The sequence below is a fragment of the Burkholderia sp. E168m22 genome (genome assembly GCF_001319805.1).
Taxonomy (GTDB): domain Bacteria; phylum Pseudomonadota; class Gammaproteobacteria; order Burkholderiales; family Burkholderiaceae; genus Burkholderia; species Burkholderia orbicola.
This window is the reverse complement of record NZ_BBSK01000095.1, coordinates 1-107792: the sequence shown is the minus strand read 5'-3', so window position 1 is coordinate 107792 and position 107792 is coordinate 1. Positions and strand designations below refer to the sequence as shown.

The window sequence follows — 107792 nt, the reverse complement described above, 5'->3', positions numbered from 1 at the left end:
CGATCTCGCGGGCGAGCACGATTTCACCTTCGCGCGTGAGCAGCGGCACCGCATGCATGCGCCGCATGTAGAGCGCGAGCGGATCGGTCGACGCGCTCGTACCGCGCGCGAGGTCGCCGAGCATGGCCCGGCCTTCGTCGAGCGCGTCGCGATCGACCTCGACCGGCGCCGCGCCGGCAAACGGTGCGGGCACGGCCGGCTCGTCGAGTACCGCGATGCCGATGTCGGCCAGCGCGGCGCGCACGACGTCGAGCGCGTCGGAGCTGTCGCTTTCGGGCGGCAGCGCGTCGACGAGGTCGGCGTGCGTCAGATAACCCTGCTCGCCGGCGAGCGCCAGCAGCTGGATGATCGGATCGAGCGGTGTGTCCGCCCGGGGAGTGGGGCGTGGCGTAGTCATGTCGATGGCGGCGCGAGCCGCGTTCCTGTCAGGGCGGGCCGAAGCTCGCCGGTTTGCGGTTGCCGGTGGGTCGCGGACGCCCGTCCGCGCCGGTCAGCCCGACATCGTTCAAGTTGAGGGCATTTGCGCCAACTTCAACGCCGGCGCCGCGGACGGGCCAGCACGCGGCGTTCCTGCCCCGCCGTGCGGGGCAGGAAACAAAAAGTAACCGATCATACGCGCGGAAATCTGCAGGGGACGTAAGCTAGAGTCAGGCGCGCGCCCGGCGGCGACGCGCGGATTCTGCCGGAGTACGAGATGAACCCGATTTCCGCCGCGAGGCCCGCCGTCGTCGCGCTGGCCGCAGCGATGCTGGGCGGCTGCTACTACACGAGCCCGTACGGTTATGCACCTTATTACGCGCCGGTGCCCGCCACGGTGACGCAGCGCGAGATTCCAGTCGCACCGACCGCGTCCGGTCCGGTGCCGTCGACCGTACCCCAGGCGCAGGTCGACGTCGGCCCGGCGGTGCCGGTGTATGTCGCCCCGGCCTACGTGCCGCCGCCGTACCCGTATTACTACCCGGCGTACTACTCCGGCTGGTACGGGCCGCCCGTGACGATCGGCTTCTGGGGCCGCTGGGGCGGCGGCGGATACTGGGGCGGCCGCGGCGGTTACTGGCATCGTCCGTGGGGCGGCGGGCATTGGGGTGGCGGCCACTGGGGCGGCGGCCATCGGCACTGACCGGCGCGCGGCGGCGCGGCGCGGGAGAGCATCATGAGGAACACGATTGTCCGAAGTCTGTGCGTCGTCCTGGCCGGCCTCGCGGCCGCACCGGGCGTCGCCGATGCGCAGAGCAGCGCTTACACGAACTCGCCGGCCGAGCTGTTTGCCGGGCCGGCGCCCGATTATCCGGTGGTCGCGCAGATCCCGCCCGGTACCGCGCTGGATGTGTTCGGCTGTCTGAGCGACTACGCGTGGTGCGATGTCGCGCTGCCGGGCGTGCGCGGCTGGATCGATGCGCAGTTGCTCGACTATCCGTACCAGGGCAGCTACGTGCCGTTGCTCCAATACGGCGCGATCATCGGCGTGCCGGTGACCGGTTTCGCGATCGGCGCGTACTGGGATCGCTATTACCGGCACCGCCCGTGGTATCCCGACCGTGATCGCTGGGCGCATCGTGCGGAGCCGAGGCTCGGCCCCGGCGGCGTGCCGCCCGCGCAAGGGCGTCCGCAACCGGGTGCGCCGATGCAGGTCGCGCCGGGCGGCCCGCCGCCCGTGCATGACACGCGGCCGTCGGCGACGCGCGGCGGCTGGAACGGCGCGAACCGCGTGCCGCCGCCGGCTGCACCGGCGCCGGCGCCGATGCCGGGTGGCGTGGGTAATGCGCGTCCGGCCAGCCCGCCGACGCCGATGCCGGGCGGGATGGGTAATGCGCGCCCGGCCAACCCGGCGGCACCGACGCCGATGCCGGGTGGGATGGGTAATGTGCGTCCGGCCAGCCCGGCGGCGCCGACGCCGATGCCGGGCGGGGCGGGTAACACGCGCCCGGCCAGCCCGCCGCCCGCGCCGGGCGGCGAAGCCCGCACGATGCCTCAGCCCGCGCGCCAGGGAGGTTGGGGCGGCGGCGGTTATGCGCGGCCGCAAGGCGGCGGAAACGGCGGCGGCAACCATGGCGGCGGTGGAGGCGGCGGTCCCGACGAACTCCGCCACTGACGGCACCGGTGCCGCCGGTGCCGCGGGTTCTCCGGGCACCAGACAAAAAAAGCCGCTCCGGAGAGCGGCTTTTGGATCGGGCAAGCGGGGCGAGGTAAGGCGCTACCGGTCGCCCGCAGCCCGCCGCATCAGTCGTCGAGCAGCGACAGATCGCGCACGGCGCCCTTGTCGGCCGACATGACCAGCTTCGCGTATGCCTTCAGCGCCGCGGACACCTTGCGCGGACGCGGCTGCGCGGGCTTCCAGCCCTTCGCGTTCTGCTCCTCGCGGCGGCGCGCCAGTTCCTCGTCCGACACCAGCACGTCGATCGTGCGGTTCGGAATGTCGATGCGAATCCGGTCGCCGTCGCGCACGAGGCCGATCGCGCCGCCCGCCGCCGCTTCCGGCGAGCAGTGGCCGATCGACAGCCCCGACGTGCCGCCCGAGAAACGGCCGTCCGTCAGCAGCGCGCACGCCTTGCCGAGCCCTTTCGACTTGATGTAGCTGGTCGGGTAGAGCATTTCCTGCATGCCCGGGCCGCCCTTCGGGCCTTCGTAGCGCACGATCACCACGTCGCCGGCCTTGACCTTGTCGTTCAGGATGTTCTCGACCGCTTCGTCCTGCGATTCGGTCACGTGAGCCGAGCCTTCGAACACGAGGATGCTTTCGTCGACGCCGGCCGTCTTCACCACGCAGCCGTCGAGCGCGATGTTGCCGGTCAGCACCGCGAGGCCGCCTTCCTTCGAGAACGCATGCTCGTACGAGCGGATGCAGCCCTCGGCGCGATCGAGGTCGAGGCTCGGCCAGCGCGTGTTCTGGCTGAACGCGACCTGCGTCGGGATGCCGGCCGGGCCGGCCAGGTAGAACGTGCGGACCGCTTCGTCCTGCGTGAGGACGATGTCCCACTGGTCGAGCGCATCCTTCAGCGTCGGCGCGTGGACGGTCGGCACGTCGGTGTGCAGCTTGCCGGCGCGCTCGAGCTCGCCGAGGATCGCCATGATGCCGCCGGCGCGGTGCACGTCCTCGATGTGGTACTTGTTCGTGTTCGGCGCGACCTTGCACAGCTGCGGCACCGTGCGCGACAGACGGTCGATGTCCTTCATCGTGAAGTCGATGCCGGCTTCCTGCGCGATCGCGAGCAGGTGCAGGATCGTGTTGGTCGAGCCGCCCATCGCGATGTCGAGCGTCATCGCGTTCTCGAACGCCTTGAAGCCGACCGAGCGCGGCAGCACGCGTTCGTCGTCCTGCTCGTAGTGCTGGCGCGTCAGTTCGACGATGCGGCGGCCGGCGCGCTTGAACAGCTGTTCGCGATCGGCGTGCGTGGCGACCACCGTACCGTTGCCGGGCAGCGACAGGCCGAGCGCTTCGGTCAGGCAGTTCATCGAGTTCGCGGTGAACATGCCCGAGCACGAGCCGCAGGTCGGGCAGGCCGAGCGTTCGACTTCGGCGACGTCGGCGTCCGAATACGACTGGTCGGCCGCGATCACCATCGCGTCGACGAGGTCGAGCTTCTTCAGTTCGACGGTCTTGGTGACCGGGTTCGCGAGGCGCGTCTTGCCGGCTTCCATCGGGCCGCCGGACACGAAGATCACCGGAATGTTGAGGCGCATCGCGGCCATCAGCATCCCCGGCGTGATCTTGTCGCAGTTCGAGATGCACACCATCGCGTCCGCGCAGTGCGCGTTCACCATGTATTCGACCGAGTCGGCGATGATGTCGCGGCTCGGCAGCGAGTACAGCATGCCGTCGTGGCCCATCGCGATGCCGTCGTCGACCGCGATCGTGTTGAATTCCTTCGCGACGCCGCCGGCAGCCTCGATCTCGCGCGCGACGAGCTGGCCGAGATCCTTCAGGTGCACGTGCCCGGGTACGAACTGGGTGAACGAGTTGACGACCGCGATGATCGGTTTCGAGAAATCGTCGTCTTTCATGCCGGTGGCGCGCCACAGCGAGCGCGCACCTGCCATGTTGCGGCCGGCGGTAGAGGTTTTGGAGCGGTAAGTGGGCATGGTGATGGCTGAAGAAATATCGCGGGAAAAGGGTGGAGGCACGGGAATAAAGGCCTCTCTCGCGCCCGTGCGAACAACCTCTTGAGCTGCGCCCTGGGCAAACTTCGCGATTATCCCACAGCCGCCGGGCGGGCGGCGCCGGCTGGAGCGGGCGAGTGAGGCCGGTGGTGCACCGGACAGGGGTTAAGTGCACTCGGCACACAGACGTCACGAAGCACGAGGCCCCGAGGAAGCCCGAAGCCCGAAGCCCGAAGCCCGAAGCCCGAAGCCCGAAGCCCGAAGCCCGAAGCCCGAAGCCCGAAGCCCGAAGCCCGAAGCCCGAAGCCCGAAGCCCGAAGCCCGAAGCCCGAAGCCCCAAGCCCCAAGCCCAAGCCCCAAGCCCGACCCGACGCCCGACGCCCGACGCCCGAAGCAGTCCATCGCCACAGGCCCGCCGGCGGCTTCATTGCCCGTTCTGCCGACGATGAAGCCGCGCCGTGCCGCTCGATCGCGCGTCAGTCGAGCAGCGTCAGGATCTCGTCGTACAGCGCCTTCGGAATCCGCACGCCGTTCGCGATGCTGCGCGCGCGGGCGTCGAAGCGCCGTTGCGACGGCAGCCGCGCGCCCTGCGCGACGATCGATTCGAACATCCGCTCGCCGCGCGCGAGCCCCGCGTCGAGATCGTCGCCGAGAAACACCTTCGGATCGAACGCGATCACGAGTTCGCCGTGGCACGGCGTCGCGCCGACGCCTTCGTCGAAGTCCATCGATTCCCGGCTCGTCATGTCGCCGATCAGCGCGCCGCCGAGCAGCTCGACCATCGCCGCGAGCGCCGAACCCTTGTGGCCGCCGAACGTGCGCATCGCGCCTTGCAGCGCGGCCTTCGGGTCGGTGGTCGGCTGGCCGTCCGCGTCGATCGCCCAGTGCGGCGGAATCGCCTTGCCTTGCTTCGCGTGCAGCTCGATGTCGCCGCGCGCGATCGCGCTCGTCGCGAAATCGAATACGAACGGTTCGCCGCCCGGGCGCGGCCACGCGAACGCGATCGGGTTGGTGCCGAACACCGGTTCGCGGCCGCCTTCCGGGGCGACCCAGCTATGGCTCGGGTTCATCGCGATGCCGACCAGCCCTTCGACCGCGATCGCCTCGACCTCGGGCCACAGCGCGGAGAAGTGATAGCAGTGGTTGATCGCCATCGCGGCGATGCCGTGCTGCTTCGCCATCTCGACCAGCACGGGCAGCCCGGTCTCGAAGCTCAGCAGCGAGAAGCCGCGATGCGCGTCGACCGCGACGATCGACGACGACAGCCGGCGCAGCGTCGGCACGGCCTGCGGATCGACCTTGCCTTTCCTCAGCGACCGCACGCAGACGAGCAGCCGGTACACGCCGTGCGAATGGCATTCGTCGCGCTGGCCCTGCGTGATCACGTTCGCGATGGCGCGCGCATGTGCGTCGGACATCCCGTGGTGCGTCAGCACGCGCAACGCGAGCGCGTGGACTTCATCGAGCGACAGGACGACTTCGGTGGTGTGGTCAGCCATGGTTCACCTCACGCGAAACGAGCACGCCGTCGATGCGTTGCGGTACGCGCAGCGGATTGCTGTTGCGTAGCGCGTCCGGCAGCAGCGCGTCGGGCAGGTCCTGGTACGACACGGGGCGCAGGAAGCGCTCGATCGCGCGGGCGCCGACCGACGTCGTGCGGGTATCGGACGTCGCCGGGAACGGGCCGCCGTGCACCATCGCGTGGCCGACCTCGACGCCCGTGCCGAAGCCGTTGACGAGAATACGGCCGGCCTTGCGTTCGAGCGTCGGGCGTAGCGCGGCGAACAGCGTCGCGTCGCCATCGGCGATGTGCGCGGCGATGGTCAACTGGCCTTCAAGCGATTTCAGCACGCGATGCAGCGTGTCGACGTCCGGGCAGCGCACGATCAGCGACGCGGGGCCGAATACTTCGTCGCGCAATTCGGGGTGGGCGATGAACGCGTCCGCAGAGGTTGCGAACAGCGCCGCGCGCGCCTGATGACGGCCGCCTCCGACGCCTTCGGCCAGCAATTCGACGGCCGAGTGATCGCGCAACGCCGCGACGCCTTGCGCATAGCTCGCGTGGATGTGCGGTGTCAGCATCGTCTGCGCGGCGACGGCGCGCACGGCATCGGCGGCCGCGGCCTCGAATGCGCGCAGCGCGGGGCCGTCGACCGCGAGCACGAGGCCCGGGTTCGTGCAGAACTGCCCGGCGCCGAGCGCGAGCGACGCGACGAACTGCGGTGCGATGGTGTCGTGACGGGCCTCGAGCGCGGCCGGACACAGCAGCACGGGATTGATCGAGCTCATTTCCGCATAGACGGGGATCGGCTCTGCCCGCGCGGCCGCGATATGCATCAGCGCGACGCCGCCGCGGCGCGACCCGGTGAAGCCGACGGCCTTGATGCGCGGATCGGCGACGAGCGCCTGGCCGATCTCGCGCGACGCGTCGAACAGCAGCGAAAACACGCCGGCCGGCATCCCGCATTCGCGCGCGGCCTGCTGGATCGCGCGGCCGACGAGTTCGGACGTGCCCGGATGCGCGGAATGCGCCTTGACGATCACCGGGCAGCCGGCCGCCAGCGCCGATGCCGTGTCGCCGCCGGCCACCGAGAACGCGAGCGGGAAGTTCGACGCGCCGAATACCGCCACCGGCCCGACCGCGACATTGCGCAGGCGCAGGTCGACGCGCGGCAGCGGCTTGCGTTCGGGCCGCGCCGGATCGATGCGCGCATCGAGAAAACCGCCCTCCCGCACGAGCGACGCGAACAGCGCGAGCTGGCCGACCGTGCGACCGCGTTCGCCTTCGATGCGCGCACGCGGCAGCCCTGTTTCGACGACGCAGCGCTCGATCAGGTCGTCGCCGAGCGCCATGATGTGGCGGCCGATCGCGTCGAGGAACGCGGCGCGTGCTTCGAGCGACGTTTCGCGATAGGTGTCGAACGCGTCGGCGGCGAGCGAGCACGCCGTTTCCAGGTCGTGCAGGCTCGCGCCGACGAACGCCGGTTCGAGCGGTTCGCCGGTCGCGGCGGCGAGCGCGTGGAGGGTGCCGTTCTGTCCGGCGACGGCCGACTGGCCGATCAGGAGCTGACCTGTGAGTTGCATGGGTTTCCTCGGAAAAGGCAGGGCCGGGCGTACTGCGCCCGGCCGATGGAAGGGGAAAAGGGCGCGGGCGCGTCAGTCCTCGTCGTCGTCGAGTTGCAGCTTGTCGGCGCGCACGCCGGTGTTCGCGCCCCAGTAGTAGATGACGAGCGCGACGGCCGCGACGACGACCGTGTCGTACGGATGCGCGAGCCGGCCCGTGCCGCCGAAGCCGCCGAGATACGACAGCACGATCATCGCCGCATAGAACGCGATCAGCCACGCGGACGAACGCACCTGCTCGGCGAGGCTCAGGTGCGCGGTCGGTACCCAGCGGCGGCACGCGAGATAGATGACGAACATCACGATCTGCAGCCCGAGCAGCCAGGACACCGTGCTCCAGCCCGACCAGTAGACGATCAGCGCGGCGATCACGAACGACGCGGGGCCGGTGAGGCCGAACGCGCTGGCGCGGAACGGCCGCGGCAGGTCGGGCGCGGTGCGGCGCAGCGCGGCGACCGACACCGGGGCGACCGCATAGCTGAGCACCAGCGCGGCCGACACGATGTTGATCAGCGCTTCCCACGACGGGAACGGCAGCGTCCAGAAGATCGCGAGGCCGAACGTGAGCCACAGGCCCGCGCGCGGGATGCCCGACGCTTCGTCGACGCGCGTGAACACCTTGAAGAACGTGCCCGTCTTGGCCCAGCCGTAGACCACGCGCGGCGTCGCGTTCATGTAGATGTTGCCGCAGCCGCTCGGCGAGATCATCGCGTCCGCGACGACCATCACCGCGAGCCAGCCGACGCCGAGCGCGAGCGCGATGTCGCGGTACGGCAGCGAGAACGCCTTGCTCACGTCGTGCCAGCCTGCGGCGAGCATGTCGGTGGGAATGCTGCCGATGAACGCGAGTTGCAGCAGCACGTAGATCAACGTCGACAGCAGGATCGACAGGATCAGCGCGATCGGGATCGTGCGCTGCGGATTGCGCACCTCGCTCGCGACCGACACGATCGGCGTGAGCCCGAGATACGCGAAGATGATGCCGCCGGCCGACACGGCCATCTCAATGCCCGGCATGCCGAACGGCGCGAAGCCGTGCACGGTCAGGTTCGCGGGCTTGAAGAACGTGAACAGCACGCCGATCACCGCGAGCGGCACGATGAACTTGAAGACGCTGATGATGTTGTTCGCCTTCGCGAAGGTCTTCACGCTCGAATAGTTCAGGTAAAAGAAGAAGCACAGCAGCGCGGCCTGCACGAGCCAGCCGACGGTGGTCGGGTCGCTCGATCCTTCGACCGTCAGGCCCGGAAACCACGCGGCCGCGTACTGGCGCGCGGCGACGACCTCGATTGCGATCAGGCTCGAGAACGCGATCAGCGTGATGAAGCCCATCAGGTAGCCGAGCAGCGGACCGTGCGAGAACACCGGATAGCGCACCACGCCGCCGGCGCGCGGCAGCGCGGCGCCGAGCTCGCAGTAGACGATCCCGAGCAGCAGCACCGCGAAGCCGCCGAGCAGCCACGAGAAGATGCCGGCCGGGCCCGCGATCGTCGATACGTGACTCGCGGCGAACAGCCACCCCGAACCGAAAATGGCGCCGAGACCGATGAACGTGAGATCGGTCAGCGACAGCTGTTTCTTGAACTTGCCGTGACCCGCGCCGGGGTGCCCGGAACGGGAAAGCGGGACAGACGGGTGTGCGTTGCCTTGGCCTGGCATGGGCGTGTCTCCTGGAGGGAATATCGGCACAGGCTTGAGGTGCGCCGCGCTCCGACGGAGCAGCGGCGCCTGCCTGTCGGCCGGCGACGCCCGGTTCGAGCGACCGGGGCGGGCTGCGGGGCATTCACGCGCGGCACGCTCTGGCGCCGCGGCGAACGGGCCCGCAGGCCATGCCGGACCGGAGACGGCGGTGCGCAGGCGCAATGCCCGCGCGCCGCCGCAGGGGCGTCGATCAGAGACCGACGTCGGGCAGCGCCGGGCGCGTTTCGAGCGCCTTCGCGACGATGGCCTTCACTTCCGCGAGCGTGTCGCCTTGCAGCGCGAGGCGCGGCGGACGCGTGATCGCGCTGCCGCGGCCGACCAGCTCCTCGCACAGCTTGATGCACTGCACGAGGTCGGGGCGTGCGTCGAGGTGCAGCAGCGGCATGAACCAGCGATACAGCGCGAGCGCTTCGTCGAAGCGCTTTTGCTTCGCGAGGCGGAACAGCGTCTCGCCTTCCTTCGGGAACGCGTTCGACATGCCCGACACCCAGCCTTCGGCGCCGACCGCGATGCTCTCGACCACGACGTCGTCGAGGCCCGCGAACAGTACGAAGCGATCGCCGACCGCATTGCGCAGGTCGATGAAGCGGCGCGTATCGCCCGACGAATCCTTGAAGCAGACGATGTTCTCGCAATCCTGCAGCGCGATCAGCACGTCGGGCGTCACGTCGTTCTTGTAGATCGGCGGGTTGTTGTAGACCATCACCGGCAGGTCGGTGCTCGTCGCGACCGCGCGGAAGTGCGCGGCGGTTTCGTGCGGCTTCGCCGAGTAGACGAGCGCGGGCATCACCATCACGCCGTCGACGCCGACGCGCTGCGCTTCGCGCACCGTGTTGCGCGCGAATTCGGTCGTGAATTCGGCGATGCCGGCGATCACCGGAATCTTGCCGCCGGCCGCGTCGCGCGCGGCCTCGATCACCTGGAGCTTCTCGCTCGTCGACAGCGACGTGTTTTCGCCGACCGTGCCGCAGACCACGAGGCCCGACACGCCGTCGTTCACCAGGTTCTTGACCACGCGGTGCGTGGCGTCGATGTCGAGGGAAAAGTCCGGCTTGAACTGGGTGCTGACGGCCGGGAAAACCCCGGTCCATTGAATGGCTTTGCGGCTCACTGAAATCTCCTACGTTCGTATCGGTCGGCCGACGGGTGTGTCGGTGTGGCAACCAGTATCGCCGCGCAAACGCCCATCACGCTTGAGTCGTATCGCGGAGCAAAATGACGAAATCGGCACAGCGGCTGGCAGGGGCGGGAGGGGCCCGTCGCACTATGCCGATTTCGTCGTCGTCCTCATCGAAAAGCCACAAGCGGACGGACGCGCGACGGAGGAAGCTATGCTCCTTTCCCCACTTCGGACGGCTCATGATGAAGCGCATCCAGATCATCGATTCGCACACGGGCGGCGAACCCACTCGGCTCGTCGTGTCCGGCTTTCCGTCGCTCGGCCGCGGCACGATGGCCGAGCGGCGCGACGTGCTCGCGCGCGAGCACGACCGTTACCGCACCGCGTGCATCCTCGAGCCGCGCGGCAGCGACGTGATGGTCGGCGCGCTGCTGTGCGACCCGGTGGCGCCCGACGCGGCGGCCGGCGTGATCTTCTTCAACAATAGCGGCTATCTCGGGATGTGCGGGCACGGCACGATCGGCGTCGTGCGCACGCTGCATCACATGGGGCGCATCGAGCCCGGCGTGCACCGGATCGAGACGCCGGTCGGCACCGTCGAGGCGACGCTGCACGACGACCTGTCGGTCAGCGTGCGCAACGTGCCCGCATATCGTCACGCGCAGGGCGTCGTGCTCGACGTGCCGGGATACGGCCCCGTGAAGGGCGACATCGCATGGGGCGGCAACTGGTTCTTCCTGATCAGCGACCACGGGCAGCGCGTCGCCGGCGACAACGTCGCGGCGCTCACCGCGTATGCGTCGGCCGTGCGCGAAGGGCTCGAACGCGCGGGCATCACCGGCGCGAACGGCGGCGAGATCGATCACATCGAGTTGTTCGCCGACGATCCCGAGCACGACAGCCGCAGCTTCGTGCTGTGCCCGGGCCTCGCGTACGACCGTTCGCCGTGCGGCACCGGCACCAGCGCGAAGCTCGCGTGCCTCGCGGCCGACGGCAAGCTCGCGCCGGGCGTCGTGTGGCGGCAGGCGAGCGTGATCGGCAGCGTGTTCCACGCGAGCTACGAGCTGGCCGACGGCGGCATCGTGCCGACGATTCGCGGCAGCGCGCACCTGAGCGCGGAAGCGACGCTGCTGATCGACGAAGACGATCCGTTCGGCTGGGGCATCGGGTCGTGAGCGAAACGAAGACCGACGTCGTCGTGATCGGCGCCGGCATCGTCGGCGCGGCCTGCGCGCACGAACTCGCGCAGCGCGGGCTGCGCGTGCTCGTCGTCGACGACGCGAGCGGCGGCGCGACCGGCGCGGGCATGGGCCACCTCGTCGCGATGGACGACAACGCGGCCGAGCTCGCGCTGAGCCATTACTCGATCGACCTGTGGCGCGCGTTGAGCGGCGAGATGCCGGAAGGCTGCGCATACCGCAACTGCGGCACGCTGTGGCTCGCGGCCGATGCGCACGAAATGGATCTGGCGCGCGCCAAGCAGGCGACGCTCGCCGCGCACGGCGTGGCCGGCGAGCTGATCGACGCGGCGGCGCTCGCGCAACTGGAGCCGATGCTGCGCGCCGGGCTCGGCGGCGCGCTGAAGATTCCCGGCGACGCGATTCTCTATGCGCCCGTCACCGCGAACTGGCTGCTGCAGCGCGCGCCGCGCATCACGTTGCGCCGCGAGCGGGCCGTCGCGGTCGATGGCTCGAGCGTGACGCTCGCGAGCGGCGACGTGCTGCGCGCGCAGCGTGTGCTGGTGGCGAACGGCGTCGCGGCGCGCACGCTGTTGCCCGAACTGCCGCTGCGCCCGAAAAAGGGCCATCTGCTGATTACCGACCGCTATCCGGGCCACGTGTCGCATCAACTCGTCGAGCTCGGCTATGCGGCGAGCGCGCACGCGAGCGACGGCACGTCGGTCGCGTTCAACGTGCAGCCACGGCCGACCGGCCAGTTGCTGATCGGCTCGTCGCGCCAGTTCGACACCGAGGACGCGCAGGTCGAGCCGCCCGTGCTCGCACGCATGCTGCGCCGCGCGGTCGGCTACCTGCCGGATCTGGCCGACCTGAACGGCATTCGCGCATGGACGGGTTTCCGATCCGCGAGCCCCGACGGCCTGCCGCTGCTCGGCGAGCACCCGGCGCGGCCGGGCGTGTGGCTCGCGGTCGGCCACGAAGGGCTCGGCGTGACGACCGCGCCGGGCAGTGCGCGGCTCGTCGCCGCGCTGATGGCCGGCGAGCGGCCGCCCATCGATATCGAACCGTATTTGCCGGGACGCTTCCTCACCGCGTCGTCCTTGGCCGGAGCGCTGACATGAAACGCCCCCCACGCTCACTTTGTTCGCTGCCCCCCGCGGGGGCGGTCAGCCTCCTTGGGGCGGCCCGGCGGAGGCTGACATGATCATTCATCTGGACGGCCGCGCGCTGACGGTGGCCGACGGCGTGACCGTCGCGGCCGCCGTTGCGGCGAGCGGCGACGACACGACGCGCGTGTCGTGCATGGGTGCGGCGCGTGCGCCGTTTTGCGGGATGGGCATCTGCCAGGAATGCCGGATGACGATCGACGGCCGGCGCCGGCTGGCGTGCCAGACGCTGTGCCGCGACGGCATGCAGGTGGAGCGCACGCGATGAAACAGGAACGACTGAGCGTCGACGTCGCGATCGTCGGCGCGGGCCCGGCCGGACTGTCGGCCGCGCGGGCCGCCGCGCGCAGCGGCGCGACCGTTGCGATCGTCGACGACAACCCGCGGGCGGGCGGACAGATCTGGCGGCAGCCGGCAGCGGCCGCACCGACGCCGGCCGCCGCCGAACGCCTCGCCGTGCTGCGGCAGCCGAACGTCATGCACCTCGCGGCGACGCGCATCGTCGCCGAAACGCAGCCGGGCACGCTGCTGCTCGAAGACGACGAATGCGGGCGGTTGCTCGATTTCCGGACGCTGATTCTCTGCTGCGGCGCGCGCGAGCTGCTGCTGCCGTTTCCGGGCTGGACGCTGCCTGGCGTGACCGGCGCGGGCGGCTTGCAGGCGCTGATCAAGTACGGGCTCGACGTGCGCGGGCAGCGCACGGTGATCGCGGGCAGCGGGCCGCTGCTGCTGGCGAGCGCGGCGACGGCCCGGCAGGCCGGCGCACGCGTGTCGCACGTGCTCGAACAGGCCGCATGGGGCGACGTCGCCGGCTTCGGCGCGGGGCTGTGGCGCTGGCCGTCGAAGCTCGCGCAGGCCGCGAAGCTCGTCACGGCTGCTTATCGGCCGGCTGCGTACGTCGTCGAGGCATTCGGCGACCAGCGGCTCGAACGCGTGCGGATTCGTCAGGGCGATCGCGAATTCGACGTCGACTGCGACCGGCTCGCGTGCGGCTTCGGCCTCGTGCCGAATACCGTGCTGCCGCGTCATCTCGGCTGCCGGATCGAGCACGGCGCGGTGGCGGTCGACGCACACCAGCGCACGAGCCGCGACGGGTATTTCGCGGCAGGCGAGTGCACGGGCGTCGGCGGCAGCGAGCTGGCGATGGTCGAAGGCGAAATCGCCGGCTATGCGGCGACCGGGCAGACCGACCGACTGGCCGCGCTGGTCGCACGCCGTGCGCGCTGGCAGGCGTTCGCGGATGCCGTACGCGAGCGCTTCGCGATCCGCGCGCCGATCCGCCGGCTCGCGCGAGCCGACACGCTGCTGTGTCGTTGCGAAGACGTGCGGTTCGATGCGGTCGCACGGGAACCGGGCTGGACCGCCGCCAAACTGCAGTCGCGTTGCGGGATGGGCGCATGCCAGGGTCGCGTGTGCGGCGCGGCCGCGCAGGCGCTGTTCGGCTGGACACCGCCGGCGCCGCGCACGCCGCTGGTGCCCGCGCGGGTCGGCACGCTGATGCTCGACGGTACGGAATCCTGCGACGGCGCGTGACGTGTGCGGCGTCGCGGTGAAGCGGCCCGGTTCGCGCCTGTTACGCCGTTCACTCCACCTTCACGTTCTCCCATCCGCCGACCTGCGGCGCCGCACAGGCGCGCAGACACTCGATCGTTGCGGCCACGGCCGCGCGGTTCGCGCTGTCGGGGTGCCAGTACATCGACACCGCGCCCTGGCCCTCGAGCTCCATCGGCAGGATGCGGATCGCGTTCAGTTGCGCGAAGCGCCGCGCGGCGCGGTGCGACGCGACACCGAGCAGATCGGTGTTGTTCAGCAGCGTGAGGTTCAGGATCGACGAATTCGATTCGACGCAGTGCGGCGGCTGCACACGGCCGGCGGCGTGCAGCGCGGCTTCCAGCGCATTGTGGACGGGCGTGCCCGCCGGCCACACGATCCACGGATAGGCGAGCACGTCGTCCCAGCCGAGCGACGTCGCGCCGGCCAGCGCGTGGCCGGGCCGCGCGACGAACACGACCGGATCGACGTACAGCGCTTCGGCATGCAGCAGCGGATCGACGGACGTCGAGCCCGAGCGGCCGACGACGATATCGAGTTCGCTGCGCGCGAGCTGCGGCATCAGCTGGTTCATCGTGCTTTCGGTGAGCCGCACCTGCGCGCGCGGCATCCGTTTCAGCAACTGCGACACCGCGAACGGCACCGTGTCGGCCGCCGCGACGCCCGACGTGCCGATCGTCACGAGGCCGCTGCCGCCTTCGCGCAACGCGGCCATGTCGTCGCGCGCGATGTCGAGCTGCGCTTCGACGCGTCGCGCATGCTCGATCAGCGCTTCGCCGTAGGGCGTCGGCCTCAGCCCGCGCGCATGCCGCTCGAACAGCGGCAGCCCGACATCCTCTTCCAGCTCCTTCAGCCATTTCGACAGCGCCGGCTGCGTGGTCGCGAGCGCGACCGCCGACTGGCTCAGATTGCCGGTGCCGGCGAGGCTCAACAGTACTTGCAGGTGCCGCAGCCGCAGCCGGTGGGTCCAGTCCATTGCATGCCTCGTTGCGAGAAGGTATATCCAGAAATATATGGATCAGATGATTTGACCATTTTACCGGGTATGTCTGCGTCGAATATAAATCTGCTGACGGACTGCAGCACGGTCCCCGCCCCGACATAGCGCCGACGCCGATCGGCCGCCCCGAAGGAGACATCATGACGACCCATCCGGACGCGACGCGCGCCGCTTACTACGCACGGATCGCCGAGCAGCGCCTGGCGCCGCTGTGGGAATCGCTGCACAACCTCGTGCCGACCTCGCCGCAGCCGGCGGCGCAAGCCGCGATCTGGAAGTATGCGCAGATACGCGACCTCGTGATGCAGGCCGGCAGCGTGATCAGCGCGGAGGAAGCGGTGCGCCGCGTGCTGGTGCTGGAGAACCCCGGGCTGCCGGGCAAGTCGAGCATGACGCCGAACCTGTATGCAGGATTGCAATTGATCCTGCCGGGCGAGATCGCGCCGAGCCACCGTCATACGCAATCGGCGCTGCGCTTCATCGTCGAGGGGCGCGGCGCGTGGACGGCCGTGAACGGCGAGCGCACGACGATGCATCCGGGCGACTTCATCATCACGCCGTCGTGGGCGTGGCACGACCACGGCAATCCGTCGGTGGAAGACGGCGGCGAGCCGGTCGTGTGGCTCGACGGGCTCGATATCCCGTTGCTCGCGAACCTCGACGCCGGTTTCGCGGAGAACTATCCGGAAGTCGTGCAGCCGGTGAGTCGTCCGGAAGGCGACAGCTTCGCGCGCTTCGGTCACAACATGGTGCCGGTGCGGCATCGCGTGAGCGATCCGACGTCGCCGGTGTTCAGCTATCCGTATGCGCGCAGCCGCGAGGCGCTCGACGCGCTGTACCGGAACGGCGAACTCGATGCGTGGGACGGCGTGAAGCTGCGCTACGTGAACCCCGCGACGGGCGGCTGGCCGATGCCGACCATCGCCACCTTCATGCAGTTCCTGCCCGCCGGCTTCGACGGCCGCCCGTACCGTAGCACCGACGCGACGGTCTATTGCGTCGTCGAGGGCAGCGGCACCGCATCGATCGGCGACCAGGCATTCGCGTTCGCGCCGCACGACATCTTCGTCGCGCCGTCGTGGGCGCCGGTGCGGCTGTCGGCGTCGCGCGACAGCGTGCTGTTCAGCTATTCCGACCGGCCGGTGCTGTCCGCGTTGAACCTGCTGCGCGAAGCGCGCGACTGACGCCGGCTGCTTTCGATACTCCGTTTCCCGTGCGCCGCCGAGGTCGCGGCGCGCGCCCCTTCATTCATGCCCACGCTGGAGCCATTCATGACTTTCGTATTCCCGCCCGAAGCGCCGGTGGCGCTGCCCGTCGCCGGCAGCGACGCTCGATTCGCGGTACGCCGCGTCTATTGCGTCGGCCGCAACTACGCGGCCCATGCGCGCGAAATGGGCTTCGATCCCGATCGCGAGCCGCCGTTCTTCTTCTGCAAGCCGGCCGATTCGATCGTACCGGTGGCGTACGGCGACACGCTCGAGCTCGCCTATCCGTCGCAGACCCGGAACTATCACTACGAAGCCGAACTCGTCGCGGTGATCGGCAAGGGCGGCTCGGACATTCCGCTCGAGCGCGCGCTCGACCACGTGTGGGGTTACGCGGTCGGCCTCGACATGACGCGCCGCGACCTGCAGATGAAGATGCGCGAGATGGGGCGGCCGTGGGAAATCGGCAAGGCGTTCGACCGTTCGGCGCCGATCGGGCCCGTGCACCCGGCGCGCGACGTCGGTCATGTCGAGCAGGGCGGCCTGTGGCTGACCGTCAACGGCGCGACCAGGCAGAAGAGCGACGTGTCGCACCTGATCTGGTCGGTCGCGGAGACGGTGGCCGACCTGTCGAAGTTCTTCCGCCTCGAACCGGGCGACGTGATCTTTACGGGCACGCCCGAAGGCGTCGGCGCGGTGGTCGCGGGCGACGTGATGAAGGTCGGCGTCGAGCGTCTCGGCGAACTGACCGTGCGCGTGGTCTGACGCGCGTTCGTCGATTTCCTCGAAAGGTTACATCGTGCAACTGCATAGCTTTTTCAACAGTTCGACCTCCTACCGGGTGCGCATCGCGCTCGCGCTCAAAGGGCTGCCGTACGACACGCTGCCCGTGAACATCCGCACCGGCGAGCATCGCGACGCCGATTACGTCGCGCGGGTGAACCCGTCGGCCGCGGTGCCGGCGTTGACCGACGGCGATTTCCGTCTCGGCCAGTCGCTCGCGATCCTCGATTACCTCGACCAGATCCAGCCGACGCCTCGGCTGATCCCGCTCGAACCGTGGCGCCGAGCGCGCGTGCTGGAACTGGCGGCGCTGATCGCCTGCGACATCCATCCAGTCAACAACCTGCGCGTGCTGCGCTATCTCGACAGCGAACTGAAGGTCACGCCGCAGCAGAAGACCGCGTGGTACCGGCACTGGGTCGCGGAAGGGATGGCCGGCGTCGAGCGGCTGCTGGCCCGCGCGGATGACGGCCCGTGGTGCTTCGGCGATGCGCCGACGCTGGCCGACGTGTGTCTGGTGCCGCAGGTCGCGAACGCGTTGCGGATGGGTTGCGACCTGAGCGCGTATCCGCGCTGCCTCGCGGTGGTCGAGCACGCGCGGCACGAGCCGGCGTTCGAGGCCGCGCAACCGCAGCGGCAACCGGATTACGTCGCGTAACACGAATCGCGTACTAGAAGCAGGAGACGAACATGGACGAGACAATCAATAAAGGCCGGCGCGTACTCGTGATCGGCGGCGGTATCGGCGGGCTCGCGGCGGCGCTGGCGCTCGCGCGTCAGGGCATTCGCGTGAAGCTGCTCGAACAGGCCGAACGGATCGGCGAGATCGGTGCGGGCATCCAGCTCGCCGCGAACGCGTTCAATGCGCTCGATGCGCTGGGTGTCGGCGAGGCGGCACGCAGTCGAGCCGTATTGACCGACTGGCTGCAATTGATGGACGCGATCGATGCACGCGAGGTCGCCCGCATCGCTACCGGCGCCGCGTATCGCGAGCGCTTCGGCAATCCGTACGCGGTGATCCATCGCGCGGACATTCACCTGTCGATCTACGAGGCGGTCAAGGACCACCCGTTGATCGAATTCCGGACGAGCACGCAAGTGTGCGGCTTCGAGCAGGACGGCCGCGGCGTGACCGTGATCGACCAGCACGGCGAACGCTATCGTGCTGATGCGGTGATCGGCTGCGACGGCGTGAAATCCGCGATCCGTCAGGCGCTGATCGGCGACGCGCATCGCGTGACGGGCCACGTCGTGTATCGCGCGGTGGTGGACGTCGACGACATGCCGAAGGATCTGCGGATCAATGCGCCTGTCGTGTGGGCCGGCCCGCATTGCCATCTGGTTCACTATCCGCTGCGCGGCGGGCGGCAGTACAACCTCGTCGTCACGTTCCACAGCCGCGAGCAGGAGACCTGGGGCGTGCGCGAGGGCAGCAAGGAAGAGGTGCTGTCGTACTTCGACGGTGTCCATCCGCTGCCGAAGCAGATGCTCGATAGGCCGACGTCATGGAAGCGCTGGGCGACCGCCGACCGCGATCCGGTCGAGCGCTGGAGCGCGGGCCGCGCGACGGTGCTCGGCGACGCCGCGCATCCGATGACGCAATACATCGCGCAGGGCGCGTGCCAGGCGCTCGAGGACGCGGTGACGCTCGGCGCGGCCGTTGCGCAGACCGACGGCGATTTCGAGGCCGCGTTCGCGCTGTACGAACGCGTGCGGATTCCGCGCACCGCACGCGTGCTGTATTCGGCGCGCGAGATGGGGCGGATCTATCACGCGAAGGGTGTCGAGCGGCAGGTGCGCAACGGGCTGTGGGTCGGGCGCACCGATGCGCAGTTCTACGACGCGCTCGACTGGCTGCACGGCTGGCGTGCGGAGGATTGCCTGAAGACGGTCGTATAACGCACCCGTTCAGCCCGATTCCGGCGGCGCGCATTTCAACGACAGACGACGCGCGCCGCCTTCCTGGAGGAGACACCATCATGGCCGATACGCCGTCCATCGACGTCAGCGAATGGATCGACCGGCATCGCATTGCGCCGTTTCAGGCCGCGATCGTCGTCCTGTGCTTTCTGATCGTCGCGATCGACGGATTCGATACCGCGTCGATCGGATTCATCGCACCCGTCATTCGCTCGGAATGGGGCCTGTCGCCTGCGCAGCTCGCGCCGGTATTCGGCGCGGGATTGGCCGGGCTGATGGCCGGCGCGCTCGTATTCGGGCCGTTCGGCGACCGGTTCGGCCGCAAGCGGCTGCTGCTCGCATGCGTGGCGTGCTTCGGCATCGCGAGCGCCGCGTCGGGGAGCGCGGGCGGCCTGACCGAGCTGATCGTGTGGCGCTTCGTGACCGGGCTCGGGCTCGGCGGCGCGATGCCGAATGCGATCACGCTGACGTCCGAATACTGTCCGGCGCGACGTCGCTCGCTGCTCGTGACGACGATGTTCTGCGGTTTCACGATCGGCTCCGCGCTCGGCGGCCTCGCGGCCGCGTCGCTGATCGAGCACCACGGCTGGCGCGCGGTGCTGGTCGTCGGCGGCGTGGCGCCGCTGCTGCTCCTGCCGCTGCTCGCGTGGCGACTGCCGGAATCGGTGCGCTATCTCGTCAACCAGGGCGCGCCGTCCGCGCGGATCGCGACGCTGCTCGGTCGTATCGCGCCGGGTCCGCACCTCGCGCATGCGTCGTTCATCGCGCCCGCCGGCAAGCCGGCCGGGTCGCCGCTCGGGCGGCTGTTCGCCGCCGACCTGCTGCGCGGCACGCTGCTGCTGTGGCTCACGTTCTTCATGAGCCTGCTCGTCATCTACCTGCTGTCGAGCTGGTTGCCGACGTTGCTGCGCACGACTGGCGCGACGTTGCAGACGGCTGCACGCGTGACCGCGATGTTCCAGGTCGGCGGCACGCTTGGCGCGATCGTCCTGGGCTGGCTGATGGACCGCTTCGATCCGCATCGCGTGCTGGCCTGCAGCTATGCGGCGGCCGGCGCCTGCGTCGCGGCGATCGGCGTGTTCGCCGCGTCGCCGTGGGGTGCGGCGCTTGCGGTATTCGCCGCCGGCTTCTGCGTATCGGGCTCGCAGGTCGGGGCGAACGCCTTGTCGGCCGCGTTCTATCCGACCGAGTGCCGGACGACCGGCGTGAGCTGGGCGAACGGGATCGGTCGTGGCGGCTCGGTGGTCGGCTCGATGGCGGGCGGCGCGATGCTGGCGATGGGCGTGCCGCTGTCGACCGCGTTCGCCGTCGTTGCCGCGCCATGCGTGATCGCGGCGGTCGCGGTGCTGACGCTCGGCGTGGTTCGCGCCGGTGCGGCACGCGTGGCGGCCGCCGACGGGATGGCGGGCAGGCAGGCCTGATCGAAGGCGGGGCGGTTCGATTGCCGATTCGGTAAGCGGCGCGATGTTGCCGTAGCTCGCGTTGCCGGCAGACGTGTGCTTCGATGCGCTGTTCTGACGCCGCGCTGACGCATGGAGTCAAGATCGCGCCCGGTTCGATCTCCTCGAATTCGGACCGTTTCGCCGGCTATATCCGGCTGGCGTGCAAGCGCGTATCCGATGTGTCCGACGCATCCGATGCGGTGCATGAGACAGCGTTCGACACACTCGCCCGCCTCGTACGGGAAGCCATGGCGGCCGCGTGAGCGCGACGGCGGCGGCCGGCCGGACTTCCGAATACGCGAGTGCTCCGGCCGGACGCGGTACCGAAGCGGCAAGCCGTCGCCATTTCATCGGCCGACCGAGTGCGTGGCGAGGTGCTGGCGAATCAGCGACAGGTAACGGTCGCCGACCGAGAAATCGCGTGCGGCGCGCGGCCGGGCGGCGGCCGGCCGCAGCGTGGCCGGCGCGCTCATGCCCAGATATCGGCACACGGCGGACGGGAAGGGCTTGCGCGTATGCCCGAGCTGACGCGCCGCGCGTTCGACGCGGGCATCGCCGACCTGGGCTCGAAGCCACGCCAGCACTTGGCGATCGGTTTCGTTGACGATACGGACCAGATGTTCCATCGCGCGCCTCACTGTTCATAAATACAGTACTGTAAATATAACCAGTATTTGCGCTGACCGCAAGCGGGCGTGCGTCGGCTGGCCGTTCGGCCAGGGTCAGCGCACCGGCGCGGCGGCTCGCGTGATCCGGGCCGCGGCGGCGGCCGGGGCGGCGCGGCCGGTATAGCGCGCGTCGGTCAGCGTGCCGAGGAACGCGACGATGTCGTCGATTTCCGCGTCGGTGAGCGCGGGCGGCGTGCCGGGCCGGCGGTTCATCGGCGTCGAGTTGACGTTGATGTTGCCCCGATAGGCGGCCGGCACGTCGTCGAACGTTTGGGCGCCGTGGTACCAGAAGCCGGGATCGGTCGAGCGCGTGTTGTAGAACGCGACGGCGTCGCGCAGCGTCGTGAATACACCGTTGTGCATGAACGTCTGCTTGACCGCGACGTTGCGCAGCCCCGGCGTGCGCAGGTAGCCGCACCATTGCGTCGGTTCGGGCCAGCGCAGCCGACGCGCGGTGTCGCACAGCCCGTTGTCGAAATGGCGCGGATCGCGGTTCGCGGGCAGCGCGCGATTGCGCGGCACCGCGATCGCGTCGTAGCCGAAATCGGTGAACAGCGAGCGCTCCGGGCGGCTCGACGTGTCCGACAGCGTATGGCAGGTCATGCAATTGCCCTTGTCGGGATTCCGGAACAGCGCGAGGCCGCGCATCTCGGCCGGCGCGAGCGGCTTGCGCGTGCGCAGGAACGCATCGAAGCGCGACGTGAACGGCGCCATCTCGTCGCTCTGCAGATAGGCTTCGACGGCCGAACCCAACGCGCGCACCAGTTGCTCGGGGTCGCGGCGCACCGGCGCGCCGAAGCGCGCGGCGAGATCGGGCGCGAGTTCGGTCGCGTTGACCTTGCGCAGCAGCGCGGCCGGCGACCGGTTGTTCATCTCGTTCGGATCGAACAGCGGCCCGCGGATCTGCTCGGCGAGCGTATCCGCGCGGCCGTCGCTGAACAGGCCGCCGAACGGCGACGGCGCGGGCGCGTCGTCGTCCTGGTAGAAGTGGCGGCGCGGCACGTAGCGCACATAGAGCAGCGACGGCGCATTGCGCTGGCTGAAGCGCCCGGGCCGGCTGCCTTCCGGCACGCCGGGCCCCGCGAGCGATGCAGCCGACAGCGTCGGCGCGAACGCGCGACCCGGATCGTGGCAGCCCGCGCACGACATGCCGCGCGGCTCGGACAGCCGCGGGTCGAAGAAGATGCGGCGGCCGAGCGCGACGAGCGTCGGGTCCGGCGCGAAGCGCGCGGTGGCTGCGTCGATCTTGCCCGTCACCTGCGGCGTGCCGTTGCCGATCGTGTCGACGACGCGCGATGGCGGCGCGCCGGGAAGCAGGACCGTTTCGGCCGGTGCGGCGTGGGCCGCCAGCGTCAGACCGGCGAGCAGGGGTGCGACAAGCGTGCGCAACGTCTGCCGGCCGCGCCCCCTGCGGCCTTCATATCGAACTGCTTCACTCACGGCGCGATGAACCCCGTCTTGTCGCAGGCGAGCGTCCTGCCCGACTGGTTGCACGACGCCAGTCGCTTGCCGGCCGCCGAATACGCATGGAACACCCAGCCCGTCGCCGGCGCGGCGTTGCGCTCCATGATCAGGAAGCCGAAGCTGTTGTTGTGCGACAGCCGCTCGATCACGGCGCCCGGCGCGGGTGTCAGGCCGGCCGGGAACGGGTCGGGCAGCGCGACGTCGAGGTTGTCGCCGCCGTTGCCGGACACGATCGTCGCCGGGTGCCCGGACGAGAAGTTGATCGCCTGGAAATCGTGCACGTGGCCATGCAGCGCGACGTGCACGCCCGGCGGGTAGTACGCCTGCGCGTTGAGGCTCGACATCACCGACTGCAGCGCGAGGTTGCCCGGCGCCGGCGTGCTGCCGGCGATCGGTGCGAACGCGAGGATCGGGTGATGGTTCGTGAAGATCGTCGTCGTCATGCCGGCTTTCGACGCGAGCGATGCGACCGTCTGGAATTGTTTCTGGTAGATGCCGAACTGCGCGTCGGTCGTCTTCAGCGGCGTGCGGCCGACCTTCGCGGTGTCGAACACGATCACCTGCGAGCCGCCGCCGAGCGACACCGCATAGGGTTCCGAATAGTTCGCGTTGTTGTCGTTGGCCGGATCGTCGCACGAGCGGGCGGCTGAATACGGGCGCGGGTCGAGGAAGCGGAACCAGCCCTGGCCCGCCCGTGCGCATTCCTCGTGGTTACCGCGCACGACGACCCACGGCGCCTTCGCGAGTAGCGGCGCGGCCGGGCGGAACAGGTCGGCTTGCCACGTATCCCAGCCGTAGCCCCACGGGCTGTCCTTGCAGCCGGCGATGTCCGGCGGGCACGCGTTCTCGCGATAGTGATAGTCGCCGACGTGCAGCACGAGATCGGGCGACAGCTTCGCGACACTGGCCGCGATCGTGTCGAGCGGCCAGACCGCGGCATCGTTGCACGCCTGCCATGCGTTGTCGGCCTTCTTCATCCGGCAGCCCGTGTCGGCGATGATCGCGATGCGCTGCGGCTGCGCTTTCGGCAGCGGCAGCGTGCGGCCCGCGACGCTCGCCGCCTGGGCGCCGGCCGGCAGTGTGGCCTCGCACACGGACACCGGGAAGCTCGACGGCTTCGAATCGGCCGGATCGCTGGCGGTCGGCCGCTGGGCGACGGTCGCGGCGCCCGCGCGCAGCGTCATGCGCGACACCTTGTCGTCGACGGTCAGTTGCGGGCACAGCGGATCGCTGGCCGACGCGGGCGTGTAGTTCGTGATCACGCGCGCGATCGCCTGGTTCGCGTCGCCGATCTCGACCCATGCGGCCTGAACGTTGGCCGAGGCGCTGGCCGGATCGTCGGGCGTATCGATGTGATTCGAGCACGCGGACAGCGCGGCGAGGGCAGCAAGGGGAGCGCAGCGCACGAGCAGCGCGCGCGTGAGGAGTCGTCGCATGGGAGGGAGGCACCGTAGGAAAGTCGTCAACGATACGCAGCGCGAATGTAAGAAATGTGAAAAGCGGGGCGTGTCCTGGCTGACCCTTGACTTCAAGCCGGCTTGAAGCAGCACAGTCCGGTTCGTCATCAATGAATCGGAAGGGGATCGACGATGGAAGCCAACCGGCCCAACGAAGCGCAATCCGCGCTCTGGAACGGTCCGTCAGGGCGCGCGTGGGTCGATGCGCAGGCGCCGCTGGACCGGATGTTCGAGCCGTTCGAGCCGCTGCTGGCGGAGGCCGCGGCAGCATCGTTTGCCACGCGCGTGCTCGATGTCGGCTGCGGCACCGGCGCGGTTACGCTCGCGATCGCGCGGCGGCTCGGTGCGAGCGCGCAGTGCACGGGCATCGACATTTCGGCGCGGATGATCGATGCCGCCCGGGCGCGTGCCGAACGCGGCGGCGTGCCCGCCCGGTTCGTGTGCGCGGACGTGCAGACGCATGCGTTCGAGCCGGCGAGCGTCGACCTGATCGTGTCGCGTCTCGGCGTGATGTTCTTCGACGATCCGGTACGGGCGTTCGCGAACCTGCGGCAGGCGGCGCGGCCGGGCACGCCGATGCGGTTCGTCGCGTGGCGCGGCGCGGCCGACAACCCGTTCATGACGACGGCCGAGCGGGCGGCCGCGCCGCTGCTGCCGAACCTGCCCGTGCGGCAGCCCGGCGCACCGGGCCAGTTCGCGTTCGGCGACCGGCAGCGGATCGCGTCGGTGCTGTCGGACAGCGGCTGGGCCGACGTTGCGATCGAGCCGGTCGACCGGGTGTGCGTGCTGCCGGAATCCGCGCTGGACGACTACATTGCCCGGCTGGGCCCGGTGGGTCTTGCGTTGCAGGAAGCGGACGAAGCGACGCGGCGGCGCGTGGTCGATGCGGTGCGTGCCGCGTTCGGGTGTCACGTGCACGGCGCGGAGGTGCGCTTCGATGCGGCGTGCTGGCTCGTGACGGCGCGCGCGCCGTTCGCATGACGCGTAACGTGAAAGCAGCGGATCAAGGCCGGGGCGGTGGCCTGTTCGCCCCGCACGTGGCCGTGCCCGTGTGACGAAGCGGGGCCATGCGACCCGCGTGCGTCAGCGCTTCCGCGCGCGTAGCATCAGCCAAGCGCAGCCGCCGGCCGCCAGCACGAGGCCGAGCAGGACGGCCTCGGCGCCGAGCGCGAAACCGGGCGGCATGTCGCCGCTGTTCGGCACCGGCGCCAGATTGCCGGCCATCGCGACGGCGCCGCCGGCGAGCAGCGCCGCGCAGACGATCCAGTAGATCTTGCCGGGCAGTGCCGCGGCGCGGATTCGCCACAGCGCGATGCCGGCGCCGCCGAGGTACAGCACGGCGAGCGTGCCGAGCGCGATGATGTCGGCCGCGCGGCTTTGCAGCAGCCCGCTCATTCGGCCTCCGTCGCGTGCCCCGGTGCCCGGCTCAGCAGATGCGTGCGGGTGTCTGCCGCGAGCGACACGTAGCGTTCATATTGGCGCAGCACGTCGGCGATCACTTCGTCGCCGCGCAGGTATTCGATGTCGTAGCCGAGCCGGCCGTCCTCGAAGAACGTGACGATGCCATGGACATGCGCACGCGTCTCGTCCGGCTCGGCCGCCTCGCGCACCAGGAACGCGGCCGCGGATTTCGCGGTGACGCGCACGCCGTACACGAAATCGCGGTGTTCGGCGGTCGGTACGGTGAGCCGCACTGCATCGTCGCTGTCGCGCTGCACGTGCGCATCGACGCCGCTCGCGCGCAGCTCGTCGGCGACCTTGCGCAGCGCGGGTTCGACCGTTTCCGCGACGAACTGGCGCGCCTCGGCCTCGGTCGTCTGCCGCAGGATGTGCGTCAGGCGATGGCGCCAGTGCTGGCCGGTCCAGAAGCTCGTTGCAGGCGCAACGTCCTGCGAGTAGTGCGCGCGGTCGGCCGCGAGCCCGCGCCACAGCCCGTAGCACAGCGCGAGCATGATGATGGCGACCGGCAGCGCGGCGATCAGCGTCATCGCCTGCAGCGCGCCGAGCCCGCCCGCGACGAGCAGCACCGCGGCCGTCACGCCGAGCAGCGCGGCCCAGAACAGCCGCTGCCAGACCGGCGAATGCGCATTGCCGCGCGTCGCGATCTGGTCGATCACGAACGCGCCCGAATCGGCGGACGTGACGAAGAACACCGCGATCAGCACGATCGCGACGATCGACAGCAGTTGCGGCAACGGCAGGAAATCGAAGAAGCGGAACAGCAGCGCATCGACGTTGGTCGCCGTCTGCGCGAGCGCGCCGGCCGCGCCGTGCGTATCGAGCCAGATCGCGCTGTTGCCGAACACGGTCATCCACACGAGGTTGAACGCGGTCGGCACGAGCAGCACGCCGATCACGAACTGGCGGATCGTGCGGCCGCGCGAGATGCGCGCGATGAACATGCCGACGAACGGCGACCACGACACCCACCACGCCCAGTAGAGGATCGTCCAGCCGCCGAACCAGCCTTCCTCGCGCGGCGGCGCGTACGCATAGGTGCGGAACGACAGGTCGACGAGGCTCGACAGGTACTGGCCGATGTTGTCGCCGAGCGCGCGCAGCAGAAAGGCCGTCGGGCCCGCGACCACCACGAAGGCGAGCAGCAGGAATGCGAGCAGCAGGTTCAGTTCGGACAGCCGGCGCACGCCCTTGTCGAGGCCGGTCGCGGCCGATACGCCCGCGAGGACCACGACCACCGCGACGAGCCCGATGCGGAACAGGTTGCTGCCCGTGTCCCATCCGGCGACCGTATGCAGGCCCGCGCTCAGCTGCATCACGCCGTAGCCGAGCGTCGTTGCGATCCCGGCGACCGTGCCGACCAGCGCGAACGCATCGACGGTGTGGCCGATCCAGCCGTTGATGCGCTCGCGCAGCACCGGATACAGCCCGGAGCGCAGCGTCAGCGGCAGGTTGTAGCGGAAGCCGAAGTACGCGAGCACGAGCCCCATCAGCCCGTAGATCGCCCACGCATGGAAGCCCCAGTGGAAGAAGGTCATCAGCATCGCCTCGCGCGCGGCGGCGGGCGTGCCGGGGTCGACGGTGGGCGGCTTCAGGAAATGCTGCATCGGCTCGCCGACGCCGAAGTACATCAGGCCGATGCCCATGCCGGCCGCGAACAGCATCGCCGTCCACGACACGAAGCTGAATTCCGGTTCGGCATCGTCGGGGCCGAGCCGGATATTGCCGAAGTCGCTGGCGGCGATCAGCACGAGAAACACGAGGAAGCCGGTGACGGCGAGCACGTAGAACCAGTCGAACCGGGCGATAACCCATTGCTGGCCGGCGGAGAACAGTGCGCCGGCTTCGCTCGGGTGCAGTGCGCACACGACGAGTAGCGCGCCGATCACGGCGAGCGCGGGCAGGACGACCTGCGGCTTGAATGTCGTGCGGGGCGAGGGACGGGAATCCGGCATGGCGGGCATCCAGTTGTGGGCGCAACGAGGCGCGACGCCGCCCGGCGCGCACCTTGCGCGTCGGACCCTGATACGGCGTGCGTCGAGTGTACCGCGGTGTCAGGACTGCAAGAAGGGGCATGCAGAAGGGTAAACCTGACGAATTGTAAGGTATCGGGGCGATCGAGAAAACCCGCGCGGTGTGCGCGGCGGGCCGGCGGGGCGGGGAAAACGCAGCGACGGACGCCCGGACGGCGCACGCACGGCATGCGCATCGTCCGGGCAAGGGGCGGCGCGAGGAAGGCGTCGCCAGGCGGGTTCAGAACGTGACGGCGATCCCGGCCATGCCGACGAACTGGCCATGCGTCGTCGACGGCGTGAGCTGCTGCGAATCGCCGACGATCGGCGCCGCGTCGACGATGTGCCCGGCGCCTTGCGCGCCGAGCGTCTGCCCGCTCGAATGCGTGTACGCCTGCAGCGCGTAGAGCGTCGTGCGTTTCGACAGGCTGTACGACTCCTTCAGCGAATATTGTTGATAGCGGGCCGCGCTCGCGACACCGTTCGCCTTCGATGCGAGCGTGTACGCGAATGCGCCGGCCACCGAGAACGTCGGCGTGAAGCGGTATGCGGCAAGCGCGCCGTAGGTGTTGAACACGGCCGTGTCGGTGAACGCCGAGCCGTTGCCGGGCAGGTACTTCACGTTCGAATAGTTGAGCCCCATCGTCAGGTCGCCGAGCGTGTAGTTGCCGGCCGCCGCCACCTGTTCGACCGCTTTCGCGCTCAGGTAGCCCTGGTTCAGCACGGACACCGCGAAGCTGCCCGACGATGCGGTGGCCGGGTTCAGGAAGCCCGCGGACGAGCCCGAGCTGTTGATCCGCAGATAGCCGGCCGCGATCCCGATCGGCCCGTTCGCGTAGCGCAGCGCGGCGCTGAACGTGTTGCCCTTGCCGGTCGCGCCCGCAATGCCGCCGAATGCGTACATCGCGCTCGCGGTCAGCCCGGCGAAGGTCGGCGACGTATAGGTAACCGAATTGTTCACGCGGATCGTGGTGTCGAGGCCGTCGATGTCGCCCGGATGCGCGCCGGTGGCGCCGGTCAGCCAGCTGCTCGACGCGTACGGGCCGACGAACAGGAAGTAGGGCGTGTACTGGCGACCGGCCGTGACCGTACCGTAGCTGGCGTTGCGCAGGCCGACGAAGGCCTGGCGATTGAATAGCGTGCCGGCGGCGGCCTGCGCGCCCGTATTCAGGTTGAAACCGGCCTGCAGGTCGAAGATCGCGTGCGTGCCGCCGCCGAGATCCTCGTCGCCGCGCAGCCCGAACTTCGACGCATACAGGTTGCCGTCGCGCATGTAGATGTTCGAGTGCCCCTGCTGGTTGTTCACGTACGCGAGCGAATCGTCGACCACGCCGTACAGCGTGACGCTGCTCTGTGCGTGGGCGGCGGTCGTGCCGAGCGAGGCGGCCGATAAAATCAGGATTGCATAACGGTTGACGGGTGCTTTCATGCTCGATCTCCAGGTCTCTTCATCTTTTCAAGGGGGCGGGAGGCTGAATGCCTCCTCTGTGGCAGGCGGCGAGCCGCGCGAACGGCCCGCCTGATCGGGTTGGCTTCAGTGGTTCATTGATCGAACGCGACGACGAGGCGGCGCCACGCGCCGTCCTGCGCATCCTGCTCGACACGCGCGCCGCGCACGGCAATCGCGCCTTGCAGCGACGCGGGCAGCAGGATTTCGACGCGGTCGGACGGACGTGCCGGGTGGCCGTCCCAGCGGACCGACACGCCGAGCACGCCAGATGCCTCGCGGCCGGTCTCGATGCGCCACAGGCCGTATTCGCCGTCGCGCCATGCTTCGGTCTCGCCATCGTCCTCCACGCATTCGCCGTACGCGACGCCGTCCTCGATCCGCGGTGCGACGAGGAAGCCACGCGTGTCGGCGCGCGTACCGAAATGCTGTTCCGCGACGTTCAGCGGCAGCACGCGGCCTTCGCGCAGCAGCATCACCGGCGTGTCGAGCGGTGCGGGGAGCGTCACGCTCGCGCCGCCGTCGAACGACTGCGCGCTCGCGCAGCACGTCCAGCGTGCGCCCGACGGCAGGTACACCGTGCGTTCGGTCTGGCCGGGCTCGACGACCGGCGCGACCAGCAGCGCGTCGCCGAGCATCATGTCGTCGCACGCGTCGTAGCAGCGCGCATCGCCGGGGAAATCGGCGAGGGTCGACCGCAGCACGGGCTCGTAGCGCGTCGTGGACAGCCACAGCAGGTGATAGAGGTACGGCAGCAGCCGGTAGCGCTGCTTGATCAGCGACGCGATCTGCGCGGTGATCTCGGGGTACATCCACGGTTCGTTGACGGTGCCGTCGTCGTTCCATGAGTGGATGCTGAAGCGCGGCATGAAGATGCCGAACTGCACCCAGCGCAGCAGCAATTCGGGCGACGGCGCAGGGCCCGAGAAGCCGCCGATGTCGTGGCCGATGTTCGACACGCCCGACAGCGCGAGGCCGAGGCCCATCTTCAGGTTGTAGCGCAGCGTTTCCCACGACGTGTAGTTGTCGCCCGACCACGTCTGCACGTAGCGCTGCATGCCCGCGCCGCCCGAGCGCGACACGAGGAACGGCCGCCGCGCCGGCGCATGTGCGCGCTGCGCGTCGCGCGACGCGCGCATCATCAGCATCGTCTGCAGCACCTTCGCCTCGCGCGCCGGGAACGGCTGGCCGAAGCCGTGCGCGATCGCGTCGGGCGACCAGATCTCGTATTCGTTGTTGTCGTTCCAGGTCGATTCGATCCCGTATTCCAGCAGCGCCGACGTGACCTGCTCGCGCCACCAGCGGTACGCGTCCGGCTGCGTGAAATCGATGTACGCGCCGACTTCGTCCCAGAACTGCACCCATGCGGGCTCGCCCGATGCGGAACGGATCAGCAGCCCGCGCCGCGCGGCGTCGTCGAACGCGGGATGGTCGCGCAGCAGGCACGGCTTGATGTTCGCGCACAGGCGGATGCCGTTGTCGCGGTAATGCTGCACGAAGCCTTTCGCATCGGGAAACTTGTCGCGGTTCCAGTTGAACACGTAGCGCTTCGCGCCGATCGACGTATAACCCGATGACAGGTGGAACGAATCGCACAGGATGTCGTGCGTGTCGCACTGCTCGACGAACTGGTTCATCTGCTGCTGCGCGTCCGGCGCGTCGGTGTAGCTCATCGTCGAGCCCGAATAGCCGAGTCCCCATTTCGGCGTGCGCGCGGGGCGCCCGGTGAGCCACGTGAAGCGCCGCGCGGCCGCGAGCGGCGTAGCGGGCGACGCGATGAAGTAGTAGTCGAGATCGCCGTGTTCGGCGACGAAGTAGCGATAGAGCCCGTGGTAGTTGTCGAGCTCGCGGCCCATGTCGAACGCGCAGTCGGACAGCGTGTCGTAGAACAGCCCGAAGCCCTGGCCCGCATCGGGCGACCACGTGATGTAGAACGGGATGTGCTTGTACAGCGGGTCGGTGTGCTTCGCGCTGTAGCCCATCGCGTCGATGTTGCGCATCTCGAAGCGGGCGCCCGTGCGATCGAGTTCGCCCGCGCGTTCGCCGAGGCCGAACACCTGGTCGCCGCGCTCGCGGGCGACGTAGTGATACGCGCGATCGTCCCACCAGCCGAAGTTGTACGCCTGCGTCGCGCGGTCGGCGAGCGCGACGCGCCATGCGCCGTCCGCGCCGCGCAGCGACCACGTGCAGTGGCCGCCTTGCCGGCGCACCGCGAGCCGGATCTGCGCGGTTTCGATGCGCACGGCGTCGTCGTCCTCGGCGAAGTCGTAGTGGGGTAGCGTGAAGTCGCTCAGGTCGAGGCGGTCGCGCCCGTCGAGCGGCACGTCGTCGAGGCCCGGCGCGATCGTCCACGTGCGCGGGGTGCGCGCCGTCGCGTCGGGCAGCACGCGTACCCGCACGATGTCGTCCTCGAGCACGAAGATTTCGACGGTGGCGCCCGTCTCGGACGCGAGCAGTACGCGGTTCGCGTGGTGGCTGGCGACGCGGAACACGGGCGGATGAAGGAGCGAAGTCATGAAGGCGGTTCCTGGTGAAAACGGATGTCAGGCGTGCTGCGCGAGCAGGCGTTCCTGTTTCGACTGGCCGCGGATCAGCAGCGCGAGCAGCGTGACGCCGATGATGTCGAACAGGCCGAGGCACGCGAACAGCGGCGCATAGCCGATCTTGTCGGCGAGCGCGCCGACCAGCAACGAGAAGCCGAGGCCGCCGATCCACGCGGCCATCCCGGCGAAGCCGCTCGCGGTGCCGACTTCCTCGGGGTCGAACACGTCGGCCGACAGCGTGTTGACGAGCGCGGAGATCATCTGGTGCGCGAAGCCGCCGACGCAGAACAGCGCGATCGCGGTGTACGGCGACGACGCGAGCCCGATCATCGCCGGCCCGAGCATCAGCAGCGCGCCGAGCGCGACGCCCGCGACGCGCGACCACACGAGCGGCAGCTTGAAGCGATTCGCGAGGTAGGGCGACAGGTAGCCGCCCGCGATGCCGCCCAGGTCGGCCGCGAGAAACGGCATCCACGCGAACACCGCGATCTGCGTGAGCGGCATGTGGCGCTCGGTCGCGAGGTACAGCGGAATCCAGAAGCTGAAAGTTTGCCACGCGGGTTCCGCGAAGAAGCGCGGCAGCGCGATCGCCCAGAAACGTCGGGCGGTGACGACGTCGCGGATACGGCGCTTCGACACGGGCGGCATCGTGGCCTGGCCGTCGCGGATCAGCGTGCGTTCCTGCGGCGTGATGCGCGGATGGTCGGCCGGCGACCGGTACTGCGTGTACCAGAGGGCGGCCCAGACGAACCCGAGCGCGCCGGTGGCCATGAACGCGGCCTGCCAGCCGAACCGCATCGACAGGAACACGACGAGTGGCGGCGCGATCGCGGCGCCGAGCGACGTGCCCGCGTTGAAGTAGCCGACCGCGACGGATTTCTCGCGATCGGGAAACCATTCGGCGACGGCCTTCATTCCCGACGGAATCGCGGCGGCCTCGAACAGGCCCAGCAAGCCGCGCAGGATGCCGAGCGACAGCCAGCCCGACGCGAAGCCATGCGCGACGCCGACCACCGACCACAGCATCGCGAACAGCGCGAACCCGAGCCGCAGCCCGATCAGGTCGACGATGAACCCGCATACCGGCTGCATGATCGTGTAGCCGATCTGGAACGCGCCGACGATGTACGAGTACTGCTGCGTCGAGATCGCGAACACCTGCTTGAGCTCGGGCGCGAGCACCGCGAGGGAATTCCGTGCGAGGTAGTTGAGGATCGTGCCGAGACACACGAGCACGATGATCCACCAGCGCAACGCCTTGACTGTCTTCACTGCTGTCTCCTGTCAGGGAGGGCGGGCGCGCGGCGCCTGCCCGGTCCGTGAGGGCCATCCGTTCGGGACGGCTTGTTTCGTTTATTCGTACGATGTCCGATCTTGATGTCCGCCGGTTTTGCCGGTTTATATCGAAATCACGGTGTTCGAGCGAACATTTCGTCGTCATCAACCTGCAATGTTATCTGACGACTGATCATTTTCGAACATCCTATGTTCGAATGCGAATCCGGTCAACGTGAATCTGCATTCGAACGAACGTACTCGGGGTTTTCCCGATGAGCGAGGTAATCGCTCGCGCGGCGGCGCAGGACGGTTGCCCGTCAAAGGCCCGTGCGACGGGGCCGGATGATCGTCAGGAGGGACGACGCACGCCGGATGGGGCGTGACAACCCTGATGAAAATTTATTTCTTTTCGGAAATCGGATTGTGTAAATTCATTTTCATCGAACCTTGCAACAACCCTTCGCATGACGCCTCTCGTTCCGCCCGATGTCAGTCACGACGAACCCGCGATCGCCGAGCGGATCGCGTCGACGATGCCGTTGATGACGCCGATTCACCGGCGCATGGGCGAATTCGTGCTCGCGAACCCGTTTCGCGCGGCGACGATGCGGATCGACGAGCTCGCGCAGGCGGTGAATGCGTCGATCGCGACCGCGAACCGCTTCGCGAAGGCACTCGGTTTCGACGGCTATCCGGCGATGCGCGCGGCGCTCGTGCGCGGCTTCGAGGCCACGCTCGGGCCGGTCGAACGGCTGCGTTCCGCGCAGGAGCAGGAGTCCGGCGTACGCGGCGCCGCATGGATCGACGCGGTGTTCGACCAGGCTGCCGCCAACATCGAGAACACGCGTGCGCAACTGGATGCGGCCGACGTCGAGGCGGCGGTCGAGGCGATCGTTGGCGCACGGCGCGTGCTGATTCTCGGCGCCGGGTCGAGCGCATTTCTCGCCGGGCTGATGGAGCACGGGCTGTCGGTGTGCCACGACAACGTGCAATCGCTCGCGTTGCTCGGCGGCCCGTCGCATGCGGCGCGGCGCCTGTATACGGCCGACTCGCGCGATCTCGTGATAGCGCTCGCGTGTCCGCGCTACGTGAAGGACACGATCGAGCTGGCTCGCCGTGCGGCGGCGCGCGGCGCGCGCGTGCTCGGCATCACCGACGGCCCGCAATCGCCGCTCGCGCCGATCGCGTCGCTGAACCTGTACGTGAAGGCCGAGCGGCGTTTCGCGGCCACGTCGGAAGCCGCCGTGCTCACGATGATCGAGGCGCTGATCGATGCGGTCGCGCTGCGCACCCACCGGTCCGCGAAATCCGCCGCCGAGATGACCGAATTCCTGCTGCCGTGGCTCGTGCAGCCGCAAGCGGCGCTGCCGGTCGCCAACCCTTCTTCCCCACGTCCGAAAAAATCATGACTTCACCCGCGATCGTCGCGATTCACGGCGGCGCAGGCACGATCCTGCGCGAAGCGATGGATACCGACACCGAACGTCGGTACCGCGCCGAACTCACCGCGATCCTGCAGGCCGCGCAACAGGTGCTGGCCGACGGCGGTAGCGCGCTCGACGCCGTCACCGTCGCGGTGCGGATGCTCGAGGATTGCCCGTTGTTCAACGCCGGGCGCGGCGCCGTCTATACGGCCGAAGGCAAGCACGAACTCGATGCGGCGGTCATGGACGGCGCGACGCTCGGCGCCGGCGCGATCTGCTGCGCGACGCGCGTGCGCAACCCGGTGCTCGCCGCGCGGCGCGTGATGGAGGCGAGCGAGCACGTGCTGTTCGCCGGCGCGGGCGCCGATGCGTTCGCGGCCGCGCAGGGGCTCGAACTGGCGGAACCCGGCTACTTCGACACCGAATCGCGGCATGCGCAGTGGGTGAAGGCGCGCGCGGCGGCCGGCATGATGCTCGACCACGACGCGGCCAGCTTCGCATTCGGCGGGGCCGCACAACCCGCCGCACAACCCGCCGAGCCGCTCGATCCGGACCGCAAGCACGGCACGGTCGGCGCGGTCGCGTGCGACCTGAACGGCCACATCGCGGCGGCGACGTCGACGGGCGGCATCACGAACAAGCAGCCGGGGCGCGTCGGCGATTCGCCGATCATCGGCGCCGGCTGCTATGCGGACGACGCGACTTGCGCGGTCTCCGCGACAGGCACCGGCGAGATGTTCATCCGGCTCGCGACCGCGCATGACGTGGCCGCGCAGATCGCGTATCGCGGCGCGTCGCTCGCCGACGCCGCGCACGACGTCGTGATGAACAAGCTGCCGCGCCTCGCGGGCCGCGGCGGGATCATCGCGGTCGACGCGCACGGCAACGTCGCGATGCCGTTCAACACCGAAGGGATGTATCGCGGCTACGCACGCGTCGGTGAAGCGCCGGTCGTCGGCATCTACCGCGACGATGCGGCCTGAATCCGGATCGCACGAGGAGATACGCCATGACTTCGAGCCGTAACCCGTCGCCCCTGGCGCTGCCCGAGCAGCGCGTGGTGGCCGTCGACGACCTCTCGGTCACGTTCCGCCGCGAAGGCGCGACGTTCGACGCGGTGCGCAACGTGTCGTTTCACGTCGATCGCGGCGAGACGCTCGCGATCGTCGGCGAATCGGGCTCGGGCAAGTCGGTCACGTCGCTCGCGCTGATGCGGCTGGTCGAGCACGGCGGCGGCGAGATCACGAGCGGCCGGATCGCGTTCCGGCGCCGTGGCGGCGCGCTGGTCGATCTCGCGCGGGCGAGCGCCGCGACGATGCGCGGCATCCGCGGCGCGGACATCGCGATGATCTTCCAGGAGCCGATGACGTCGCTGAACCCGGTGTTCACCGTCGGCGACCAGATCAGCGAGGCGATCGCGCTGCACCAGTCGAAGGGCGCGGCCGAAGCCCGCGCGGAAGCGCTGCGGCTGCTCGATCTCGTGCGCATCCCCGAAGCGCGCCGCGTGTTCGCGCGCTATCCGCACCAGCTGTCGGGCGGGATGCGGCAGCGCGTGATGATCGCGATGGCGCTGTCGTGCCGGCCCGCGCTGCTGATCGCCGACGAGCCGACGACCGCGCTCGACGTGACGATCCAGGCGCAGATCCTGCAACTGGTGCGCGGGCTGCAGGACGAAATGAACATGGGCGTGATCTTCATCACGCACGACATGGGCGTGGTGGCCGAAGTGGCCGACCGCGTGCTCGTGATGTATCGCGGCGAGAAGGTCGAGGAGGGCGAGTCGGACCGCATCTTCGCGACGCCCGCGCATCGCTACACGCGGGCGCTGCTCGCGGCCGTGCCGCGGCTCGGCTCGATGCAGGGCACCGACGCGCCCGAGAAATTCCCGCTGCTGAAGGTGGACGGCACCAGCGCGACGGCCGCGGCGCCGACCACGACGTCCGCCGCGAACGACGCGCAGCCGCCCGTCGATCACGCCGCGCCGCCGATCCTGCGCGTGCGCGATCTCGTCACGCGCTTTCCGGTGAAGAGCGGCGTGTTCGGCCGCGTGTCGCAGTACGTGCATGCGGTCGAACGTGTGAGCTTCGAGCTGCGCGCGGGCGAGACGCTCGCGCTCGTCGGCGAATCGGGCTGCGGCAAGTCGACCACCGGCCGTTCGCTGTTGCGTCTCGTCGAATCGCAAAGCGGCTCGATCGAATTCGACGGCCGCGACATCAGCGCGCTGAAGGGTTCGGACCTGCAGGCGTTGCGCCGCAACATCCAGTTCATCTTCCAGGACCCGTTCGCGTCGCTGAACCCGCGCCTGACCGTCGGCTTCTCGATCATGGAGCCGCTGCTCGTGCACGGCGTCGCGAGCGGCAGCGAGGCGCAGGCGCGCGTCGACTGGCTGCTCGACAAGGTCGGCTTGCCGCCGGAGGCCGCGCGTCGCTATCCGCACGAATTCTCGGGCGGCCAGCGCCAGCGGATCGCGATCGCGCGTGCGCTTGCGCTGAATCCGAAGGTCGTGATCGCCGACGAATCGGTGTCGGCGCTCGACGTGTCGGTGCAGGCGCAGATCGTCAACCTGATGCTCGACCTGCAGCGCGAGCTCGGCGTCGCGTACCTGTTCATCTCGCACGACATGGCCGTCGTCGAGCGCATCAGCCATCGCGTCGCGGTGATGTATCTCGGCCAGATCGTCGAGATCGGCCCGCGCCGCGCGGTGTTCGAGGCGCCGCAGCATCCGTACACGAAGAAGCTGATGAGCGCGGTGCCGGTGGCCGACCCCGCGCGCCGGCATGCGCCGCGCCAGCTTGCCGCGGACGAGATTCCGAGCCCGATCCGCGCGGTCGGCGACGAGCCGGTCGTCGCGCCGCTCGTCGCGGTCGGCCCCGATCATTACGTCGCGACGCATCGCGTCGGCGGCGCGTACTGAACGCGCGGGAGGTCGCCCATGGACCGAAGCTGCGCACGAGCAAGGCAACGGCGTCTTTTCCCGAAAGGGGGCAGTCACGCCGCGATTTCCACCACGCGTTACCGAATCATCCACAGGAGCCCAGCAAGATGAACAAGTCGTATTCGTTCCCGATGTTCCGTCCGCGCGCGCTGTTCGCCGCGGGGGCCGGCGCGCTCGCGCTGTCGGTCGCGGTGCCCGCGTTCGCGCAGCAGAACGTCGTGGTCGCCGTGTACTCGACGTTTACGACGATGGACCCGTACGACGCGAACGATACGGTGTCGCAGGCTGTCGTCAAGTCGTTCTACGAAGGCCTGTTCGGTTTCGACCGGAACATGAAGCTCGTCAACGTGCTGGCGACCAGCTATACGGCGTCGCCGGACGCGAAGGTGTACACGGTCAAACTGCGCCAGGGCGTGAAGTTCCACGACGGCACCGACTTCAATGCCGCCGCGGTGAAGGCGAATTTCGACCGCGTGACCGATCCGGCGAACAAGCTGAAGCGGTACGGCCTGTTCCGGGTGATCGAGAAGACCGAAGTGGTCGATCCGAACACCGTGCGATTCACGTTGCGCGAGCCGTTCTCGGCGTTCATCAACACGCTCGCGCACCCGTCCGCGGTGATGATTTCGCCGGCCGCGCTGAAGAAGTGGGGGCGTGACGTGTCGCTGCATCCGGTCGGCACCGGCCCGTTCGAGTTCGTCGAATGGAAGCAGACCGACGACATGAAGGTGAAGAAATTCGCCGGCTACTGGAAGAAGGGCTATCCGAAGGTCGATGCGATCGACTGGAAACCGGTGGTCGACAACAACACGCGCGCCGCGCTGATCAAGACCGGCGAGGCCGATTTCGCGTTCACGATTCCGTTCGAGCAGGCGACCGATCTGAAGAGCAATCCGAAGGTGGACTTGATCGAGGCGCCGTCGATCATCCAGCGCTACATTTCGCTGAACACGCGGCAAAAGCCGTTCGATAACCCGAAGGTGCGCGAAGCGCTGAACTACGCGGTCAACAAGGAGGCGCTCGCGAAGGTCGTGTTCGCCGGTTACGCGACGCCGCAGACGGGCGTGGCGCCGACGGGCGTCGAATACGCAACGAAACTCGGGCCCTGGCCGTATGACCCGGCGAAGGCGCGCGCGCTGCTGAAGGAGGCCGGCTATCCGAACGGCTTCGAATCGACGCTGTGGTCCGCCTACAATCACACGACGGCGCAGAAGGTGATCCAGTTCGTCCAGCAGCAGCTCGCGCAGGTCGGCGTGAAGGTGCAGGTGCAGGCGCTCGAGGCCGGCGAACGGGTTGCCCGGGTGGAGAGCGCCCAGGATGCGGCGAAGGCGCCGGTGCGGATGTACTACAGCGGCTGGTCGGCGTCGACGGGCGAGGCGAACTGGGCCCTGTCGCCGCTGCTTGCGTCGGAGTCGGCGCCGCCGAAGTTGTACAACACGGCGTACTACAAGAACGGTCTGGTCGACGACGATCTCGCGCAGGCACTCTCCACGACCGATCGCGCGAAGAAGGCCAGCCTCTACGCCGATGCGCAGAAGCAGATCTGGGCCGACGCGCCGTGGATCTTCCTCGTGCAGGAGAAGATCGTCTACGCACGCAGCAAGCGCCTGCAGGGCATGTACGTGATGCCGGACGGCTCGTTCAACTTCGACGAAATCTCGCTGAAATGACGGCGGTTCACCCGCCACGCGGCGCCGGCGGCGCAATCCGCCGGCGCGTTGACCCGATCGGTGCCCCATGCTGAATTTTCTCGTCAAACGCCTGTTCGGCCTGCTGCCCACGCTCGCGATCGTCGCGGTGCTGGTGTTCCTGTTCGTGCACCTGCTGCCCGGCGACCCGGCACGGCTCGCGGCCGGCCCCGAAGCCGACGACGCGACGGTCGCGCTCGTGCGTGCCGATCTCGGGCTCGACAAGCCGATGCCGACCCAGTTCGCGAACTTCTTCGTGAAGATCGCGCACGGCGATTTCGGCATCTCGACGCGCAGCAAGCGGCCAGTGTCGACCGAGATCGGCGAGCGCTTCATGCCGACGCTGCTGCTCACGCTCGTCAGCATGGTGTGGGCGACGGCGATCGGGATGGCGATCGGGATCGCGTCGGCCGTGTGGCGCAATCGCTGGCCCGACCGACTCGGGATGACGATCGCGGTGTCGGGTATTTCGTTTCCCGCGTTCGCGCTCGGCATGCTGCTGATGGAGATCTTCTCGGTGAAGCTCGGCTGGCTGCCGGTCGTGCCGGACGGCACGTGGAAGAGCTACGTGCTGCCGTCGCTGACGCTCGGCGCCGCGGTCGCCGCCGTGATGGCGCGCTTCACGCGCGCGTCGTTCGTCGAGGTGCTGAACGAGGACTTCGTGCGCACCGCGCGCGCGAAGGGCGTGCACGAGCCGATGGTCGTGCTCAAGCATTGCCTGCGCAACGCGATGATTCCGGTCGTCACGATGATGGGGCTGCAGTTCGGCTTCCTGCTCGGCGGCTCGATCGTCGTCGAGGCCGTGTTCAACTGGCCGGGGCTCGGCCGCCTGCTGGTCGATGCGGTGACGATGCGCGACTACCCGGTGATCCAGGCGATCGTGCTGCTGTTCTCGCTGGAATTCATCCTGATCAACCTGACCGTCGACGTGCTGTACGCGGTCATCAACCCGACCATCCGGTTCAAGTGAGGCGCGCATGAACGCGACTGTCCAGCCCGCGGCGCCGGCCGCACCGACCGCGATCCGCACGCCGTGGCGCGAATTCTGGCGCAAGTTCCGCAAGCAGACCGTCGCGCTCGTCGCGGGCGGCTTCGTGCTGGCGCTCGTCGTGCTGGCATTCGTCGGCCCGCACATCGTGCCGTTCGATCCGGAGAACTATTTCGACTACGACGCGCTGAACGCGGGGCCGTCGGCCGTGCACTGGTTCGGCGTCGATTCGCTCGGCCGCGACATCTTCAGCCGGATCGTCGCGGGCACCCGCATCTCGCTCGCGGCCGGCTTCTTCTCGGTGGCGCTCGGCGCGGTGATCGGCACGTTCTTCGGGCTGCTCGCCGGCTATTACGAAGGCTGGTGGGACCGCATCACGATGCGCATCGCCGACGTGCTGTTCGCGTTCCCCGGCATCCTCCTCGCGATCGGCGTGGTCGCGATCCTCGGCAACGGGATGGTCAACGTGATCTGCGCGGTCGCGATCTTCAGCATCCCGGCGTTCGCGCGGCTCGTGCGCGGCAACACGCTGGTGCTCAAGCACATGACCTACGTCGAGGCCGCGCGCAGCATCGGCGCGTCCGACTGGACGATCATCATGCGGCACATCCTGCCGGGTACCGTGTCGTCGGTCGTCGTCTACTTCACGATGCGGATCGGCACGTCGATCATCACCGCCGCGAGCCTGTCGTTCCTCGGGCTCGGCGCGCAGCCGCCGACGCCGGAGTGGGGCGCGATGCTCAACGAGGCGCGCGCGGACATGGTGACGGCGCCGCACATCGCGGTGTTCCCGAGCCTCGCGATCTTCCTGACCGTGCTCGCGTTCAACCTGCTCGGCGACGGCTTGCGCGACGCGCTCGACCCGAAGCTGGAGCGCCGTTGATGCCGGCTGCATCGATGTGGACGGCGACGCTGCCGGCCGGGCCGCGCGGCACGATCGCCGACGTGCCGGGCGTGACGGTCGGCCATTGCACGCTCGATGCCGGCAGCGTGCAGACCGGCGTAACCGTCGTGAAGCCGCATCCGGGCGACGTGTACCGCAGCAAGGTGCCGGCGGGGGCGGCCGTGATCAACGGGTTCGGCAAGAGTGTCGGGCTCGTGCAGGTCGACGAACTCGGCACGCTCGATACGCCGGTCGCGCTGACCAATACGTTCGGCGTCGGCGCGGTCGCACAGGCGCAGATCCGCGCGGCGATCGCGGCGAATCCGCGGGTCGGCCGCGACTGGTCGACCGTCAATCCGCTCGTGTTCGAATGCAACGACGGTTACCTGAACGACATCCAGGCGTTCGCGGTCACCGCCGCGCACTACGACGACGCATGCCGCGCGGCGTCGCGCGACGTCGCACGCGGCGCGGTGGGCGCCGGGCGCGGGATGTCGTGCTTCGACCTGAAAGGCGGGATCGGTTCCGCGTCGCGCGTGGCCGTCGCGGCCGGCCGGCCCTATACGGTCGGCGCGCTCGTGCTCGCGAATTTCGGCCGGCTGCCGATGCTGACGCTCGGCGGCGTGCCGCTCGGGCGCATCGTCGCGCAACGGCGCGCGGCCGAAGCGGCCCACGCGGCGCCGCCCGAACAGGGCTCGATCATCCTGTTGCTGGCCACCGATGCGCCGCTCGACGCGCGGCAACTGTCGCGGCTCGCGCGCCGCGCGGGGGCGGGGCTGGCCCGCACGGGTTCCGTCTACGGGCATGGCAGCGGCGACATCGCGCTCGCTTTCTCGACCGCCTACACGATCGCGCACGACGCATCGACGATCGCGCTGCCGGCCCTCGTGGCCGATGCGGCGCTCGATCCGTTGTTCATGGCCGCGGCCGAAAGCGTCGAGCACGCGATCGCCGACGCGTTGCTGCAGGCGGTGACGGTCGCCGGGCGCGACGGCCACGTGCGGCAAGCGCTGCGCGACGCGGTACCCGATCTCGACCGGTTGTTCAACGAAGACAACGAAGGGCATCTGACCCAGTCATGAAGATTCTGATCTCGACCGACATCGAGGGCGTCGCCGGCGTATTCGCGACCGAGCAGACGCGCGCCGGCAATCCGGAATACGAACGCGCACGCCGCTGGATGACTGCCGAGGCGAACGCGGCGATCGAAGGCGCGTTCGCGGGCGGCGCGCAGGCCGTGTGGGTCAACGATTCGCATGGCGGCTATCGCAACCTGCTGCCCGACGGGCTCGATGCGCGGGCGCGCGTCGTGCTCGGCAAGCCGCGCACGCTCGGAATGATGGCGGGCCTCGAACAGCAGCCCGATCTCGTGTTCATGATCGGCTATCACGCGAAATCGCAGACGCGCGGCGTGCTCGCGCACACGATCAACAGCTTTGCGTTCACGCAGGTGTGGCTGAACGGCGTCGAGCTTGGCGAAGCCGGGCTGTGTGGCGCGCTGGCGCGCGAATACGGCGCACACGTCGCGCTCGCGACCGGCGACGACGTGTTCGCCGAGGAAACGCAGCCGCTGTTTCCGGACGCGCGCTTCGAGACGGTCAAGACGGCCGGCGGCGCATCGAGCGGCGAGACGCTCACGCCGTCCGCGTCGTGCGCCCGGATCGCGACCGCGGCGCGCGAGACTGTCGCGCAGGCGCTGTCATCCGGCCGGCGCGCGGGCACCCATCGGCCCGCGCCGGCCACCTGCACGCTGCGCGTACAGACGGCTGCGCTCGCCGACCTTTTCTGCGTGCTACCGTCGCTCGAGCGCGTCGATGCGGTGACGCTGCGCTTCGACGGGCCGTCGGTCGAGCACGTGGTGCGCACGCTGAACAGCCTGTCGGCGATGTCGTTCATGCTGCGGTGATGCGTGCCGCGACGATGCCGCCGGCGCGCGGCCGGTCAGTCGATCGCGACGGGGCGGGCCGTCGGGGCGAGCAGGAATGCTTCCATCGCCGCGACCAGCGCGAGCGGGGTTTCATTCATTGGATAATGGCCGGCATTGCGCAGCACGTCGACGCTGGCGAGCGGATAGCGCCGCAGGTAGGTGCGGGCCATCAGCGCCGCGTCGAACGCCGGATCGTGCTCGCCGATCAGTACCTTGACCGGATGGATGCCCGTGATCTCTTCGCTGAAATCCGTATCGGCCCACGCGCGGAAGTATGCGGCGAATGCCCGCGCCGACGAACAGGCTGCCGAATACGCGGCTTTCCACTCGATCCAGGCGGCGGGCAGCCGGTTGCCGGTGCTGCGGTCGATGATGGTCCGGCGATCGGCGAGGTGGTCGGCGGCCCGCTCGAATAACCCGCGTCGCGCGGCGTCGAACGGCAGGCCGCCGCACGGCACGGGTGCGATCGCCACCAGCGCGCGCACGCGGTCGGGCGCGATGGCGGCGATCTTCTCGATCGCCATGCCGCCCATCGAATGGCCGACGAGACTGAAGGTCGGAAAGCCGAGCGCGTCGGCGAGCGCGAGCGTATCGGCGGCGATCTCGTCGATCGTGTAGTTGCCGTGGGCGTCGCGCATACGGCCGTAACCTCGGTAGTCCATGAATACATAGCTGAAGTGCTCGCGCGACAGCCAGGCTTCGAGCGGTTCGAACGCGCGGGCGTCGCCGAACCAGCCGTGCAGCACGAGAACAGGGTGTGGGCCTTTCCCCACGCGATGAAACGTATTGGGCATGTCCGCTCCGATGAGGTTGCCATCCGGCCGACCAGGCCGGCGGGTGTCGCGGCCGCGAGGTCGTGCAACGGTGGAGCGGATCGTAGATCGTTCGAAGGCGACCCGCCTTCGATATCGGGTCATTGATGATGGAATTCGGGCCGTGAGAAATACGCTGCTAGATCCCTACGAACACATTCCCCGGAGCGTGGTCGTGCTCGACAACGACTTTGCGGCGGGCACGACGTTTCCGGATCACGCGCACGTGCGCGGGCAATTCGCGTTCGCGTCGCGCGGCACGATCAGCGTGTCGACGCCGCACGGGCGCTGGCTGGTGCCGCCGCAGCGCGCGTGCTGGGTGCCGGCCGGCGTGCGGCACGAAATGACGATGACCGGGCCGGTCACGATGCTCAATGCGTTCGTGTCCGTCGACGCCGCGCAGGCGGCCGGGCTGCCGACCCAGTGCGGCGTGTATGGCGTGTCGCCGCTGCTGCGGCAGCTGCTCGACGATGCGATCGACCTGCCGGCCATGTACGACGTCGACGGTCGCGCGGGCAAGCTGATGGATCTGTTGGTCGCGGAAATCGCGACGATGCCGCGCCTGTCGCTGCATGCGCCGCTGCCGGCCGATGCGCGGCTGGCGAAGGTGTGCCGGCACCTGTTCGCGGCGCCGTCGATCGACGCCGATCTCGACCGGGTCGCGGCCGACGCAGGCGTGAGCCGCCGCACGTTCACGCGGCAGTTCCGCGCGCAGACGGGCGTGAGTTTTGCCGCCTGGCGCCAGCAGGTCTGCATGCTCGCGGCGATTGCCCGCCTGACCGACGGGCAGCCGGTGACGCGCGTGGCGCTCGATCTCGGCTACGCGAGCGCGAGTGCGTTCACGTCGGCGTTTCGCCGCATTCTCGGCGACACGCCAAGCCGCTATCTCGAGATTCGTCGCTAGCCGGACGCCGCCAAAAAATACGCGTCCGCCAACTTCGGCCAGACGCGTTTAAAGGCACTCTGTCTGAAAAAAATGCGCGGGCCGCCTCAGGGGCAGCGTCGCGCATGATGCATGTCATTGTTGCTTCGTCTGATTTAATCCTGTCAGCTCGTTGCGGATAACGAAGCATACGCCGCATAACGCGCAAACGATATCGTGTCGACCCGCCGATTGATGTGCTGTCGCAGCATGCGTTTCAATGACGCGTTCGATATCGGGGCGGGAAGCCGATGACGACAGGCCTCCGCAGCCCCGTTGGTCACGATGCGGTGCACCATCGAATGATGGCGACGCCGTGCGCAAAAACGCCGTGTAGCGCGATGCCCGTCGGTATCGCGTCACACGGCGAAGCGGTTGCGCCCGAAGCCGTCAAGCGCCGGCGCGTGCGTGCGTCAAACGTCGAAGAACACGGTTTCTTCCGGCCCCTGCATGCGGATGTCGAAGCGGTAGACGACCGGCCGGCCCGGCTGCGCGTCGCGTTTCGCGACGAGCGTCGCGCGGCGCTCGGCCGGCACCGCGTTCAGCACGGGGTCGATCGCGTTCGCGGCGGCTTCGTCGTCGAAGTACACGCGTGTGAACGCATGGGTGAGAATGCCGCGCATCATCACGGTCACGTTGATGTGCGGCGCCTCGTCGGCGGCGACGCGGCCCGGCTTCACCGTCTCGACGACGAAGCGCTGCTGCGGGTCGGTGCCCGTGCCGACTCGCGCAAAGCCCGTGAAGCCGGATTTCGCGATGTCGTCGCGCGACGCGGGGTAGCGGCCCGCGCCATCCACCTGCGTGAATTCGAGCACCGCGTCGCCGACCACGTTGCCGTCGCCGTCGAACACCTGCCCGACCAGCAGCACATGCTCGCCCTCGGCGTGCGCCGCGGCAATCGTCGGCGTGAACAGGCTTTTCAGGTCGTAGTCGTATTGTTGCGGGCACAGGCCGTACGCGAAGTACGGGCCGACCGTCTGCGAAGGGGTTTGCTTCAGCGTCGTCATGGTTCAGCGCTCCATCGGGGTGGCGTCGCGGCCGCGCAGCACGATGTCGAATTCGTAGCCGAGCGCATAGCCTTCTTCGGTGATGTCCATCGAGAAGCGCGAGATCAGGCGCTCGCGCGCGGCTTCCGGCGTGCCCTGGAAGATCGGGTCGTACGCGAGCAGCGGATCGCCGGGGAAGTACATCTGCGTGACGAGACGCGAGCCGAAGTAATCGCCGAACAGCGAGAAGTGGATGTGATTCGGGCGCCACGCGTTCGGATGGTTGCCCCACGGATACGCGCCGGGCTTGATCGTCAGGAAGCGGTAGCGGCCTTCGTCGTCGGTCAGGCAGCGGCCCGCGCCGAGGAAGTTCGGGTCGAGCGGCGCGTCGTGCTGGTCGACCTTGTGCACGTAGCGGCCGGCCGCGTTGGCCTGCCACACCTCGACGAGCGTGTTGCGCACGGGCTTGCCGCCTTCGTCGAGCACGCGGCCGGTGACGACCATCCGCTCGCCGAGCGGCTCGCCGTTCTTCACGGCGTTCTTCGTCAGGTCGTGGTCGAGCGCGCCGAGATCTTCCGCGCCGTAGACGGGCGCGTACTGGTCGCGGAGTTTCTCCTTCAGCGGGATCAGCGGGCGGGTCGGGCCGCGCTTCACGGACGAACGGTACTCGGGGTGGACATAGGCCGGATGCGACGGCCAGTCGCGCGGCGTGAGGATCGTGGGGGAATCCATCGGGCGTCTCCTGGTAAGTATTGGGCGAGGTGGATGGCACGACTTTAGCCAATCCGGAAAGTTATGAAAAATGACCTTTTCTCGCGAATCGCATAACCATTCGTTATGTTCGTCCGGGCAATGAAAATCCGCCGGACAGAAAGCCTGTCCGGCGGAAAAAAGCGATCGGGCTTCGCGTCGTCGGTGACGACCCCGTGCACGGCCCTCCAGCCAGCCCGTCGCTGTTTTTTGTCGTTCGTTCTCGTTGTTATCCGGTCTCCCCGAGCGTGCCCGTCGTCAGGGATGGCGGGGATCGAACACGATCCCGTCGAATTCGAGCGCCAGCGTGCCGTCGCGCAGCAGGGCCGACGGTGTCGCCGCGTGGCCGGCACCGAGCACGTCGGTCACGTACTGCGCGCAGAAACCGCGCCGCGCGCGCAGGTCGAAGCGGCTGCCGAGCAGCGCGTCGATTCGCTGCTCGGCCAGCGCATGGATGCGGCGTTGCGCGTCGGCCGACGCCGCCGCGACGCGGCGCGCCAGCGCGATGCGTCCGCCGTCGGCACGGGCAACGAAGCGCGACAGCGGCGTGAGCTTCGTCCACGCGAATACCGTGGGCTCGGCGATCAGCGGTTCGTCGCCCGACGTATCGACGACGATGCCGAAGCGGTTGGCCCACGTGCCGGCCGACCCGGCCGTGGCATCCGGTGCACCGGCCGGCACGCGGATGAACACGAGATCGCCGACGTGCGCGCCGGCGGCCAGTGTGCGCACGGTGGCGAGCGGCATCGTGCGATCGGTGTCGCGTGCATCGCGCGGTGCGGTGGGGTGCGGTTCGCAGGCGGCTGTGTCGATTCGGGTGGTCATTTCGGCTCCGTCGTTGCATGACAGGACGGAGCGGATTATGCAGACAAGTATCCAAAAGTGCTGATGTGGATGCGTGGGTAGCCTAATATCCGACCTCGAGCATCATTTTTTGATACTGACATGACCGAGACCGCCCAACTCATCGAAACGCTGAAGCGCCAGCTCAAGGCGCAGGGAATGACTTACCGGGACGTCGCGCGCGCGCTCGACGTCTCCGAGACGAGCGTGAAGCGGCTGTTCGCGAGCGGCCGCTTCACGCTGGAGCGCGTCGCGGAGATCGCGCAGCTGCTCGGCTATACACTCGCCGAGCTCGTGCAGGAAGCGTCGGCATCCGCGCCGCGCCTGCGCGTGCTGACCGAGCAGCAGGAGGCGTTGCTCGTGTCGGACGAGAAGCTGCTGCTGGTCGCCGTCTGCGCGATCAACTACTGGACCGTGCAGGACATCGTGGCGGCCTATCGGCTCACGCAGGCCGAATGCGTGAAATACCTGCTGATGCTCGACCGGATGAACGTGATCGCACTGCTGCCCGGCGACCGGATTCGCGTGCGGGTCGCGCGCGATTTCGATTGGCTGCCGGGCGGGCCGATCCGCCGTTACTTTCACGCGCATGTGCTCGACGACTTTCTCGGCAGCCGCTTCGACGGCCCCGGCGAGACGATGACGTTCCTGCAAGGGATGCTGACGGACGCGGCCGCCGCGGAGCTCGAGCAGGAACTGCGGCGGCTCGCCAGCAAGGCGGCGGCGCTGCATGCGGAGTCGTCGTCCGCGCCGCTCGGGCAGAAGCACGGCACGGCCCTGCTGATCGCGAAACGGATCTGGGAGCCGACGGGATTCCACGCGCTGCGGCGCCACGAATGACGCGGCGCCGAACACTTGGGCCTTTCCGGAAAGTTATGCAAAATGGCGATTCATCGTCATTCGCATAACCACCCGTTATGAATAACCGTATCGCCGACGGCCGCGTCAAATTCCGGCACCTGCAATGCTTTCTCGCGGTCGCGCAGCTGGGCGGCGTGCAGAAGGCGGCCGAAAGCCTGTCGATCACGCAACCGGCCGTGTCGAAGACGATCGCCGAACTGGAGGCGATCCTCGGCGTGAAGCTGTTCGAGCGCGGCCGGCACGGCGCGCAGCCGACTCGCGAAGCGCAACTGTTCATGCCGCACGCGAATGCGTGCGTGCTGGCGCTGCGGCAGGGCGTCGGGCTGCTGGCGCGCGAGGGCGGCGCGGCAGCCGCGACGCTGGAAATCGGCATGCTGCCGACCGTCGCGGCCTCGCTCGCGCCGGCCTTGATGAAGGCGCTGACCGCGCGCTGGCCGCGCATCGTCGTGCGGATCGCGACGGCCGCGAACGCCGAGTTGCTCGAGCGTCTGAAAGCCGGGGCGATCGAATGCGCGATCGGGCGGCTGTCGGAGCCGGAGCGGATGATCGGGCTCGCGTTCGAGCAGTTGTACAACGAGCCGCTCGTCGCGGTCGTGCGCGCCGGGCATCCGCTGCTCGCGAGCGCGGCGCCGGCCGCCGAGCTGGCGCGCTATCCGGTCGTGCTGCCGCCGTTCGGCACGCTGATCCGCCAGTCCGCCGAACAACTGCTCGGCGCATGCGGCGCGCCGCCGCTGGATTCGTTCATCGAGGTGCTGTCGGTATCGGTCGCGCGCGCGCTGGCGCTCGAGAACGACGCGGTCTGGTTCGTGCCGCTCTATGCCGCCGAATACGATCTGTCGGCCGGTGCGCTGGCGCGCCTGCCGCTGCCGGCGGCGGGCACCGACGAGCCGGTCGGGCTCGTGCTGCGTACCGATGCGCAGCCGTCGCCGGTCGCGCGCACGCTGATCGACGCGGTACGCGACATCGCGCGGTCGCGGTTCGGCGAGGCGCGCCCGCACCGGGCGTCTCGCGCGGCACGCAAGCCTGCTCGCGGCAAGCGTTGATCCGTCGGGCCTGGGGCGATCTCTTTCGTTGCCACAGGATTGGCCATCCGGTCAGTAGCCGTCGTCGGGGTGCTTGGCATATCGTACCGTTTTTGATACGATGGACGACAAGACGATGGCGAGACAGCAGATTCAGGGCACGCTCGGCGTGCGGTTCTTCCGGACGGCCCGCGGCCACGAGCCGGTGCGCGAATGGCTCCATGCGCTCGGGCAAGCGGAGCGAAGGGCGATCGGCGAAGAGATCAAGACCGTTCAACTCGGCTGGCCGCTCGGCATGCCGCTGGTCCGGAAGATGGCGAAGGATCTGTGGGAGATCCGCGTGACGGTGCCGGGGCGAAGCGCGCGCGTGCTGTTCACGGTCGTCGGCGACACGATGGTGCTGCTGCACGGCTTCTTCAAGCAGTCGCGGGCCACGCCGTCGGACGATCTCGACGTGACCGTCGCGCGCCTGAAAACGCTGATGCGCGCCATCTGAATTCCCCGGTTGTGCCGGAACGCACCGTCTCCGACGGTCGGGCAGCCGGCAACGCCATGCACCTGGAGTACGACATGACGACCACGAACAATCCGTATATCGGCAGCGATTTCGACGCCTTCCTCGAAGCTGACGGCAATCTCGAAGCGGCCACCGCCACCGCGATCAAGCGCGTGATCGCGTGGCAGATCGGGCAGGAAATGAAGGCGCAGCACATCACCAAAACCGCGATGGCCGCGAGGATGAAAACCAGCCGCGCCGCACTCAACCGCCTGCTCGACGAAACCGACACGAGCCTCACGCTGGCGACGCTCGCGAGCGCGGCCGCCGCGCTCGGCAAACGGCTCAGCTTCGAGCTGGTGCCGGCCTGAGCGGCGCGAACGAACGGCGCGCGGCCGGATCGGCGTGATGGTTCGCGCGACGGGTGTGGCGAGCTGGCGGGCGTCGACCCGCGGGCGCTTGCCGGGTCATCGACGCGGGCCGGTGGTGATCTGCAAATAAAGCAGTGCACCGCCCGCCAGCAGCAGCGGGCACAGGAAATACCAGCCGGTCGTCACGAACAGTCCGGCGACCGCAATCAGCGAAATCCACGCGCAGCGGTACGCGATGCCGCCGCGCGGCAGCAGCTTCAGCGCGGCTGCCGCGCCGAGCCCGTACACCATCACGAAACATCCGGACGTCACGAGCACGAGTGGCTTCGGCCCGACGTCCGACAGCGCCGTGGCGGCCAGCGCGACGGCCGCCAGCACCGCGATCACGCCGAGGCTGCGACGCGGCACGCCGCCGACCTGGCTGCCCTGCGCGAGCCACGCAGGCAATGCGCCGTCGCGTCCGAGCGCGGCGCCGAGCTTGGCTGCGCCGGCGAAATACGCGTTCATCGTGCCGAGCGTGAGCAGCAGCGCGGCGGCCGCGGCCAGCACCTGCGCATGGCCGCCGATGCCGCCCGCGATCAGTTCGGCGAGCGGCGCGCCCGAGGCGCCCGCGGAAGGCCCGAGCACCGTCACGCTCGCGGCCGCAACCGACAGATACAGGAACCCGACGACCACGACCGCGATGCCGGCCGAGCGCGGCATGTCGTGCGCAGGCCGGCGGAATTCGGCGGCAAGGTGCGTGATGGCTTCCCAGCCGGCGAAGCTCCACACGAGCAGCGCGGCGGCCTGGCCGACGGCGAGCCAGCCGTGCGGAGCGAACGGATGCAGGTTCGCGGCGCGCGCATGCGGCGCGGACGCAAGCACCGCGGCGAGCAGCAGCGCGACGAGCAGTGCCGACAACACGAGTTGCATGCGGCCCGACACGGTGACGCCGAATGCGTTCGCGGCCGATACGGTCGCGATCAGTGCGGCGGCGGTGACGATGACCGTCGTATGTCCGCCGCCCGTGACGGCCGCGACATAGGCGCCGCCGAACATCGCGGCGGCCGGCGCGCCGGCCGGCACCGCGAAATAGAAGCACCAGCCGACGATGGCCGCGGCCTTCGGGCCGAATGCGCGCCGCGCGTAGGTCGACACGCCGCCCGCATCGGGATAGCGGGCGCCGAGTGCGGCGAAGGTGGCCGCGAGCGGCCCGGACAGCACGACGAGCGCGGCCCACGCGAGCAGCGAGGCAGGCCCGGCGGCGTCGGCGGCGAGCGCGGGCAGCGCGATCACGCCGGTGCCGAGCACCGCGCCGATATAGAGCGCGGCGCCCTGGAAAATGGTCAGCGAACCCGCGTGATGGGCAGCGGGCGAATCGGCATGCGAAGGCATGAGCGGCAGTCTCCGGAAGGTCTTGTTTTGTGTGGGTGACGCGCGGAAGTTCGCGCGGTCGATCGTTCGATGCTACCCGAACGATGACGCGCGCGCGGCGCGGCGATCAGTAGTCCGGTGCCGCTTGCGTGTCAGCCGATGTCAGCAGGAACGCGCGAGCCGCAGACGTGCGTCCTCGCGCGCGGCGGGCGGCAGGTCGGGCGCGTAGTGGAACGTACCCGATACCAGCGATGCGACGGGCACGCCATCGCGAAACAGCACGCGGTTGCCGGCCAGCGCCGGCACCTTGTCGCCCGGCAGCAGCGTGCCGGCGAGATTCAATGGGTCGGCGCCCGTCACGCATACGTATTGTCCGTCGCCCGGTTGCCGCCGCAGTTCGCGCAGGATCGGGATGGCCTCGGGCAGTGCGAACTGTTCGCCCGCGAGCCCGGCGACGAAGCGTCCGCCGCGAATCTCGCCGCGTGCTTCGAGGCGTTGCAGCACGCGCACGAGTTCGCGCCAGCTCGGCAGCCAGTCGCCTTCGCGTTCGAGCAATCGCCAGAACACGACGCCGTAGCGGCGCAACAGCGTCCACACGATATGTTCGAGCGCGTCGGGATCGGTCGTGGCGGGGCCGCGTTTCGGCGCGGGCGCGTCGTCGTCGGGCGGTGCCTGACGCTGCACGAGCGCCCAGCGCCCTGCGTCGTCCATCCCGCCGATCAGCGCGCCGCCGCGCCGCGTGCGAGGCGCATAGGTCGCGCTGCGCTTGACGGCCGGCTTCAGCAGCGCGCGCAGGCCCGCGTAGCTGTCCGCATTGACCAGGCCGGCCGACACGAGTTCACCGAGCGCCTGTTCGAGCTCGATGGGCAGCATGTGCAGATCGTCGAGCAGTGCATCGAAGAACATCGCGCCGTGCGCGGCGAGTGCGTCGCGCACTTGCGTGGCGCGCGCGGACAGTGCCGGTTGCGCATCAGGGTCACGCAGCGCCTGCCATGCGGAAAGATGGCGGCGCGGCAGCAGCACGATCGGCGTGGTCTTCACGGGCGTACCGGCCGCGCGCGCCGGCGCGCCGATGCGGGTCCATACCAGCTTGCCCGAGCGGCACAGCTCGTCGAGGCCGCCCGCCGTGTAGTCGGTGAGCCGCGCGGGCAGCAGCGCGTCTTCCCACGCGCTCGCCGCGGCCTCGTAGCCTTCGAGCTGTTCGACCACGGCTGCCAGCGCGTCGCGGCCGGTGCCGCGCGTATCGGGTGTCAGGTGCTGCCAGTGGAACAGGAAGCGCATGAAATCGGCGCGTTCGACCGGTTCGATCTCGCGGCGCAGCCGCTTCACCGTATAGCGATGAATGCGTGCGAGCAGATGGCGTTCGCACCATTCGTCGGTCGTCGCGCCCGGCGTGAAGCGGCCGCGCATTACGTAGCCTTCGCGCTCCAGCGCGGCGAGCGCCGTCGCGATCGACGCGGGCGGCAGGCCGAGCGGCGCGGCGATCGCATCGAGCGTGAGCGGCCCGAAGCCGGTGAGCCGCGCGCGGATCACGTCGACGAGCGCCGCATCGGCTTCCCACGGCTGCGCGCACGCGGCCGGCACCTTGAGCGCGGGTGTCGCGCGGGCGTCCGGATGCAGCGCACGCACGCAGACGAGCCGCTCGACCGGCACCCACAGCGCGGCGCCGCCCGGCGTCGCGAGTTTCGTCGCGCGGCGGCGTTCCACGAGTTCCGCGAGTCGCTCGGGCCAGCCTGCGTGGGTGTGCGCCTCGCTGTCGGCGACGCAGGCGAGGGTGAGCAGCGCATCGTGCATCTCGTCGGCATCGCGCACGAGCGGCCACGCTTCGTCGCGTACCGCGTCGATCGCGTCGGCGTCGAGCGCACCGAGGTCATCGGCCGATTCGGGATCGCTCCAGCGGCGCGACTGCACGGCCTGTGTGCGGCGCTCCTCGAGCGGCGCATCGTCGAGGAACGCGTAGGGCTTCGCGTTCAGGATCTCGGCCGCGAGCGGCGACGGCGCGGGCAAGTCGCGCGCGACGAGCTCGATCGCGCCGCTTTCGATCCGGCGCAGCAGCGCGAGCCAGCCGTCGGTGTCCATTGCGTCGTGCAGGCAATCGTCGAGTGTCTGGTCGACGAGCGGGTGATGCGGAATTTCGCGTTCGCCGACGATGTTCTCGAGGCACGCGACCTGGTCGGGAAACACCGTCGCGAGCAGATCGTCGCTCTTCATCCGCTGCAGTTGCGGTGCGGTGCGCCGGCCGCCGGTGAAACGCGGCAGCGCGAGCGCGGCGGTCGCGTTCCAGCGCCAGCGCACGCCGAACATCGGCGCATCGAGCAGCGCCTGGATCAGCACGTGCTCGGCGCTGGCCGAACGCAGGTAGCGCCACACCTCGTCGAGCGCGAAGCTGTGCGCGAGCGACAGCGACAGGATGATCGCGTCGTCGGTTGCAGCGGCCTGCAATTCGAAGTTGAAGTTGCGACAGAAGCGCTTGCGCAGCGCGAGCCCCCATGCGCGGTTGATGCGGCTGCCGAACGGCGAATGGATCACGAGCTGCGTGCCGCCCGATTCGTCGAAGAACCGCTCCATCACGAGCGTGTCCTGCGTCGGCAATGCGCCGAGCGCGGCGCGGGTGCGGGCGAGGTAGTCGGCGATCTGGCGCGCGGCGTCGGGCGACAGGTGGAGATCGTCGACGAGCCAGCGCAACGCGGGCGCGAGGCGGCTTTCGGTGGGGGCGAGCGCGGTGCCGCCGGGCGCGTTGTCGGGCGAGGCGGGCGGCGCGTCAGTCTCGGCGGCCGCTTTTCGGGATTTGCCGCGGGTGGCCGTCTTGCCGGCCTCGGTGACGTTCGCGTGCTTCGCCGCGTTGGTCCGCGCCTGTCGATCGCCGTCCGCGAACAGCCCGTCGAGCCGCGCACGCAGCCGGCCGACCGCCGCCGACAGTTCATCGCTGCGCCCCAGCCCCTCGCCGAGCCAGAACGGAATGCTCGGCGATTGGCCCTGCGCATCCTCGACGCGCACGCGGCCCGTTTCCACGCGAATGATCCGGTACGACTGGTTGCCGAGCTGGAACACGTCGCCGGTCAGGCTCTCGATCGCGAAATCCTCGTTGACGGTGCCGACCTGGATGCCCTGCGGTTCGAGCAGCACCGCGTAGTCGGCCATATCGGGGATCGTGCCGCCGGAAGTGGTCGCGGTCATCATCGCGTTGCGGCGGCCGCGCACGGTGCCGCCGACCACGTCGCGGTGCAGGTACGCGCCGCGCACGCCGCGACGGCTCGTGAATCCCTCGGCGAGCATCTTCATCACTTCGTCGAAGCGCTCGCGCGCGAGCCGCGCGTACGGCGCGGCGCGCGTGAAGCTCGCATACAGCGCGTCTTCCTGCCATTCCGCGCACGCGACTTCGGCGACGATCTGCTGCGCGAGCACGTCGAGCGGCGCTTCGGGAATCCGCAGCGCATCGAGTTCGCCGCGCTGCACGCAGTCGAGCAGCGCCGCGCATTCGACCAGCTCGTCGCGCGACAGCGGAAAGAGCCGCCCCTTCGGCACGCCGCCGACGTGGTGCCCCGAGCGGCCGACACGCTGCAGGAACGGCGCGATGCCGCGCGGCGAGCCGACCTGGCAGACGAGATCGACGTCGCCGATGTCGATGCCGAGTTCGAGCGACGCGGTGGCGACGAGCAGCTTCAGTTCGCCGCGCTTCAGGCGCTGCTCGGCGTCGAAGCGGTGCTCCTTCGCGAGACTGCCGTGATGCGCGGCGATCGCGTCCTTGCCGAGCCGGTCGGCGAGATGGCGCGCCATGCGCTCGGCGGTACGCCGCGTGTTGACGAACACCAGCGTCGTGCGATGCGCGGCCGCGAGCCCGGCGATGCGGTCGTACACCTGTTCCCACACGTCGGTCGCCATCACCGGTTCGAGCGGCACGTTCGGCAGTTCGAGCGCGAGGTCGCGCTCGCGCGTGTGGCCCGTGTCGACGATCGCGCAATCGCGCGGCGCGTCGGCCGGCCCGCCGACGAGGAAGCGCGCGACCGCGTCGATCGGCTTTTGCGTGGCCGACAGCCCGATGCGCGGCAGCGCGCGCCCGGTCAGCGCGTCGAGGCGTTCGAGCGACAGCGCGAGATGGCTGCCGCGCTTGGACGACGCCAGCGCATGGATTTCGTCGACGATGACCGAGCGCACGTTCGACAGCATCTGCCGCCCCGACGTGGACGACAGCAGCACGTACAGCGATTCGGGTGTCGTGACGAGGATGTGCGGCGCGCGCTTGCGCAGCGCGGCGCGCTCGGCCTGCGTCGTATCGCCGGTGCGCACCGCGGTGCGGATCGCCGGCACCGGCAGGCCGAGCTGCGCGAGCGATTCCGCGATGCCGGCGAGCGGCGCGTCGAGGTTCACGTGGATGTCGTTCGACAGCGCCTTCAGCGGCGACACGTAGACGACCAGCGTCGCATCGGGCAGCGTGCCGTCGTGCGCGAGCGCATCGCGCACCAGATCGTCGAGTGCGCACAGGAACGCGGTGAGCGTCTTGCCGGAGCCGGTCGGCGCGGCCACGAGCGTCGAGCGGCCGGCCTTGATGTGCGGCCACGCGAGCGCCTGCGCGCCGGTCGGCGCGGCGAACGTGCGTGTGAACCACGCGGCGACGACCGGGTGGAACACGTCGAGCGCACGGGCGGCAGGGCGGGTAGCGGTGACGTCCATCGGAGCGTTGAAATAGGGTGCGAGCGGGGTGCGAGCGCGCGGATGCATCGCACGCGAATCGAATCGTCAGTGTGCCAGACGTCACGGGTGCGTGCCGGGCATGCGTGCCGACGATTCACCCTCAGGTGGGGGCCTGCGCTGCACTTTCAATGGACGGAAAGTTGCGTGCGATTCGGCACGCCGATCGCGCGCGGAATTGCGTCGAATTGCAACTAGACGCGATGCAGCCAGCCGAGCCACTGTTCGATCAGCGGCGCACGCGACCACAGCGATTGCGCGAGCCACAGCGTGCCGCCCCAGGCGGCCGCGACCACGATCAGGTCGCAATGCCCGCTGTTCCACAGGTTCAGCGAATGGCGCCGCCAGATCCACGGTACGCCGAGCGGATTCGGCCAGTCGGCGAGCAGGTGCATCACGCCGCCGCAGGCGAAGCCGAACAGCGGCGCGGCCCATAGCGGATGCGGATGATGGATGAGCCCGTGCCAGCCGAGCGCGAGCAGCGCGATCCAGCCGATGCCCCAGTGCGTGAGGGTGCGATGCGTGATCCACAGGCGGCGCTTGCGGCTCCACCAGGCGACTTCGAGCCAGTCGGGCGCGGTGCCGCCCGCGACGCCCGCCGCGAACGCGGCGAGCATGCCCGAGTGCCACGGACCGGTTGAGCCGGTTTGCGCGACGAGGACGGCGGCGGCGACGCCGGCTGCGAAGCCGGACGCGTGATGTGCATTGTGTGATGCCATAGGGAGCGAGACGAAGCAACGTGAAGCGGCGCGTGCACGAAACGATGATGCGGCGCGCAACGGGGCGCTATCTTCGCAGATCGGGCTGTGCCGCGGGCGGGGCGTTCGCGGATTTTTTTGCACGCGCGGCGAGGCTTGCCGCGCGGTTCGCAACTTTCGGGTTTTGTGCGGTGCGCGAAGCGCGCGCCGCAGGCGATGTCGAACGATCCGCGCGCACGTCGCGGCAGCGCAACGTGACCGCGCGCACACAATCGCCACGCTTTCGTCGCGTCCCGCGTGTTCGACCCTTTTTGTCCCCCTATACTACGTAGCCGGCCCAGGGCCGTCGGCGCGCCCGCGGCCTTCCACGGATCAGGTGCTCGTCGTGCCTGAAGGAGATCCACATGGGGGACATGCAATGACTACGCTGAATCGCTTCAAATCATCCGCAGCCGTGCTCGCGACGGTGGCCGGCATCGGCTTCCTGCCGAACGCGCCCGCGTACGCGAAAGGGCCGCAGCCCGCGGTCCTGACGAGCTCCGCGGTGGCGGTGGCCGACAAGTACAGCGCGGATGCCGCGGAGCGGATCTTCAAGGAAGGCGGCAACGCGATCGACGCGGCCGTCGCGATCGCGTTCACGCTCGCCGTCACGTACCCGGAAGCCGGCAACATCGGCGGCGGCGGCTTCATGACGATCTACAAGGACGGCAAGCCGTACTTCATCGATTACCGCGAGCGCGCGCCGCTCGCCGCGACGAAGGACATGTATCTCGACAAGGACGGCAACGTCGTCAAGGGCATGAGCCTGTACGGCCCGCGCGCGGTCGGCGTGCCGGGCACGGTGGCGGGCATGTGGGAAGCGCAGAAGCGCTTCGGCAAGCTGAAGTGGAAACAGGTGCTCGCGCCGGCGATCCACTATGCGCGCGACGGCTTCGTCGTCGACGAGCAACTGGCGCAGCGCGGCGTCGACGCATCGAAGGAGTTCGGCGGCAAGACCAACTTCGACAAGTACTTCTCCGGGCTGAAGGCCGGCGCGAACTTCAAGCAGCCCGATCTCGCCGACGTGCTGACGCGCATCGCAAACGGCGGCGCGGAAGGCTTCTACAAGGGCAAGACGGCCGAGCTGATCGCCGCGTCGATGAAGACCGGCGACGGCAACGGGCTGATCACGACCGAGGATCTCGCGCAGTACCGCGCGGTGTGGCGCCAGCCGGTGCAGGCGAAGTGGAACGGCTATGACGTGATCACCGCGCCGCCCCCGAGCTCGGGCGGCATCGGCCTCGTGCAGTTGCTGAAGATGAAGGCCGACCTCAAGCAGGACTTCGAGGGCGTCAAGCTCAACTCGCCGCAGTACATCCACCTCGTCGCGGAAATCGAGAAGCGCGTGTTCGCCGACCGCGCGCAGTATCTCGGCGATCCCGACTTCTACAAGGTGCCGATCGCGCAGCTGACCGACGACGCGTACATCGCGAAGCGTGCGGCCGAGGTCAACCCGAAGGAGCCGTCGGACACGAAGAGCGTGCAGCCGGGCCTCGGCACGACGATGCCGGAGAAGGCCGAAACGACGCATTTCTCGGTGGTCGACAAGTGGGGCAACGCGGTGTCGAACACGTACACGATCAACGGCTATTTCGGCTCGGGCGTGATCGCCGACGGCACGGGCATCGTGCTGAACGACGAGATGGACGACTTCTCCGCGAAGCCGGGCGTCGCGAACATGTTCGGCGTGGTGGGCAGCGACGCGAACGCGATCGAACCGAAGAAGCGCCCGCTGTCGTCGATGTCGCCGACGATCATGACGAAGGACGGCAAGGTGTCGCTGGTGATCGGCACGCCGGGCGGCTCGCGCATCTTCACGTCGATCTTCCAGGTGATCAACAACATCTACGACTTCAAGATGCCGTTGAAGGAAGCGGTCGGCGCGATGCGGTTCCATCATCAGCTGCTGCCGCCGAACACGATCTTCTGGGAGCCGTACCATCCGATCGAAGGCGAACTCGCGAAGCAGATCGAAGCGCGCGGCTATACGCTGAAGGGGCAGGATTTCAGCGGCGACATCCAGGTCATCAAGATCGACGGCAAGACGCCGGAAGCGATGGCCGATCCGCGCGGGCGGGGGGTGACGCGGGTCATTCGGTGACGTTGACGTGAAGCGACGCGTGCGCGAAGCGACCGCGCACGCCGTTCGGCAGCCGGTGTTTCGAGCCGGCTGCCGAAATTTTTTCAGCCCGTCGTTCGAATGAAATCAGCGATCCGCGTGGCAATGGCATCCGGCGCATCCTCGAAGCAGTAGTGCCCGACGTCCGCCAGCCGCTCGATCGGCGCGGACGGAAACAGCGCGGTAAAGAGCGGCAGGAAGTGTTCGGCGCCGAGCGTTCGATCAGCGTCTCCCCAGATCGCGAGCGCGGGCTTGCTGCGTATCGCGCGCAGCGCCGCCGCATCGGGTTCCTCGAACCGGTGTGCGCCGGCCGCGAACCCCCGTGCCCATCCGATCGCGCCGAGACAGTCGGCCGGTTGCGCGAACGGCGCGCCGTATGCGGCGATCCACGTGTCGGCGATGATCGCGTGGTTCTCGAAGCCGTTCAGCTTCAACGTGCTCAGGATGTTGAAGCCGAGCTGCCCGAGCACCGTTTCGAGCGTACCGTCGGCCGCCGCACGCATGATCCACTGGAACCACGGCGCCTCGCGGCCATTCGCCGTCAGGCGCTCGGCGAGATCGGTCTGCCCGAACGGCGTCGGTCCGTTGGCCGACACGATGCGCCGAATCCGGTCCGGATGCCGCGCGGCGAGCCCCATGCCGACCGGGCCGCCGAAGTCGTGCATCACCAGCGTGATGCGATCGAGGTCATGCGCGAGCACGAAACGCTCGAGATTGTCGATGTGATCCTGCAGCCAGTAGCTGCGGTCCTGCGGCGTCGCGCTTTTGCCGAAGCCCATGTGATCGGGCACGACGACGCGGTATGTCGGGCTCAACGCCGTCACGAGGTGACGGAACAGATATCCCCATGTGGGTTCGCCATGCAGGCACAGCACGATTTCGCCGTCGCGCGGACCTTCGTCCACGTAGTGCATCCGGAAGCCGGATGCGTCGTCGAAATGCGGGGCGAATGGAAAGGTGCCGTCGAACGTGGCATCGGACCGGATCATCGAATGCTCCTTCGGGGAGTTGGAGAGGATGGTTTCAGTCGAAACTGGTTCGAGCGTAGATGATTAGGTTTCAAGTTGCAACCTTGTAAATCATGAGGGCAGTTGCCGAATGCGGGGCCGATGAAGTGAGGCGACGTGATGAATCCCTCCAATTTATGGATTTATTGGTTGGAACGTATGAATTCATATGCCAATTCCGGCTGGAACGGTCATTCCGTTCATCGATCCCGAACAGTCGGCAACTCAGCATTGATCTTTTCTGAATTTGGTTTTATATTGAAACCATTCATTTCAACGAAAGCGATCACCGTCGAGCCCTTATCCCGGTCACGGCGTCGCCGCCTGCACCGATGAACCGACGCACCACGCACGAAGATTCCCTTTGCGGTGTCGCCCGCCCGCTGGACGCGATTGGCGACTGGTGGTCGCTGCTGATCGTCCGCGACGCGTTCGACGGGCTGCGCCGCTTCGGCGAATTCCAGAAGAATCTCGGCCTCGCGAAGAACATCCTGGCCGCGCGCCTGCGCAACCTGGTCGCGCACGGAATCATGGACGTCGTGCCGGCCGCCGACGGCGGCGCGCATCACGAATACGTGCTGACCGAGAAAGGCCGCGGGCTGTTTCCGCTGCTGGTCGCGCTGCGGCAGTGGGGCGAGGATTTCTTCTTCGAACCGGACGAGGCGCACGTGCTGCTGGTCGACCGGAAGACCGGGCTGCCGGTCAGGAAGCTGGAGCTGCGTTCGCAGGACGGCCGCGTGCTCGGCCCCGAGGACACGGTCGTGCTGCCGCCACCCGGTTGATGTACCCCGAATCGACGGGTGCCCCCGCTTCAACCACGTAGGCGGCTGCGCACGGGCGCAGTAAGCGACGAGCGGGAATCGCGATGCGCCGTCGTTGAACTTCCGACCGGCCGGCACATCGACATTTTTCTTGAAGGTTGTGTACGCAACCTTGCCCGGGATACCGACGTATGTGATCGCGTTCACCCCCGATCGCTCGCCGCGTTGCTTTCGAGGAAACTGTCCACCGCGATCAGCGATTGTTCGTCGAGCGTGCCGAGCACGCTTTTCAGCTTCAACTGAAGCTTCAGCGCATCGAGATAGCTGTCGAACAGCTTCTGCCGGATGCCCGAGATGTCGCGCCGCAGGTTCAGCGTTTCGTACGTCGTGCTGTAGCCGACCTGATGCGCTTTCATCGACGCATCGTAGGCGAGCCGCGCGGCCTGCAGCGACTGCTGCTGCGCGCGAATGCGCTTGCCGACCGATTCGAGCGCGGACAACGCCTCGCGGTGATCGGTGCCCAGTTGCTCCTCGACCTCGCGCAGCCGGTTGCGGTACTGCTCGGTCACGTGCTCGGCCTCGACCTGCCGGTAGTACACGCTGCCGCCGGAGAAGATCGGAATCGTCACCTGCACGCCGACCGCGCTTTGATGGAAATCCGAACGATCGGTGAGCCCGCGCAGGTTCGGGTTGAGCCCACGCGAATACGACGCGAACAGGTCGACGGTCGGCAAGTGTTCGGCGCTGACGCGCTTCGCGGCAAGGCGCGCGACCTGGACGTCGCGATAGGCCTGCCGGTACGCGGGGTTGTCCTGCGGCGCATAGTCGCCGGACGGAATGCGCGGCGACGACCCGCGCATCGCCAGCCGCGGCCAGCGCGAGAAATCGATCGTCGAACCGAGCAACGTCTCGTAGCGGGCGCGCCGCGCATCGACGTCGGTCTGCGCGAGCGCCTCGTCGGATTGCGCGAGGCTGCGGCGCGCCTCGATCTCGGCGGTGTCGCCGATCGTCTTCATCCCGAGTTGCGCCATGCGCCGCGTATCGCTTTCGAGTCGCGTGAGCGCGCTGACTTCGTCGTCGGCGGATTGCAGTTTCTCGCGCGCGCTCAGCAGATCGAAGCACGCGTTCGCGACCCGCAGGATCAGGTCCTGCTTCGCGACCTCGAGCTTCTGCTTCGCCGCTTCCTCGTACTCGGTCGCGCGCCGCATGTCGTACAGGTAGGGCACATTGAACAGCGCCTGCGTGACCTGAGCGGAACCGTATGCCGCGTTGCTCGACCCGCTGACGTCGATGCCGAACAGGTTCGCGTGCGTGCCGTAGCGCCCCCACTCGAGTTGCGCGGCGGCCTGCGGCAGCATCTGCGCACGCGCCTCGGGAAATTTCTGGCGGGCCGCATCGTATTCGCTGCGGGCCTGCAGGTAGCGCGGATCGTGCACGGACGCGTACTGGTAGGCGGTATCGAGGCAGAACGCACGGGCGTGTGCCGGCGCGCCGGCTATCGTTACAGCGAACAATGTCATGGTTGCAAGTCGGGGATTCCACCTAGTCGAAAATCTTGATAGGGAAATACCCGCATCCGGTGTCGCCGACTCGCAATTCGTGCTCCTCGTTTCAAACATGGCCGTCTCCGTCTCCTGTCCGTGCCGCAATGCATTGCGGCGGGATTTAAACGTTTTGAAATTGAAATTCAAACAGCATGAATGCCTGCTACTCGCCGTGCATCGGAAAATGCGGCTGTAAGAGTGTGTCCTCCATTGAATTCCGATGCGCCCGCATGATAGCCTGATTTCGGCTGGTAATCGCAGTGATTATTAGATTAACGAGTCGCTCGGGATTAAAAGCCGTTTGTCTTTCAATGAAGGTTCTTTGCATCATCTTTATTTTTTACGAGGAGAGAATGATGAAGGTCATGACGACGGAACAGGTCAGGAATGTGCATGGCGGCGGTGCGATCAGCTCGCTGGGTAGCCTCGCCGTTGACGCCGCGCCGGTGGTGACCGCGCTCGGCCAGTTCCTGCCGAGCCTCGGCAATTACCTGCAGAACCCGAAGACGTTCAATAACACCGGCAAGTAACCGCCGTGCGCGGGGAGGCGCCCCCCGCGTCAGATGCTGCGAAACAGAAGGAAAAGAATCGATCGCCGCGGTGGAAATAAAGTGACTTCGAAATGCATTATTTCGAAATCGGGCGATTATCAGGAGACTGGAGTGCTGGATTATCACGTAATAAAGTGAACGGCCATCGGGCTTGCAATTGGCTGACGGCTGTTGGCATTCCGACAATATAAAGGCCACCACAAATGCGAGACATCACGGAAGAACAGGCCCGCCAGATTCGCGGCGGCGCGTCGCTTTACTCCAATTCGGCCGCCTATACGGTCGATCTCGTCAATCAGTCGATCGGGACCACGCTGCAGGGCCTGATGACCCAGTACCAGGCCCACGCCGTCGAACAGTTCCGGATGTCGCTCGGCTCGTCGCGCTGAGCGGCCCGCCGAGCGGCCGGCAACACCGATCTTCCGTCGCAGCCGGTAGCGCCGGCTGCGCCCATGCGTATCGCGCACGACCCGCCACGGGCCCGCACCGGCTGGCCCGGGCGGCGCGTCGTCGCGCCCCGGGTGCCCGACCATGCTCTTCAATACGCGTAAAGTCCGTCCGGTCCTGCAGGACGAAGTGACGGAGTGCGGCCTGGCCTGCCTCGCGATGATCGCGTCGTGGCACGGGCGCGAAACGACGTTGCGCACGCTGCGCAACCGCTATCCGGTGCGGATCGACTCCGGCCTGTCGTTCTTCGACCTGATGGAAATCTCGAACGATCTCGGCCTGCGCGCACGCGGGCTGCAGTTCGATGCGGGCGAGCTCGACGCGCTCAAGACGCCGTGCATCCTGCACTGGGGGATGAACCACTATGTCGTGCTGACGAAGGTCGGCTACGGCAGCGTGCACATAGTCGACCCCGCGCTCGGCGAGACGAGGCTGCCGCTCGCGCAGGCGCTCACGCACATCACCGGCTATGCGCTCGAACTGAATCCGGACATCGGTTTCTCGCGGGCGGGGCAGGCCGACCGCATCCGGCTGCGCGACTACCTCGAAGGGCTGACCGGCATCCGCAAGAGCCTCGCGATCGGCATCGTGGGCGGCGTCGCCGCGCAGCTCCTGCTGCTGCTCGGCCCGTCGTACGTGCAACTGACGATCGACGAGGCGCTGAAGAAGACCGACGTCGACATCCTGTACCTGCTGACGATCCTGTTCGCGATCGTGTTCCTGTTCGACACGCTCTACGCGAATCTCGTCGGCAACATCAAGAGCTACCTGCGCAACATCGTGTCGCAGCAGTTGTCGGCGAACATGGTCGGCCATCTCGCGCGGCTGCCGATCGGTTATTTCCTGTTTCACAACACCGGCGATTCGATCTCGCGCGTGTCGTCGGTGTCGGAGGTCGGGCGATTTCTCGTCGACGGGCTGGTGGGCGGGCTGCTGAACCTCGTCACCTGCACGCTGACGCTCGTGCTGATGCTGTATTACAGCCCCGTACTGGCCGGTATCAGCCTCGCGGGGATGGTGCTGTTCGCGTTGAGCCGGCTCGCGATCCAGCCGCAACTGCAGGACGCGATGTCGCAGATCCTCACGCGCGGCGCCGAGGCCGATGCGCTGCTGATCGAGAACATCCGGTCCGCGCATTCCATCAAGCTGCTGTCGGCGGAGACCGCGCGCAGCAGCCTGTGGGTCAACGCGTTCACGCAGAAACTGCAGGCGATGCGCCAGCAGGAGCGGCTGCAACTGCTGTTCGACGCGATCTCGAAGGGGATCGTGCACGTCGAGCAGCTCGTGATCGTCACGTACGGCGCATGGCTCGTGATGCACGGCCAGAGCACGATCGGCGTGATCTACGCGTTCATCCAGTACAAGAACCTGTTCGCGGACAAGTTCATCGATTCGATCCAGCTCTACGTGCGGCGCAAGGTGCTGCAGGTGCACATGGATCGCGTCGCGGACGTGCTGCAGACCGAGACCGAGGAGCCGGCGCCGGACGCGGTCGTGCGGCCGGTCGACGGGTTCGACGGCGCGCTGTCGATCCGCGCGCTGTCGTACACGCCGAAGGGCGGCCATCGGCCGATCCTGAGCGATGTCGCGCTCGACGTGCCGGCCGGCAGCAAGATCGCGATCGTCGGCCGCACCGGCAGCGGCAAGACGACGCTGCTGAACTTGATCTGCGGGCTCGTGCGGCCCAAGCCCGGCACGCTGTTCGTCGGCGGCGTCGATCTCGCGGAAGTGAACCTGCGGCAATACCGCAAGCATCTCGCGGCCGTCACGCAGTCCGACCAGCTGTTTCGCGGGACGATCCGCGACAACATCACGAATTTCGCGCCCGCGCCGCGGATCGGCGCGATGTTCGACGCGGCGAAGCTCGCGTGCATCCACGACGAGATCGAGCGGCTCGACCATCGCTACGACACGCCGCTCGGCGATACGCAGAAATTCCTGTCGGCCGGCCAGATGCAGAGATTGCTGATCGCGCGGGCGCTGTATTGCGAGCCGCGCCTGCTGATCCTCGACGAGTTTTCGTCGAACCTCGACCAGGCGACCACGCACGAGATCTGCCGCAACGTGCTGACGCTGCCGTGCACGATCGTGCTCGTCACGCACGATGCGTCGATCCTGTCGATGGTCGACCGGATCTACCGGATGGATGACGGCGTGCTGACCGATGCGACCGACGCATGGCGCACGAACGAGGAGGCGCGGTGATGCTCGGGCGGCTCTTCCTGCTCAATCCGTTCTCGTATGCGTTCCTGCTACGCCGCGCGGTGCGGGCGATCGCGCTGCGCACGTCGCCCGCGCGTGGGCTGCGGCTGATGCGCTGGTGCTCGGGCGCGTGCCTGCGCTGCTTTCCGTGCATCCGCGAGTCGATCGAGCGCGCGGTCGCTTACATGTTGAGCGCGCACCTGAACGACGATCCGCGGCGCGTGCGCGAAGTGTCGGCCGCGATCGTGCGCGAGTTGTTCGAGGCCGAATTCGCGGGGCTCAAGCTGCGCACGCACAGCCTCGCATCGATGAAAACGATGATCGACGGGATGGCATGCGAAGGCGACGACCAGTTGCGCGCGGCACTCGCACGCGGCGGCCCGCTGATGCTCGCCGGGCTGCACTTCGGCAACCTGATGCTGTTCGTCACGAAGCTGCGCTTCATGATTCCCGACGACCGCAAGCTGATGGTGATCCTGCACCGCGACGCGCCGGGCGCGTTCTTCGACGATGCGCTGCGGCTCGTCGCCGAGTACGGCGCCGGCGAAGTCGAATTCATCGACATCGAGGAGCGCGTGCATCTGCGGCGGCTGATCACGAGCCTGCGGCGCGAGGCGCCCGTGTTTCTGCTGTTCTCCGACTTGCACGGCAAGTTCGGCAAGACCAATCGCTGTCGGCTCGGCGGGCGCTGGGTGCGGATGGCCGGCGGCGGCGTGAAGCTCGCGGTCGAGCAGGGCATTCCGCTGCTCGTCGCGTATGCGACCGGCGTGCCGTTCCGCGATCGATGCGCGGTGCATTTCACCGAGCTCGCGGCCAGCCCGCTTGCACCGATGCTCGGTACCGACGACGACGCGTCGCCCGTGCGCGCGACGCACCAGCGCATCGTCGACCGTCTCGAGCAGGCGCTCGTGCGCCAGCCCGAGCAGTGGCATTTCTGGGAACACTTCACGCCTTACCTGATGCCGACGCCGCTGCTCGATGCGGCCGCGCGGCATCGCTCCTGACGAGCCCGCCCCATGCCGACCTGGAATTCCGCCCTCCGAGAACAGAAGCCGTCGCGCAAGCTCGCGCGCGGCACGACCTTCGGCACCGTGATTCACGGCGTCGTGGACGTGCCGGTGTCGATGCGGTTCTTCTGCTACCTGTCGCTGGCGATGTTCGCGATGTTCGTGACCGCGCTCGTCGATCTGAGCTACGCGAACACCGAGAGCGTGTCGGGGATGCTGACGCCGCGCTCGGGGCTGATCGGCGTCGGTGCGCCGCCGGGCTGGGCGGTGCGCGACGTCTACGTCGGCAAGGATCAGCACGTGAAGGCCGGCCAGCGCCTGCTCGCGGTGACGCGCGACACGAGCTTCGTCAGCCAGGCGAACAACGTGCAGGGGATGCGCGCGGCGCTCGACCGGCAGCGCGTCGAGGTGACGCAGCAGATCGATGCGGCGCGGCTCGAATACCGGTCGTCGGTGCAGCAGATCAATCAGCAGATCGCCGCGCAGGGCGAGAGCCGCGGGCTGATCGACCGGCAGATCCAGGACCAGAAGCGCATCGTCGACGAGTATGGCGAACGGCGCGCGCGCGTGAAGCAGTTGCTCGACGAACAGGTCGTGACGCTCGAACAGTACAACCAGGTCAACACGCAATACCTGCAGGCCGGCCAGGCGTACCAGGACCTGCTGCTGCGCCGCGCCGAACTCGCGAAGAACGCGATGAAGCTGCGCGGCGATCTCGACACGATGCAGAGCAAGTACGACGGCGCGAACGCGGAACTGAAGATCAAGCAGGAGGAGCTGAACGCGAAGGAATACAACATCGACGAGAACGTGAACCAGGTGCTGTACGCGCCGGCCGACGGGCAGATCGTGCGGCTCGACGTCGTGCAGGGCGGCGTGATCGATCCGCCCGGCACGCGTGTCGTCGAGATCCTGCCCGCGAAGGCGGACGGACTGATCGCCGAGGTCTACATTCCGTCGTCGAAGGCCGGCTTCGTGAAGAAGGGGCAGGAGGTGAAGGTTGCGTACGCAAGCTATCCGGTGGAGAAATTCGGCACCTATCGCGGCAAGGTGCTGTCGATCTCGCCCGTCGCGTTCTCGGCGAAGGAACTGAACCTGCCCGGCGATGCGGCCGTGCCGCAGACCTACTTCAAGACCTGGGTCGAACTCGCCGACCGCACGCCGTCGTTCGATGGTCGGCCGTTGTCGCTGCGGGCCGGGATGATGCTGAAGGCGGACATCGTGCTGGAGCGTCGCAGCCTGCTCGAATGGCTGTTCGAGCCGTTGTACCGGATTCGCCAGCGCCTGTTCGGCGTGCCGGCCTGAGCCGATGGGCAATCGCGACACCCGCCGCCCCCGCGCGCGGCCGGGCACCGTGCGTCCGCTGTCGCGCTGGCTCGGCGCGACGCTGTTCGCATGCGCGGCCGCCGCGCACGCCGCGCCGCAGCCCGACGGCGACGCCCCACCGCGCTGGCAGGCCGGCGCCGACGGGATCGGCTTCTGGCCGGGCGGCGATGCGGCTGGCTTCGATGCGAGCGCATGGATGACCGATGCGGGGCCGGCGCGCGGCGCACGCAACGAAGCTTCGGGCGACGAGCGGCAACCCGATACCATTCCGCTGACCGCCCGCAAGATCACGCTCGGGCAGCGAACCGGCGCGGCAGCGCGCGCCTGCGAGGCCGCCGGCGACGCGGGCGCGGACGGCATCGGCTTCGACGACGGCCGTACCGGCGGCGGCTGCGATCCGGCCGCCACGCACGATGCACCGGCCGGCGACGCAGCGGCGCGCGGCGTCGTCCATGCCGACCGGATGCCGTACGAACTGCATCCGGTCGATCCATCGCGGCTGCCCGATCTGCCGGCCGCGCAGGCGCCGCCCTTGCTCGAGCAACTGATGGGCGACGACCGCAACATGGTCGGCCTCGGCTGGCACTTCGTCGGGACGACCGGACGCTCGACGCCCGTGACGACGCGCACCGACGCGCTCGGCCTGAACAGTTTCCAGAACGCGGGTTCGAGCCTGTCACTCAGCAATACGAACACGCTGGCGTTCACGTTCACGCATTTCGTCTCGGAGCACTGGGCGGCCGAACTGGGCGCCGGCATTCCGCCGGTGCTGACGTTGCGCGGGCACGGCAGCATCGCGCTGCCGCTCGACCGCATCTTTGCCGGCGTCCACGGGCGCTTTCCGCTGATCGATCTCGGCAACACGCAAAGCAATCCGCTCGCGACCACGCGGGCCTGGCTCGGCTCGGTCGTGTTCAAGTACTACCTCGGCGAGCGCGACGACCGTTTCCGTCCGTTCGCGGGCATCGGCGTCAGCTACACGCGTTTCACGAACACGAACCTGAACCCCGTGTTCCAGCGCAAGCTCGCATCGCTCGGCGGGCTGCTCGCGGCCGGCGCGGACATCGGCAGCCTGCAGTCGCTGCTGCTCGATCCGGCGCTGTTCCAGCGGATCTGGGACGCCGGCGGCGATCTGCTGCTGTCGGGGCGGACCAATGTGTCGGCGAAGGTGAAGAGCGTCTGGGAGCCGGTGTTCACCGTTGGCGCGAGCTACCAGATCACGCGCCGGTTCTGGCTCACCGGGATGGTGACCTACATCCCGCTGCGCACCCGGATCACGCTCGACATCAACCAGCCGAACCGCCTGCTGGCGTCGAATACGTTCGATATTTCGGCGAACCCGGTGCTGGCCACCGTCCTGCTGAACTTCCGCTTCTGACGGCGTAGCCGGCCATTTTCATGAATTTGACGCGCGACGCTGGGATAATGATCGAGTTTGGCTGCGTCAATGATGGAAGGAGGCCCCATGGGCGACAACGATACCCGCACCGAGACCGACAACCGCACCGAGACGCGCTCGATGGAGGAGCGCCAGCGCCGTTTCGAGGAAGATCTCGTCGACGCCTACGACGAAGAGCTCGAGATGGAACTCGACGACCGCCGCTTCGACAATGGTGAGGACGTGCTGTTCTCGCCCGAGCGTCGCGAGGCGCGTAAGGCGTATTTCCGCGAGTTGTTCCGCTTGCAGGGCGAACTCGTGAAGCTGCAGGACTGGGTCGTGAACACCGGGCACCGGCTCGTCGTCCTGTTCGAGGGGCGCGATGCGGCCGGCAAGGGCGGTGCGATCAAGCGCATCACGCAGCGCCTGAACCCGCGCGTGTGCCGGGTGGCCGCGCTGCCGGCGCCGAACAACCGCGAGCGCACGCAATGGTATTTCCAGCGCTATGTCGCGCATCTGCCGGCAGGCGGCGAGATCGTGCTGTTCGACCGCAGCTGGTACAACCGTGCGGGGGTCGAGCGCGTGATGAATTTCTGTACCGACGACGAGTACGAGGAATTTTTCCGATCGGTGCCCGAGTTCGAGAAGATGCTCGTGCGCAGCGGCATCCAGATCGTCAAGTACTGGTTCTCGATCACCGACCACGAGCAGGAACTGCGCTTCCAGAGCCGGATCGAGGACCCGCTGAAGCAGTGGAAGCTGAGCCCGATGGACCTCGAAAGCCGCCGCCGCTGGGAGGCTTATACGGCCGCGAAGGAAGAGATGCTGCAGCGCACGCATATTCCGGAGGCGCCGTGGTGGGTCGTGCAGGCCGTCGACAAGAAGCGCGCGCGGCTGAACTGCATTCACCATCTGCTCGGCCAGGTGCCGTATCACGAGGTGCCGCGCCCGACGATCGACCTGCCGCAGCGCGAGCATCACGAGGATTACATTCGCCGGCCGGTGCCCGACAACATGATCGTGCCGGACGTGTATTGAGCGGTTCGGGGCGGCTGGACCGGCCAGGGGAGGCGCGCCGTGCAACGCGGCGCGCGGTCTTCTATCGAGCGAATCCAATCACAGGTCGGGGAAGCCGGAGCGTCCTTGCGTCAGGTCGAACAGTTCGGCCCTTGCCGCGGCTTCGGCGGCTTCGGGCAGCTTGATCACGAGCTTTACCGTCATCCCGTACGCGCTGTCCACTAGCGCGTAACCCGCCTGTTCGATCCAGCGGCGCACGCGTGCCTCTTCCGGGTAGCCGATCTCGATCGCGAGCCGCGTGTGCCGAATGCGCTCGACGCGCTCGGCATCGAGCAGCGCCGACGCGATCGCATCCGTGTACGCGCGCACCAGCCCGCCCGCGCCGAGTTTCACGCCGCCGTAGTAACGCACGACCGCGCCGAGCACGCCGTCGAGGTCGTGATGACGCAGCACTTCGAGGATCGGCCGGCCCGCCGTGCCCGACGGCTCGCCGTCGTCCGACATACCCGACTGGCCGCCCGCCAGCAGCGCCCAGCACACGTGGGTGGCCGCCGGATGCTCGTCGCGCAGGCGCTGCAGCACCTGCATCGCGGCATCGCGGTCCTCGACGGGAACCGCGTACGCGATGAAACGGCTCTTGCGGATTTCGAGTTCGCGGAGGTAGGAGGTGGCGAGCGAATAACTCATGCGTCGCGACGCGGAAAGCGTAGGGAAATCAAGGTGATGATGGCCGGTCGATGCTCGTGGTGTGGGCCCGCGGACCGATGGATGTCGTCTGCATGAGCGCGGGGCGAAGACGGAATTTTACCGTGGCGCACGTCGAGGGTATCCAGTTTGGCCGGCGACCGCGGTCCGGATGGCGAGCATGGCTTGAATCGGGCACGGTACCTGCGCGCGACATGCGCTGCTTTCGTTTCCTGCGCGTGGCTCAAGTCGATTCATCGATGCCGCGCACGGCATCAACGCACGCCGACCGACGACCGCAGCGCCGCGCCCAGCGTGCGCAGCGCCTGCCGGGCGTGCGCATCGGTCAGGTTCGAGTAGAGCACCACGTCGCGCGCCGGCAACGGCGGCAGCCCGTAGCGCGTCCCCACGTCGACGGTGCCGGCGGGCGCCACGCGATGCCCGAGCGCCGCGACGGCCAGCCCCGCGGATACCGCCGCGCCGATCGTCGCCACGCCGCCGCCGACGAAGACTTCCGTCCACGCGACACCGGCTTCGTCCAGCGCGTCGACCGCCATGCGGCGCACGCTGCACGGTTCGGCCTGCGTGGCGAGCCGCAGCGGTTGCGGCGGATGGTATTCGAAATCGGCCGCCGCCATCCAGCCGAACGACTCCGACAGAATGGTTTCGCCGTCGAGCCGTCGGCTGTCGTGCTGCAGCGCGACGGCCGCATCGAGCCGGCCGCGATCGAACGCATCGAGCACGTCGCGCGACGCGGCGACGCGGATCTCCAGCACCAGCGCCGGCTCCGCTTCGCTCATCCGCCGCAGCAGCATCGGCAGATCGGCGCCGACGACATGGTGGCTGACGCCGATCACGAGCCGTCGCTGGCTCGTGCCGAAGGCGCCGAGCGCACCATGGTGAGCGGCCACCAGTTCGCGCGCCGGCTCCAGGAACGCGGTGCCGTCGGCCGACAGGCGAACCTGCCGCGGCGTGCGTTCCAGCAGGCGGCGGCCGAGCCCGTCTTCCAGCCGCTTGATCTTCAGGCTCACCGCGGACTGTGTCGTGTCCAGCGCTTCCGCGGCCCGCGTGAAGCTCTTGAGATCGGCGGTCAGCACGAAGGCCTGCACGGCTTCGATGTCGAGCGTTTTCATCGCACCCTCATTCATTTCAGAATCGAATCATTGAAATATTCTGCCATCGTCTTTTCAAATGATTCAAGGTCTTCTACGCTGCGTCCATGCCGTCCGGAATGCCGTCCGTTTCTTTCGCCAGGAGTCGATCATGCTGACCGCGTACTACGTGCACCGCCTGCCGGCGGACTACGACCTCGACATCATCCGCAATCGCGTGCGCGAGCGCGGCCGGCTGTGGGACGACACGCCCGACCTGCTGTTCAAGGGATTCCTGTTGCGCGAGGCCGGCCGTCACGGCGCGACGGAAAACGGCTATGCGTCGTTCTACCTGTGGCGCAACGAACAGGCGTTCGCGCGGTTCGTGACGGATGGCCGCTATCGGGTCGTGACGGACAGCTTCGGTCGCGCGCCGATCGACACGCAAGTTGCGCTCGACGCGCGCAAGGGCAGTGCGTCGACGGGACGTTTCGCGCGTCTTGAAACGATCGAGATTCCGGCGGACGCCGATCTCGATGCGGCACTGGCGCGGGAGATCGCACGCAATCGCGAAGCGGCGGCTCGGCAGGGCGTGGTCGCGGCGGCCGTCAGTCTCGATCCGCTGCGTTGGCGCTTGACGCGTGCGCTCGTGACGGAACATGAACCGGACGACGGCGGCGCGGGCACCGTGTACCAGGTCCTGCATCTGGCGAGGCCGTTGCTCGACACGCTGGACGCGGGTCGCGCGTGATGGCCGGCATCGCGTCGCGATTGCCGGCCGGCGTGGTGATTGCCGCGCATCTGGCGGGTGTGGCGGCGGGCATCGTCACGATCGCGGCGCTCGTGACGGTGCTGGCGCTGCTGTTCAGGTAACGCGCTTCAGCACAGTGGTGGTGGGCGCGGGGGCGCCGCGCATGCGATGCGCGGCGCCCCCGGTCGCTTCATCGCCGCTCGCTCAATGGCCTTGCAAGCGGATATCGCGCGACGACGCGCCGACGTACACGGTCCCGCCCGAGACGACCCGCCAGCCGTTGCGCGACGTATCCCAGACGCTCTGCATCCGCGGCGACACGGTCACGCGCACCCGCCGTGCCTCGCCCGGATTCAGCCGGATCTTTTCCCAGCCGACCAGCCGCTTCGGCGGCTCGTCCTTGTACGGCACGCCGAGATAGACCTGCGGCGTTTCCGCGCCGGCCACGCGCCCGTCGTTGCGTACGGTGAACGCGACGCTCAGCGAGCCGTCCCATTGCTTCGACACCGACAGACCCGAATACGCGAAGTGCGTATACGACAGGCCGTAGCCGAACTCGAACATCGGCTTGATGTTGCGCGCGTCATACCAGCGGTAGCCCATGTCCAGCTTTTCCGCGTACACCGGGTCGTTGTCGAACGCGCCGTTTTGCCCCCACGTCGGCGAGTCCTGATCGCGCGCCGGGAAAGTCACGGGCAGCTTGCCCGACGGATTGACCGCGCCGAACAGCACGTTCGCGATCGCCTTGCCGCCGGCTTCGCCCGGATACCACGCCTCGACGATGGCCGACACGTTGTCCTTCCACGGCATCAGCACCGGATTGCCGCTCTGGACGACCACGACCGTATGCGGATTCGCGCGCGCGACGGCCTCGACGAGCGCATCCTGGTTCGACGGGTTCGCGAGGCTCAGGCTCTGCAGGTCGCCGAAATCCTCGCCGGCCGGCTGCGCGACCACGACGATCGCGACATCCGAGCGGCCCGCGAGCGCCGCGGCCTGGTCGATCTCCTGCTGCGTGTACGCGCGGAACGGCGACTGCTGGTCGCTGTTGCCCGCATACGTGACCTGCGCGGCCGGCGCCAGCGCGCGGATCGCCGCGACGATCGGCACGTCGACCTTGAGCCATGGATTGCGCCACCAGCTGCAGCCGGTCGACGATCCGAACGTCAGGCCTCCGCAGCCGGCGAACGAACCGGATACGGGGTCGCGCGTGTTACCCGAGCCGCCGCCGGACAGCACGGCTGCATCCGCATGGCCGCCGATCACGGCGATCCGCGACAGTGCCGACGCGACGAGCGGCAACTGGTTGCCGTCGTTCTTCAGCAGAACGATCGATTGCTCGGAAGCCGCTTGCGCGAACCGGTTCCCGGCCGCGAAATCGATCGTGCCGCCGCCTTGGGCCGGATCGTCCATCACGCCCACGCGGATCATCACGGCGAGCTTGCGGCGCACCATGTCGTCGAGGCGCGCGGTCGACACCGAGCCGTTCGCGATCGCCTGCTTGACGGCCGCCGGCGTCAGGTACACGCTCGGCCCGACGTCTTCTTCCTCGTCGAGCCCGGCATTGATCGCGGCGGCGGTGCTGTGCGTGGCGCCCCAGTCGGACTGCACCTGGCCCTGGAAGCCCCACTCGTTCTTCAGCACGTCGTTCAGCAGATGAGGGTTCTCGCACGCATAGGTGCCGTTCAGGCGGTTGTAGCTGCACATCACGCTACCGGGCCGCCCGCGTTTCGCGGCGATCTCGAACGGCAGCAGATACAGCTCGCGCAGCGTGCGTTCGTCGATCTGCGTATTGCCGCCCATCCGGCCGTGCTCCTGCTCGTTGCCCGCGTAGTGCTTGATCGTGGCGATGACTTTCTGCCGCTGCGTGGCGAGCGTGCGTTCGGCGAGCAGGTCGCCGGCGAGCAGCGGATCCTCGCCGAGATACTCGAACAGGCGGCCGCCGCGCGGCTCGCGCGCGAGGTTGGTGCCGCCGGCGAGGCCCATCCCGAATCCTTGCGCGCGCAACTGGATCGCGACCTGCTTGCCGTAGTCGTACGACAGCCGCCGATCCCAGCTCGCGGCGACCGCGATCGTGGCCGGGAACGTCGTGCTGGCCTGCGACGTGCTGCCGGAGCCGGTCGCCGAATCGACCATGTTGAGATCGGGAATGCCGAGCCGCGGCACACCCTGGATGTAGCCGGCGCCACCGCCCGGCACCTTGGACATTTCGTATTGCGAATGAATGAATTGAAGTTTCTCGTCGAGCGTCATCTTGCGCACGAGCAGGTCGGCGCGCCGTTGCGCGGCGGCCGATGCGAACGCGTCGGTCGCGTCGCCCTGCGCATTGAAATCGGCGTCGCCGGCGTAGGCAGTGGTGCAGAGGGTCGCTGCCAGCACGACGGCCGGCCAGAGTTTGTCCCGCATGTTGCTCTCCTGATCGTATTGCCGGTTGTTCGAATGATGTCTGGAGCTGCGCACGTCCGGTGGATTCGCACCGGACGGATTCGGCTGGCGGTGCAGGATGGTTGCGCGTCGGCATGCCAGGCCAGGCGGGGAATCGTTACGGCCGGTTGGGCTCGACCAGTCAATGCGGGCGGCGACGCAGGCCATCCCGCACTGTCGAATCGGGTGTAGCGATTCTCTGCTGCGACCAATGGTATGAATGTAGTTTGACTACAGCATCGGTGTTTCTACCGATCCGTGTGATCTTTATTTCGTAGTCGCGCTGGGTGGGGTGGAAAGGCGGTCATCGTTCCCGATGGTGGGGGTGTGGTCGGGTAAGAAGTACCTGTGTGCTGGTGCTATTGCGCGGGCAATACGCCGTGACTCGTGGTCCGGTTCGTTGCGTGTACATCTAACCGGGGCGACATTGACATGTCATCGAATACGACGCGGTTGACCGGATGTCCGAAACGTACTTTTCATGTGGCGATGACGGTATTGCTCAATCGCTTGGGTCATTTCACGCACTGTTTGCCGGTGAATCTGTTTCTAATCTTGCGCGGGTGCGTACGCTCGATCGAGTTCGCACATCTCTTTTCGATAATCAATCGACCGGGCATCGAATCCGAAGGTGCGACAGGAGTTGATTTCCGCAAAGTCCGACAATCACACGTCAAGGAACGATATGGCATTCCAGCTTCAGGATCGGGTCCAGGAAACGACCACTTCTACCGGTACGGGGGCGCTGTCCCTGGCCGGTGCAATGACGGGATTCCGAGCATTTTCGTCCGTGTGCGCCAATGCCGATACTTTCTATTACGGGCTGCAAGCGGTCACGGGGACCGGTGTTCCGAGCGGGAACTGGGAGATCGGAATCGGCGCATACAACGCCAGCGGGAACACGCTGTCGCGTACCACCGTGCTGGCGTCGAGCAATGGCGGTGCGATCGTGAATCTCGCTGCGGGTACCACGCAGGTGTGGATGGATTTACCCGCGGCGCTTCCGGCCAATTTGCCGGTCAGCGCCAAATATTTTGGTGCGAAGGGAAACACCCGGATCGTCAACGACGGCGTCACGACGTCGGGATCAACGTCGTTTTCGTCGGCCTCGGCGGTATTCACGGCGGCGGACGTCGGCAAGCGGATCGACATCGCGACAACGAACGCCAGCGGCGTTGCAACGCTGGTCGTTTCCACCACGATTGCGGCGTTCGTCAGCGCGACGCAGATCACGCTCGCGAAAGCCGCCAATGCGTCGGCGACCGGGGCGAACGTGGTCTACGGCAGCGACGACGGCCCGGCCCTGACGGCCTGGCTGAACTACCTGATGACTATCTGGCCGGTCAAGGGCGACCTGCCTGCCGGGGTCTACTATTCGAGCCTCGCGCTTCCGTCGATCACCAGGCCGATAGCCGTGTTCGGGCATTCGGCGCGCACCTCGATCATTCAGTTCGGCGCCGGCGTCAGCGGCCAATGCCTGACGGTATTGAACGCCGGCTTCAACAACGAAGCGACGGATTTGCCGCAGACCGGCAACGTGTCATGGACGTCGAACATGGCCGTGCTCGCCGGGTGTGTCCTGCGCGACTTTACCCTTCAGGGCAATCGCGCATGCGCATCACTGCAACATGGCCTGGTGTTGCAGGGCAACGTGGACTGGCTCGATGTCGCTCACGTGAACTGTCTGTATTTCCGCGGCGGCGGCGTGCTGTGGATGGACACCGGAAGCGGATCGACGCAAGCACGCGCCAACGTACGCGAGATCAATCTGAACACGATGAAGATCAGGCACTGCGGCGACCTGTCGACGAACACGCCGAGTTTCGGGATCTACCTTGACGACAGCCCGGCTGCCACTATGTCCGACTCGTCGAACCTGTTCAACCTGAACAATATCGACATCATCTTCAGCTATGGCACCGCGCTCGCCGTGCAGGATCGGCGCACGTCGAATACCGGCTTTCCGCTGTACGGAATTCAAGCGCGAAACATCGTGCTGCACGACCGGATGACGACGATGGGACTGAGCGGCGGCCGGATGTTCAGCGTCATCGGACAGGTCACGAACTGCCTTTTCGACATCAACTTCCCGTTGAGCGCACGTAACGACTACGCGGCGGAGATTCGGCCGAACCCGAATTTCAATGTCTATCCCACGGACAATGAATTTACCTTCGCGTTCCCGAAGACGGTGAAGGGGGTGACGATCGGGAACATCGGCTACAACACGATCAGGTTCAGGAATTATTTCGGATGCGCCGAGGCGGTATTCATTTCCACCGAGAGTCCGTACAACCTGAGAATCGATTGCGAGACCGACAGCGTGTTTCAGCAGGTCACCTCGGCGCTGGTTTTGACGGGGACGGGCGCCGTCGCGATTCCGGGCTGGTCGTTCGGTACGACGCCGAACCTGTCGATCTTCATGCCGGTCAACGCAGTCAACGGGACAGGCGACACGACGCTGGCGACCATTTTTGGCATCACGGGCACGATCGCGCGTTCCGGAAGCGTCACGGCCGGAACCGACACCTATACGTTTACGCCGTCTTCATCCAGTACGGCGTACATTCCCGCAGGAGAATACTTCTCGAAGATCTGTGTCGATGCGTCGCAAGGTAACGGGGTGGCCGGGCGTTACAAATATATTCCTGAGGACCGCTACGGACGTGCGGTCAACAGCGCATGGGCCAGCGGGCGCCTGCTGCAAATGTGGCCGTGGCAATTTCACATCGAGAATGCGACCGGGCTGGTTCGTTACAGCTACGGCGTGCCGACGGCCGACAGCGCCGGTAACGCGATGGCGGTGTGGTCCAACGGCTTCGTCGGCACCAGTTCGACGCCCGGGGTGACCGGTATCAGCAAACTGACGGCGAACTATGCGTCGCCGACGATGCTGACCAACCTGGTCGGCGGGATCGACGGCCAGTCGGTCAGGATCATCGCGACCAACGGCAACTGCACGATCGCGAACAACGCGAACATCCAGACGACGACCGGGGGAAACGTCGTCATGGTGAGCGGGCAGGTCCTGACTTTTACGTTCGACGCGACACTGAACAAATGGTGTGGCGGTTAGCAACCGGCGGTCGCGGTCGCTTTTCAGGGGAGTGGCCCCATTTCCGTATGAAGTTTGGCTTTCGGTGGGCTTGCTCACATACGCGCCGGGCTGGACGGTGTCCAATCGTGTATCGCCGCGGGAGCGGCCGCGCCGGAGCACGACCGGCGCGGCAGTATCCGTGCGGACCGTCCGTGTCGTATCGGGCGACGTTCGCGACGGCGATGCGGACGGTATGCCGGTGCGTAACCGCGATTTTCGTCGGGCGGGCCGGCCGACTGTAGACAGACGAGCGCGCCGAAGCGCCGCTCGGCCGTACGAAGCGATGTGCGGCGAGAAAGGATGCGCGGCAATGCAGCGCGAGCCGTGCCGGCAAGCGAAATGCGGTATCCGTCAGGTTGGGGCGGGCGGGTTCCGCTCAGTTTGGAAAGACGCGATGTCAACGACTACACAGAAGAAATCGAGGCTCGGCATGCCGCGGCTGCGCGTTGCGATGGCGGCGACCGTGTGTGTGCTGAATGCCTGCGCATTTGCGCCGGGCATGACATATCAGGCGCCGGCCGAACGCGATGCGAATGCGCGCGTGAGCGTTGCGGCGACGGGGTCGGGGGGACTCGACGGGGTGCAGAACGTGTCCAGCGAAGACCTGATCGAGATCACGCCTGCGTTCGTCGAACAACAGCATGCCGCGCGCTCTGCCGGCGTCGACGCCGAAATCCGGCAACTGTTCGGTACGCCAAAGGCATACGTGATCGGCCCGGGCGATGTGCTGAACATCGTCGTCTGGGATCACCCGGAACTGAACCTGCCGACGGCGCAGGCGACGAATGGCGACAATATCGGCACCAACTCGGTTGTGGCGGGGTACACGGTGGACGCGGGCGGTAACGTTCAGTTCGCGCAAGCAGGCCTCGTACACGTGGCCGGGCTCACCGAGGCGGAGGCGCGTGCCGCGGTGACCCGGCGGCTGGGCGAGTACGTGCGCAAACCGCAGATTGCGCTGCGTATCCAGGCGTATCGCAGCAAGCGAGTTTATCTCGACGGCGAAGTGCGCACGCCGGGGCTGCAGATCGTGAACGACATGCCGATGACGTTGCCCGAGGCGATCGATCGCGCGGGCGGCTTCACGGCCGGAGCCGACCGGTCGCAGGTCACGGTGACGCGCGGCGGCAAGACGGTGAACGTGAGTTTGCCGGCCATGATCGCCGCGGGTATCAATCCGTCCAATATCCTGTTGCGCGACGGCGATCTCGTGCGAGTGCGTCCGACGAGCGAAGCGAAGGTCTTCGTACTCGGCGAAGTGTCACGCCCGGCGACGCTGACGTTGACCGACGGACGGATCAGCCTCGGTGAAGCGCTTGGCGAGACCGGCGGCGTCAGTCAGTACACGTCTGACGCGCGGCAGATCTACGTGGTGCGCCGCGGGCCGGGGAACCGGCCGCAGGTCTATCACCTGGACGGTCGCGCGCCGGCCTCCTATGCGTTGGCCGATCAGTTTCCGCTCGAGCGTCGCGACGTCGTCTTCGTCGATGCGTCGTCGCTGGTGCGCTGGAGCCGCGTCGTGAATTTGCTGATTCCGTCCGCGGCGCAGGGCGCGCTCACGGCCCGGGCCGTGACGCCGTGAACCCGATCTCGACGGCCGCAGCCGCAATCGGTCATGTCACTGCCTGACACGCGTGACGGCTTCGTATTGAAAATGTAATGTGGCGTACGGAATCCGTCAGGACGAGATGGCCTAATCGCCTTAGACATTCGAGTGCGGCCGTCTGCGCCGCGCATCGAGGTCGTCCGGTGAAAAGCGGGGCGATATTGCGGAATGCAAATCAAGGGCATTCTCGAAACCTGCCTCTACATTGAAGCGCCTGCGGATCGGGGTGGTCCGCGGCGAGTGCGCGTGCGTTGCTGGCGCGCTTCCCTTCATGCATCCGGGCAACGATCGAACGCTTGCCCCATGGCCCGCGGCAAGCACGCGTTGAAACCCGGCCTGTCAGACACTTAAAACAAGGACCAAACCATGACACCCATCCAGTTCGATGGATGCGTCGGCTGGCTTCACGAGGGCACTCGACCACACGGCGTCGTCATATGCGAGCCGCTCGGCCATGAGGCGCTCTGGCTGCACAAGCTTGTTCGCTCAATTGCGGAACACCTTGCCGACCGTGGTTTTCCGGTTCTACGTTTTCACTATCCGGCGAGTGGCGATTCGCTCGGCGACGAACAGGATCCCGAACGTTTCGAGAACATGCTCGCAAGCGTGCGCCATGCCGTCCGGACCTTGCGCGACAACGCCGTGCTGGATGGCCTGACGCTCATCGGTGTACGCGCCGGTGCGCCATTGGCGCTTCTCGCTTCGGACGGCCTGTCCGGAATCACGCGTTTCATCGCACTTGCCCCCGTCGTGCGTGGTCGCAGCTACGTGCGCGAGCTCTCGCTCGTCGCGCAACGCTGGCTCGATAACCTGCCGCCGACCGTGCGGGAGGCGGTTCGTGACGAACGGCCGTTCAAGGTGCTCGGCCACGCGTATCCCGACGATCTCCTCGGAACACTCCGCAGTATCGACCTGTGCCAGGCTGCCGGCCAGCTGCGCGAGTTGCCCGCGCGCGCGCTGCTCGTCGATACGCCGTACGGCGATGGTCCGGCGTTGTCGGACACGCTGCGCGCGCGTGGCGTCGCGGTCAGTATCCACACATGTTCGGACTGGGCGGCCGCCATGTGCGAACCGCACCGCTCCCGGCTGCCGAATGCGTTGCTCGACACGATCGGAAGCTGGATCGACGACGATCCTGACGCGGACGTACGAACCTCCACGCGCCAGCACGTTTCCGACGTCGTCCTGGCCGGAAGCGGCAGTGTCGAGCGCGTGATTCGCATGGGGACGCAACCACTGATCGGGGTGCTGTGCGAGCCAGCCGACGACGCCATGCGTCTCGCGGCCCCCACGCTGCTTATCGCCAATACCGCCGCCAATCCGCGTACGGCCGACGGGCGGCTTGCAGTTCGCCTGGCGCGGTCGCTCGCCGCGCGCGGCATCCGCAGTCTGCGCTTCGATTCGAGCGGGATCGGCGACAGCAGCCTGCGTGCGCGTGACGATCAATCGGATATTCCGTATTCGGACCAGATGATCGACGACATGATCTGCGCCGCGCGTTGGCTGAAAGAGGCGGGTCACCATCGGATCGTCACGTTCGGAATCTGCTCCGGAGCGTACGCGTCGCTTCATGCCGCCGCGCGGGGCGCGCTTGCCGGCGCGATCACGATCAATCTCCCCGTGTTTGTCTGGCCGCGCGGACAGACACTGGCGGATGTCGTCGACAACCAGACCAATTCGATGCGTGGTTATGTCGCTTCATTGCGCAGCCTCGGCAAGTGGCGCCGGGTGCTGCTCGAGGGGCGTGATCCGCGTCCGGTGCTGCGTGCGCTGATTCGTTTCGTCGCCGACTTCACGACGGTCCCGATCAAGAGCTTCATGGAGCGCATGGGGCGCGCGCCGGACAAGGATACGCCGCGCGGGATGCTGCACGACATGTCGGCACGCGGCATCCAGGCGCATCTCCTCTACGGCACGTTCGATCCGGGCGTCGATGTCGTGGTTCGGCATTTCGGTCCGGTGTCCGGTGCGTTCGCGCATTTGTCGAACGTATCGGTCGATACGCAGGACGGGCTCGACCATTCGTTGCACAGCGATGCCGCCGCGCAGTACGTGGTCGACCGCTGCGCTGCGCTGCTTTCCGGCTGGCATGCGCCGGCGGAGCCGGTTTCGACGGCAAGGCCGAAAGCGGAAGCCGAACGCGCGACGCCGTAGCGTTCGGTTACCCGCCGCCGCATTTGAGCGCGGCTGGACGACGCCCAGGCTACGGGCGGGGAGGAGCACGCCCCGTGTGCCGGCGACCGGTTGAAACCGTCCGAAAGTGACCGTGCGAACAGATCCCCGGTTTCCGGCACAGTATCTTGACGGTGTCTATTTCTCGCGTCGCCCGTTTTCGACGGTGCCGGCGTCATGAGGCTGCTCAGGAATGTGGATGCAAAGAAACCGCCGTGGATGCTGGACAACATGTAAACGCCACGCGTCGCAGGCGACGTGCCATTCGGGGCGGTCGTGATGCGTGTACTGGTCGTCAACGATTTCGTTCGCAAGGGCGGGGCCGAGGAAGTGTACCGGCTGTCCGTCGACGTGCTTCGCGCGCGCAATGACGTCGAGGTCGAAACGTTCGACGAGCGCACGCTGATCGATGTCGAGAACGGTCGTCGCGCACGCGCGTGGTCACCTGCTGCCGCACGCGCGCTCGACACGTTGCTCGAGCGATTTCGTCCGCAACGGATCCTCGTGCACAATTACCACAACCTGCTGTCGAGCGCGATCCTGCCCGTGCTCGGGCGCTACAAACGGCGCTCGAAGTGCCGTTTGTACATGACCGCGCACGACTACCACCTGGTGTTCTACAACCCGAGTCTGATGGTCTACCGGGGAGGGCGCGCGCAACCGCTATCGCTCGATCAATTGCGTCGCGGCAGGCGTATCGTTCTCACCGCCAGCCCGCGCGGTTTTCTTCACGATGTCGCGAAGAAGCTGCATTGGCACGCGGTCAACGCGCTTTTCGACCCGCTCGGCCTGTTCGACGAGATTCTCTGCCCGAGCCCGTTCATGCGCGACCTGATCGCACGATTCGGTCGGACACCGGCGACACTGCTGCCGAATCCGATCGATACGACGCTGGTTCCCCGTACACCGAAGCCTGCGCGGAGAGGCCGTCTCGATCTCGCGTTCGTCGGTCGCCTGGAGGCCGACAAGGGCCTTGCCCAGTTTCTCGCGCTCATGGGCGAATCGCCCGGCGACGCGATTGGGTCGCTGACGGTCTACGGTGACGGACCGGAGCGCGGCAGCCTCGAGCAACATCACGCAGCACTTGTGGAGGCGGGGCGGCTGCGCTTTGCCGGGCGTCTCGATCATGCAACGCTGTTTGCCACGCTGCCGACGCATGACGCGATCGTACTGCCGTCCATCTGGGTGGAAAACGCGCCGCTCGTGATCGTCGAAGCGGCCATGCTGGGCCTGCCGGCACTCGTGCACGACATTGGAAGCCTGTCGACCTTCGGCGACGATCTCGGCAACAAGATTCGCTACCGGAACACGGCCGACGACCTGGCACGCGCGCTCGTCGAACTGCGGGCGCACCTCGACGACGAGCAGCGTCGCTACGACTGGTCACGCTACTCGGTCGACCGCTATGCGGCGTCGCTGTATGCCGCGCTCGGTATCGGCGGGAATGTATCGCGCACGCGGGCACATTGACAGTCGATGCACTGTTTCCTCTCAGCCCGGCAAGCACGATGACCGCCGTTCGAAAAAATTTTGCGTTGTTGTTTGCGCTGCAGATCTCGACGTACGTCGTGCCGCTCGTCACGCTGCCGCTCCTGACGCGCGTGCTCGGCCCCCAAGAGTACGGCCGGCTATCGTTCGTGCTTGCGGTGACGACGTATTTCATCAATCTCGCGAACTATAGTTTCGACCTGACGGCAACGCCGCGTGTCGCCCTCGCAAACGACAGGATGGAGCGGTCGCGCATTTTCTGGACGACGGTTTGCGCCCAATGGGCGATCACCGTCGCCGGCTTCGGGTTGCTCGTCGCGCTGACCATGCTCATTCCTCATTTTGCCGCGGAGCGCAGAGCGCTGCTGATCGGTTTCGGGATGGCGATCGGTGCCGCGCTGACGCCGGGCTGGTATTTTCAGGGTATTCAGAAGCTGAGTGTCTATAGCGTGACGGTGGTGGTGTACCGGGTACTCAGTGTCGCTGCCATCTTCCTGTGGGTGCGCACGGAGGACGACCTCCTGCATGCAGTCGCGATCAATACGGCCGTGCCATTGCTGTGCGGGATCACGCTGCTGGCGTACCTGTTCTTTCATCGCGAGGTCGAGCGCGTTCAGGTGCGACTTTCGGACGTCGTCGAAGCGTTGAAAGGCGGCTTTCAGGTGTTCCTCGCCTCGACGTCGATCTCGTTTTACGCGTCGACCAATACCGTCCTGCTGAGCATGGTTTCCGGTAACGTCGCCGCAGGCTATTTTGCGGCCGGTGACAAACTCATCCGTGCCGCGGTCGGCTTGTTGCAACCGCTCAGGGCGGCAACCTATCCGCACGTGACCTACCTGATGCATCACGCGCGCGACGAAGCATTCGCATTCCTGCGCAAGCTGATCGTCATGCAAGGCGCGCTGGTGCTGGCCATGTCGGCGACGATCTATGCATGCGCGCCGCTGGCGGTCCGTATCCTGTACGGCAGCTCGTTTGCGCCGACGATCGGCGTGCTGCATTGCCTGGCGCTGGTGCCGTTCATGGCATGCATGACCGACCTGTTCGGCGTTCAAACGATGTTGCCGCTCGGGATGAAGCGGGCGTTCAGCGTCATCCTGATCTCGTCGGGCGCGTTGAACGTGACGTTGCTTCCTCCGCTCGCGATGCTGTTTGCCGAACGTGGCGCGGCGATCGCGGTGCTGATCGCCGAAACGGCCGTCGCCGTCGCGCTTGCATACGTCCTTCGCCGTGAACGCGTCGGCGTGCTCGATCTGTCGGCGCGTTCCGGTTGATGCGAAGGCCGGTTCTCCGGGGCCGGAAACCTGCCGCGCCACTGCCGCCGAATGTGTGGGTTGTCGAACGTTTCTCGCGGCTGCGCGCTCCTATACTGGCGTGACAGCAGGGTAGGCCGGGAACCGTATCACGCGCGATACGTGTGCGTCGCTCCGCTCTAAAACGTGTATCGAGCACCATGAACGGAAACCGATCGATCAACCGACTGTGGGCAGCGACATTCATGATCGCGATCGCGAGCGAGGTATTCTCCGGCGCGATCCGCTATTACACGTCGATCGCAGGCGTGTCGATGCTCGGCTATCTGCCGAAGGCCCTGATGGTCGGCTGCATCGCGTTCGGCCTTGCGGTGCGTCCCCGTGTCAGCACCCTGCTCGTTGCGAGCTTCATGGCCGCGCAGCTGTGCGTTTCGCTCGCGAACGGCGTCAGTCTCGTGGCCGCATGCTTCTGGGTGTGGACGGTCGCGCCGTTGCTGTTCGTGCTGTTGATGCCGCCTGACGCGTTGGCGATGCTCGAGTCGAACGCGCTGAGGTTTGCGCTCTTCGCGTTGGCGATGGCCTGCTGTGCCGGGGTCATGCTCAACGAGTTCGTCCATCTGCCATGGGTCGGCGGCAGTATCGACGTCGACGGCGTCAATGTGCAACTGGCAAGCTCCAATTACGTCGGTTCCGTACCGCGCCTGCCCGGGTTCGGTCGAAGCAGTGCGTCCACAGGCCTCGTGATCGGCCTGCTGACTACGTGGCTCGTCCCGCGCCAGCGCAACGCGATGGTCATCTTGGCATTGCTCGCGATGTCGGCATTCGCGATCTGGGCGACCACCAACAAGACGACGCTCATCGCGCTTTCGCTCGTGTTGCTGTGTTTCGCCACCCTGAAAACGCCTGGCCTCCGGCGGGTCTGTATCGCCCTGACGATATTGATGATCGCGTTGCCGCTCGCGGGATGGGTCGTCGCCGAGACGGTCAACGTGGGCGCCACCGATACAGGATCGCTCGCATCGATGCAGGATCGGCTGCTGAACACCTGGCCGAAGCTGCTCGACGGGATGGCGAGTGCGAACCTGCTCTGGTTTGGCGTAGGGGCCGGTGGATTCGGGTCCGCGACGGCGTACTACACGTCCGACTTCGGCTTCAATACCGGCTATGCCGACAACGCCGCGCTCTATATCGTCGCGAATCTCGGTGTGGCAGGGGGCGTGCTCGTCATGCTCCTGTTCGCGCAGCGCGTGCTGGGCAGCCGCGCGGATGATCCGCGCGCATGGTTGATGCTGCTCTTCATACTGCTGAGCGGCGTCACGACGGATATCTTCGAAGCGCTCGGCTGTCTGCTCTTCGCCGGCGTCTCGGTCCGCATGCTGACAATTCATGCGGGTCGCGAACGTCTGGCCAGTCGCGATGGCTTGGGGCATGCGTCGACCTGGGCGGGAAGCCGATGAGCATGATCATCGAACGCACACGCATCAGGGGCTTGGCGAAATGCGTGGCAGCCGCACTGCTTGCGGCCGCGGCCGTGCTGACGGCGTCGAATTCCGCCAGCTCGGACGAACCCGCGCTCGTTCTTCCGAATCTGGCGCAGACGTCGACGCTGCCTTTCGTCGCGCTTCCCCGCTTTTTCGACACGCGTGCGAACTCGGGTGTTGCGATTCACGAGATCGACGATCCGGCGTTGCTCGACGCAGTGCGAGATGTCGGCTTCTCGTTCGTCCGAACCGATCTGTTCTGGGATTCGGTGGAAACGCCGCAAGGCTGGAACTTCTCCCGCTACGACGCGCTCGTCGCGAACCTGCGTGCGCGAGGACTCGGCGCTCTGTTCATTCTCGGTTATCAGCATCCGCTGCATGCGCCGAAGCAACCCCCGACGTCGCCGGCACAGATCGATGCATTCGCCGAGTATGCGACGCAGGCCGCGCGACACTATCGCGATCAGCCGGTACGCTTCGAAGTGTGGAACGAGCAGGACCACAAGGACTACTGGCTCGCACCGCCGTCCCCCGTCAAATACCGGAATCTGCTCGAGGCGACCGTCCGGGCCGTCAAAGCCGCGAATCCGCAGGCAATCGTTGCGACGGGCGGCGTTCAGCAGGTCGACCGGGCTTTCATTCGAGCGGTGGGCGATATCGGCAGCGCGTCCCAGCCCGCGCCCGACGCGGTCAGCGTGCATCCGTATCGGCAGACTGCACCGGAGACCGTGCTGCGCGACTATGTGACGCTCGCGCAAGACCTCGCGACCTATCGCGGTGTTCCCGCGATCTGGGCAACCGAATGGTCGTATCCGACCTATGGGTACAAATACGTGGCGCACACCCGCGACGGCCACGATCCCGTGGCGCGCGAACGCCAGGCGCGCTACGCGGTACGGCGCCTTCTCGTCGACTGGATTGCGCAGATCGGGCTCACCGCCTATTACGACATGCGCAACGACGGCCGCGATCCGAAGAACATGGAGCACAACTTCGGCTTGCTGGACGCGGACAACACACCATTGCCGGCATACGTCGCGGTTCGGCATCTTTTCTCGTTTACCGCCAATGCACGTGGCGCGCGACTGTTCATGGACCCGGTTCGCCGTGTCGCCGTCCTGCAATTGCGCGCCGAAAACGTCGTGAAATACGTGGTCTGGTGCTACGAAACTGACAACACGGTCGATGTCGACCTGTCGCAGTTGCCGGTCGCAGGTACGTCCGCGTCCGATCTCTATGGCGCATCGGTCGATATCGCACATCGTCGGCTGACGATCAGCGAGGAGCAAGGTCCGGTGTTCATCGTCTCAGCGACTGGCCGATAGCCGGCGAGCAGGATCGGGAACGGTCGCATCATTCAGAAAAAAATCATGAAACTCACCGCACGAAACATCGTGGATTCACAGCGGATGCCGGATGAATCCGGCATGGCCCAGCTTTGGCACGCGATCAGACGGCATCGTCGCGTGTTCCTTGCAACGATCGGCGCGACGTTCGCGACAGGGGTGCTGTACGCGCTGCTGGCCACGCCGCAGTACCGGGCCGAAGCGCTTTTGCGCGTGCAGACGAAGCCCGGCTCGTCGATCAGTTCGTTGTCGGATGTCTCCGGAACCATCACGGCTTCGCCGTCCGCGTCCGACGAAAGCGAGATGCTGATCTCGCGCGCGGTCATCGACAACGCGATCTCCACGACCGGTGCCGATCTCGATATCCGTAACGCGAGCCGGTTTCCGCTGATCGGCGGGCTGGTTGCGTCGCGCTTCGACGTGGACGACACGCTCGCTTCGGCCCCGCTGGGGCTGACCGGTTATGCGTGGGGCGGTGAGCGGATCGATATCGGTGAATTCCTGCTGCCGAAAAATGCGCTCGGCGAGCGATTCAGGATCGTCGCGGAAGACGCGAACAACTGGACGCTCTACGATGACGACAACAACGTGCTTGCGCGAGGCAAGGTGGGTGAAGCGGTGCCGTTCAGGCTTCCCGGCGAAGCGACGGCCGGCCGATTGCGCATCGACGTGTTGCGCGCACGGCCCGGCATTGCGTTCACCGTGCGCAAGCAGCCGGAGCCGCTCGTCTACGAAAACGTATCGAAGCATCTGAAGACGGTCGTGCCGAATCGCGATTCGACGCTGGAATCGCCGTCGATGATTCGCCTGAGCTATCAGGCGGACAATGCGCGCGACGCGAAAAAGATGGTCGATGCGATCGTCCAACAGTATCTGCAGCGCGATCTCGCATTTCGGACGGACCGCGCGCGACGCAATCTCGATGCGTTGCGCCAGCGGTTGCCGGCACTCAAGCACGATTTGCAACAGGCCGAGGACGATCTGAATCGGTACCGGACACAGAACGGTGCGATCGACGTCGATCAGCAAGGCGCCGCGTTGATCAGCCGGCTCAATACGCTCGCGGAACACCAGACCGAGCTGCAGATTTCGCTGGACGACGTCCGGCAGCGCTTCCTGCCAAAGAGCTTGCAGTACCAGACCGTGCAGGCTCAGCTCGAACAGGTGAAGCGCGAGATTCGCGACACGAGCGCGATGGCGGCCAGATTGCCGACGACCCAGCGCGAGTTCGTGCGACTGTCGCGTCAGGTGACGATCGCCACCCAGTTGTACACGGGGGTACTGACCAACGCGCAGCAGCTCGAGATCGCCATCTCCAGCGCGGCGCCGGGCGTGACGGCCGTTGATACCGCGGTCGCACCGTTCCGGCCGGTCTGGCCCAAGCGCGGCATCATCGTTCTGGGCGCGTTGTTCGCCGGCGTATTCCTTGCGCTGACGGGCGTGCATCTGCTGTCGCTGCATCGCCGCGAACTGTATTCGCCCGCTGCACTGACCAGGTTGACCGGTCGGCCGTGTCTCGCGATCGTCACGTCGTCGCCTGCATCGGCGGCCGTACCGGGCGGGCCTCGCTCGACGGCGTTGCCGGTGGCGGCCACGCACCCGGACGATGCGGGCATCGATTCGGTGCGCGCATTGCGTGCGAGCCTGAAGGTCGCGCTCGCGGAGCGTCGCCCGGGCAGCGGGGGCAAGGTCCTGCTGTTCACGGGGCCGACGGCTGGCGTCGGCTGCAGCTTCGTGTCGTCGAATCTTGCCTATCTGCTGACGGGAGCGAATGCCAGCGTGCTGCTGATCAATGCGGACCTGCGTGGGTCGTCGGTCGCGGGCGGCCCGGGACTCGCCCAGGTGCTCGATGGCTCGGTGTTGCCCGATGTCGTCACGCTGCGTGTGGCGGGAAGCCGCCTGTCGATCATGCCGGCGGGCTCGCCGGACAAAACGTCGCCCGGCGAGTTGCTCGAGGGCGCCGAATTCGCCAGGCTTCTCGCATCGGTGCGCGAGCGTTACGACTTCATCGTCATCGACGGACCGCCGCTATTGACGAGCAACGATGCGCTCGGCATCGTCGGCGCAGGCTGCGACGCGCATGTGCTCGTGTCGCGCGGTGGCTTGACGCGTGCCTCGGATGTTGAGGAGGCGCTGTCGCGTTTGACGAGCATTGGCGCGGATATTACCGGGCACGTGTTCAATACCTACACGGGGACGAACAAGATAATCGTCGAGCGTGTAACGACGCGCGGCTTCCCGGTTCGGACAGCGGCACGCCAGCGGGCGTAGTTCACGGGGGCCCGCACGTAGCGCCGGTGGAAACCGGCGGCGATCACGTGAGCGCCTTTCCGGCGGTGCTGCGTTTGCCGCGTTGGACTGCGACATTCATGAAGCGGTCGGAAGCGGGCGGCGGCTGACGGGGCCGGGCGTGTTGCGCACAGGTCGCGCCCAGCAACTCTTGCCCGGTCGCCTCGGCGATCGTCAGCTCGAGCGAGCCCGACGTCACATAGCGATCGCTTCAAAGCGAATCGAATATTCGCGTCATCATCTCCGCGCTTTTGCTCCAGCTGTATTGCGCCGCATGCGAATAACCCCTACGTTTCAGGTCCGCTCTGAGTTCGGCCGAGTCCAGCAAATTTCGCAGCTTTTCCGCGATGTCGTCACGCGAATAGGGATCGCAGTACAGCGCTGCATCGCCGCAGACCTCGGGCAATGCCGCCGATCGTCCCACGAGGGTCGGGCAACCCTGGCGCATGGCTTCGAGCGGCGGAATGCCGAAGCCTTCATAGATCGACGGGTAGAGGAAGCAGACGGCATGTTGGTACAGTGCCTTCAATTGTTCGTCGCTGATGTATCCGGCGTACTTGATGTTCTGCTCGGTGGCGGCAATATCGTCTTGCGTTCCGAAAACGGCGGCATTGCGCATGCCGACGATGACCAGATCCACTGACGCGTCGTTGAGTTGTCGGAATGCCGCGATCAGCCGGCCGAAGTTCTTGGTCGGATTCATGCTGCTGACCGCCAGCACGAATCTGCCCGGCGTGAGCGAGAGTGTTTTCAGTATGCTCGCGTCCGGTTCCAGGGCGTCGAGATGGTCGGCACCGAGCGGCACGACGCTGATTTTTTTCGTTGAAACACCACAGTGGTGAGCGAGGCGATCGCGCGAGAAGCGAGAATTGGTCAACACGCATAGGGACGTGCGCGCGAGAATCCAGAACATGACCCGATACCACGCCCGGAACAGTCGGGAAAAGTGGGCAGGGGTGTCGAACACCGCGGCATCGTGCATGTAGATGATCTGATTGCCGAGGAAAACGGAAGCGGAATTGCTCAGGTTGACGATGCGGTTACGAGACGAAAAAAGCGGCAATGCCAGTTGTTCCCAGATCACGCCCTTGGAAAAACCGACCTTGAGCGTCGTCGTCCCGTCCACCGTCGCGTCGGCGTGCGGAGGCACGAGAACCGTGATCGAGCCTTGCGGTTGCACCCTGACCAGGGCGGCGATGAGCTCGCGGGCGACGCGTTGCACGCCGGTCGTCTTTTGGGTGGAGAATCGGCCGTTATATACGAGTTGCTTGGGTTTTTTGGGCGTGCTCATGTCAAATCCGGTGAAATCGACGCGCGTCCAGGGCGCTTGCCGCGCGCCCTGAACGGCAGCGTTTGTCTGTCGTTATGCGTTGCGTCGGCGCGTTCCATCCCGGCCATGCACGCGATATCCCGACGGCTTCGCGCTCGAGGCCGCGGCCACCCGATCCGGTTCCGGCCGCGTGTCAGGCCTCGACGTGATCGGGCGCCGCAGGCTCGAACCGTCGTGCAGGGACGGTACGCAAATGGGGGCTCAGTCCGTAAAGGGATTGCCATTGCCGGAAAATCGCGTTCATGGAAAATCGATGAAGTGCGAACTTTCTCGCCGATTCCCCCATTTGCTCTCGCAACTGGTGGTCGTCGCAGAGCATGGCCACATACCGCGCCATCTCGTCGGCGTTTGACGCGACATAGCCGGTCACACCATGAATGACGACGTCGCGGTTGCCGACGACGTCGGTCACCACCGCGGGCAGCCCGGCGACCTGGGCTTCGATCAGCGCGACGGGCATGCCTTCCCAGCGGGATGTCTGGACGTAGATATCCAGTTGGGACGTCAGTTCGAGTGCACGCGTGCGTGTCACCCATCCGCTACAGGAAATGACCTGGTTTTCCTGCTGATCCGGGATGTCGTCAGGGGTGCCGCCGATCCACATGAACGTCAGATCGGAATCGCGCAGATCGGTCGCCAGTTGCAGGAAGGCTTGATGATTTTTCTGAAACGACGCGCGCCCGCTCATCCCTACCACGATCTTTCGATCGCCACGCGGTTGACGTGAAGGAACCTCGGCTACATTGACGCCGTTTTCCACGAGCACCGCCGTTTTTGCCCGAATCCTGCCTTTGATTTCCCTGAGCTCGCTGTCCGAGCAGGCGACGATGGTGCCGCCCAGAAGGGCCGCCATTCGTTCAAAGCCGAGGTAGGCAAGCTGTTTCGCGCGGGAGACGTCACGACGCAAGAACGAGAGTCCATGCGGTGAATAGAGCACCTTCGCACCAGGTGTCGCTATCCTCGCGGCAGCACGCCCTAGCACTCCGGCCTTCGAAGAGTGAAGGTGGATGACTGTCGGGTCGCATTCGCGAAGCATGTCGGCCAGTTCCTTCACGCTGATCAAGTCTTGCCTGATGCTGATTTCGCGAGCCATCGCGACGTGGACGAGCTTGATGCCGGGCCGGAACAGCGTCGGGAAATCGATCGGCGTCTCGGAGCGGATCGAATGCAGCACGGTCACGTCGACGCCGGCCGCTGCGGCGTGGTTGGCGAGATGGACCAGCATGGACAGCACGCCGCCGCCAAACGCTTCGACAATGTGAACGATTCTTTGTCTGGTCATCTTCGAGACGGTTAGTTCGACCGGGTGTGGCGCGGCCGCCCGCAAGACGCGGGTATCCGGCAAATCGCGAAGTCGGTTGCGTCCGATCGGCTCGTCATGAGGAATCGTAGAACTATGCATTCCTGAATGATTTGGCATTGAGTAAGTTGCGTCCTCATTCGCGAAACCGGCAGCGGTCGCACGGGCGCACTTGATTCCGTGCGTCACAAGCATTGTGCTATGCCCGTGCGGCTGACTAGGTGCGATGGCTTACATTGAGTGGCCGACGTGCCTTCGGCCAGATGTCGCGCATATCCGGGCGGTTCGGCTCACGTCTGTCGAGCAGTGTCGATCATATCGACAGGTGCATGCGTTGCGGGTGACGCAGGCTGCACGGATTGCGGCGGCAGTGCCTCGACCGCCCGCCCATACTGATCCTCGAACCGCACGATATCGTCCTCGCCGAGATAGTTGCCCGACTGCACCTCGATGATTTCGAGCGGAATCCGGCCGGGATTCTCGAGTCGATGCACTTCGCCGACGGCGATGTACGTCGATTCGTTCTCGCACAGCAGGAACGTGTCGGCGCCGCGCGTCACCTTCGCGGTGCCGCGCACGACGATCCAGTGCTCGGCGCGGTGATAGTGCATCTGCAGCGACAGCCGCTTGCCGGGTTCGACGACGATCCGCTTCACCTGGAAGCGCTCGCCGAGATCGATCGAATCGTAGTGGCCCCACGGTCGCTGCACCTTGCGGTGCTCGCTCGCCTGCGGGCGCTGGTCGGTCTTCAGGCGCGCGACGATGTTCTTCACGCGCTGCACGTCGTGCTTGTTCGCGACCAGCACCGCATCGGCCGTCTCGATCACGACGACGTCCTTCATCCCGACGCACGCGACGAGACGGCCTTCCGAACGCACGAGGCTGTCCTGCGTATCCTCGAAGACGATCGGCCCGCGCGCGACGTTGCCCTGGTCGTCCTTCGGCATGATTTCCCAGATCGCGTCCCACGTGCCGACGTCCGACCAGCCCGCCGCGAGCGGCACCACGATGCCTTCGATGCCGAGTTCGGCGTGTTCCGCGAGGCGCTCCATCACCGCATAGTCGATCGAATCCGCCGGGCACGCGTCGAAGGCCGCCGCATCGATCCGGAAGAACGGATCGTCGGCGACGCCCGCGCGCCATGCGCTGTCGCAGGCTGCGTGGATGCCCGGCGCGAGTGCGCCGATCGCCTTCAGCCAGACCGATGCGCGCGTGACGAAGATCCCGCTGTTCCACCAGTAATCGCCCGATTGCAGATAGCGCTCGGCGAGCGTTGCATCGGGCTTTTCGACGAAACGCCCGATCGCGTAGCCGCCCTGGCTGCCGCGGCGGCCCGAGCGCGGTTCGCCGACCTGGATGTAGCCGTAGCCGGTCTCCGCGCGGCGCGGCAGCACGCCGAGCGTGACGATCGCGCCTTCCTGCGCATAACGCGCCGCACGCGCGATCGCGTCCTGGAACGCGCCGACGTCGACGATCACGTGATCGGCCGGCATCACGGCGAGCACGGGATCGTCCGCGAGCGCGCTCGCATCGAGCGCCGCAAGCGTCAGCGCGGGCGCGGTGTTGCGCGCGGCCGGCTCCAGCAGGATGCGGGCAGGCGCCGAGCGGCCGTGTACCTGCTCGGCGCTCATGAAGCGATGCTGTTCGCCGCACACGAGCAGCAGCGTGTCGCCGAGCGACGCGTTCGCGATGCCGTTCAGGCGGCGCGCTGTCGCCGACAGCGGCGACTCGTTCGAAACCAGCTCGATCAGTTGCTTCGGATACTGCTCGCGCGACAGCGGCCACAGCCGCGTGCCGGAGCCGCCGGCGAGAATCACCGGCAGGATGCTCGGCAGATCGGGTTCGGGAACCGGGCGAAGGGTGCGGGTCATCGGTTCGCTCCGGTATCGGCAGGTAGTCGGGGGTGAGCGCGGCCGTCGGCGCGTGCGTCGTCGTTGCGCGAGACCGAAACGGCGCGCGACAGCAGCTGACGCAGCGCGCCGGCCGCGCGGTCGGCCGACCGGACCAGGCCCACGAACGGCGCGCCCTGTTCGAGATACGGGCCGTAGGCCTTGCGGAATCCGAACTGTTTGTAGAACGCCTGACGCGGCGCAGGCACGTGCGTGCGCACCGCGGTGTCCGGCCACGCGGCCTGCGCGGCGGTGAGCGCGCGCTCGATCAGGCGTTCGAGCGTGTCGTCGTCTCGGCAGCTTTCGCTCGTCAGCACCTTGTCGATCACGACGTCCGGATCGATGTCGTCGCCGGGCAGGATGCGCGCGTAGGCGGCGACTTCCGTCGTGTCGCCGTCGCGCACGCTCGCGTAGACGTGCAGCGCGCCCGCGTCCTTGCCGTCGATGTCGAGATGCGTGTGCGCGTCCTCGACCACCAGCACGGCGTTGCGCGCGCGCAGGATTGCATAGAGATCGACGGCGCTCAGATGTTCGAATTCACAACAATGCCATTCCATGATGCTGTCCTCGCGTGATGCCTTCGGCATGCCGCGCCGCACGGACGCGATCGTTCCGTGCAGCGCGGCGATCCTCATCATCCGGATGCGCGGTACGGCGGTCTGTTCGAAAGCGTACTCACCCTCGGGATTCGCACGCCGGCGCCGGATACGGGGCGATGCGCATGACGCGCGAGCGTCGCAAGGTGCGGTAGCACACACCGTCCGGGCCGGTGCCTTTTCATAATTGATTCATCGTGGCGGCCTGCAATGAAGCACGGTCGGACGACATCGCACGCAAACGACGGACGGAGGCGGGACCGGAAATTGCGAGCCTGGGCTGATCGTGCGCGGCAGTGCGTGACACAGGATCGCCGCCGATTGCGGGGCGTCGGCGGATTCATGCGATCTCGCCGCATTCCAGCGGAATGGCGCGCACCTGCGCGGTGCACCCGTCCGGCGTCGGTACGCTGCCGCTCGCGCGCATGCCCGATCGCCGCGATCTGTCAGGCGTCGGCACCCGTTCGAGCCGTGCGGCTGGCGCGGCCGCGCAAGGGGGCGATCATGCTGCATCGCACGACACGCGCGCCAACGCCCGGTATTCACGCCGACTCACGCGGGTCGGCGCGAATCCGCCTAAAAGAGCCGGTGCGGCGCGATGTCGAGGATTACGCGGTGATTACGACGTGTAACTGCCGGGCGGCCCGCGCGCCGCCGCGATGCGATCCGGCTACCCGGCCGCGGGCGGGATTATGCGGTCCGGCGAACACGGCGCCGCGATTTTTGGGAGATTTCGATGGAAATCACGGGCAATCGCCGGGATCAATCTTGCGGAAAAGTAGTATTTGCCACTGATTGACGGGAATGGTCATAGATAATCAAATCTCAGTGGTCAAAAGCGCACGGCGCCGCGCCGCGGGCAGCGTAACCGACTGATTCAGGTTTATCGTTTGGTAACAAGACCAACGCGAAACGGGGTGTAGATTCAGGTGCGGATGAAATGGGGCGGTCAATCCGGGCGCGGTTTGGCAGCCCTCCGGTTCAGCATCGGGCGCGACTGTCGTGTACGACGCGACGCACATGTGGACGGAATTTCCGTTGCCGACGTGCCCCGCCTGACGGCGGGTCGCTTCAAAGCCGGAATGTCGTGGCTCCCGTAGCCGCGCATTCCGTTCGAGTTCGATGACAACGAGGCCGGATGACATTCGGCTCGACCTCCGGGGGTTCTCGCCGTGTGCAGTTTCGATCTTCGCCAAGGCTGCGGAAACGCAGCGCGGAAAGGCGGCCATGCGCCGCCGGCCGCAGCGCACGCGTACGGTTCGCGGAGTGCAGAAAATGATGGTTCGTTATGAATATGGCAATAACGCGCGATAAGAGCGCCGGCGTGGGGAGCGGTAACGGGCAGCGTCCGTTGATTTACTGGACGCAGTCGCCGTCCGTGATGCTGCGAAAGGAATTGTCGCGCCGCGACTGGAAAGTATCGGTCGTCGCGCATGCGAACGAGCTGCGCGACACGTCCGGCGAAATTACCTGCGGCATTCTCGACTTGAGCGGCGGCCACGCCGATGCGATCGGCAGCATCGCGTCGACCTGCGCGTCGATGCGCGACGTCGTCTGGGTGGCGCTCGTGGATGTCGGCCAGACCGCCTCGCCGAACGTGCGGGCGCTGTTGCGCGACTACTGCTTCGACTACGTGACGTTGCCGGCGTCGCACCAGCGGATCGCCGATACGGTCGGCCATGCCTACGGCATGGAATGCCTGTTCGCGCGCGATCGCGAACAGCTCGAATCGGAAGAAAAGGGCATCGTCGGCACCTGCAGCGCGATGCTGCGGCTGTTCGATACGGTGCGGCGTTTCGCGCGCACCGACGCACCGGTGTTCGTGTTCGGCGAAACGGGGACCGGCAAGGAACTCACGGCCGTCGCGATCCATCGTCATTCGGAACGGCGCAACGGCCCGTTCGTTGCCGTCAACTGCGGCGCGATCCCGCCGCATCTGCTGCAATCGGAACTGTTCGGCTATGAACGCGGTGCGTTTACCGGCGCGAACGCGCGCAAGATCGGCTACGTCGAAGCCGCGAACGGCGGCACGCTGCTGCTCGACGAAATCGGCGACCTGCCGCACGAAAGCCAGGCGAGCCTGCTGCGATTTCTGCAGGAGCGTTCGATTCATCGTCTTGGCGGAAGCGATCCGGTGCCGGTCGACGTCCGGATCGTGTCGGCAACGCACGTCGATCTGCGCGAGGCAATGGAAGAAGGGCGTTTTCGCGCCGACCTGTTCCACCGTCTCTGCGTGATGCGCATCGACCAGCCGCCGCTGCGCGCCCGCGGCAAGGACATCGAACTGCTCGCGCACCACATGCTCGAACGCTTTCGCGGCGACGCGCGCCATCGCGTGCGCGGGTTCTCGACCGATGCGATCACGGCGCTCTACAAGCACGACTGGCCGGGCAACGTCCGCGAGCTGATCAACCGCGTGCGCCGTGCGGTCGTGATGACGGAAGGGCGCCTGATCACCGCGCAGGACCTCGAGCTCGAATACTGTCTCGACGCGGCGTCGCCGTCGGTGGCCGACATCCGCAAGTCGATCGAACGCGAGGCGATCGAAATCGCGTTGCTGCGGACGCGCGGGCGCGTTGCCGCGTCGGCGCGCGAACTCGGCGTGTCGCGCGCGACGCTGTATCGCTGGATGGAGGCGTACGGTATCGAGCGGCCGCGCGGGACAGGCTCGTCCGATTGATACATGGCGGCACGACGCTCGCGGCAGCCGCGAGCGTCGCGTCACCCGGCTTGGGTGGCCCGCACCGCGCGTGAGGCGTTCACGGCACGGATTTCCACCGCGGGCGGCGCGTTGTCGTCAGCCGCCGCGGGCTTCCCGTCGATTCGCAATGGAATCAGCGCGATGCGCGCCGGCGTGCCGGGCGCGAGATGGAACCAGTCGTCGCCCGGCATGAAACCCGGCGCGTCGATCTGCACGTGGCGGGCGACGTGGCGGGTGTCGATGTCGACGTGCCAGGTCTCGTCGGTGCGCGACACGCATGCCTCGATCCCCGGTTCGCGGCGCGCCAGCACGGCCGGATGCGTGCGGGACGGGAAATGGAACGCCTGCGACAGCAGCGTGCCGTCGTCGGCGCGCAAGGTCGCGACGACCGTATCGTGTTCGCAAGGGCCGAAACGGTACGCGTAGGTCCAGTCGAAGAAGCGGCCGAGCAACTCGGCCGAGCCGAGCCGCACCGTGTCGTACGCGGCGATCCGCACCGGGCAGCCGGCCCGCGCGACCGGCGTGCGGCCGTCACGCAGCGCGACCAGCTCGATCGCCGCCGACAGCGGCGCCGGGCGCTCGTTGACGACGTGCACGTCGAGCCCGTTCAGTCCTTCGTCGACGAGCAGCACCTGGATCGGCTGCAGCACCTGGCGCAGCGCATACCAGGCCGATTTCGGCCGGTGCGCGGCGTCGATCACCCCCCATCCGGCGCCCGGCATCACGTCCTGGAACTGCCACACGAGCGCGCCGGCGCAGCGCGAGCCGGCGCGGCGCCATTCGGAAAACGTCTCGCGCATCACGTCCGCGATCACCGCACGCGACAGCTCGACATAGCGCGCCGGGTCCTCGCGCCGCAGCCGGTCGGGCGCGACGTCGTAGAGCGTCTGCAGATAGTGGTCGCGGATATCGTCGAAATCCCACGACGTGCCGGGGTCGCGCGGCACGGCCGCCTTCCAGCGAGGCTCGTGCACGCCGGGCCAGCCGAGTTCCGCGAGCGTCGCGTCGCACGGCACGTTCGCGAACGCGAGGCATTCGCTCGCGAAGCGCACGTCCGCGCGGCGCGCGTCGTCGAGCGGACGCAGGTACGCGCCGACGCCGTAGTAGTGCGACACGCGCTCGCGCGGCGTGAACGGCAGGACACCGCCGTCGGGCGAATCGGGCACGTAAGGGACATCGGGGCGGTGCGCGGCGGCGTGGCCGGCCAGCCGGTCGGCCGTCAATTCGAGGAAGCGCTGCTTCGGCCCGAGCCCCGACATCGCGGCTTGCTGCGCGATCTCGCTGCCGCCGCACAGCACCGCAAGCGACGGCGAGGCGCCGCGACGCGAGAGGAACTGGCTCGCTTCGCGATCGACGTTGGCCGCGAACGCGGGATCGTCGAGCGCGTAATCGAAGTTCGCGAAACCGAAGTCCTGCCACACCAGCAGCCCGAGCCGATCGCACGCCGCGTGGAATGCGTCGGCCTCGTAGGTCATCGTGCCGCCGACGCGGATCATGTTGAAACCGGCGTCGCGGGCGAGCCCGAGCAGGTAGCCGTAGGTCGCGTCGTCCGCGTGCAGCGCGAGCGGCGCGGCGCTGCTCCAGCATGCGCCGCGCGCGAACACGGGCACGCCGTTGATGCGCAGTCCGAACCCCTTGCCGTCGGCGCCGGGATCGATCTCGATCGTGCGAAAACCCGTCGAGCCGAGCGGCCGGCGCGTAGCGCCGATATGCAGCGCGATCTCGTAGAGCGCCGGTTCGCCATGCGTATGCGGCCACCAGCGGCGCACGTTGGGGATCGCGACGCTCGTGCGCAGCCGGTCGGCGCCGGCCCGTTCGAGCGTCGCGTGATGTTCGCCGCACGACAGCCGCGCCGCGAACGTGTCGGGCAGCGGCGCGGCGAACGTCAGTTCCGCATCGAGCCAGCCCGTGTCGCCTTCGACGCGTGCCTGCAGTTTGCAATCGGAGAGAACGGGCCCGTCGGCCGGATCGAGCACGTCGACGGGCCGCCACGGGCCGGTCGGCACGTACGGCGGAAACCAGCCCGGCATGTGCCCGAACAGCGACGTGCGGATCGTGCGCAGCCCGGCCGGCTCGGCCAGCCGTGTGCGCCAGCGCGCCCGGCGCGGTGCGCGTGCGTCGCGCAGGTGCGGCGCGAGTGCGCGGAAACAGATCGTCAGCCGGTGCGTGCCGTCGAGCGACACGGGCACGTCGTGCGCGACGAACATGCTGTCGGAATGGAGGATCGGCGTGTCGTCGAGCCAGGCCTGCGCGAGCGTCGCGAGGCCGTGAAAGCGCAGGATGCGCGGCCCGCGCCCGCGCAGCTCGAGGCGGTACCAGTGGTCGCGCTCGTCGAGCGACGCGGCTTCGTCGAGCCGGCCGGCCAGCGCGAGCGCCTGCGCGACCGTGCCGGGCACCGGCGCCGCGATCCAGCCGCCGTCGTCGGCAGGGAGGTCGCGCGGGTCCTGCACGGCGCCCGCGGCCGTCGCCAGCATCGACCACGCGGGCAGGGGGCGCGCGCGCGTCACCGCATGGCCGACACGGGCTCCGTGTCGTAGCGCACGGGCGTCACGTGCCGCAGCGGCGCACCGATCTGCCGCGCGCACGCGACGAGGTCGCCGTACGCGGTCTCGATCGCTTCGAGCGTCGAATCGCCGCGTTCTTCCTTGCCGCGTGCGCACGCGCGCGCGAGCCGGAATTCGAGCACCATCGCCTCCGACGCGATGCGATCGCACGCGGCGCGGATCTCGGCGAACGGCCCGGTGCAGCCGCTCGCCTGCAGCCAGCGCGCATAGTGGCCGAACAGTTCGAAATTCGCGCCGAGCTGACGCACCGAATTGAACGAATACGCATGGAAGTGCTCGAGCGGCGCCTCCGCGAGGATGGGCGCGTCGGCCTGCAACTGCCGACGGAACGCCGCGATCGGATCGACGACCGGCAGGCGCCGCAGGTGGCGCTGCAACGCGGCGAGCGACGCTTCGCAGAGCGCGCGCTCGTCGAGCGGCGCAAAGCGTCGCTTCGCGCATTCGACGTACGGCGGCAGCGTCATCGGCGAACTGCCGCCGACGAGCCCGTTGTAGTCGAAATCCTCGGCGACGTAATAGCCGCTGTTGTGGAAGTAGCCGATCTGGTGCTTCGCGCGGTCGATCGCGTCGATGCCGATCGTCGTCTTCGTGTGCTGGGTGCGGTAGCTGCTGCCGCGCGTATCGGGCAGGAACCACGCATCGACCTCGACGATCATCAGGTGGCCGCGTGCGACCTGCGTCTCGATGTGCTGGTCGAGCGGCTCGTAGATCGAATGTTCCTGCACGACGATCCCGTAGAGCCGCTCCAGCTCGTCGTGCGGAAACTTGAAGAACGTGAACTGGTCGCCCTCGAAATCGAGCGCGATCGTAAACGGCAGCGCCGCGTACGGATTGAGGCCCCACCACCGGAGCACCTCGAGCCACATGTCGACGTAGCAGTTGGTCTGTTTCCAGACCATCTCCTGACTGTGCAGCGGGTGCGGCCGGTAGTGGCGCGCGCGGTGGCGCACGCTCTCGAACGACGCGTCTTCGCCGTCGCGGGAAACGAACCTCATCGCGTGCCCCACAGCACGTCGCGAACTGCTTGCGGCCATGCGTCGATGTCGAAGCCGTGGTGGCGGAACAGCGCGAGCGTGAGCCGCTCGAGGCCGAAGCCGACGCAGCCCGTGTGCGCGACGTCGCCCGTCGCGGTGCGGATGTCCCACAGCAGCCCGAAGTGGTCCATGTGGTAGTTGAAGCTCAGGCACGCGGTCTGGCGATCGTCGTGCTCGATCGGGATCAGCAGCTCGAACTTCAGGCTCTGCTCGCGCTGGCTGTCCGCGACGATCTTGCCGCCGCGTCCGAAGAACGGGTCGTTCGCGAGATCGATCGCATTCGGCAGGCCCAGCGACTCGATCATCCGCGTGCCGCGTTCGATCCACGTCTCGCGGAACGAGACGATCTGCTCGGGCGTGCCGATTCGCACGTACTCGCGCATCCGGAACAACTGCATGCGGGTCGGGTCGAGCGACGGTTCGTGACGGAAGCAGTACGAGAACACGTCGACGATGCGGCCGTCGGCCGGCAGCGCGCCCGCGCGGGCGACGACGGGATAGACGGGGTAGCACGCGGCCGGCGTCATCACGACGTAGGTCGGCTTCTGGTTCTCGGTCCAGTCGTCGCCGCGATCGAGGCATTGCAGCACGCGCTGATGCTGGCGCTCGTCGCCGCAGAACGCATGCACGCTGCCCGCCAGTTGCGGGAAGCTCTTCATGTATTCGCTGCGCTCGAACTCCATGCGGCTCATCGCCGGCGGAAAGCGCAGCACTTCGGCCTGCTGGTCGGCGCCGATGCGCGTGACGAACGCGTCGAGCGCCTCGACCACGCGCTCGAATCGTTCGCTGCGGCCGAACAGGCCCTGGATACCGGTCGAAACCAGCAGGCCCGCATCGATCAGCGCGTCGCGCAGCGGATTGACGCCCGCGCGGTCGAGCGGCGCGTCGGCGGGAACGGAGGCGGCGGAGGGCACGGCGAGGCGATCGTTCACGTATGTTTCTCCAGCGTCGCAGGACGCAGCGCGAGCAACAGGCTCGCAGTGTTGGCGGCAATGCGGTCGTTGCTGATCATCAGCGGCGCCGCGTGCAGGTCGCGAATGTGGCGGCCGATGCTGAACGGCGTGCCTTGCTTGTAGCCGGCCATCCCGCAGATCATCATCGCCTGCTGCGCGACTTCGAGCGCGGTCGCCGACACGTAGGTCTTCAGCGTATTGATCTCGGCGGCCCAGGCCATGCCGGCCGACCACGAGCGGGCCGACGCGTTCGCGTGGAGGCGCAGCACGTTGTCGACGCGGGCCTGCATCGCCTGCATCAGCGCGAGCGACTCGGCGATGCGCCGCGCGGCGGGCGACGGTGCGCCGTCGGTCTGGCGCGCCTGTGCGCGGAAGAACTGGTGCGCGCGATGAAACGCGTCGCCGGCCACGCCGATCCACACCGCGGCCCACAGGATGTGCGAGACCGGCACCATCGTTTCCTCGGCGATCTTCGCGAACGGCACCGGCAGGCATTGCACGGCGGCGCCTTGCGCGTCCAGCACGAAGCCGTTGCTGCACGTGCCGCGCATGCCGAGCGTGTCCCATTCGCCGCGGCGCGTGAGCGTATAGCCGTCGCGCAGCAGCGTGACGAGCACCTGCTCGGAAGCCGGCGCATCCGCATCGCGTCGCGCGGTGGCGAGAATGCCGTCGGCGTAGTCGCCGTACGAGATCGTCGGCGCGGATTTGTGCAGCCGGAATCCACCGCCGTCGATCTCGAGTGCGCACTGGCTCGCGCGCAGGTTGCCGCCGACGCCGTCTTCCGACGTGGCCGATGCGAGCAGCCATTGGTGGCGCACGAGCTGTTGCAGGAACAGCCGGTGCCAGCCCTGGTCGGCGGCGTGGTCGACGATGCAGGCGACCTGGATCTGGTGCATCGCGAACACCATCGCCGACGACGCGCAGGCCTGGCCGAGGATCGAGCAGGCCGACGCGATGTCTTCCAGCGACGCGCCAGCGCCGCCGAGATGGGTCGGCACCATTGCGCCGAGCAGGCGGCGCGCGCGCATCGCCTCGATCGCCTCGACGGGGCAGCGCGCGTCGCGATCGACCGCATCGGCATGCTGGGCGGCGATCTGCGCGACGGCATGCGCGGCCTCGTCGAGCCGATGCGAATCGCTGTCGGACGCGAGTTCGGGAAGCAGCGCGCTCATGCGGAGTGCTCGGTGCGTTGCAGCGTGGCGATCGTGTCCGCGAGCGCGTCGATGCTGCGGAACAGGTTGCGGTTCAGCATCTCGTCGGGAATCTCGATGTTGAACTGCTTTTCGATCGCGAGCATCAGCTGGATCGTATCGAGCGAGGAGAGGCCCGCTTCGTAGAGGTCGTCCCCGTCACCGATCGAATCGATCGCGGCTTCGAGATGGGCGACGTGCTTCAGGATGGTTCTGATTTCGTTTTTCACGTGCTGCTCCGGCGTGCGTGGTGTCGTCCGCTCGGGCAGACGCGCGATCAGCGCTGACATCCCCCCGGCAGTCCGGCATCAGTAGACCATTGGCAGACACGACGTTCTGTTCGCCACCCTACAAACGGCTGACCCGGCACGCGGGCGGCATCGAAGCGCCGCCCCGGCCGGTGCGCCGATCACGCGCGCGACGCGGCCGGCACGCCCGAGTCGGCCGACAGGATGCGCTTCATCTCGTCGCGCACGATCGCGCGGCAGCCGCACGACATTTTTTCGAGGCCGTCGAGGTCCGCGAGCTCGATCGAGCTGCGGTATTGGCGAATCAGGCCGAGCTTCTGGATTTCACCGGCGGCGTCCGTGACCGTTTCGCGCCGTACGCCGAGCATTTGCGCGAGCATGCTGTGCGTCACCTGGATCTCGATGCTGCGCGTGCGGTCGAACGCCAGCAGGAACCATCTGCATAACTGATGTTTGAGCACGTGATGACGGCTGCAGAACGTGATCTGCGACACCTGCGCCATCAGCAGCCGCACGCAGACGAACACGAGGTGGCGGATCACCGGCGACGCATCGAACGCGGCGGCGAACACACGCCGGTCGAGTCGGTAGACGAAGCCGTCGCGGCACGCGAGCGCACGGCACGGCATCCGGCCGCTGCCGCCGATCACGTCGTCGCAGACCACGCTTTCGCTGCCGATCTCCGCGACTTCCAGCGTCATGCCGCCGGACGACACGTACTGCAGCGAAATCGCGGTCGTGACCGGCAGGTAGACCGCGGCGAGCATTTCGCCGGGTTCGCAGAGCACTTGCCCGGATTTCAGGTGAACGAGTTGCAGGTGAGGCGTCAGTGTGAGGAGTTCGTCGCGGTCGATGGCCGCGAGAAACCGGTTGGCGTCGAAGCTGTGGGAAAGCTCGATCATGCCGTTCGCATGCGCGACGGCGTCGGCGGCCTGGTGAGTCACGGGCGCATCCTCGCAGGTTGGCGGTCGCGCGTCGTTTCGGCGAATCCCGGAACGGGATTTCGCACGATCGTGCGGACTTGTGTGGATCAAAAACGGAATGACGATACTCGCGAAAAAGGCTAGCACGCAATTGAAATCGTCCAATTCCGCATTCTGTAATTTTACAAAGTTTGACGGTTGCGATTGAGCGCAAACGTTATGCCGATTTAAGAATTCATTTCGCCAGAATTAATCATCCTGAAATGGAATCGTGTGCTTGCTTGTCATTCGATGTCGATAGGGAATCAATCGAACGACGTGCGCATCGTACAGCGAAAGTGTCGGAAAGGCATTGAACATTATTTGACAAATAAATGGGGATCGCCTGATTTTTCATTTAAATCAAAGGCTTGTGGGTGATATGTGCGGTAGCGGACAGAGTGCCGAATGAGTATGCCGATTCAATTTTGAGACAGTTTGAAACGAGCGTGTGAGGGGCTGGGGCGCCGGTAAATGCTGCGCTGCACATCACGGAAACAATTGAAAATCGGCCGTAAGTATTTGAACGATAAGCGTCGTGGCCGCCGCGTAGCAGCCCTGATCCGATACGCGGGAATTGATCAGTCGAATGCGCGCTGTGTCCAGCGGATGGAGGAGTGTCCGGAAATGAGACGTTTTTTCGCTTTTGGGGTCGGTTATTCGGGGGCGCTAAATCGGATGTGATTCATATATTAAGGACGGGCGGCTATTGGCACGTAAATCGCTTATTCGGGCTGGCGTGTAGAGAACGGGACAGTCGACTCAATCGGGCAATGACAAACCGATGGCCAGTCGGATTCAGGGTTGTGGGCCGCAACCGCTGTCAATGTCCTAGCGCGCATCGCGATAACGAATTCCGTGCATGCGGTTGCAGGCGGCGCGGACGATAAAAGGGATACAGACATGCTTCATCTTCACTCGAGCTATTCGGCGAATGCCATTCTTGCTGCCCTCCCGGAGGACAGCATCCGCACCATCGCACCGCATCTCGAACTGGTCAGGATCAAGGCCGGGATGCTCGACCGGGTCGGCGAGCCGATGCGTCATCTGCATTTTCCGACGACGGCGATGATGTCGGTCCAGCACCTGATGGAGGACGGTGCGATGGTCGAGGTGGCGGTGGTCGGCCGCGAGGGTGTGGTCGGGCTGGGGACGCTGGTCGGCGGGATCGCGGCGTCGAACCGGGTCGAGGTGCGGATCGGCGGGATGGCCTATCGCGTGCCGAGTTGCGTGATGCGCGCCGAATTCGAGCGGTCGCCGCAGACCTATCGGCTGCTGCTCAACACCTGCCAGGCGACGATGGCGCAGATCTCGCGCAGCGCGCTGTGCAACCGGCACCACTCGGTCAGCGAACAGCTCAGCCGCTGGCTGCTGCTCGCGCACGACCGGATCGACGGCGACGAGCTGGCGGTCACGCAGCAGACGATCGCGAACATGCTCGGCGTGCGGCGCGAGGGCGTGACGGAAGCGGCCGGGAACCTGCAGGAAGCCGGGCTGATCCGGCAGCGCCGCGGCCGCATCACGGTGCTCGACCGCGACGGCCTCGAACATCACGCCTGCGAATGCTACGACCTGATTCGCGCGGACTATCGCCGGTTGCTCGGCACGCGCGGGAATGCGATGCCGGCGACGGTTCGCTCGCGCATGCCGGAAGGGCACCGCGGATTTCCCGCACACGGTGCGTGACGATGCAGTCGATGTCCGGTGGAACGAATGCGATGCGGCGTGCCGCGATCGCGGCGGCCGACGTCGTGCTGGTGCTGGCGGGCGCGCTGGTCGCGCAGGCGGCGTCGGGTCTCGGCTGGCATGCGTTGTCCGACGCGCAGCGCGGTGCGATCGCGTTGCTGTGCGTGCTGACGGTGGCGCTGCTGCCGCGTTACCTGCGCACCGTGCGCGGCGGCGTGGCGGTGCAGGGTGGCGCGCACGTGCTGACGCACACGCTGGTGGCGGTCGTTTGCGCGAGCGTGCTGACGGTGGCCGGCACGATGTGGATCATGAATCGCGGCGGCACGGTGACGACCCGCTGGATCGTGCGCACGGTGCTGGCCGGCGACGCGGCGCTGCTGCTCGGGCGCGCGGCGCTGCTGGGGCTCGCGCTGACGCGCGGCGACCCGCGGGCGCGGCAGCGCCGCGTCGCCGTCGTCGGCGCAACGGCGTACGGGCGCGTCGCGATCGAGCGGATGCAACTGGCGCCGAATGGCCCGTTCGTGGCCGCGTGCGTATTCGACGACGATGCCCAGGCCGCCGCGGGCGGCATCGGCGGCGTGCCGGTGATCGGCGACTGGAACGCGTTGCGCGAACTGATTCGCGGCGGCGACATCGACGAGGTCTGGCTCACGCTGCCGATGTCGCACGAGTGGCGAATCCAGCGCATCGTGCGCGAGCTGCGCGACGAGTTCGTCGAGTTGCGGCTGTTGCCCGACGTGCGGCAGATGGCGGTCGTCGATCGTTCCGCGACCGACGTGCTCGGCATGCCGGCGATCAATCTCGCGACCACGCCGCGTTCCGCGCCGGAGCTGTGGGCCAAGTTCGCGTTCGACCGGCTGTTCGCGTTCGGCGTGCTGATTCCGTTGCTGCCGCTGCTGACGATGCTGGCGATCGCGGTCAAGCTGTCGTCGCCGGGGCCCGTGCTGTTCAGGCAGCGCCGCAAGGGGGTCGACGGCCGCGAGTTCGATATCCTCAAGTTCCGGACCATGCGCGTGCATCGCGCGCAGCCGGGCGTCGTGCGGCAGGCGTCGCGCAACGATTCGCGCATCACGCGCGTCGGCGCGTTCCTGCGGCGCACGTCGCTCGACGAGCTGCCGCAGTTCTTCAACGTGCTGTTCGGGCAGATGTCGGTGGTCGGTCCGCGTCCGCACGCGATCGAACACGACGACTTCTACCGGCAACTGATCGACTGCTACATGTACCGCTACCGCGTGCGGCCCGGCATCACCGGATGGGCCCAGGTGAACGGCTATCGCGGTGAAACGCGCAAGGTCGAGGCGATGGAGGCACGCGTGAAGTTCGATCTGTTCTACATGCAGAACTGGAGCTTCTGGTTCGACATCAAGATCATCCTGCTGACGGTGGTGCGCGGCTTCATCGGGCGCAATGCGTTCTGAGGATGACGAATGATCGAAGCGGCGCCGTGCGAGCGATCGTCCCGACGGAGTGAGGCCGGTTCGGGCGCGCGGAAGCAGCGCCGTGGTCGCGCCGGAATTGCTGCGCTGCGGTTGTGCCAGCAGGCTTCGGGGCGCGCGGCGGGCGGAATTCCTCGTCCGTCCCCAGTTTCCCCTCCTTCGCCGCGGCATGACCGGCACGCTGATTCCGGTCAACACACGCGTGTTCAATGGGTTTATCCTGCGTCGCATGCGTCCGGCGTTTTGCGCGTCCGGCCGCTCATCCGGATGCGACGGCACGGGGCATGCCTGCGTGCCGCGCACCCGCGCGATACCGCGCGCCGCTCTGTTTCGCGCGGACCCGGAACAGGAGAGACGGCCATGTCGCTCGACCCACAACAACGGCAGACGCTGAAGCAGCGGCTGAACGAGAGCGAGCAGACGCTGCGGGCGGAGATCCGCACCAGCGAAGACCAGCGCGCGTCCGAATCCTATGCGGAGCTTGCCGGCGCGGCGCCGGACGAGGGCGACGAGGCGAACGCCGACCTGTTCGTCGACGTCGATCATGCATTGATCGGCATG

84 protein-coding genes and 2 pseudogenes are annotated in these 107792 nt (G+C 67.4%); 49 read left to right on the top strand and 37 right to left on the bottom strand.

Going from position 1 to position 107792, the window contains the following annotated elements:
* On the bottom strand, positions 1–397 hold a 397-nt coding region (locus AP428_RS21535; protein WP_304502890.1), incomplete at its 3' end, for an RNA polymerase sigma factor region1.1 domain-containing protein.
* Between the two features lie 297 nt (positions 398–694).
* Between AP428_RS21535 and AP428_RS21530 the strand changes: the two genes are divergently transcribed.
* Positions 695–1120 carry a hypothetical protein gene (locus AP428_RS21530; protein ID WP_011547931.1) on the top strand — a complete coding sequence of 142 codons (426 nt, stop codon included), beginning with the start codon at positions 695–697 and terminating at the stop codon, positions 1118–1120.
* Between the two features lie 33 nt (positions 1121–1153).
* Positions 1154–2092: an SH3 domain-containing protein gene (locus AP428_RS21525; RefSeq protein WP_011547930.1), complete on the top strand. Its 939-nt coding sequence runs from the start codon at positions 1154–1156 to the stop codon at positions 2090–2092.
* Positions 2093–2220: 128 nt separating this feature from the next.
* Here AP428_RS21525 and ilvD read toward each other — a convergent pair whose 3' ends face one another.
* From ilvD to AP428_RS21500, 5 genes are all read right to left on the bottom strand, one after another.
* Positions 2221–4080: a dihydroxy-acid dehydratase gene (ilvD, locus tag AP428_RS21520; RefSeq protein ID WP_011547929.1), complete on the bottom strand. Its 1860-nt coding sequence runs from the start codon at positions 4078–4080 to the stop codon at positions 2221–2223.
* 494 nt (positions 4081–4574) lie between these two features.
* Complete coding sequence (locus AP428_RS21515) at positions 4575–5597, bottom strand: Ldh family oxidoreductase (RefSeq protein ID WP_011547928.1); 1023 nt, start codon at positions 5595–5597, stop codon at positions 4575–4577.
* Complete coding sequence (locus AP428_RS21510; RefSeq protein WP_011547927.1) at positions 5590–7182, bottom strand: aldehyde dehydrogenase (NADP(+)); 1593 nt, start codon at positions 7180–7182, stop codon at positions 5590–5592. The genes AP428_RS21515 and AP428_RS21510 overlap by 8 nt, the downstream gene beginning before the upstream one ends.
* 72 nt (positions 7183–7254) lie before the next feature.
* Complete coding sequence (locus tag AP428_RS21505; RefSeq protein ID WP_011547926.1) at positions 7255–8880, bottom strand: APC family permease; 1626 nt, start codon at positions 8878–8880, stop codon at positions 7255–7257.
* Positions 8881–9112: 232 nt separating this feature from the next.
* Positions 9113–10033, bottom strand: coding sequence for a dihydrodipicolinate synthase family protein (locus AP428_RS21500; RefSeq protein ID WP_011547925.1), 921 nt, complete (start codon positions 10031–10033; stop codon positions 9113–9115).
* Positions 10034–10284: 251 nt separating this feature from the next.
* On the opposite strand from AP428_RS21500, the gene AP428_RS21495 reads away from it, so the two are divergent.
* The 4 genes from AP428_RS21495 to AP428_RS21480 all read left to right on the top strand — a co-directional run bounded on the left by AP428_RS21495 (position 10285) and on the right by AP428_RS21480 (position 13919).
* Complete coding sequence (locus AP428_RS21495; RefSeq protein ID WP_063828181.1) at positions 10285–11217, top strand: 4-hydroxyproline epimerase; 933 nt, start codon at positions 10285–10287, stop codon at positions 11215–11217.
* On the top strand, positions 11214–12341 hold the full coding sequence (locus AP428_RS21490) for an FAD-binding oxidoreductase (protein ID WP_011547923.1): 1128 nt from the start codon (positions 11214–11216) through the stop codon (positions 12339–12341). Before AP428_RS21495 ends, AP428_RS21490 begins: the two co-directional genes overlap by 4 nt.
* Before the next feature lie 79 nt (positions 12342–12420).
* A complete protein-coding gene (locus AP428_RS21485) occupies positions 12421–12654 on the top strand; it encodes a 2Fe-2S iron-sulfur cluster-binding protein (protein WP_011547922.1) in 234 nt (77 codons plus the stop codon).
* Complete coding sequence (locus tag AP428_RS21480; RefSeq protein ID WP_011547921.1) at positions 12651–13919, top strand: FAD/NAD(P)-binding oxidoreductase; 1269 nt, start codon at positions 12651–12653, stop codon at positions 13917–13919. The genes AP428_RS21485 and AP428_RS21480 overlap by 4 nt, the downstream gene beginning before the upstream one ends.
* Before the next feature lie 49 nt (positions 13920–13968).
* Here AP428_RS21480 and AP428_RS21475 read toward each other — a convergent pair whose 3' ends face one another.
* Positions 13969–14913, bottom strand: coding sequence for a LysR substrate-binding domain-containing protein (locus AP428_RS21475; RefSeq protein WP_011547920.1), 945 nt, complete (start codon positions 14911–14913; stop codon positions 13969–13971).
* Between the two features lie 164 nt (positions 14914–15077).
* Between AP428_RS21475 and gtdA the strand changes: the two genes are divergently transcribed.
* The 6 genes and pseudogenes from gtdA to AP428_RS37480 all read left to right on the top strand — a co-directional run.
* A complete protein-coding gene (gene gtdA, locus AP428_RS21470; protein WP_011547919.1) occupies positions 15078–16121 on the top strand; it encodes a gentisate 1,2-dioxygenase in 1044 nt (347 codons plus the stop codon).
* Between the two features lie 87 nt (positions 16122–16208).
* The gene (locus tag AP428_RS21465) at positions 16209–16907 is read left to right on the top strand and encodes a fumarylacetoacetate hydrolase family protein (RefSeq protein ID WP_011547918.1); all 699 of its coding nucleotides are present in this window, start codon (positions 16209–16211) and stop codon (positions 16905–16907) included.
* Positions 16908–16941: 34 nt separating this feature from the next.
* Complete coding sequence (maiA, locus tag AP428_RS21460; protein ID WP_011547917.1) at positions 16942–17583, top strand: maleylacetoacetate isomerase; 642 nt, start codon at positions 16942–16944, stop codon at positions 17581–17583.
* A gap of 32 nt (positions 17584–17615) precedes the next feature.
* Positions 17616–18824 carry a 3-hydroxybenzoate 6-monooxygenase gene (locus AP428_RS21455; protein ID WP_011694693.1) on the top strand — a complete coding sequence of 403 codons (1209 nt, stop codon included), beginning with the start codon at positions 17616–17618 and terminating at the stop codon, positions 18822–18824.
* 80 nt (positions 18825–18904) lie between these two features.
* A complete protein-coding gene (locus tag AP428_RS21450; protein WP_011547915.1) occupies positions 18905–20266 on the top strand; it encodes an aromatic acid/H+ symport family MFS transporter in 1362 nt (453 codons plus the stop codon).
* Positions 20267–20321: 55 nt separating this feature from the next.
* A pseudogene (locus AP428_RS37480) lies at positions 20322–20550 on the top strand (PLP-dependent aminotransferase family protein); the annotation flags it as partial.
* An 84-nt stretch (positions 20551–20634) separates the two neighbouring features.
* Here AP428_RS37480 and AP428_RS21440 read toward each other — a convergent pair.
* The 3 genes from AP428_RS21440 to AP428_RS21430 form a co-directional block, all read right to left on the bottom strand.
* Positions 20635–20913, bottom strand: a complete 279-nt coding sequence (locus AP428_RS21440; RefSeq protein WP_011547913.1) for a hypothetical protein — start codon at positions 20911–20913, stop codon at positions 20635–20637.
* A 96-nt stretch (positions 20914–21009) separates the two neighbouring features.
* Complete coding sequence (locus tag AP428_RS21435; protein ID WP_011547912.1) at positions 21010–22395, bottom strand: cytochrome-c peroxidase; 1386 nt, start codon at positions 22393–22395, stop codon at positions 21010–21012.
* A complete protein-coding gene (locus AP428_RS21430; protein ID WP_011547911.1) occupies positions 22392–23855 on the bottom strand; it encodes a metallophosphoesterase in 1464 nt (487 codons plus the stop codon). Before AP428_RS21430 ends, AP428_RS21435 begins: the two co-directional genes overlap by 4 nt.
* Before the next feature lie 153 nt (positions 23856–24008).
* On the opposite strand from AP428_RS21430, the gene AP428_RS21425 reads away from it, so the two are divergent.
* Positions 24009–24857: a class I SAM-dependent methyltransferase gene (locus AP428_RS21425; RefSeq protein WP_054928386.1), complete on the top strand. Its 849-nt coding sequence runs from the start codon at positions 24009–24011 to the stop codon at positions 24855–24857.
* A gap of 102 nt (positions 24858–24959) precedes the next feature.
* Here the strand turns inward: AP428_RS21425 and AP428_RS21420 are convergent, their stop codons facing one another.
* From AP428_RS21420 to AP428_RS21400, 5 genes are all read right to left on the bottom strand, one after another.
* Positions 24960–25271: a hypothetical protein gene (locus AP428_RS21420; RefSeq protein ID WP_011547909.1), complete on the bottom strand. Its 312-nt coding sequence runs from the start codon at positions 25269–25271 to the stop codon at positions 24960–24962.
* Positions 25268–27289, bottom strand: coding sequence for a BCCT family transporter (locus tag AP428_RS21415; RefSeq protein WP_054928385.1), 2022 nt, complete (start codon positions 27287–27289; stop codon positions 25268–25270). Before AP428_RS21415 ends, AP428_RS21420 begins: the two co-directional genes overlap by 4 nt.
* A gap of 298 nt (positions 27290–27587) precedes the next feature.
* Positions 27588–28775, bottom strand: coding sequence for a porin (locus AP428_RS21410; protein WP_011694709.1), 1188 nt, complete (start codon positions 28773–28775; stop codon positions 27588–27590).
* Between the two features lie 113 nt (positions 28776–28888).
* Positions 28889–31309 (bottom strand): glycoside hydrolase family 31 protein, encoded by a 2421-nt coding sequence (locus AP428_RS21405; protein WP_011547906.1) that lies wholly within the window; start codon positions 31307–31309, stop codon positions 28889–28891.
* A 27-nt stretch (positions 31310–31336) separates the two neighbouring features.
* Entirely contained in the window at positions 31337–32608 is a 1272-nt protein-coding gene (locus AP428_RS21400) for an MFS transporter (protein WP_011547905.1), read from the bottom strand.
* A gap of 470 nt (positions 32609–33078) precedes the next feature.
* Here AP428_RS21400 and AP428_RS21395 point away from each other — a divergent pair, with 470 nt between their 5' ends.
* The 8 genes from AP428_RS21395 (at position 33079) to AP428_RS21360 (ending at position 42438) form a co-directional block, all read left to right on the top strand.
* Positions 33079–34023 (top strand): MurR/RpiR family transcriptional regulator, encoded by a 945-nt coding sequence (locus tag AP428_RS21395; RefSeq protein WP_054928384.1) that lies wholly within the window; start codon positions 33079–33081, stop codon positions 34021–34023.
* Complete coding sequence (locus AP428_RS21390; protein ID WP_054928383.1) at positions 34020–35021, top strand: isoaspartyl peptidase/L-asparaginase family protein; 1002 nt, start codon at positions 34020–34022, stop codon at positions 35019–35021. Before AP428_RS21395 ends, AP428_RS21390 begins: the two co-directional genes overlap by 4 nt.
* A gap of 26 nt (positions 35022–35047) precedes the next feature.
* A complete protein-coding gene (locus AP428_RS21385) occupies positions 35048–36952 on the top strand; it encodes a dipeptide ABC transporter ATP-binding protein (RefSeq protein WP_054928382.1) in 1905 nt (634 codons plus the stop codon).
* 128 nt (positions 36953–37080) lie between these two features.
* A complete protein-coding gene (gene gsiB / locus AP428_RS21380) occupies positions 37081–38643 on the top strand; it encodes a glutathione ABC transporter substrate-binding protein GsiB (RefSeq protein ID WP_011547901.1) in 1563 nt (520 codons plus the stop codon).
* A 67-nt stretch (positions 38644–38710) separates the two neighbouring features.
* Entirely contained in the window at positions 38711–39631 is a 921-nt protein-coding gene (gene gsiC, locus AP428_RS21375; protein WP_006479236.1) for a glutathione ABC transporter permease GsiC, read from the top strand.
* 7 nt (positions 39632–39638) lie between these two features.
* Positions 39639–40532, top strand: coding sequence for a glutathione ABC transporter permease GsiD (gsiD, locus tag AP428_RS21370; RefSeq protein WP_023476683.1), 894 nt, complete (start codon positions 39639–39641; stop codon positions 40530–40532).
* Positions 40532–41614, top strand: coding sequence for a P1 family peptidase (locus AP428_RS21365; protein ID WP_054928381.1), 1083 nt, complete (start codon positions 40532–40534; stop codon positions 41612–41614). Before gsiD ends, AP428_RS21365 begins: the two co-directional genes overlap by 1 nt.
* Complete coding sequence (locus tag AP428_RS21360) at positions 41611–42438, top strand: M55 family metallopeptidase (protein ID WP_054928380.1); 828 nt, start codon at positions 41611–41613, stop codon at positions 42436–42438. The genes AP428_RS21365 and AP428_RS21360 overlap by 4 nt, the downstream gene beginning before the upstream one ends.
* Before the next feature lie 35 nt (positions 42439–42473).
* Here the strand turns inward: AP428_RS21360 and AP428_RS21355 are convergent, their stop codons facing one another.
* Complete coding sequence (locus tag AP428_RS21355; RefSeq protein ID WP_054928379.1) at positions 42474–43253, bottom strand: alpha/beta fold hydrolase; 780 nt, start codon at positions 43251–43253, stop codon at positions 42474–42476.
* A gap of 142 nt (positions 43254–43395) precedes the next feature.
* On the opposite strand from AP428_RS21355, the gene AP428_RS21350 reads away from it, so the two are divergent.
* Entirely contained in the window at positions 43396–44175 is a 780-nt protein-coding gene (locus AP428_RS21350) for a helix-turn-helix domain-containing protein (protein ID WP_054928378.1), read from the top strand.
* A 431-nt stretch (positions 44176–44606) separates the two neighbouring features.
* On the opposite strand, the gene pcaG is transcribed toward AP428_RS21350, so the two are convergent.
* The 3 genes from pcaG to AP428_RS21335 form a co-directional block, all read right to left on the bottom strand.
* Positions 44607–45200, bottom strand: coding sequence for a protocatechuate 3,4-dioxygenase subunit alpha (gene pcaG, locus AP428_RS21345; protein ID WP_006479229.1), 594 nt, complete (start codon positions 45198–45200; stop codon positions 44607–44609).
* A 3-nt stretch (positions 45201–45203) separates the two neighbouring features.
* The gene (gene pcaH, locus AP428_RS21340) at positions 45204–45911 is read right to left on the bottom strand and encodes a protocatechuate 3,4-dioxygenase subunit beta (RefSeq protein WP_011547893.1); all 708 of its coding nucleotides are present in this window, start codon (positions 45909–45911) and stop codon (positions 45204–45206) included.
* 276 nt (positions 45912–46187) lie between these two features.
* Positions 46188–46754, bottom strand: a complete 567-nt coding sequence (locus AP428_RS21335) for a YiiX/YebB-like N1pC/P60 family cysteine hydrolase (RefSeq protein WP_054928377.1) — start codon at positions 46752–46754, stop codon at positions 46188–46190.
* Between the two features lie 120 nt (positions 46755–46874).
* On the opposite strand from AP428_RS21335, the gene AP428_RS21330 reads away from it, so the two are divergent.
* The 4 genes from AP428_RS21330 (at position 46875) to AP428_RS21315 (ending at position 49522) form a co-directional block, all read left to right on the top strand.
* The gene (locus AP428_RS21330) at positions 46875–47612 is read left to right on the top strand and encodes a helix-turn-helix domain-containing protein (RefSeq protein WP_054928376.1); all 738 of its coding nucleotides are present in this window, start codon (positions 46875–46877) and stop codon (positions 47610–47612) included.
* A 77-nt stretch (positions 47613–47689) separates the two neighbouring features.
* Entirely contained in the window at positions 47690–48676 is a 987-nt protein-coding gene (pcaQ, locus tag AP428_RS21325) for a pca operon transcription factor PcaQ (RefSeq protein WP_054928375.1), read from the top strand.
* Between the two features lie 115 nt (positions 48677–48791).
* Positions 48792–49151, top strand: a complete 360-nt coding sequence (locus tag AP428_RS21320) for a type II toxin-antitoxin system RelE/ParE family toxin (protein ID WP_054928388.1) — start codon at positions 48792–48794, stop codon at positions 49149–49151.
* 74 nt (positions 49152–49225) lie between these two features.
* Positions 49226–49522: an XRE family transcriptional regulator gene (locus AP428_RS21315; RefSeq protein ID WP_006479223.1), complete on the top strand. Its 297-nt coding sequence runs from the start codon at positions 49226–49228 to the stop codon at positions 49520–49522.
* 96 nt (positions 49523–49618) lie between these two features.
* Here the strand turns inward: AP428_RS21315 and AP428_RS21310 are convergent, their stop codons facing one another.
* The 3 genes from AP428_RS21310 to AP428_RS21300 all read right to left on the bottom strand — a co-directional run bounded on the left by AP428_RS21310 (position 49619) and on the right by AP428_RS21300 (position 56283).
* Positions 49619–50896: an APC family permease gene (locus AP428_RS21310; RefSeq protein WP_054928374.1), complete on the bottom strand. Its 1278-nt coding sequence runs from the start codon at positions 50894–50896 to the stop codon at positions 49619–49621.
* A 141-nt stretch (positions 50897–51037) separates the two neighbouring features.
* Positions 51038–55546, bottom strand: coding sequence for a DEAD/DEAH box helicase (locus AP428_RS21305; protein WP_054928373.1), 4509 nt, complete (start codon positions 55544–55546; stop codon positions 51038–51040).
* A 212-nt stretch (positions 55547–55758) separates the two neighbouring features.
* On the bottom strand, positions 55759–56283 hold the full coding sequence (locus AP428_RS21300; RefSeq protein ID WP_054928372.1) for a metal-dependent hydrolase: 525 nt from the start codon (positions 56281–56283) through the stop codon (positions 55759–55761).
* A 397-nt stretch (positions 56284–56680) separates the two neighbouring features.
* Between AP428_RS21300 and ggt the strand changes: the two genes are divergently transcribed.
* Positions 56681–58402: a gamma-glutamyltransferase gene (gene ggt, locus AP428_RS21295; protein ID WP_050010847.1), complete on the top strand. Its 1722-nt coding sequence runs from the start codon at positions 56681–56683 to the stop codon at positions 58400–58402.
* An 83-nt stretch (positions 58403–58485) separates the two neighbouring features.
* On the opposite strand, the gene AP428_RS21290 is transcribed toward ggt, so the two are convergent.
* Entirely contained in the window at positions 58486–59409 is a 924-nt protein-coding gene (locus AP428_RS21290) for an alpha/beta fold hydrolase (protein WP_054928371.1), read from the bottom strand.
* Positions 59410–59759: 350 nt separating this feature from the next.
* Here AP428_RS21290 and AP428_RS21285 point away from each other — a divergent pair, with 350 nt between their 5' ends.
* Complete coding sequence (locus tag AP428_RS21285) at positions 59760–60209, top strand: helix-turn-helix domain-containing protein (protein WP_011547884.1); 450 nt, start codon at positions 59760–59762, stop codon at positions 60207–60209.
* A gap of 182 nt (positions 60210–60391) precedes the next feature.
* On the opposite strand, the gene AP428_RS21280 is transcribed toward AP428_RS21285, so the two are convergent.
* Positions 60392–61807 (bottom strand): TolC family protein, encoded by a 1416-nt coding sequence (locus AP428_RS21280; RefSeq protein ID WP_054928370.1) that lies wholly within the window; start codon positions 61805–61807, stop codon positions 60392–60394.
* Between the two features lie 281 nt (positions 61808–62088).
* On the opposite strand from AP428_RS21280, the gene AP428_RS37225 reads away from it, so the two are divergent.
* The 7 genes from AP428_RS37225 (at position 62089) to ppk2 (ending at position 69681) form a co-directional block, all read left to right on the top strand.
* Positions 62089–62262 (top strand): hypothetical protein, encoded by a 174-nt coding sequence (locus AP428_RS37225; protein WP_006495012.1) that lies wholly within the window; start codon positions 62089–62091, stop codon positions 62260–62262.
* A 224-nt stretch (positions 62263–62486) separates the two neighbouring features.
* Positions 62487–62672, top strand: a complete 186-nt coding sequence (locus tag AP428_RS21275; RefSeq protein WP_006479215.1) for a hypothetical protein — start codon at positions 62487–62489, stop codon at positions 62670–62672.
* A 142-nt stretch (positions 62673–62814) separates the two neighbouring features.
* Positions 62815–64935 carry a peptidase domain-containing ABC transporter gene (locus AP428_RS21270; RefSeq protein WP_011694712.1) on the top strand — a complete coding sequence of 707 codons (2121 nt, stop codon included), beginning with the start codon at positions 62815–62817 and terminating at the stop codon, positions 64933–64935.
* Complete coding sequence (locus AP428_RS21265; RefSeq protein ID WP_054928387.1) at positions 64932–65936, top strand: hypothetical protein; 1005 nt, start codon at positions 64932–64934, stop codon at positions 65934–65936. The genes AP428_RS21270 and AP428_RS21265 overlap by 4 nt, the downstream gene beginning before the upstream one ends.
* A 12-nt stretch (positions 65937–65948) precedes the next feature.
* Entirely contained in the window at positions 65949–67244 is a 1296-nt protein-coding gene (locus AP428_RS21260; RefSeq protein WP_054928369.1) for an HlyD family secretion protein, read from the top strand.
* A 4-nt stretch (positions 67245–67248) separates the two neighbouring features.
* Positions 67249–68643 (top strand): OmpW family protein, encoded by a 1395-nt coding sequence (locus tag AP428_RS21255; protein WP_011547878.1) that lies wholly within the window; start codon positions 67249–67251, stop codon positions 68641–68643.
* Between the two features lie 87 nt (positions 68644–68730).
* Complete coding sequence (ppk2, locus tag AP428_RS21250; protein WP_011547877.1) at positions 68731–69681, top strand: polyphosphate kinase 2; 951 nt, start codon at positions 68731–68733, stop codon at positions 69679–69681.
* Between the two features lie 78 nt (positions 69682–69759).
* Here ppk2 and AP428_RS21245 read toward each other — a convergent pair whose 3' ends face one another.
* Positions 69760–70347 (bottom strand): YigZ family protein, encoded by a 588-nt coding sequence (locus AP428_RS21245; RefSeq protein ID WP_006479209.1) that lies wholly within the window; start codon positions 70345–70347, stop codon positions 69760–69762.
* A 272-nt stretch (positions 70348–70619) separates the two neighbouring features.
* The gene (locus AP428_RS21240) at positions 70620–71477 is read right to left on the bottom strand and encodes a LysR family transcriptional regulator (protein ID WP_011547876.1); all 858 of its coding nucleotides are present in this window, start codon (positions 71475–71477) and stop codon (positions 70620–70622) included.
* Positions 71478–71607: 130 nt separating this feature from the next.
* On the opposite strand from AP428_RS21240, the gene AP428_RS21235 reads away from it, so the two are divergent.
* Positions 71608–72186: a DUF4865 family protein gene (locus AP428_RS21235; protein ID WP_012338297.1), complete on the top strand. Its 579-nt coding sequence runs from the start codon at positions 71608–71610 to the stop codon at positions 72184–72186.
* On the top strand, positions 72183–72308 hold the full coding sequence (locus AP428_RS37695; RefSeq protein ID WP_256334098.1) for a hypothetical protein: 126 nt from the start codon (positions 72183–72185) through the stop codon (positions 72306–72308). Before AP428_RS21235 ends, AP428_RS37695 begins: the two co-directional genes overlap by 4 nt.
* An 82-nt stretch (positions 72309–72390) precedes the next feature.
* Here the strand turns inward: AP428_RS37695 and AP428_RS21230 are convergent, their stop codons facing one another.
* Positions 72391–74592: a glycoside hydrolase family 3 C-terminal domain-containing protein gene (locus tag AP428_RS21230; RefSeq protein ID WP_011547874.1), complete on the bottom strand. Its 2202-nt coding sequence runs from the start codon at positions 74590–74592 to the stop codon at positions 72391–72393.
* 703 nt (positions 74593–75295) lie between these two features.
* On the opposite strand from AP428_RS21230, the gene AP428_RS21225 reads away from it, so the two are divergent.
* The 8 genes from AP428_RS21225 (at position 75296) to AP428_RS21190 (ending at position 89324) form a co-directional block, all read left to right on the top strand.
* Positions 75296–77686, top strand: a complete 2391-nt coding sequence (locus tag AP428_RS21225; protein ID WP_011694713.1) for a hypothetical protein — start codon at positions 75296–75298, stop codon at positions 77684–77686.
* A 415-nt stretch (positions 77687–78101) separates the two neighbouring features.
* Positions 78102–79289: a polysaccharide biosynthesis/export family protein gene (locus tag AP428_RS21220; protein ID WP_027812136.1), complete on the top strand. Its 1188-nt coding sequence runs from the start codon at positions 78102–78104 to the stop codon at positions 79287–79289.
* A gap of 390 nt (positions 79290–79679) precedes the next feature.
* Positions 79680–81467 carry an alpha/beta hydrolase gene (locus AP428_RS21215; protein WP_011694714.1) on the top strand — a complete coding sequence of 596 codons (1788 nt, stop codon included), beginning with the start codon at positions 79680–79682 and terminating at the stop codon, positions 81465–81467.
* Positions 81468–81764: 297 nt separating this feature from the next.
* A complete protein-coding gene (locus AP428_RS21210; RefSeq protein ID WP_011547871.1) occupies positions 81765–82955 on the top strand; it encodes a glycosyltransferase family 4 protein in 1191 nt (396 codons plus the stop codon).
* A gap of 38 nt (positions 82956–82993) precedes the next feature.
* On the top strand, positions 82994–84247 hold the full coding sequence (locus AP428_RS21205; RefSeq protein ID WP_011547870.1) for a flippase: 1254 nt from the start codon (positions 82994–82996) through the stop codon (positions 84245–84247).
* A gap of 179 nt (positions 84248–84426) precedes the next feature.
* On the top strand, positions 84427–85683 hold the full coding sequence (locus AP428_RS21200; protein ID WP_011547869.1) for a membrane protein: 1257 nt from the start codon (positions 84427–84429) through the stop codon (positions 85681–85683).
* Positions 85680–87032 (top strand): cellulase family glycosylhydrolase, encoded by a 1353-nt coding sequence (locus AP428_RS21195; protein ID WP_011547868.1) that lies wholly within the window; start codon positions 85680–85682, stop codon positions 87030–87032. Before AP428_RS21200 ends, AP428_RS21195 begins: the two co-directional genes overlap by 4 nt.
* A 102-nt stretch (positions 87033–87134) precedes the next feature.
* Entirely contained in the window at positions 87135–89324 is a 2190-nt protein-coding gene (locus tag AP428_RS21190; RefSeq protein ID WP_226292038.1) for a GNVR domain-containing protein, read from the top strand.
* A 229-nt stretch (positions 89325–89553) separates the two neighbouring features.
* Here AP428_RS21190 and AP428_RS21185 read toward each other — a convergent pair whose 3' ends face one another.
* The 4 genes from AP428_RS21185 to AP428_RS21170 all read right to left on the bottom strand — a co-directional run bounded on the left by AP428_RS21185 (position 89554) and on the right by AP428_RS21170 (position 94448).
* Positions 89554–90633 carry a glycosyltransferase family 1 protein gene (locus AP428_RS21185; protein ID WP_011547866.1) on the bottom strand — a complete coding sequence of 360 codons (1080 nt, stop codon included), beginning with the start codon at positions 90631–90633 and terminating at the stop codon, positions 89554–89556.
* A 172-nt stretch (positions 90634–90805) separates the two neighbouring features.
* Positions 90806–91954, bottom strand: a complete 1149-nt coding sequence (locus AP428_RS21180; RefSeq protein ID WP_011547865.1) for a glycosyltransferase — start codon at positions 91952–91954, stop codon at positions 90806–90808.
* Positions 91955–92262: 308 nt separating this feature from the next.
* A complete protein-coding gene (locus AP428_RS21175) occupies positions 92263–93843 on the bottom strand; it encodes a mannose-1-phosphate guanylyltransferase/mannose-6-phosphate isomerase (protein WP_011547864.1) in 1581 nt (526 codons plus the stop codon).
* Positions 93840–94448: a drug:proton antiporter gene (locus AP428_RS21170; protein ID WP_171984285.1), complete on the bottom strand. Its 609-nt coding sequence runs from the start codon at positions 94446–94448 to the stop codon at positions 93840–93842. Before AP428_RS21170 ends, AP428_RS21175 begins: the two co-directional genes overlap by 4 nt.
* Positions 94449–95745: 1297 nt before the next feature.
* On the opposite strand from AP428_RS21170, the gene AP428_RS21165 reads away from it, so the two are divergent.
* The gene (locus tag AP428_RS21165) at positions 95746–97137 is read left to right on the top strand and encodes a sigma-54 dependent transcriptional regulator (RefSeq protein WP_054928368.1); all 1392 of its coding nucleotides are present in this window, start codon (positions 95746–95748) and stop codon (positions 97135–97137) included.
* Positions 97138–97178: 41 nt separating this feature from the next.
* Here the strand turns inward: AP428_RS21165 and AP428_RS21160 are convergent, their stop codons facing one another.
* The 6 genes from AP428_RS21160 to AP428_RS21135 form a co-directional block, all read right to left on the bottom strand.
* On the bottom strand, positions 97179–99632 hold the full coding sequence (locus AP428_RS21160; RefSeq protein WP_200076899.1) for a glycoside hydrolase family 2 protein: 2454 nt from the start codon (positions 99630–99632) through the stop codon (positions 97179–97181).
* A 29-nt stretch (positions 99633–99661) separates the two neighbouring features.
* Positions 99662–100717, bottom strand: coding sequence for a DUF1839 family protein (locus tag AP428_RS21155; protein WP_011547859.1), 1056 nt, complete (start codon positions 100715–100717; stop codon positions 99662–99664).
* Positions 100714–101688: an amino acid--[acyl-carrier-protein] ligase gene (locus AP428_RS21150; protein WP_011547858.1), complete on the bottom strand. Its 975-nt coding sequence runs from the start codon at positions 101686–101688 to the stop codon at positions 100714–100716. Before AP428_RS21150 ends, AP428_RS21155 begins: the two co-directional genes overlap by 4 nt.
* Positions 101685–102881, bottom strand: coding sequence for an acyl-CoA dehydrogenase family protein (locus AP428_RS21145; RefSeq protein ID WP_006479191.1), 1197 nt, complete (start codon positions 102879–102881; stop codon positions 101685–101687). The genes AP428_RS21150 and AP428_RS21145 overlap by 4 nt, the downstream gene beginning before the upstream one ends.
* Complete coding sequence (locus AP428_RS21140; RefSeq protein ID WP_006490451.1) at positions 102878–103129, bottom strand: acyl carrier protein; 252 nt, start codon at positions 103127–103129, stop codon at positions 102878–102880. Before AP428_RS21140 ends, AP428_RS21145 begins: the two co-directional genes overlap by 4 nt.
* A gap of 179 nt (positions 103130–103308) precedes the next feature.
* Entirely contained in the window at positions 103309–104091 is a 783-nt protein-coding gene (locus tag AP428_RS21135) for a Crp/Fnr family transcriptional regulator (RefSeq protein ID WP_011547857.1), read from the bottom strand.
* Between the two features lie 921 nt (positions 104092–105012).
* Between AP428_RS21135 and AP428_RS21130 the strand changes: the two genes are divergently transcribed.
* The 3 genes and pseudogenes from AP428_RS21130 to AP428_RS21120 all read left to right on the top strand — a co-directional run.
* On the top strand, positions 105013–105795 hold the full coding sequence (locus tag AP428_RS21130; protein WP_011547856.1) for a Crp/Fnr family transcriptional regulator: 783 nt from the start codon (positions 105013–105015) through the stop codon (positions 105793–105795).
* Between the two features lie 11 nt (positions 105796–105806).
* Positions 105807–107213 carry an undecaprenyl-phosphate glucose phosphotransferase gene (locus tag AP428_RS21125; RefSeq protein WP_011547855.1) on the top strand — a complete coding sequence of 469 codons (1407 nt, stop codon included), beginning with the start codon at positions 105807–105809 and terminating at the stop codon, positions 107211–107213.
* 378 nt (positions 107214–107591) lie between these two features.
* Positions 107592–107792 (top strand): annotated as a pseudogene (locus tag AP428_RS21120) (TraR/DksA family transcriptional regulator); the annotation flags it as partial.

Excerpts from the sequence above, each read along its gene's own strand:
- AP428_RS21530 (WP_011547931.1), top strand. The coding sequence starts at position 695 with ATGAACCCGATTTCCGCCGCGAGGCCCGCCGTCGTCGCGCTGGCCGCA.
- AP428_RS21525 (WP_011547930.1), top strand. The coding sequence starts at position 1,154 with ATGAGGAACACGATTGTCCGAAGTCTGTGCGTCGTCCTGGCCGGCCTC.
- ilvD (WP_011547929.1), bottom strand. The coding sequence starts at position 4,080 with ATGCCCACTTACCGCTCCAAAACCTCTACCGCCGGCCGCAACATGGCA.
- AP428_RS21515 (WP_011547928.1), bottom strand. The coding sequence starts at position 5,597 with ATGGCTGACCACACCACCGAAGTCGTCCTGTCGCTCGATGAAGTCCAC.
- AP428_RS21510 (WP_011547927.1), bottom strand. The coding sequence starts at position 7,182 with ATGCAACTCACAGGTCAGCTCCTGATCGGCCAGTCGGCCGTCGCCGGA.
- AP428_RS21505 (WP_011547926.1), bottom strand. The coding sequence starts at position 8,880 with ATGCCAGGCCAAGGCAACGCACACCCGTCTGTCCCGCTTTCCCGTTCC.
- AP428_RS21495 (WP_063828181.1), top strand. The coding sequence starts at position 10,285 with ATGAAGCGCATCCAGATCATCGATTCGCACACGGGCGGCGAACCCACT.
- AP428_RS21485 (WP_011547922.1), top strand. The coding sequence starts at position 12,421 with ATGATCATTCATCTGGACGGCCGCGCGCTGACGGTGGCCGACGGCGTG.
- AP428_RS21480 (WP_011547921.1), top strand. The coding sequence starts at position 12,651 with ATGAAACAGGAACGACTGAGCGTCGACGTCGCGATCGTCGGCGCGGGC.
- AP428_RS21475 (WP_011547920.1), bottom strand. The coding sequence starts at position 14,913 with ATGGACTGGACCCACCGGCTGCGGCTGCGGCACCTGCAAGTACTGTTG.
- gtdA (WP_011547919.1), top strand. The coding sequence starts at position 15,078 with ATGACGACCCATCCGGACGCGACGCGCGCCGCTTACTACGCACGGATC.
- AP428_RS21465 (WP_011547918.1), top strand. The coding sequence starts at position 16,209 with ATGACTTTCGTATTCCCGCCCGAAGCGCCGGTGGCGCTGCCCGTCGCC.
- AP428_RS21455 (WP_011694693.1), top strand. The coding sequence starts at position 17,616 with ATGGACGAGACAATCAATAAAGGCCGGCGCGTACTCGTGATCGGCGGC.
- AP428_RS21450 (WP_011547915.1), top strand. The coding sequence starts at position 18,905 with ATGGCCGATACGCCGTCCATCGACGTCAGCGAATGGATCGACCGGCAT.
- AP428_RS21440 (WP_011547913.1), bottom strand. The coding sequence starts at position 20,913 with ATGGAACATCTGGTCCGTATCGTCAACGAAACCGATCGCCAAGTGCTG.
- AP428_RS21430 (WP_011547911.1), bottom strand. The coding sequence starts at position 23,855 with ATGCGACGACTCCTCACGCGCGCGCTGCTCGTGCGCTGCGCTCCCCTT.
- AP428_RS21425 (WP_054928386.1), top strand. The coding sequence starts at position 24,009 with ATGGAAGCCAACCGGCCCAACGAAGCGCAATCCGCGCTCTGGAACGGT.
- AP428_RS21420 (WP_011547909.1), bottom strand. The coding sequence starts at position 25,271 with ATGAGCGGGCTGCTGCAAAGCCGCGCGGCCGACATCATCGCGCTCGGC.
- AP428_RS21415 (WP_054928385.1), bottom strand. The coding sequence starts at position 27,289 with ATGCCGGATTCCCGTCCCTCGCCCCGCACGACATTCAAGCCGCAGGTC.
- AP428_RS21410 (WP_011694709.1), bottom strand. The coding sequence starts at position 28,775 with ATGAAAGCACCCGTCAACCGTTATGCAATCCTGATTTTATCGGCCGCC.
- AP428_RS21405 (WP_011547906.1), bottom strand. The coding sequence starts at position 31,309 with ATGACTTCGCTCCTTCATCCGCCCGTGTTCCGCGTCGCCAGCCACCAC.
- AP428_RS21395 (WP_054928384.1), top strand. The coding sequence starts at position 33,079 with ATGACGCCTCTCGTTCCGCCCGATGTCAGTCACGACGAACCCGCGATC.
- AP428_RS21390 (WP_054928383.1), top strand. The coding sequence starts at position 34,020 with ATGACTTCACCCGCGATCGTCGCGATTCACGGCGGCGCAGGCACGATC.
- AP428_RS21385 (WP_054928382.1), top strand. The coding sequence starts at position 35,048 with ATGACTTCGAGCCGTAACCCGTCGCCCCTGGCGCTGCCCGAGCAGCGC.
- gsiB (WP_011547901.1), top strand. The coding sequence starts at position 37,081 with ATGAACAAGTCGTATTCGTTCCCGATGTTCCGTCCGCGCGCGCTGTTC.
- gsiC (WP_006479236.1), top strand. The coding sequence starts at position 38,711 with ATGCTGAATTTTCTCGTCAAACGCCTGTTCGGCCTGCTGCCCACGCTC.
- gsiD (WP_023476683.1), top strand. The coding sequence starts at position 39,639 with ATGAACGCGACTGTCCAGCCCGCGGCGCCGGCCGCACCGACCGCGATC.
- AP428_RS21365 (WP_054928381.1), top strand. The coding sequence starts at position 40,532 with ATGCCGGCTGCATCGATGTGGACGGCGACGCTGCCGGCCGGGCCGCGC.
- AP428_RS21360 (WP_054928380.1), top strand. The coding sequence starts at position 41,611 with ATGAAGATTCTGATCTCGACCGACATCGAGGGCGTCGCCGGCGTATTC.
- AP428_RS21355 (WP_054928379.1), bottom strand. The coding sequence starts at position 43,253 with ATGCCCAATACGTTTCATCGCGTGGGGAAAGGCCCACACCCTGTTCTC.
- pcaG (WP_006479229.1), bottom strand. The coding sequence starts at position 45,200 with ATGACGACGCTGAAGCAAACCCCTTCGCAGACGGTCGGCCCGTACTTC.
- pcaH (WP_011547893.1), bottom strand. The coding sequence starts at position 45,911 with ATGGATTCCCCCACGATCCTCACGCCGCGCGACTGGCCGTCGCATCCG.
- AP428_RS21335 (WP_054928377.1), bottom strand. The coding sequence starts at position 46,754 with ATGACCACCCGAATCGACACAGCCGCCTGCGAACCGCACCCCACCGCA.
- AP428_RS21330 (WP_054928376.1), top strand. The coding sequence starts at position 46,875 with ATGACCGAGACCGCCCAACTCATCGAAACGCTGAAGCGCCAGCTCAAG.
- pcaQ (WP_054928375.1), top strand. The coding sequence starts at position 47,690 with ATGAATAACCGTATCGCCGACGGCCGCGTCAAATTCCGGCACCTGCAA.
- AP428_RS21320 (WP_054928388.1), top strand. The coding sequence starts at position 48,792 with ATGGCGAGACAGCAGATTCAGGGCACGCTCGGCGTGCGGTTCTTCCGG.
- AP428_RS21315 (WP_006479223.1), top strand. The coding sequence starts at position 49,226 with ATGACGACCACGAACAATCCGTATATCGGCAGCGATTTCGACGCCTTC.
- AP428_RS21310 (WP_054928374.1), bottom strand. The coding sequence starts at position 50,896 with ATGCCTTCGCATGCCGATTCGCCCGCTGCCCATCACGCGGGTTCGCTG.
- AP428_RS21305 (WP_054928373.1), bottom strand. The coding sequence starts at position 55,546 with ATGGACGTCACCGCTACCCGCCCTGCCGCCCGTGCGCTCGACGTGTTC.
- AP428_RS21300 (WP_054928372.1), bottom strand. The coding sequence starts at position 56,283 with ATGGCATCACACAATGCACATCACGCGTCCGGCTTCGCAGCCGGCGTC.
- ggt (WP_050010847.1), top strand. The coding sequence starts at position 56,681 with ATGACTACGCTGAATCGCTTCAAATCATCCGCAGCCGTGCTCGCGACG.
- AP428_RS21290 (WP_054928371.1), bottom strand. The coding sequence starts at position 59,409 with ATGATCCGGTCCGATGCCACGTTCGACGGCACCTTTCCATTCGCCCCG.
- AP428_RS21285 (WP_011547884.1), top strand. The coding sequence starts at position 59,760 with ATGAACCGACGCACCACGCACGAAGATTCCCTTTGCGGTGTCGCCCGC.
- AP428_RS21280 (WP_054928370.1), bottom strand. The coding sequence starts at position 61,807 with ATGTTTGAAACGAGGAGCACGAATTGCGAGTCGGCGACACCGGATGCG.
- AP428_RS37225 (WP_006495012.1), top strand. The coding sequence starts at position 62,089 with ATGAAGGTCATGACGACGGAACAGGTCAGGAATGTGCATGGCGGCGGT.
- AP428_RS21275 (WP_006479215.1), top strand. The coding sequence starts at position 62,487 with ATGCGAGACATCACGGAAGAACAGGCCCGCCAGATTCGCGGCGGCGCG.
- AP428_RS21270 (WP_011694712.1), top strand. The coding sequence starts at position 62,815 with ATGCTCTTCAATACGCGTAAAGTCCGTCCGGTCCTGCAGGACGAAGTG.
- AP428_RS21260 (WP_054928369.1), top strand. The coding sequence starts at position 65,949 with ATGCCGACCTGGAATTCCGCCCTCCGAGAACAGAAGCCGTCGCGCAAG.
- AP428_RS21255 (WP_011547878.1), top strand. The coding sequence starts at position 67,249 with ATGGGCAATCGCGACACCCGCCGCCCCCGCGCGCGGCCGGGCACCGTG.
- ppk2 (WP_011547877.1), top strand. The coding sequence starts at position 68,731 with ATGGGCGACAACGATACCCGCACCGAGACCGACAACCGCACCGAGACG.
- AP428_RS21245 (WP_006479209.1), bottom strand. The coding sequence starts at position 70,347 with ATGAGTTATTCGCTCGCCACCTCCTACCTCCGCGAACTCGAAATCCGC.
- AP428_RS21240 (WP_011547876.1), bottom strand. The coding sequence starts at position 71,477 with ATGAAAACGCTCGACATCGAAGCCGTGCAGGCCTTCGTGCTGACCGCC.
- AP428_RS21235 (WP_012338297.1), top strand. The coding sequence starts at position 71,608 with ATGCTGACCGCGTACTACGTGCACCGCCTGCCGGCGGACTACGACCTC.
- AP428_RS21230 (WP_011547874.1), bottom strand. The coding sequence starts at position 74,592 with ATGCGGGACAAACTCTGGCCGGCCGTCGTGCTGGCAGCGACCCTCTGC.
- AP428_RS21225 (WP_011694713.1), top strand. The coding sequence starts at position 75,296 with ATGGCATTCCAGCTTCAGGATCGGGTCCAGGAAACGACCACTTCTACC.
- AP428_RS21220 (WP_027812136.1), top strand. The coding sequence starts at position 78,102 with ATGTCAACGACTACACAGAAGAAATCGAGGCTCGGCATGCCGCGGCTG.
- AP428_RS21215 (WP_011694714.1), top strand. The coding sequence starts at position 79,680 with ATGACACCCATCCAGTTCGATGGATGCGTCGGCTGGCTTCACGAGGGC.
- AP428_RS21210 (WP_011547871.1), top strand. The coding sequence starts at position 81,765 with ATGCGTGTACTGGTCGTCAACGATTTCGTTCGCAAGGGCGGGGCCGAG.
- AP428_RS21205 (WP_011547870.1), top strand. The coding sequence starts at position 82,994 with ATGACCGCCGTTCGAAAAAATTTTGCGTTGTTGTTTGCGCTGCAGATC.
- AP428_RS21200 (WP_011547869.1), top strand. The coding sequence starts at position 84,427 with ATGAACGGAAACCGATCGATCAACCGACTGTGGGCAGCGACATTCATG.
- AP428_RS21195 (WP_011547868.1), top strand. The coding sequence starts at position 85,680 with ATGAGCATGATCATCGAACGCACACGCATCAGGGGCTTGGCGAAATGC.
- AP428_RS21190 (WP_226292038.1), top strand. The coding sequence starts at position 87,135 with ATGGCCCAGCTTTGGCACGCGATCAGACGGCATCGTCGCGTGTTCCTT.
- AP428_RS21185 (WP_011547866.1), bottom strand. The coding sequence starts at position 90,633 with ATGAGCACGCCCAAAAAACCCAAGCAACTCGTATATAACGGCCGATTC.
- AP428_RS21180 (WP_011547865.1), bottom strand. The coding sequence starts at position 91,954 with ATGACCAGACAAAGAATCGTTCACATTGTCGAAGCGTTTGGCGGCGGC.
- AP428_RS21175 (WP_011547864.1), bottom strand. The coding sequence starts at position 93,843 with ATGACCCGCACCCTTCGCCCGGTTCCCGAACCCGATCTGCCGAGCATC.
- AP428_RS21170 (WP_171984285.1), bottom strand. The coding sequence starts at position 94,448 with ATGCCGAAGGCATCACGCGAGGACAGCATCATGGAATGGCATTGTTGT.
- AP428_RS21165 (WP_054928368.1), top strand. The coding sequence starts at position 95,746 with ATGAATATGGCAATAACGCGCGATAAGAGCGCCGGCGTGGGGAGCGGT.
- AP428_RS21160 (WP_200076899.1), bottom strand. The coding sequence starts at position 99,632 with ATGCTGGCGACGGCCGCGGGCGCCGTGCAGGACCCGCGCGACCTCCCT.
- AP428_RS21155 (WP_011547859.1), bottom strand. The coding sequence starts at position 100,717 with ATGAGGTTCGTTTCCCGCGACGGCGAAGACGCGTCGTTCGAGAGCGTG.
- AP428_RS21145 (WP_006479191.1), bottom strand. The coding sequence starts at position 102,881 with ATGAGCGCGCTGCTTCCCGAACTCGCGTCCGACAGCGATTCGCATCGG.
- AP428_RS21130 (WP_011547856.1), top strand. The coding sequence starts at position 105,013 with ATGCTTCATCTTCACTCGAGCTATTCGGCGAATGCCATTCTTGCTGCC.
- AP428_RS21125 (WP_011547855.1), top strand. The coding sequence starts at position 105,807 with ATGTCCGGTGGAACGAATGCGATGCGGCGTGCCGCGATCGCGGCGGCC.